Annotated in this window: 114 protein-coding genes and 4 tRNA genes (2 of these 118 only partly in view); 48 read left to right on the top strand and 70 right to left on the bottom strand. The window is 54.4% G+C overall.

Translation table 11 applies throughout. From position 1 onward, the window contains the following. The 5 genes from ABGA49_RS10635 to ytfQ all read right to left on the bottom strand — a co-directional run. On the bottom strand, positions 1-323 hold the 5' portion of the coding sequence (locus tag ABGA49_RS10635) for a methyl-accepting chemotaxis protein (protein ID WP_088237286.1). The gene continues 1,243 nt to the left of window position 1, outside the view; 323 of the gene's 1,566 nt are visible here — the first part of the coding sequence; it begins with the start codon at positions 321-323; its stop codon lies off the left edge, out of view. Between the two features lie 110 nt (positions 324-433). Next, positions 434-1,432 carry a galactofuranose ABC transporter, permease protein YjfF gene (gene yjfF / locus ABGA49_RS10640; protein WP_134318957.1) on the bottom strand — a complete coding sequence of 333 codons (999 nt, stop codon included), beginning with the start codon at positions 1,430-1,432 and terminating at the stop codon, positions 434-436. Then, positions 1,419-2,444 carry a galactofuranose ABC transporter, ATP-binding protein YtfT gene (gene ytfT / locus ABGA49_RS10645; RefSeq protein WP_347665538.1) on the bottom strand — a complete coding sequence of 342 codons (1,026 nt, stop codon included), beginning with the start codon at positions 2,442-2,444 and terminating at the stop codon, positions 1,419-1,421. Before ytfT ends, yjfF begins: the two co-directional genes overlap by 14 nt. Positions 2,445-2,454: 10 nt before the next feature. Next, the gene (gene ytfR, locus ABGA49_RS10650; protein WP_061498326.1) at positions 2,455-3,957 is read right to left on the bottom strand and encodes a galactofuranose ABC transporter, ATP-binding protein YtfR; all 1,503 of its coding nucleotides are present in this window, start codon (positions 3,955-3,957) and stop codon (positions 2,455-2,457) included. 110 nt (positions 3,958-4,067) lie between these two features. Next, positions 4,068-5,024: a galactofuranose ABC transporter substrate-binding protein YtfQ gene (gene ytfQ / locus ABGA49_RS10655; protein WP_061498330.1), complete on the bottom strand. Its 957-nt coding sequence runs from the start codon at positions 5,022-5,024 to the stop codon at positions 4,068-4,070. Positions 5,025-5,424: 400 nt separating this feature from the next. Here ytfQ and ppa point away from each other — a divergent pair, with 400 nt between their 5' ends. After that, positions 5,425-5,955: an inorganic diphosphatase gene (gene ppa / locus ABGA49_RS10660; RefSeq protein ID WP_061498336.1), complete on the top strand. Its 531-nt coding sequence runs from the start codon at positions 5,425-5,427 to the stop codon at positions 5,953-5,955. A 165-nt stretch (positions 5,956-6,120) separates the two neighbouring features. On the opposite strand, the gene ABGA49_RS10665 is transcribed toward ppa, so the two are convergent. From ABGA49_RS10665 to tamA, 3 genes are read right to left on the bottom strand one after another with little or no spacing between them, the layout of a single operon-like run. Continuing rightward, positions 6,121-6,468 (bottom strand): gamma-glutamylcyclotransferase, encoded by a 348-nt coding sequence (locus ABGA49_RS10665; RefSeq protein ID WP_061498339.1) that lies wholly within the window; start codon positions 6,466-6,468, stop codon positions 6,121-6,123. Positions 6,469-6,470: 2 nt separating this feature from the next. Continuing rightward, positions 6,471-10,247 carry an autotransporter assembly complex protein TamB gene (gene tamB, locus ABGA49_RS10670; protein ID WP_347665539.1) on the bottom strand — a complete coding sequence of 1,259 codons (3,777 nt, stop codon included), beginning with the start codon at positions 10,245-10,247 and terminating at the stop codon, positions 6,471-6,473. Beyond that, the gene (gene tamA / locus ABGA49_RS10675) at positions 10,244-11,977 is read right to left on the bottom strand and encodes an autotransporter assembly complex protein TamA (RefSeq protein WP_061498345.1); all 1,734 of its coding nucleotides are present in this window, start codon (positions 11,975-11,977) and stop codon (positions 10,244-10,246) included. Before tamA ends, tamB begins: the two co-directional genes overlap by 4 nt. A gap of 245 nt (positions 11,978-12,222) precedes the next feature. On the opposite strand from tamA, the gene msrA reads away from it, so the two are divergent. Both msrA and ABGA49_RS10685 read left to right on the top strand, forming a co-directional pair. Then, on the top strand, positions 12,223-12,867 hold the full coding sequence (msrA, locus tag ABGA49_RS10680; RefSeq protein WP_088237280.1) for a peptide-methionine (S)-S-oxide reductase MsrA: 645 nt from the start codon (positions 12,223-12,225) through the stop codon (positions 12,865-12,867). 180 nt (positions 12,868-13,047) lie between these two features. After that, positions 13,048-14,382: a hemolysin family protein gene (locus tag ABGA49_RS10685; protein WP_061498351.1), complete on the top strand. Its 1,335-nt coding sequence runs from the start codon at positions 13,048-13,050 to the stop codon at positions 14,380-14,382. Between the two features lie 75 nt (positions 14,383-14,457). Here ABGA49_RS10685 and ABGA49_RS10690 read toward each other — a convergent pair whose 3' ends face one another. Continuing rightward, entirely contained in the window at positions 14,458-14,664 is a 207-nt protein-coding gene (locus ABGA49_RS10690; RefSeq protein WP_008501430.1) for a DUF1107 domain-containing protein, read from the bottom strand. Positions 14,665-14,988: 324 nt separating this feature from the next. Here ABGA49_RS10690 and ABGA49_RS10695 point away from each other — a divergent pair, with 324 nt between their 5' ends. Next, complete coding sequence (locus ABGA49_RS10695) at positions 14,989-15,546, top strand: YtfJ family protein (protein WP_061498354.1); 558 nt, start codon at positions 14,989-14,991, stop codon at positions 15,544-15,546. On the opposite strand, the gene cysQ is transcribed toward ABGA49_RS10695, so the two are convergent. Beyond that, the gene (gene cysQ, locus ABGA49_RS10700; protein ID WP_061498356.1) at positions 15,536-16,276 is read right to left on the bottom strand and encodes a 3'(2'),5'-bisphosphate nucleotidase CysQ; all 741 of its coding nucleotides are present in this window, start codon (positions 16,274-16,276) and stop codon (positions 15,536-15,538) included. The genes ABGA49_RS10695 and cysQ overlap by 11 nt on opposite strands. Before the next feature lie 191 nt (positions 16,277-16,467). Between cysQ and ABGA49_RS10705 the strand changes: the two genes are divergently transcribed. Then, positions 16,468-18,411: a bifunctional 2',3'-cyclic-nucleotide 2'-phosphodiesterase/3'-nucleotidase gene (locus tag ABGA49_RS10705; protein WP_088237279.1), complete on the top strand. Its 1,944-nt coding sequence runs from the start codon at positions 16,468-16,470 to the stop codon at positions 18,409-18,411. A gap of 67 nt (positions 18,412-18,478) precedes the next feature. On the opposite strand, the gene ABGA49_RS10710 is transcribed toward ABGA49_RS10705, so the two are convergent. Beyond that, positions 18,479-18,871, bottom strand: a complete 393-nt coding sequence (locus tag ABGA49_RS10710; protein ID WP_061498360.1) for a helix-turn-helix domain-containing protein — start codon at positions 18,869-18,871, stop codon at positions 18,479-18,481. A gap of 84 nt (positions 18,872-18,955) precedes the next feature. Between ABGA49_RS10710 and ABGA49_RS10715 the strand changes: the two genes are divergently transcribed. The 3 genes from ABGA49_RS10715 to ABGA49_RS10725 all read left to right on the top strand — a co-directional run bounded on the left by ABGA49_RS10715 (position 18,956) and on the right by ABGA49_RS10725 (position 21,756). Continuing rightward, complete coding sequence (locus ABGA49_RS10715; RefSeq protein WP_061498363.1) at positions 18,956-19,804, top strand: SDR family oxidoreductase; 849 nt, start codon at positions 18,956-18,958, stop codon at positions 19,802-19,804. A gap of 83 nt (positions 19,805-19,887) precedes the next feature. Continuing rightward, the gene (locus ABGA49_RS10720) at positions 19,888-20,712 is read left to right on the top strand and encodes an AraC family transcriptional regulator (RefSeq protein ID WP_061498366.1); all 825 of its coding nucleotides are present in this window, start codon (positions 19,888-19,890) and stop codon (positions 20,710-20,712) included. Positions 20,713-20,787: 75 nt separating this feature from the next. Continuing rightward, on the top strand, positions 20,788-21,756 hold the full coding sequence (locus ABGA49_RS10725; protein ID WP_061498369.1) for a DMT family transporter: 969 nt from the start codon (positions 20,788-20,790) through the stop codon (positions 21,754-21,756). A 45-nt stretch (positions 21,757-21,801) separates the two neighbouring features. On the opposite strand, the gene ABGA49_RS10730 is transcribed toward ABGA49_RS10725, so the two are convergent. Further along, positions 21,802-23,457 (bottom strand): methyl-accepting chemotaxis protein, encoded by a 1,656-nt coding sequence (locus ABGA49_RS10730; protein ID WP_347665586.1) that lies wholly within the window; start codon positions 23,455-23,457, stop codon positions 21,802-21,804. 273 nt (positions 23,458-23,730) lie between these two features. On the opposite strand from ABGA49_RS10730, the gene ytfE reads away from it, so the two are divergent. Continuing rightward, entirely contained in the window at positions 23,731-24,396 is a 666-nt protein-coding gene (gene ytfE / locus ABGA49_RS10735) for an iron-sulfur cluster repair protein YtfE (protein ID WP_061498372.1), read from the top strand. A gap of 57 nt (positions 24,397-24,453) precedes the next feature. Here ytfE and cycA read toward each other — a convergent pair whose 3' ends face one another. After that, positions 24,454-25,866 (bottom strand): D-serine/D-alanine/glycine transporter, encoded by a 1,413-nt coding sequence (gene cycA, locus ABGA49_RS10740; RefSeq protein ID WP_088237277.1) that lies wholly within the window; start codon positions 25,864-25,866, stop codon positions 24,454-24,456. A 301-nt stretch (positions 25,867-26,167) separates the two neighbouring features. Further along, positions 26,168-26,788 (bottom strand): FKBP-type peptidyl-prolyl cis-trans isomerase, encoded by a 621-nt coding sequence (gene fklB, locus ABGA49_RS10745; protein WP_061498382.1) that lies wholly within the window; start codon positions 26,786-26,788, stop codon positions 26,168-26,170. A gap of 264 nt (positions 26,789-27,052) precedes the next feature. Between fklB and ABGA49_RS10750 the strand changes: the two genes are divergently transcribed. Then, the gene (locus ABGA49_RS10750; RefSeq protein ID WP_347665540.1) at positions 27,053-27,691 is read left to right on the top strand and encodes a LysM-like peptidoglycan-binding domain-containing protein; all 639 of its coding nucleotides are present in this window, start codon (positions 27,053-27,055) and stop codon (positions 27,689-27,691) included. Between the two features lie 21 nt (positions 27,692-27,712). On the opposite strand, the gene ABGA49_RS10755 is transcribed toward ABGA49_RS10750, so the two are convergent. The 5 genes from ABGA49_RS10755 to rpsF form a co-directional block, all read right to left on the bottom strand. After that, positions 27,713-28,642, bottom strand: coding sequence for a DMT family transporter (locus ABGA49_RS10755; protein ID WP_347665541.1), 930 nt, complete (start codon positions 28,640-28,642; stop codon positions 27,713-27,715). Between the two features lie 153 nt (positions 28,643-28,795). Beyond that, positions 28,796-29,245 (bottom strand): 50S ribosomal protein L9, encoded by a 450-nt coding sequence (rplI, locus tag ABGA49_RS10760; RefSeq protein ID WP_017459146.1) that lies wholly within the window; start codon positions 29,243-29,245, stop codon positions 28,796-28,798. Positions 29,246-29,286: 41 nt separating this feature from the next. After that, positions 29,287-29,514: a 30S ribosomal protein S18 gene (rpsR, locus tag ABGA49_RS10765; protein ID WP_000135199.1), complete on the bottom strand. Its 228-nt coding sequence runs from the start codon at positions 29,512-29,514 to the stop codon at positions 29,287-29,289. Between the two features lie 4 nt (positions 29,515-29,518). Then, on the bottom strand, positions 29,519-29,833 hold the full coding sequence (priB, locus tag ABGA49_RS10770) for a primosomal replication protein N (protein ID WP_061498391.1): 315 nt from the start codon (positions 29,831-29,833) through the stop codon (positions 29,519-29,521). Positions 29,834-29,839: 6 nt separating this feature from the next. Continuing rightward, on the bottom strand, positions 29,840-30,235 hold the full coding sequence (gene rpsF, locus ABGA49_RS10775; RefSeq protein ID WP_043955435.1) for a 30S ribosomal protein S6: 396 nt from the start codon (positions 30,233-30,235) through the stop codon (positions 29,840-29,842). A gap of 343 nt (positions 30,236-30,578) precedes the next feature. On the opposite strand from rpsF, the gene yjfY reads away from it, so the two are divergent. Further along, positions 30,579-30,851 (top strand): DUF1471 family protein YjfY, encoded by a 273-nt coding sequence (gene yjfY, locus ABGA49_RS10780; protein ID WP_088237274.1) that lies wholly within the window; start codon positions 30,579-30,581, stop codon positions 30,849-30,851. Positions 30,852-31,004: 153 nt separating this feature from the next. After that, entirely contained in the window at positions 31,005-32,198 is a 1,194-nt protein-coding gene (locus ABGA49_RS10785; RefSeq protein WP_061500211.1) for an MFS transporter, read from the top strand. An 83-nt stretch (positions 32,199-32,281) separates the two neighbouring features. Here the strand turns inward: ABGA49_RS10785 and yjfP are convergent, their stop codons facing one another. Beyond that, positions 32,282-33,031, bottom strand: coding sequence for an esterase (yjfP, locus tag ABGA49_RS10790; RefSeq protein WP_061498397.1), 750 nt, complete (start codon positions 33,029-33,031; stop codon positions 32,282-32,284). A 188-nt stretch (positions 33,032-33,219) separates the two neighbouring features. On the opposite strand from yjfP, the gene bsmA reads away from it, so the two are divergent. The 3 genes from bsmA to ABGA49_RS10805 all read left to right on the top strand — a co-directional run bounded on the left by bsmA (position 33,220) and on the right by ABGA49_RS10805 (position 36,064). After that, positions 33,220-33,549, top strand: a complete 330-nt coding sequence (gene bsmA, locus ABGA49_RS10795; RefSeq protein ID WP_088237273.1) for a biofilm peroxide resistance protein BsmA — start codon at positions 33,220-33,222, stop codon at positions 33,547-33,549. A gap of 124 nt (positions 33,550-33,673) precedes the next feature. Continuing rightward, positions 33,674-33,961, top strand: a complete 288-nt coding sequence (gene yjfN / locus ABGA49_RS10800) for a DUF1471 family protease activator YjfN (protein WP_061498404.1) — start codon at positions 33,674-33,676, stop codon at positions 33,959-33,961. Between the two features lie 168 nt (positions 33,962-34,129). Next, entirely contained in the window at positions 34,130-36,064 is a 1,935-nt protein-coding gene (locus ABGA49_RS10805; RefSeq protein ID WP_347665542.1) for a Cache 3/Cache 2 fusion domain-containing protein, read from the top strand. Here the strand turns inward: ABGA49_RS10805 and ABGA49_RS10810 are convergent. The 26 genes from ABGA49_RS10810 to nnr form a co-directional block, all read right to left on the bottom strand. Beyond that, positions 36,061-37,680, bottom strand: a complete 1,620-nt coding sequence (locus ABGA49_RS10810) for an isovaleryl-CoA dehydrogenase (RefSeq protein ID WP_347665543.1) — start codon at positions 37,678-37,680, stop codon at positions 36,061-36,063. The two genes, ABGA49_RS10805 and ABGA49_RS10810, sit on opposite strands and share 4 nt — an antisense overlap. Before the next feature lie 187 nt (positions 37,681-37,867). Next, a complete protein-coding gene (locus tag ABGA49_RS10815; protein ID WP_134318965.1) occupies positions 37,868-39,031 on the bottom strand; it encodes a glutathionylspermidine synthase family protein in 1,164 nt (387 codons plus the stop codon). A gap of 2 nt (positions 39,032-39,033) precedes the next feature. Then, a complete protein-coding gene (locus ABGA49_RS10820) occupies positions 39,034-39,669 on the bottom strand; it encodes a DUF1190 domain-containing protein (RefSeq protein ID WP_061498423.1) in 636 nt (211 codons plus the stop codon). A gap of 10 nt (positions 39,670-39,679) precedes the next feature. Beyond that, entirely contained in the window at positions 39,680-40,078 is a 399-nt protein-coding gene (locus tag ABGA49_RS10825) for a DUF350 domain-containing protein (RefSeq protein ID WP_061500214.1), read from the bottom strand. Between the two features lie 14 nt (positions 40,079-40,092). After that, a complete protein-coding gene (locus tag ABGA49_RS10830) occupies positions 40,093-40,752 on the bottom strand; it encodes a DUF2491 family protein (protein WP_347665587.1) in 660 nt (219 codons plus the stop codon). Beyond that, entirely contained in the window at positions 40,752-41,450 is a 699-nt protein-coding gene (locus ABGA49_RS10835) for a PspA/IM30 family protein (RefSeq protein ID WP_061498425.1), read from the bottom strand. Before ABGA49_RS10835 ends, ABGA49_RS10830 begins: the two co-directional genes overlap by 1 nt. Before the next feature lie 19 nt (positions 41,451-41,469). Then, positions 41,470-41,871: a DUF2170 family protein gene (locus ABGA49_RS10840; protein WP_347665544.1), complete on the bottom strand. Its 402-nt coding sequence runs from the start codon at positions 41,869-41,871 to the stop codon at positions 41,470-41,472. Positions 41,872-41,988: 117 nt separating this feature from the next. Further along, the gene (gene rlmB, locus ABGA49_RS10845) at positions 41,989-42,723 is read right to left on the bottom strand and encodes a 23S rRNA (guanosine(2251)-2'-O)-methyltransferase RlmB (RefSeq protein WP_061498431.1); all 735 of its coding nucleotides are present in this window, start codon (positions 42,721-42,723) and stop codon (positions 41,989-41,991) included. A gap of 107 nt (positions 42,724-42,830) precedes the next feature. After that, complete coding sequence (locus tag ABGA49_RS10850) at positions 42,831-43,610, bottom strand: ABC transporter ATP-binding protein (RefSeq protein ID WP_347665545.1); 780 nt, start codon at positions 43,608-43,610, stop codon at positions 42,831-42,833. Then, positions 43,610-44,380: an ABC transporter permease gene (locus tag ABGA49_RS10855; protein WP_347665546.1), complete on the bottom strand. Its 771-nt coding sequence runs from the start codon at positions 44,378-44,380 to the stop codon at positions 43,610-43,612. The genes ABGA49_RS10850 and ABGA49_RS10855 overlap by 1 nt, the downstream gene beginning before the upstream one ends. Continuing rightward, positions 44,377-45,384, bottom strand: a complete 1,008-nt coding sequence (locus ABGA49_RS10860) for a glycine betaine ABC transporter substrate-binding protein (RefSeq protein WP_088237268.1) — start codon at positions 45,382-45,384, stop codon at positions 44,377-44,379. The genes ABGA49_RS10855 and ABGA49_RS10860 overlap by 4 nt, the downstream gene beginning before the upstream one ends. A gap of 63 nt (positions 45,385-45,447) precedes the next feature. Next, positions 45,448-46,200: an amino acid racemase gene (locus ABGA49_RS10865; protein WP_134318968.1), complete on the bottom strand. Its 753-nt coding sequence runs from the start codon at positions 46,198-46,200 to the stop codon at positions 45,448-45,450. Beyond that, positions 46,193-47,209, bottom strand: a complete 1,017-nt coding sequence (locus ABGA49_RS10870; RefSeq protein ID WP_134318969.1) for a D-cysteine desulfhydrase — start codon at positions 47,207-47,209, stop codon at positions 46,193-46,195. The genes ABGA49_RS10865 and ABGA49_RS10870 overlap by 8 nt, the downstream gene beginning before the upstream one ends. 184 nt (positions 47,210-47,393) lie before the next feature. Continuing rightward, positions 47,394-49,829: a ribonuclease R gene (gene rnr / locus ABGA49_RS10875; RefSeq protein ID WP_061498449.1), complete on the bottom strand. Its 2,436-nt coding sequence runs from the start codon at positions 49,827-49,829 to the stop codon at positions 47,394-47,396. Between the two features lie 38 nt (positions 49,830-49,867). Beyond that, the gene (gene nsrR / locus ABGA49_RS10880) at positions 49,868-50,293 is read right to left on the bottom strand and encodes a nitric oxide-sensing transcriptional repressor NsrR (RefSeq protein ID WP_061498452.1); all 426 of its coding nucleotides are present in this window, start codon (positions 50,291-50,293) and stop codon (positions 49,868-49,870) included. A gap of 151 nt (positions 50,294-50,444) precedes the next feature. Then, positions 50,445-51,743 (bottom strand): adenylosuccinate synthase, encoded by a 1,299-nt coding sequence (purA, locus tag ABGA49_RS10885; RefSeq protein ID WP_061498454.1) that lies wholly within the window; start codon positions 51,741-51,743, stop codon positions 50,445-50,447. A gap of 102 nt (positions 51,744-51,845) precedes the next feature. Next, positions 51,846-52,043, bottom strand: a complete 198-nt coding sequence (locus ABGA49_RS10890; protein WP_061498457.1) for a DUF2065 domain-containing protein — start codon at positions 52,041-52,043, stop codon at positions 51,846-51,848. Positions 52,044-52,121: 78 nt separating this feature from the next. Further along, positions 52,122-53,126: a protease modulator HflC gene (gene hflC / locus ABGA49_RS10895; RefSeq protein ID WP_061498460.1), complete on the bottom strand. Its 1,005-nt coding sequence runs from the start codon at positions 53,124-53,126 to the stop codon at positions 52,122-52,124. A 2-nt stretch (positions 53,127-53,128) separates the two neighbouring features. Next, on the bottom strand, positions 53,129-54,385 hold the full coding sequence (gene hflK / locus ABGA49_RS10900) for an FtsH protease activity modulator HflK (RefSeq protein ID WP_061498463.1): 1,257 nt from the start codon (positions 54,383-54,385) through the stop codon (positions 53,129-53,131). Positions 54,386-54,472: 87 nt separating this feature from the next. Next, positions 54,473-55,753, bottom strand: coding sequence for a ribosome rescue GTPase HflX (gene hflX / locus ABGA49_RS10905; RefSeq protein ID WP_347665547.1), 1,281 nt, complete (start codon positions 55,751-55,753; stop codon positions 54,473-54,475). A gap of 74 nt (positions 55,754-55,827) precedes the next feature. Further along, a complete protein-coding gene (gene hfq / locus ABGA49_RS10910) occupies positions 55,828-56,133 on the bottom strand; it encodes an RNA chaperone Hfq (RefSeq protein WP_061498466.1) in 306 nt (101 codons plus the stop codon). A gap of 97 nt (positions 56,134-56,230) precedes the next feature. Next, a complete protein-coding gene (miaA, locus tag ABGA49_RS10915) occupies positions 56,231-57,181 on the bottom strand; it encodes a tRNA (adenosine(37)-N6)-dimethylallyltransferase MiaA (protein ID WP_347665588.1) in 951 nt (316 codons plus the stop codon). Beyond that, positions 57,174-59,036, bottom strand: a complete 1,863-nt coding sequence (mutL, locus tag ABGA49_RS10920; protein ID WP_347665548.1) for a DNA mismatch repair endonuclease MutL — start codon at positions 59,034-59,036, stop codon at positions 57,174-57,176. The genes miaA and mutL overlap by 8 nt, the downstream gene beginning before the upstream one ends. A 10-nt stretch (positions 59,037-59,046) precedes the next feature. Then, positions 59,047-60,384, bottom strand: a complete 1,338-nt coding sequence (amiB, locus tag ABGA49_RS10925) for an N-acetylmuramoyl-L-alanine amidase AmiB (RefSeq protein WP_347665589.1) — start codon at positions 60,382-60,384, stop codon at positions 59,047-59,049. 16 nt (positions 60,385-60,400) lie between these two features. After that, a complete protein-coding gene (tsaE, locus tag ABGA49_RS10930; protein ID WP_061498475.1) occupies positions 60,401-60,862 on the bottom strand; it encodes a tRNA (adenosine(37)-N6)-threonylcarbamoyltransferase complex ATPase subunit type 1 TsaE in 462 nt (153 codons plus the stop codon). Further along, positions 60,855-62,366 carry a bifunctional ADP-dependent NAD(P)H-hydrate dehydratase/NAD(P)H-hydrate epimerase gene (gene nnr, locus ABGA49_RS10935; RefSeq protein ID WP_347665549.1) on the bottom strand — a complete coding sequence of 504 codons (1,512 nt, stop codon included), beginning with the start codon at positions 62,364-62,366 and terminating at the stop codon, positions 60,855-60,857. The genes tsaE and nnr overlap by 8 nt, the downstream gene beginning before the upstream one ends. 14 nt (positions 62,367-62,380) lie before the next feature. On the opposite strand from nnr, the gene queG reads away from it, so the two are divergent. Beyond that, positions 62,381-63,520, top strand: a complete 1,140-nt coding sequence (gene queG / locus ABGA49_RS10940; protein WP_134318974.1) for a tRNA epoxyqueuosine(34) reductase QueG — start codon at positions 62,381-62,383, stop codon at positions 63,518-63,520. A 268-nt stretch (positions 63,521-63,788) separates the two neighbouring features. Here the strand turns inward: queG and ABGA49_RS10945 are convergent. From ABGA49_RS10945 to orn, 4 genes are all read right to left on the bottom strand, one after another. Then, positions 63,789-63,864 (bottom strand) — tRNA-Gly (locus tag ABGA49_RS10945). 73 nt (positions 63,865-63,937) lie between these two features. Next, positions 63,938-64,013: transfer RNA gene (locus ABGA49_RS10950), tRNA-Gly, on the bottom strand. A 63-nt stretch (positions 64,014-64,076) separates the two neighbouring features. Continuing rightward, positions 64,077-64,152, bottom strand: a tRNA-Gly gene (locus ABGA49_RS10955). Positions 64,153-64,403: 251 nt separating this feature from the next. Further along, positions 64,404-64,949 carry an oligoribonuclease gene (orn, locus tag ABGA49_RS10960; RefSeq protein ID WP_061498495.1) on the bottom strand — a complete coding sequence of 182 codons (546 nt, stop codon included), beginning with the start codon at positions 64,947-64,949 and terminating at the stop codon, positions 64,404-64,406. 94 nt (positions 64,950-65,043) lie between these two features. Between orn and rsgA the strand changes: the two genes are divergently transcribed. The 3 genes from rsgA (at position 65,044) to mscM (ending at position 70,523) form a co-directional block, all read left to right on the top strand. Further along, positions 65,044-66,099 carry a small ribosomal subunit biogenesis GTPase RsgA gene (gene rsgA, locus ABGA49_RS10965; protein ID WP_347665550.1) on the top strand — a complete coding sequence of 352 codons (1,056 nt, stop codon included), beginning with the start codon at positions 65,044-65,046 and terminating at the stop codon, positions 66,097-66,099. 101 nt (positions 66,100-66,200) lie between these two features. Further along, a complete protein-coding gene (gene asd / locus ABGA49_RS10970; RefSeq protein WP_347665551.1) occupies positions 66,201-67,169 on the top strand; it encodes an archaetidylserine decarboxylase in 969 nt (322 codons plus the stop codon). Positions 67,170-67,190: 21 nt separating this feature from the next. Then, on the top strand, positions 67,191-70,523 hold the full coding sequence (gene mscM, locus ABGA49_RS10975; RefSeq protein WP_347665552.1) for a miniconductance mechanosensitive channel MscM: 3,333 nt from the start codon (positions 67,191-67,193) through the stop codon (positions 70,521-70,523). A gap of 124 nt (positions 70,524-70,647) precedes the next feature. On the opposite strand, the gene ABGA49_RS10980 is transcribed toward mscM, so the two are convergent. Continuing rightward, on the bottom strand, positions 70,648-70,986 hold the full coding sequence (locus ABGA49_RS10980; RefSeq protein WP_347665590.1) for a YjeO family protein: 339 nt from the start codon (positions 70,984-70,986) through the stop codon (positions 70,648-70,650). Between the two features lie 103 nt (positions 70,987-71,089). Beyond that, positions 71,090-72,067 carry an elongation factor P--(R)-beta-lysine ligase gene (gene epmA, locus ABGA49_RS10985; protein ID WP_061498506.1) on the bottom strand — a complete coding sequence of 326 codons (978 nt, stop codon included), beginning with the start codon at positions 72,065-72,067 and terminating at the stop codon, positions 71,090-71,092. Positions 72,068-72,373: 306 nt separating this feature from the next. On the opposite strand from epmA, the gene frdA reads away from it, so the two are divergent. The 5 genes from frdA (at position 72,374) to ABGA49_RS11010 (ending at position 76,273) form a co-directional block, all read left to right on the top strand. Next, positions 72,374-74,164: a fumarate reductase (quinol) flavoprotein subunit gene (frdA, locus tag ABGA49_RS10990; RefSeq protein ID WP_061498508.1), complete on the top strand. Its 1,791-nt coding sequence runs from the start codon at positions 72,374-72,376 to the stop codon at positions 74,162-74,164. Continuing rightward, positions 74,157-74,891, top strand: a complete 735-nt coding sequence (locus ABGA49_RS10995; RefSeq protein WP_061498510.1) for a succinate dehydrogenase/fumarate reductase iron-sulfur subunit — start codon at positions 74,157-74,159, stop codon at positions 74,889-74,891. Before frdA ends, ABGA49_RS10995 begins: the two co-directional genes overlap by 8 nt. 10 nt (positions 74,892-74,901) lie before the next feature. Then, entirely contained in the window at positions 74,902-75,297 is a 396-nt protein-coding gene (gene frdC, locus ABGA49_RS11000; protein ID WP_061498513.1) for a fumarate reductase subunit FrdC, read from the top strand. A gap of 10 nt (positions 75,298-75,307) precedes the next feature. Then, the gene (gene frdD / locus ABGA49_RS11005; protein WP_061498516.1) at positions 75,308-75,667 is read left to right on the top strand and encodes a fumarate reductase subunit FrdD; all 360 of its coding nucleotides are present in this window, start codon (positions 75,308-75,310) and stop codon (positions 75,665-75,667) included. Between the two features lie 84 nt (positions 75,668-75,751). After that, complete coding sequence (locus ABGA49_RS11010) at positions 75,752-76,273, top strand: lipocalin family protein (protein WP_347665553.1); 522 nt, start codon at positions 75,752-75,754, stop codon at positions 76,271-76,273. On the opposite strand, the gene sugE is transcribed toward ABGA49_RS11010, so the two are convergent. Beyond that, a complete protein-coding gene (gene sugE, locus ABGA49_RS11015; RefSeq protein ID WP_347665554.1) occupies positions 76,270-76,587 on the bottom strand; it encodes a quaternary ammonium compound efflux SMR transporter SugE in 318 nt (105 codons plus the stop codon). The two genes, ABGA49_RS11010 and sugE, sit on opposite strands and share 4 nt — an antisense overlap. A gap of 264 nt (positions 76,588-76,851) precedes the next feature. Here sugE and ABGA49_RS11020 point away from each other — a divergent pair, with 264 nt between their 5' ends. Further along, positions 76,852-77,454, top strand: coding sequence for a LuxR C-terminal-related transcriptional regulator (locus ABGA49_RS11020; protein ID WP_088237258.1), 603 nt, complete (start codon positions 76,852-76,854; stop codon positions 77,452-77,454). Positions 77,455-77,483: 29 nt separating this feature from the next. On the opposite strand, the gene ecnB is transcribed toward ABGA49_RS11020, so the two are convergent. The 3 genes from ecnB to efp all read right to left on the bottom strand — a co-directional run bounded on the left by ecnB (position 77,484) and on the right by efp (position 78,486). Beyond that, on the bottom strand, positions 77,484-77,630 hold the full coding sequence (ecnB, locus tag ABGA49_RS11025; protein WP_061498526.1) for a lipoprotein toxin entericidin B: 147 nt from the start codon (positions 77,628-77,630) through the stop codon (positions 77,484-77,486). Between the two features lie 99 nt (positions 77,631-77,729). Further along, complete coding sequence (locus ABGA49_RS11030; protein ID WP_061498529.1) at positions 77,730-77,861, bottom strand: entericidin A/B family lipoprotein; 132 nt, start codon at positions 77,859-77,861, stop codon at positions 77,730-77,732. A gap of 58 nt (positions 77,862-77,919) precedes the next feature. After that, positions 77,920-78,486 carry an elongation factor P gene (gene efp, locus ABGA49_RS11035; protein ID WP_061498532.1) on the bottom strand — a complete coding sequence of 189 codons (567 nt, stop codon included), beginning with the start codon at positions 78,484-78,486 and terminating at the stop codon, positions 77,920-77,922. Positions 78,487-78,527: 41 nt separating this feature from the next. Here efp and epmB point away from each other — a divergent pair, with 41 nt between their 5' ends. Further along, the gene (gene epmB / locus ABGA49_RS11040; RefSeq protein ID WP_061498535.1) at positions 78,528-79,556 is read left to right on the top strand and encodes an EF-P beta-lysylation protein EpmB; all 1,029 of its coding nucleotides are present in this window, start codon (positions 78,528-78,530) and stop codon (positions 79,554-79,556) included. Positions 79,557-79,633: 77 nt separating this feature from the next. Here the strand turns inward: epmB and ABGA49_RS11045 are convergent, their stop codons facing one another. The 4 genes from ABGA49_RS11045 to ABGA49_RS11060 form a co-directional block, all read right to left on the bottom strand. Continuing rightward, complete coding sequence (locus ABGA49_RS11045; RefSeq protein WP_061498538.1) at positions 79,634-81,268, bottom strand: methyl-accepting chemotaxis protein; 1,635 nt, start codon at positions 81,266-81,268, stop codon at positions 79,634-79,636. A gap of 295 nt (positions 81,269-81,563) precedes the next feature. Next, a complete protein-coding gene (locus tag ABGA49_RS11050) occupies positions 81,564-81,917 on the bottom strand; it encodes a DUF4156 domain-containing protein (RefSeq protein WP_061498540.1) in 354 nt (117 codons plus the stop codon). A gap of 547 nt (positions 81,918-82,464) precedes the next feature. Next, on the bottom strand, positions 82,465-84,111 hold the full coding sequence (groL, locus tag ABGA49_RS11055) for a chaperonin GroEL (protein ID WP_061498543.1): 1,647 nt from the start codon (positions 84,109-84,111) through the stop codon (positions 82,465-82,467). Positions 84,112-84,150: 39 nt separating this feature from the next. Further along, positions 84,151-84,444, bottom strand: coding sequence for a co-chaperone GroES (locus ABGA49_RS11060; protein WP_007372708.1), 294 nt, complete (start codon positions 84,442-84,444; stop codon positions 84,151-84,153). A gap of 255 nt (positions 84,445-84,699) precedes the next feature. Between ABGA49_RS11060 and yjeH the strand changes: the two genes are divergently transcribed. Continuing rightward, positions 84,700-85,956, top strand: a complete 1,257-nt coding sequence (gene yjeH, locus ABGA49_RS11065; protein ID WP_061498545.1) for an L-methionine/branched-chain amino acid transporter — start codon at positions 84,700-84,702, stop codon at positions 85,954-85,956. A 29-nt stretch (positions 85,957-85,985) separates the two neighbouring features. Here the strand turns inward: yjeH and ABGA49_RS11070 are convergent, their stop codons facing one another. Beyond that, a complete protein-coding gene (locus tag ABGA49_RS11070; protein ID WP_061498548.1) occupies positions 85,986-86,456 on the bottom strand; it encodes an FxsA family protein in 471 nt (156 codons plus the stop codon). 339 nt (positions 86,457-86,795) lie between these two features. On the opposite strand from ABGA49_RS11070, the gene aspA reads away from it, so the two are divergent. The 5 genes from aspA to ABGA49_RS11095 all read left to right on the top strand — a co-directional run bounded on the left by aspA (position 86,796) and on the right by ABGA49_RS11095 (position 92,552). Next, a complete protein-coding gene (aspA, locus tag ABGA49_RS11075; protein WP_061498553.1) occupies positions 86,796-88,232 on the top strand; it encodes an aspartate ammonia-lyase in 1,437 nt (478 codons plus the stop codon). Between the two features lie 117 nt (positions 88,233-88,349). Then, positions 88,350-89,651, top strand: coding sequence for an anaerobic C4-dicarboxylate transporter (locus ABGA49_RS11080; protein WP_061498556.1), 1,302 nt, complete (start codon positions 88,350-88,352; stop codon positions 89,649-89,651). Between the two features lie 109 nt (positions 89,652-89,760). Next, complete coding sequence (gene cutA / locus ABGA49_RS11085; RefSeq protein ID WP_061498559.1) at positions 89,761-90,108, top strand: divalent cation tolerance protein CutA; 348 nt, start codon at positions 89,761-89,763, stop codon at positions 90,106-90,108. Beyond that, on the top strand, positions 90,084-91,928 hold the full coding sequence (gene dsbD / locus ABGA49_RS11090; RefSeq protein ID WP_347665555.1) for a protein-disulfide reductase DsbD: 1,845 nt from the start codon (positions 90,084-90,086) through the stop codon (positions 91,926-91,928). Before cutA ends, dsbD begins: the two co-directional genes overlap by 25 nt. Before the next feature lie 48 nt (positions 91,929-91,976). Further along, entirely contained in the window at positions 91,977-92,552 is a 576-nt protein-coding gene (locus ABGA49_RS11095) for a transcriptional regulator (protein WP_061498566.1), read from the top strand. On the opposite strand, the gene ABGA49_RS11100 is transcribed toward ABGA49_RS11095, so the two are convergent. Together ABGA49_RS11100 and ABGA49_RS11105 are read right to left on the bottom strand one after the other, a co-directional pair. Beyond that, a complete protein-coding gene (locus tag ABGA49_RS11100) occupies positions 92,549-93,154 on the bottom strand; it encodes a LysE family translocator (protein WP_347665556.1) in 606 nt (201 codons plus the stop codon). The two genes, ABGA49_RS11095 and ABGA49_RS11100, sit on opposite strands and share 4 nt — an antisense overlap. Positions 93,155-93,191: 37 nt before the next feature. Then, positions 93,192-94,037, bottom strand: coding sequence for an AraC family transcriptional regulator (locus ABGA49_RS11105; RefSeq protein WP_347665557.1), 846 nt, complete (start codon positions 94,035-94,037; stop codon positions 93,192-93,194). 185 nt (positions 94,038-94,222) lie between these two features. Between ABGA49_RS11105 and ABGA49_RS11110 the strand changes: the two genes are divergently transcribed. Further along, positions 94,223-94,298 (top strand) — tRNA-Phe (locus ABGA49_RS11110). Between the two features lie 237 nt (positions 94,299-94,535). Here ABGA49_RS11110 and ABGA49_RS11115 read toward each other — a convergent pair. Next, positions 94,536-94,937 (bottom strand): hypothetical protein, encoded by a 402-nt coding sequence (locus tag ABGA49_RS11115; RefSeq protein WP_061498580.1) that lies wholly within the window; start codon positions 94,935-94,937, stop codon positions 94,536-94,538. Between the two features lie 206 nt (positions 94,938-95,143). Further along, complete coding sequence (locus ABGA49_RS11120; protein WP_134318981.1) at positions 95,144-95,776, bottom strand: helix-turn-helix domain-containing protein; 633 nt, start codon at positions 95,774-95,776, stop codon at positions 95,144-95,146. Positions 95,777-95,955: 179 nt separating this feature from the next. Here ABGA49_RS11120 and ABGA49_RS11125 point away from each other — a divergent pair, with 179 nt between their 5' ends. Beyond that, the gene (locus tag ABGA49_RS11125; protein WP_263098370.1) at positions 95,956-96,567 is read left to right on the top strand and encodes a DUF2238 domain-containing protein; all 612 of its coding nucleotides are present in this window, start codon (positions 95,956-95,958) and stop codon (positions 96,565-96,567) included. Between the two features lie 80 nt (positions 96,568-96,647). Then, complete coding sequence (locus tag ABGA49_RS11130) at positions 96,648-97,601, top strand: nickel/cobalt transporter (protein WP_061498588.1); 954 nt, start codon at positions 96,648-96,650, stop codon at positions 97,599-97,601. Positions 97,602-97,643: 42 nt separating this feature from the next. Here the strand turns inward: ABGA49_RS11130 and proP are convergent, their stop codons facing one another. Beyond that, positions 97,644-99,146, bottom strand: a complete 1,503-nt coding sequence (gene proP, locus ABGA49_RS11135; protein ID WP_061498590.1) for a glycine betaine/L-proline transporter ProP — start codon at positions 99,144-99,146, stop codon at positions 97,644-97,646. A 604-nt stretch (positions 99,147-99,750) separates the two neighbouring features. Here proP and kdgT point away from each other — a divergent pair. After that, a complete protein-coding gene (kdgT, locus tag ABGA49_RS11140) occupies positions 99,751-100,749 on the top strand; it encodes a 2-keto-3-deoxygluconate transporter (RefSeq protein ID WP_088237250.1) in 999 nt (332 codons plus the stop codon). A 98-nt stretch (positions 100,750-100,847) separates the two neighbouring features. Here kdgT and ABGA49_RS11145 read toward each other — a convergent pair whose 3' ends face one another. After that, positions 100,848-101,723: a diguanylate cyclase regulator RdcB family protein gene (locus ABGA49_RS11145; RefSeq protein WP_061498597.1), complete on the bottom strand. Its 876-nt coding sequence runs from the start codon at positions 101,721-101,723 to the stop codon at positions 100,848-100,850. Then, on the bottom strand, positions 101,720-104,074 hold the full coding sequence (gene crfC, locus ABGA49_RS11150) for a clamp-binding protein CrfC (RefSeq protein WP_347665558.1): 2,355 nt from the start codon (positions 104,072-104,074) through the stop codon (positions 101,720-101,722). The genes ABGA49_RS11145 and crfC overlap by 4 nt, the downstream gene beginning before the upstream one ends. 602 nt (positions 104,075-104,676) lie before the next feature. On the opposite strand from crfC, the gene ABGA49_RS11155 reads away from it, so the two are divergent. From ABGA49_RS11155 to ABGA49_RS11210, 12 genes are all read left to right on the top strand, one after another. Then, complete coding sequence (locus ABGA49_RS11155; protein ID WP_061498605.1) at positions 104,677-105,012, top strand: zinc ribbon domain-containing protein YjdM; 336 nt, start codon at positions 104,677-104,679, stop codon at positions 105,010-105,012. 147 nt (positions 105,013-105,159) lie between these two features. Then, positions 105,160-105,885 carry a phosphonate metabolism transcriptional regulator PhnF gene (phnF, locus tag ABGA49_RS11160; RefSeq protein WP_061500224.1) on the top strand — a complete coding sequence of 242 codons (726 nt, stop codon included), beginning with the start codon at positions 105,160-105,162 and terminating at the stop codon, positions 105,883-105,885. Further along, the gene (phnG, locus tag ABGA49_RS11165) at positions 105,886-106,338 is read left to right on the top strand and encodes a phosphonate C-P lyase system protein PhnG (protein WP_061498607.1); all 453 of its coding nucleotides are present in this window, start codon (positions 105,886-105,888) and stop codon (positions 106,336-106,338) included. Then, positions 106,335-106,919, top strand: coding sequence for a phosphonate C-P lyase system protein PhnH (gene phnH, locus ABGA49_RS11170; protein ID WP_061498610.1), 585 nt, complete (start codon positions 106,335-106,337; stop codon positions 106,917-106,919). The genes phnG and phnH overlap by 4 nt, the downstream gene beginning before the upstream one ends. Then, positions 106,919-107,986, top strand: a complete 1,068-nt coding sequence (locus ABGA49_RS11175; RefSeq protein WP_347665559.1) for a carbon-phosphorus lyase complex subunit PhnI — start codon at positions 106,919-106,921, stop codon at positions 107,984-107,986. The genes phnH and ABGA49_RS11175 overlap by 1 nt, the downstream gene beginning before the upstream one ends. After that, on the top strand, positions 107,979-108,827 hold the full coding sequence (locus ABGA49_RS11180; protein WP_061498615.1) for an alpha-D-ribose 1-methylphosphonate 5-phosphate C-P-lyase PhnJ: 849 nt from the start codon (positions 107,979-107,981) through the stop codon (positions 108,825-108,827). Before ABGA49_RS11175 ends, ABGA49_RS11180 begins: the two co-directional genes overlap by 8 nt. Beyond that, entirely contained in the window at positions 108,824-109,582 is a 759-nt protein-coding gene (gene phnK / locus ABGA49_RS11185) for a phosphonate C-P lyase system protein PhnK (RefSeq protein ID WP_061498619.1), read from the top strand. The genes ABGA49_RS11180 and phnK overlap by 4 nt, the downstream gene beginning before the upstream one ends. A 10-nt stretch (positions 109,583-109,592) precedes the next feature. After that, positions 109,593-110,279: a phosphonate C-P lyase system protein PhnL gene (gene phnL, locus ABGA49_RS11190; protein WP_347665560.1), complete on the top strand. Its 687-nt coding sequence runs from the start codon at positions 109,593-109,595 to the stop codon at positions 110,277-110,279. Further along, positions 110,276-111,412, top strand: a complete 1,137-nt coding sequence (gene phnM, locus ABGA49_RS11195) for an alpha-D-ribose 1-methylphosphonate 5-triphosphate diphosphatase (protein WP_061498624.1) — start codon at positions 110,276-110,278, stop codon at positions 111,410-111,412. The genes phnL and phnM overlap by 4 nt, the downstream gene beginning before the upstream one ends. Continuing rightward, positions 111,409-111,960 carry a ribose 1,5-bisphosphokinase gene (phnN, locus tag ABGA49_RS11200; RefSeq protein ID WP_167352626.1) on the top strand — a complete coding sequence of 184 codons (552 nt, stop codon included), beginning with the start codon at positions 111,409-111,411 and terminating at the stop codon, positions 111,958-111,960. Before phnM ends, phnN begins: the two co-directional genes overlap by 4 nt. A gap of 59 nt (positions 111,961-112,019) precedes the next feature. Continuing rightward, positions 112,020-112,778: a phosphonate metabolism protein PhnP gene (gene phnP, locus ABGA49_RS11205; protein WP_347665561.1), complete on the top strand. Its 759-nt coding sequence runs from the start codon at positions 112,020-112,022 to the stop codon at positions 112,776-112,778. Between the two features lie 204 nt (positions 112,779-112,982). Next, positions 112,983-113,324 (top strand): phosphotyrosine protein phosphatase, encoded by a 342-nt coding sequence (locus tag ABGA49_RS11210; protein WP_061498629.1) that lies wholly within the window; start codon positions 112,983-112,985, stop codon positions 113,322-113,324. Between the two features lie 5 nt (positions 113,325-113,329). Here the strand turns inward: ABGA49_RS11210 and yjdP are convergent, their stop codons facing one another. Next, positions 113,330-113,653 (bottom strand): DDRRRQL repeat protein YjdP, encoded by a 324-nt coding sequence (gene yjdP / locus ABGA49_RS11215; RefSeq protein WP_347665562.1) that lies wholly within the window; start codon positions 113,651-113,653, stop codon positions 113,330-113,332. 83 nt (positions 113,654-113,736) lie between these two features. Then, positions 113,737-114,751: the 3' portion of a bifunctional UDP-sugar hydrolase/5'-nucleotidase gene (locus ABGA49_RS11220; RefSeq protein WP_347665563.1), read on the bottom strand. It continues 449 nt past the right edge of the window; only the last 1,015 of its 1,464 coding nucleotides appear in the window; its start codon lies beyond the right edge, outside the window — the gene reads right to left on this strand; the stop codon is at positions 113,737-113,739.

Below are 114,751 nucleotides of genomic sequence, written 5' to 3' on the forward strand. Positions count from 1 at the left end.
CCTGCGTTGATCACACTGGTGAGGGATTTTTCGCCTTCGGTGATTTCGGCGTTAATCATCTTGACCGATTTTGCCGCATCATCCAGCAAGCCGACTTCCATCATACGCACGGCCTGGCCTGCTTCATTACGGGCGCGCAAGATCTGGGTATAGCCTTCGCTCAGGCGCGCCATCTTCTCGCCCTGCAACAGACTGATACGCTCCAGCGATGAGGAACTTTTATTCAGTGCATACACTCCAATGCCGCTCACCAGCAGCAGGAGGAGAGTCATAACAGCCAACAACGAAAGTAAACCAGTACGGATCGAAAGCGTTTTAAGCATGATGTGAATTCCGGTAGCAGTGATACTTTTTGGCGTAAATTAAGCCCATTCGTCAGTTATCGACTGCTAACGGAATTACTTTAGGAAAAAATAAAGATTTCAGTGTGTTATTATTTTGTAGCGTTTGTGCTAACTCGTGTAACAGGAGAGCTCTGTCGGTTCTCCCACAGCACGGTAAGTCCACGTTGCAACGCGATAAAAATAAACAACAGAATGCCAATGGCAATTTTTGTCCACCACGAGCTGAGCGTGCCGTCAAAGTTGATATAGGTTTGAATCAGCCCCTGAATCGCCACACCAAACAACGTTCCCAGCACCGTCCCCACACCGCCGCTTAATAGCGTGCCGCCAATCACCACCGACGCAATGGCGTCCAGCTCAACGCCGACGCCCGCCAGCGCGTAGCCCGCCTGGGTATAGATGGAGAAGACAATGCCCGCCAGTGTTGCCAGACCGGTGGAGAGCATATAAATGCGAATGGTGGTGCTGCGGGTGGAGATGCCCATCAGGTTCGCCGAAGTGGCATTGCCGCCAATGGCGTAAACCTGGTTACCGAAGCGGGTACGGTGAGCGACGAAAATGCCGATCACTACCACGCCAAGCATCAACAATCCCATGGCACTCAGTCGGCCGCCGCCGGGAATTCTCCAGGCCAGGCTTGAGAGCGTGTCGTAAACCGGGTGGTTGATAGGAATCGACTCTTCCGACAGCAGGTAACTGATCCCGCGCAGGAAAAACATCCCGGCAAGGGTGATGATAAAAGCAGGAATTTTTAGCGCATCAATCAGCAACCCCATAAAAGCGCCAAACGCACAGCCCAGAATCAAAATGAGCGGAAAAGCTATCAGCGGCGAGATGCCCCAGTCGCCAATGGCTTTCGCCAGAAATACGCCGGTGAAGGCGATGACCGACCCGACGGACAAATCGATACCGCCGGAGAGGATCACAAACGTCATGCCCACGGCGATAATGCCGAGAAAGGCGTTATCTGTCAGTATGTTGCAAATCACACGCGTGGAGGCGAACCCCGGAAACTGCGTCAGACAGTAGAGATAGCCGAGCACGAAGACGCCCAACGTGATCATCAGCGGTAAGTTACGTTTTATCATGACCGCGCACTCCTTTAATCATCGCGATAAAGCGCGGCGACTGCACAATCAACACGCACATCACCACGACCGCTTTCACCACCTGGTTGAGTTCTGGCTGGAAACCGGAGAGCAGAATCCCGGTATTCATCCCCTGAATAATCAATGCGCCGACTACCGACAGCACAAGGTTAAAACGCCCGCCCATTAATGATCCCCCGCCAATCACCACCGCGAGGATCGCATCCAGTTCCAGCCACAACCCGGCGTTGTTGGCGTCAGCACCGCGAATGTCCGCCGTGACAATCACCCCGGCTATCGCCGCACATACACCGCTCAGCACATAGGTCAGCATCACTACCGTGCGGGTATTCACCCCGGCGTTTTTCGCCGCGCGAATGTTAATCCCCACCGCTTCGATAAACATACCGAGCGCGGTTTTGCGGGTGAACAACCAGAACAACAACAGCGTGACCAGCGCGATAATGACCGGCGTCGGAAACAGCAGCAGGGAACCACTGCCGAGCCAGGCCAGTGACGGGGCGTTAAACGTGACGATTTGTCCGGAGGTAATCAACTGTGCCACACCACGTCCCGCGACCATCAGGATTAGCGTGGCGACAAAAGGCTGAATTTTCAGCACCGCCACCAGTATACCGTTCCACAAACCGGCCAGGACGCCGGTTCCCAGCGCGGCCAGTAACACCACTGGCAGGCTGTGTCCGGAGACGGTCATTGACGCGGCTGTTGCGCCTGCAATGGCCATCACCGCGCCTACGGACAGGTCAATCCCGCCCGTCGCGATGACCAGTGTCATGCCGATCGCCAGCAGTGCGACCGGCGCGGCGCGGTTAAGAATATCGATAGGGCTACCAAACAGGCGACCATCCTGCAGTACCACCTGGTAGAAATGGGGCGCGACGAGGCTGTCCACCAACAGCACCAGCAGCAGGGCTATCAGTTGCGGCGTGCCGGTTGGCCAGTTAACACGCCGCCTGGGCGCCCCGGTTTGCCCAAGAGATTGAGGCATCACACTCTACTCCTTATGCCGCAATGGCATTCATGATCGCCGGGACCGACAGTTCAGCGAGCGGGATCTCCGCCACCTGTTTGCGATCGCGCATGATAATCACCCGATCCGCATAGCCCACCAGCTCTTCCAGTTCTGACGATATCACCAGCAGCGCCAGACCATCGGCGCACAGGGTTTCGATCAGGCGAATGATCTCGGCGTGAGCGCCAACATCAATGCCGCGCGTCGGCTCATCAAGGATCAGGAATTGCGGTCGGGTCAGCAGCCAGCGTGAGAGCAACACTTTTTGCTGATTTCCCCCGGAGAGGAACTCAATAGGCTGCTCGGCGCTGGGGGTACGAATGCCAAGCTGGCGAATAAAACGTTCGGCGATGGCGTTCTGCTCTTTACGGGCAATGGGACGCAACCAGCCGCGCTGCGCCTGTAGCGCCAGCACAATATTTTCCCGGACCGATGCGGCGGCGATAATGCCATCCGTTTTACGATCTTCCGGGCAAAAACCAATGCCCAGGCACGACGCCTGATGCGGTGAGCGCAGCGTTTGCGGTTTGCCTTTGATGGTGGCGCTCCCGCTGTCGGCTGGTTTGATGCCGAAGATGACCTCGGCGGTTTCGGTACGCCCGGAGCCGAGTAACCCGGCCAGACCGACAATTTCGCCTGGGCGCACCTCAAGATTAAAGGGGGAAATGACACCTTTCTTACCAAAGCCCTCAAACGCCGCTACCGGTTTTTCGCTCAGAAGCGTGCGGCCGGCGCGTTGCAGCGCGTTGCTGTCCAGTTCACGCCCCAGCATCATTTTCACCAGCTCGATTTGCGGCAGTTCACTGGTAGGACGGCAACCAACAAAACCACCGTTGCGCAGTACGGTAATGCGGTCGCTGACTTCGTAGACCTGGTCGAGAAAGTGCGTAACAAAAATCAGGCTGACGCCCTGAGCGCTGAGCTGGCGCATCAGGGTAAACAGCATTTCCACTTCCTGCGTGTCGAGACTGGCGGTGGGTTCGTCGAGGATCAACACTTTCGCCGACAGATCGATTGCACGGCAGATTGCCACAATCTGCTGCATCGCCACGGAGTAGCGGTTGAGCGGCTCGCGCACATCCAGCGAGAAACCGTAGGATTCCATCAACGCAGTGGCGCGTGTTTCCATCTCTTTGCGACGTAGCAAACCAAAACGCCGCGGTTCGCGGCCAATAAACAGATTATCCGCCACCGACATATTGGGCAGCAGATTGACTTCCTGGTAAACCGTCCCGATACCCAGTTGCTGAGCGTGGGCGGTATTTTTCGGGCGGATTTCCTGGCCTTCCAGCCAGATAGTGCCTTTATCAGCGTGGTAGACCCCGGTCAGGGCCTTAATCAGCGTGGATTTCCCCGCGCCGTTCTCCCCGAGTAAGGCCATGATTTCGCCGCGACGCAGGCTAAAATCGACGTTATCAAGCGCTTTTACGCCGGGAAAGAATTTACTTAAGCCCTCGGTTCGCAAAATCTCCTGGTGTGCTTCGTCGGTCATGGTCCTCTCCACTTCACGGTATTTCCCGGACGATCACAGGGTTTTCCCCTCATCCTGCCCTCTCCCCGGCGGGGAGAGGGTTATCAGAACTCTCCTCGGTGGAGAGCGGGTTAGTAACCCATGTTTTTCTTTTTCTCTAACTCTTCTTTTGCCGTGTCTGGCAGATAGAGCGTCGATTTGGTAATGGTCAGCTTCGGCGGCTGGGTGCCATCTTTTTTGAATTTTTCCAGCGCATCGAATGCCGGCCCTGCCATGTTCGGCGTCAACTCTACGCTGGCGTTGGCTTCACCATCGATCATCGCTTTGTAGATGTCCGGTACACCATCGATAGAACCGGTAAGAATGTCTTTGCCTGGTTTCAGGCCCGCTTCTTTAATCGCCTGAATCGCACCGATCACCATGTCATCGTTGTGGGCGTAAACCATACAGATGTTTTTGCCGTTGTTTTCCGCCTTGATAAAGCTCTCCATCACCTCTTTACCTTTACTGCGGGTAAAGTCACCGGACTGAGAGCGAATGATTTTGATGTTAGAGGCTTTGGAGATGGCTTCCGCAAAACCTTTCTTACGATCGATCGCGACGCTTGCGCCGACGGTGCCTTGCAGTTCAACGACGTTACAAGGTTTACCGGCCACGGTTTTCACCAGCCAGTCGCCAATCAGCTTGCCTTCCAGCACGTTGTCAGCGGTGACGGTGGTCATATAGAGCGATTTGTCTTTCACATCAATGGAGCGATCGAGAAGGAAAACCGGAATCTGTGCGTCTTTCGCCTCTTTCAATACCGGTTCCCAGCCCGTTGCCACCACCGGAGCGATAAAGATGGCATCCACGCCCTGAGCGATGAACGAACGCACCGCTTTGATCTGGTTTTCCTGTTTTTGCTGACCGTCAGCGATTTTCAGCGTAATGCCGCGCTTGCTGGCTTCGCTTTTCGCAACGTTGGTTTCAGCGGCTCGCCAGCCGGATTCGGATCCAACCTGCGAAAATCCTACGGTTAACGGGGCGGCCATCGCCATAGACGACATGGCTGCCGAAACTGCTGTGACAAGAAGTAAGCGCTTCCACATAAGAGCATCCTCGTAGGGTTATTGTTGGCTACAACTTCACCTGCGGGGAAAACTATAGACAATCGGAGATGTAACAAAATGCGTTACATCACAAATCGGAAAAGTGAATGAATTGTTGTGAGGCAGTTGCGATCTGGCGCGCGAAAAGGGGCGTTTTAACGCACCTCAATTATCCATTGAAATTGCAGAAATTTACTGCCCTGAAACGTAGCGAAGATTTCACTGTAATCGCTTACAAAATATTATTCAGTATGCTGCTACAGTTATGGACAAAATGGTCACAAAAAGATGCTAAAAACCGTGTAGAAAATGTGAGGAAATTAAAACAGGCGAAGACATTCGCCACCAGTTGGCTATAATACCCGGCACTTGTTTGCCACACATTTTAAAGGAAACAAACATGAGCTTACTGAACGTTCCGGCGGGTAAAGATCTGCCAGAAGATATCTACGTCGTTATCGAAATTCCGGCTAACGCAGATCCGATCAAATACGAAGTGGACAAAGACAGCGGCGCGCTGTTTGTTGACCGCTTTATGTCCACCGCGATGTTCTACCCGTGCAACTACGGTTACATCAACCACACCCTCTCTCTGGATGGTGACCCGGTAGACGTGCTGGTTCCGACCCCGTACCCGCTGCAGCCGGGTTCTGTGATTCGTTGCCGCCCGGTTGGCGTGCTGAAAATGACGGACGAATCCGGTGAAGATGCGAAACTGGTTGCCGTTCCGCATACCAAACTGAGCAAAGAGTACGATCACATCAAAGATGTGAACGACCTGCCGGAACTGCTGAAAGCACAGATCACCCACTTCTTCGAGCACTACAAAGACCTCGAAAAAGGCAAATGGGTGAAAGTTGACGGTTGGGACAACGCCGAAGCCGCTAAAGCGGAAATCGTTGCCTCTTTCGAACGCGCTGCGAAGAAGTAATCCATTTTTTCTGAAAAACCTCTGACCGTTTATGCGGTGCAGAGGTTTTTTTTCGCCCCAGCATGGCCTGATGTCATGAAGCTAAAGCGTTACGGATGAACATCGGTGCGGGCAATCACGCATAAAAAAACCGCGCCCTGCGGCGCGGTTCTCTGAGAACAACGATTACTGGTACTTATCTCTGTCGAGCCAGTTACCACTTTCGATAAAAGTCTTGCCTTCAACCGAACGTTGATACACATACATCCAGGCGCTGCCATACGGCGTCTGGATCAACTGGCGTTTATATTCGCCGCCAGCGGTGCGCAGTGCATCCAGCTCACCGAGCGTTGCCGCATCGATGCGATACACTTCGCCCTGTACGCTTCCTTCGCCCGGTACCGCACCCGGGTAATGCCCCAGACTAAACAGCTGATGATTTTCGACGCAAAAATCCCCCAGCCACTGTGCATTGGTCATCCAGTGGCTGTTGCCTTGTTTGCTTCGTAAACTGCCGTAGACAAATATTCGCATTGCTAAAACTCAAACTGATAGAGCAAATCAAGTGCCTGATCTACGCCAGACACCGCTTCAAGATACAGCTTAGGCATCAGGCGATAACGTAACGTGAGAGTCGCCAGTGAGTCAAAAATTCCGACGCCATATTTTACCTGCAGACCCGGCAGCACGTAGCCACTGACCACTACCTGGGAGGCATCGCCTACCCCCTGAGTATCCAGCGCCAGATTGCTTACGCCAAACGTCTCGCCGATTTTACCCACAACCTGCCCACTTTGTGCAACCCCCAGGCCTACAAGCATTGAGGTCATTGCGGCGCTATCGCTCTGTTCACTGTCCAGACCCTGCCCACGAAGCAGGTAGGAGAGCGCTTCTTGCTGCGACATCGCCGGATCGGAGAAGATCTCCGCTTTGGGTTCATCGGCTGTCCCGGTCACACGAACCCCGGCAATAACATCATTTTCCGTCGCATCCGGGTTACGGATCGCCTCAATATTCAGCAAGGGCTGGTCCGGCGGACCGGAGAACAGCAGTTCCCCTTTACGCACAATCAAATCCTGACCATAAGCGTGGAAACGCCCTTCCGGGATCGTGATCTGCCCGTTAAGCCCCAACCCTTGCTTATCCTGCGCCACTTTCAGGTCGCCGGTCAGCCGTGCTTTGAGGCCAAACGCATTCAGACGCACATTGTTGCCAACGTGGATAACCAGATTACTGTTAATCGGGATCGAGGCGCTTTGCGGTTTCTCAGGTTTCAGTTGATCGTTAAGCATTACCTCATCACCAGAGACGCCGACCGCGCTTTCCGGCACGTCATGCACCACGATGCGTGCCCACGGCACATCCACACTGCCGTCAAGCGTAAACAGACTGGGTGTGGCTTCAAACACCACATCCGGCGACACATCCAGCCGCACCATTGGCGGTACGGTAATGCGCACTTTACTGCCCTTCGCCGCCACCCGCGCGCGCCAGTTATTCATCTGGGTCCAGTCTGCATCGCCGCTGAGGTTAATCTGCCCCTGGCCGGTGCGCACCACGCCCTGAAGCACGGAGCGTGTACCGTTGAAATTGATCGCCAACTGACTGGGCTGCATCTCGAACGGCATAAAGTTGCCTTCGACATCCAGTCCGTTCAATCCCAGTTGCCCGAACAACTGCGGGTTCTGCGCGTTTCCGCCCAGTCGCAAATTGGCGTTCAGCGTACCCGCCGCCTTTTCACCCCGGCTGAAGATGGCATTGGCCATCGCCAGCGAGACGTTGCGGATATTGACGTTGCCGCCCAGATTACGTCGCCCTTGCGGATCGGTTACCTGCACCTGGCCATCAAACTGCCCGTTGTTGGTCAGCCGAATCAGCCAGCCGAGATCGGCGCGGTCGTTACGCAGTTGGGCGTTCAGGTTCAGGGTATCAAACGCCACTGGCAACGGCGCATCGTTCACCACCTGCGTCACTTTCACGTTACGCCCGACAAGCGTAACCTGCCCCTGCGGCAGCCCGGCTTTTGTCGTGTCCCAGCTCACATCCGCTTTGCCACTGAACACACCGCTCGCCTGGGTGGTCTCCGGCATAAAAGGCTTCAGCATGGCCAGGTCAAAACGATTAAGGTTCACCAGCGCGTGCCCTTCCGCGCCGGCATCAATCGGTTGCGGCACGCAAAGCTCGGCGTTGGGGTTAAGCCAGCAGTGTGGACCAATAGCAATTTTCTGCTCCTGGTTCCGGTAATCCAGGGTAATCGGCCGGTTGATCGACCATGGCCCTACCGGGGTGGCAAAGCGCGTATTACTGAGCGAACCTTTCCAGCGCTGCGTCTGGCGATCGAAACTCCCCGCCAGATCCAGTTGCCCGGAAACCGGCTCCCCCTGTACACGCAACTGTAAGGTGTGTTGTTTTTCGCTCCCTTCAGCCGCCAGCGTTACCAGGCCCAGGTTGACACCCGGCTGTGCAATACGCTCCACGCGCACATTGAGCTTCCCGGCGATGTGATCGCTGGATTTCACATCCCCGTCGACCCGCACGCGGGCAACGGAAAGATCCTGCCAGCGCAGATTATTGGCCGTGATGTCCGCCAGCGCTTGCGGCGCATCGACCGTGCCGCGAATTTTCACGACGCCTTTGGCCGTCCCCCCAAGTCCTGGCAGTGCGTTATCCAGGCCTGGCGCATCAATATTGGCGTCAAGATTGAGATCTTTTACCCCCAGTTCGCCTTTGATATCCGCACTGTTGCGCCCCAACTCCAGATGCAAACCGGGAATGGTCCACTGTAAATAGCTATTGCCCTTCAGTTGCCCGTCGACCTTCACCTTGTTGTTTTTCACATTACCGTTCAGCTTCAGCTCCGGTACATCCAACTGCCAGCTACCGCCGTACAGGCTACCGCGCGTTTTGATCAGGCCATTCAGTTTTGACGGCCATGCCGGAAAAGCTTTTGCCGTATCAATCCCGTTCAACGCCAGTTCGCCACGCCAGCTGATCGCCTGCTGCCAGTCCAGCAGCGCCGTTAACTCAGTGGTTCCTTCCAACGCCGCGAGGGTCAGCTTATCGAGGCTGATTTGCTGCTCATTGCCTTTTGCATCAAGCCGGATGGTGGTGGGTGGCAGATCCTGCCCTTTCACCGCGGTACGGAACGCCAGCGTGTAGTCGGTCATCTTGCCGGTCAGCGTCAGCGAGACGTCATCTGCCTGATACTGTTTCTCGCCGGTAAACGGCCAGTAGAGTTGCTTACTGGTCACCGCAACCTCCAGCGGCAAACCGGCCTGCGCCAGTTGCGTTTGCGCCCGCAGCGTCACGTCCACCGGACCGGAGAGGTTCACATCCATATTGAGTTGTTGGTGCACGTCACCGCCAACGTGCAGCTTCACTTTTTCGCCTTTTAGCGGATCCACATTCAACGTGCTGTTAAGCGTAAAATCCACCGGCCAGTTATCACGCAACTGTGCGCGGCCTGTCGCGCTCACCTGCCCCTGGTTCGAGTCGATATCCAGCGCATCAAGTGTCATTTGCCCGTCAAGGCTGCTCACTTTCAGCAGCAGGCTACGCACCAGAATATCCGTGTCGCCAGTGAGTCGCAGTTGCTCGCCGCGAAACGACTCAATATTGAGATTGAGCGGCAAATGCACATCGGTCATTTCCGGTAACAGGGGTTTGGCAAACAGCGCTTTCAGCGTTTCGCCGAGCGGCTTCTCCTGAGGCTGCGGATTGTGGATTTTCGGTTCAACCACCTCTTCCTGCGCCACCTGCGCCACTTTCGGCAGCGCAATCAGCAGCCCTTGCAATGAGGTGGGCTTCAGCGTCAGGTTTTTCTCTTCCCAGCTCAGCCCGGAACTGAAATTCATCACCGAGACGGTCGTATCGTCAATGTTGATATTTACATTGTTCAGCGCCACCCGGCTGAGCGTAATCGGGTACGGCGTAGAGAGGTTCAGCGGCCCGCTCTCCTCTTCCTGCACAGGAGCGGCTGGCGGCATCTTTTTACTGTCGATCGCCACGTTGATCTCTTTCAACGACAGATCGTTGATGCACAAGCTACTGCTACGCAGACACCCCAGATTCACTGCCAGGTGGATCTCCCCGGCGTTCACCGCTACACCGGGCTGCTCGTAACGCAGATTTTTCAGCGTCAGATCGCGCCAGCCGCCCGTGACCTGACTAATGTGCAGCCCCGGCACCCAGCGGTTCGCCGCCTTAAACAGCAGATGAAGCCCGCTGGTGGTTCCCACCAGAAAGGCGACCGTCCCCAGCACCAGCAGAATAAACACCAGTACGCCGAGGCTGATTTTCTTCCATAAACTCATAATTCTGGCCCCAGACCGATGTAAAACTGCACCCCATGTTCCTCTTTGTCGCCGACCGGAACGGCGAAATCGAGTTTGATTGGCCCGACAGGCGATTGCCAGCGCACGCCAACACCCGCGCCGGTTTTAATGTCGCTCCGGCGGATATCGCTGACCGCTTCGCCGCTGTCGATAAACGCCGCGCCCCACCATTTCCCGGTGACGTTGTACTGATACTCCAGCGAGCCAGTCGCCAGTTTTGAAGCACCGATCAGCTTGCCATCATCATCTTTTGGCGCGATGGATTTGTATTTGTAACCACGGATGCTGCGATCGCCCCCGGCGAAGAAGCGCAGATCCGGTGGTACACGATCAAAGTCGCCGGTCTCGATCCACCCCAGGTTGCCGCGCACCACAAAACGGTGGCGATCGTAGAGCGTGCGGATCCAGACGTTTTGCGCCTGCATGACGAGGAAGTCGACATCCGATCCCCATGCGGTGTTGGAATAATCCACCGAATAGCGCTGAGAGTCGCCCCAGGTCGGCATCAGGCCACCGCGAGAACGGGTGCGGCTGATCATCACGCCTGGGTAGAGCAACATGGTGGTATTGGTGACGCTGGCTTGCGTAAAGTGGTCAAGGCTCCAGCGCAGGTTAATGGCGCGCTGCCAGCCACTGGAGAGATCCCAGTAGCGAGAAAGCGCCAGTGTTGTGGAGTCGGCTTGCGTATCGTTCAGGTCAGTACGCTTAAAACCGCCCTGCACCAGGTAGTATTGTTCAAGCGGATTTTTCAGCAGCGGCATCTTATAGCTGAAATCCAGTTGCTGCTCTGGCGCGGAGACGCTCATGCTGGTAGTCAGACTGTGACCGTAGCTGTTCATCCACGGCTTTTTCCACGTGGCTTTCACACGTGGTCCCACATCCGTGGAGTACCCCACCCCGGTTTCAATGGTGTTTTCCGTACGTGGCGAGACCACGCCCTTCAGCGGCAGTACTTTGGTTTTCCGCGCTTTATCAAACTCCGGCGCTACCACCACCGATTTAAACCAGCCGGTAGCAGACAGACGTCGGTTCAGTTCCGCCAGGTCTTTGGTCTGGTAATAATCGCCCTGGTGAAAAGGCACCAGATGTTGCAGATACTCGTCGCGGATTTGCGACCCTTCAAATGTTACCGCGCCAAACCGGTAGCGCTGGCCGCTGTCATAGTCGATGTCCCAGAATGCCTGATGCCTGTCGAGGGCGATGCCCAACTGGCTCTTATTGAACTGGCTATCAAAGTAGCCTTTACGCAGCGCGACGTTAGTGAGGCTTTTTTTAAAGCCGTCATAGTCGCTGTGATTGAGCACCGTGCCGTTGGCCGGGCGTGTTTTGAGTAAATCGAGGTAGTCACTGTCAGTACGCGCGCCGCCGCGCAGGATCACATCGGTGCCGCCAATCCGTACAGGTTCGCCTGGCGAAACCCGCGCGATCAGCACCTGTCGCCCCTTTTCCGGCGGCGGGCGCAGTTCAAAATCAATGGTAGGTTCGTAATAGCCTAACGCTTTTAATCCTTCGCGAATGGCGTCATCCACGCGTGCCTGAAAACGTCTGTCAGGCGTAACTTCATCACTCTGGATCGTCGATAACTGGGCTCGCACATTTTTTTGCAGCGCTCCGGTCAGCCCCTCCAGTTGCAATCGCACATTGGCGGCGAAAGCCGTTTCGCTCGCCAGCAACAAACCGGCAAAACATAAAAGACGGATTTTTGGCACGTTCTCTCCTGAATATCCTTGTTCCCACCCCTGGAAGGAAACGTAAGCGCAGCTCCGCGCTAAGCCCCGCTCCGCCTAATGTGGCGGAACACAAGCCGATAAAAACCCAAAATATGGGTTGAAAAACGGACGACTACCCCAAAATTTCTTATGTTTAAATTTAGTCTGTTTATGGTGCTTATTGTGTTAAAACACGCGCACCGTTACAACCTTAACCGCAATTTGACCCGCCGGGAGGTTCCACCGTGAGTCTGTTTGATAAAAAAGAGCTTGTTTCTCAATCGGATGCATTACCCGGACGCAATACACCGATGCCAGTCGCCAGTTTACATGCCGTTAACGGGCATTCAATGACCCATGTTCCGGAAAACATGGAGATTGCCCTGTTCGCCATGGGGTGTTTCTGGGGCGTTGAACGCCTGTTCTGGCAATTACCGGGCGTGTACAGCACCGCGGCAGGATATACCGGCGGCTTTACACCGAATCCTACCTACCGTGAAGTGTGTAGTGGGCAGACCGGCCACGCTGAAGCCGTGCGCGTGGTGTACGATCCGAAGGTGGTGAGTTACGAACAGTTGTTGCAGGTGTTCTGGGAAAATCACGATCCGGCACAGGGCATGCGCCAGGGTAACGACCACGGCACCCAGTACCGCTCGGCGATCTACCCGCTGACGCCGGAGCAAAACGACGCTGCCCGCGCCAGCCTTGAGCGTTTTCAGTCCGCGATGCGCAGCGCCGGAGATGATCGCCAGGTCACGACCGAAATCAAAACCGCCACGCCGTTCTACTATGCGGAAGATGATCACCAGCAGTACCTGCATAAAAACCCGTATGGTTACTGCGGCATCGGCGGTATTGGCGTTTGTCTGCCGCCGCAGCTTAACCCTTAATATTTTGCGGAAATACGCCATAAAAATGGGCAAAAACTAAGCCGCTGGTAGCCTGTAACACGCTTACGCTATACTAGCTCTCGAAATTGCCGGTCCACCGCTTCGGGCCGGCTTTCATTGTGTTTACCACATGGATATTCAAAAACCCTTCCGAGGATCCGGTCAATGGCTGGATAAATTATGTTAAACAGTATCTTAGTCATACTCTGTCTCATCGCAGTAAGTGCGTTTTTCTCGTTATCCGAGATCTCGCTTGCCGCATCGAGAAAAATTAAACTTAAGTTGCTGGCCGATGAAGGCAGCATCAATGCACAACGCATCCTGAAGATGCAGGAAAACCCCGGTACCTTCTTTACCGTGGTGCAAATCGGCCTTAACGCTGTCGCCATTCTTGGCGGTATCGTCGGCGATGCCGCCTTCTCTCCGGCGTTTTACAGCTTGCTGGTCAGGGTGGTTTCTCCGGAACTTGCCGAACAGCTCAGCTTTATCATCTCCTTCTCGCTGGTCACCGGGATGTTCATCCTGTTTGCCGATCTGACGCCGAAACGCATCGGTATGATTGCGCCCGAAGCTGTGGCTTTGCGTATCATCAACCCGATGCGCTTCTGTTTATTCGTTTTCCGTCCGCTGGTCTGGTTCTTTAACGGCCTGGCAAATGTCATCTTCCGCATCTTTAAACTGCCGATGGCGCGTAAAGATGACATCACCTCTGACGATATTTACGCGGTGGTTGAAGCGGGCGCGCTGGCTGGCGTGCTGCGTAAGCAGGAACATGAACTGATCGAGAACGTGTTTGAGCTGGAATCGCGCACCGTCCCTTCTTCCATGACCTCCCGTGAAAACGTGATTTGGTTCGATCTACACGAAGATGAGCAGAGCCTGAAAAACAAGGTCGCGGAGCATCCGCACTCGAAATTTCTGGTCTGTAACGACGATATAGACCACGTTGTTGGCTATGTGGATTCGAAAGATCTGCTTAACCGCGTACTGGCGAATCAGAGCATGGCGCTCAACAGCGGCGTGCAGATCCGCAACACGTTGATTGTGCCGGACACGCTGACCCTCTCCGAAGCGCTGGAAAGCTTTAAAACCGCCGGGGAAGACTTCGCCGTTATCATGAATGAATACGCACTGGTGGTGGGAGTTATCACCCTTAACGATGTGATGACCACGCTGATGGGCGACCTGGTCGGCCAGGTGGAAGAGATGATCGTCGCCCGTGATGAAAACTCATGGCTGATTGACGGCGGTACACCTATTGACGACGTCATGCGCGTGCTTGATATCGATGAGTTCCCGCAGTCGGGCAACTATGAAACCATCGGCGGTTTTATGATGTTTATGCTGCGTAAAATCCCGAAACGCACCGATGCAGTGAAGTTCTCGGGCTATAAGTTCGAGGTGGTGGATATTGATAACTACCGAATCGATCAGCTGCTGGTGACGCGTGTCGACACGCGTACAACGCTGCTCACGCCAAAGCTGCCGGATGCGGAAGAGAAAGGCGCAGCGTGACGCGTCGCTAAAATGTCAACGGCCCCATCGGGGCCGTTTTTTTATAGTACTTAAACTACTGCATAGCACGACTGGTTAAGCCATCTCAGTTTGCAGACGCATAACCTGACGGTTGACTTCAGACATCACAGACAGGTGCTGCTTGTCTTTCACTTTCGGGACCAGGATCTTGCCTTTGTCAAACTCGAAAGCGCCAACATCCTTGATATACAACCGTCCACGGAACAGGATTTTCACGTACTTGGCCACCTGAAGTGGGTTGTAACGCTGGAAAATTTTCATTCTTTTATCTCCTGTAAAGCATTACGCCCTTGCGGTACCACAATCGGACCAGCGTTGATGAGCGCAAATTTAATGCTCAATGACTATAGTTCAGAACCGCACTGATACATAGTGTGTATAAGTTTATTTACCTTTTGATGACAATTATTCAGAATTTTCTTTTCAGTGCGTTTCGCTATGCAGTATAAATCCACATTTTTGTGCGGATATGTGCGTCCACACGCAAACTGGCATCCTGATTGCGGGAAAAACGGATTGATCGCACATATGATTAAAATGACCACTTAAGTGGTCGGATCACCTGCATAAACACAAGGAAAAACCATGACCCTACGTAAGATTCTGGCAGCGACATGCCTGTTACTGCCGCTGGTTGCTTCAGCCCATAACTTTGAAAACAACCAGCGTGTGCCGCCTGTGGGCATAGCCGACAGAGGGGAGTTGATACTGGATAATGACAAGTTTAGCTATAAAAAATGGAATAGCGCCCAGCTTCCTGGCAAAGTGCGGGTTGTGCAACATATTGCCGGTCGGACCTCTGCCAAAGAGAAGAACGCCGCGCTGATTGAAGCCATCAAAACCGCCAACCTGCCGCACGATCGTTACCAGACCACCACCATCATCAATACCGATGACGCCATTCCCGGCAGCGCCATGTTCGTGCGCAGCAGCATCGAGAGCAATAAGAAACTCTACCCGTGGTCACAATTCATTGTTGATAGTGACGGTGTGGCGCGTAAAGCCTGGCAACTGGAAGAGGAAAGCTCGGCGATTGTCGTACTTGATAAAGACGGGCGCGTGGCGTACGCAAAAGATGGCGGGCTGAGCCAGCAAGAAGTGCAGCAGGTCATTGCCCTGCTGCACACGCTGCTCAGTAAATAAAAACCCGGAAGCCGGGGTTGAGGAAGGACTCGCGGGGGGTGTAATCCAGCGAACGCCCCTGCCAGTCGTTAACGTGCGCCCCGGCAGCCACCGCAACTGCGTGACCTGCGGCCGTATCCCATACGTTAGTCGGCCCGAAACGCGGGTACAGTTGAGCTTTACCTTCCGCCACCAGGCAGAATTTCAGCGAGGAGCCGATCGCTGTGGTCTGGTGCTCACCTAACTGGTGCAGGTACTCTTTCAGTTCATCATCCGCATGAGAACGGCTGACGACCACCAGCGGTGGCCGGGCGTCGCGCACCTGAATTTGATGGTGATTGCCCGCTTCATCTTTCCACGCTTTCCCGTCAGCGGCGTAATACATCACTTTCAGCACCGGTGCGTAAACCACGCCCATGACCGGTTTACCCTGGTCAATCAGGGCGATATTCACGGTAAACTCACCGTTACGCTTAATGAACTCTTTCGTGCCATCCAGCGGATCCACCAGCCAGTAGCGCTGCCATGTCTGGCGCGTTTCCCAACCCGGTGGATCTTCTTCCGACAACACTGGAATGTCTGGCGTCAAGGCCTGCAAGCCGCGCACAATCACCTGGTGCGCCGCAATATCCGCTGCGGTGACCGGGGAGTCATCCACCTTACTGGTGACATCCATCGGTTTGTGCCCATCGTAAACCTGCATAATGGCGTCGCCCGCTTCCCGCGCGAGCCGGCAAATTGCATCTAACATTATCCACCTCTTGTCTGTTCAGTGGTTTGTAACTCGTTGTTTTACTTATATCGCATCACGCCGGAATCTGCCATCTGTGATAGTGATTGCGTTTTCTTTACCCGCTTTTATGGCAGTATTCACAATTCTGTAAGCAACAAAATGTACATAACACTTTCTTTTGTGGCCCAGATCGAAAAAGGATGCCTCTGATGATTAAGTTTAGTGTAACGCTTCTTGCCACGCTGATCGCGGCAAGCGTCCAGGCCGCGACGGTGGAGTTGCGGATCCTGGAAACCACTGATTTACATAGCAACATGATGGATTTTGATTACTACAAAGACAGTGCGACGGAAAAATTCGGACTGGTGCGCACCGCCAGCCTGATCAACGCCGCCCGCCAGGAAGTCAAAAACAGCGTGCTGGTGGATAACGGCGACTTAATCCAGGGAAGCCCGCTCGGCGATTATATGGCGGCCAAGGGACTGAAAGCGGGTCAGGTGCATCCGGTCTATAAAGCAATGAACACCCTGGATTACGCTGTCGGCAACCTGGGTAACCATGAATTCAACTACGGTCTCGATTACCTGCATAAAGCGCTCGCAGGGGCGAAATTCCCCTACGTAAACGCCAATATCATTGATGCGAAAAGCAAAAAACCGTTATTCACCCCCTACCTGATTAAAGAGACGGCGGTTCAGGATAAAGACGGCAAAGCACATACTCTGCGCATCGGCTATATCGGTTTTGTGCCTCCGCAAATCATGGTCTGGGATAAAGCCAATCTGAGCGGCAAAGTGACCGTCAACGACATCACCGAAACGGCCCGTAAATATGTACCGGAGATGCGTGCCAAAGGCGCAGATCTGGTGGTGGTGGTCGCCCACTCAGGCTTGTCAGCGGAACCATACCAGGCCATGGCGGAAAACTCGGTCTACTACCTCAGCCAGGTACCGGGCGTCGATGCGATTCTGTTTGGTCATGCGCACGCGGTATTCCCAAGTAAAGAGTTTGCCGCCATTAAAGGCGCAGATATCACCAAAGGCACGTTGAACGGCATTCCGGCAGTGATGCCTGGCATGTGGGGCGATCATCTTGGGGTCGTCGATCTGGTGATGAACAATGACGCCGGTAAATGGCAGGTTGCCGACGCCAAAACCGAAGCGCGGCCTATTTACGATGCCGCGGCGAAAAAAGCGTTAGTCGGCGAAGACAGCAAACTGGTGGCAATCCTGAAACACGATCATGACGCCACCCGCGAATTTGTCGGTAAACCGATCGGCAAGTCCGCCGACAATATGTACAGCTATTTGTCGCTGGTGCAGGACGATCCCACCGTGCAGGTGGTGAACAATGCGCAGAAAGCCTATGTTGAGCACTTTATTCAGGGCGATCCGGATCTGGCGAAACTGCCGGTACTCTCTGCCGCCGCACCGTTTAAAGCCGGAGGGCGTAAAAACGATCCCGCCAGTTTTGTTGAAGTGGAAAAAGGGCAACTGACGTTCCGCAACGCCGCAGATTTGTATCTCTACCCGAATACGCTGGTGGTGGTCAAAGCGACCGGTAAAGAGGTGAAAGAGTGGCTGGAGTGCTCAGCAGGCCAGTTTAACCGTATTGATCCGCACAGTGATAAGCCGCAAAGCCTGCTGAACTGGGACGGTTTCCGGACCTATAACTTCGATGTGATCGACGGCGTTAATTACCAGATTGATGTCACGCAACCGGCGCGCTATGACGGTGAATGCCAGAGCATCAATCCGCAGGCGGAACGCATTAAGGATCTGACATTCAACGGCAAACCTGTCGATCCCAACGCCGTTTTCCTCGTCGCGACCAATAACTACCGCGCGTACGGCGGCAAGTTTGCCGGAACCGGCGATAGCCATATCGCGTTTGCCTCGCCGGACGAGAACCGTGCGGTGCTGGCAAAGTGGATCAGTGACGAATCCAAACGCGCCGGTGAAATCCACCCGGCAGCGGATAATAACTGGCGACTGGCGCCCATTCATACTGACAGTAAGCTGGATATCCGTTTTGAAACCGCGCCAACGGATAAAGCCGCCGCGTTTATCAAAGACAAGGCGCAATATCCGATGGAAAAAGTAGCAAATGACGAGATCGGTTTTGCTGTCTATAAAGTCAATTTAAGCCAATAACAGCGGTGTCCTGTCCGGCCTGAACCGCAGGCCGGATGGTGGCGGCCGTTTTATCCGATCCACGCAGCTACGCCACCTGTTGGGCATGGTGCGCCAGCACATGTGGAACATTCAGTTCAATCCAGTCCGCCAGCGCGGCAACCTTCTCCCCCACCTGCTCACCAAGCGGGGTCAGACTATACTCCACATGCGGCGGCACCACCGGATAAGAGACACGGTTGATAAAGCCATCCTGTTCCAGCCACTGCAAACTCTGCGACAGCATCTTCTCGCTGACCCCGCCCATTTTGCGGCGTAGATCGCTAAAACGATGGGTGCCATCGCGCAGCGCAATCAGGATCAACACACCCCAGCGACTGGTCACGTGCTTGAGCACCTCCCGGGAGGGACACTGCTCTGCAAACAAGTTGCCATTGCGCACTTGCTCACTCAGCGTCAGGGGGAGAGATTCTTTTTTCATACTTACCTTTTTGTACGTACTTACTAAAAGTTAGCTAAGGTGATAGCGTACCACAACACTCACCGAAATCGAAGGAGAATACCCATGATCGCACTTACCGGCGCGACCGGCCAACTGGGCCAGTTTGTGGTAGAAGAACTGCTGAAAACCGTGGCGGCGAAACAGATTGTCGCGATTGTTCGCAACCCGGCGAAAGCCGACTATCTCAGCCAACAAGGCATCCTTGTGCGTCAGGCCGATTATAACGACCAGGCTGCGCTCACTCAGGCGCTGGTCGGCGTAGATAAACTGCTGTTGATCTCCAGCAGTGAAGTCGGCCAGCGCGCCGTACAACACCGTAATGTGATCAACGCCGCCAAAGCAGCGGGTGTGAAATTTATCGCCTATACCAGCCTGCTGCATGCGGATACCTCCCCGCTAGGCCTGCATGTTGAACACATCGAAACTGAAAAGATGCTGGCTGATTCCGGCATTCCTTATGCGCTGCTGCGTAATGGCTGGTACAGCGAAAACTACCTCGCCAGCGCGCCTGCTGCACTGGCGCACGGGGTGTTTATCGGTGCGGCCGGAGAGGGCAAAATCGCCTCGGCAACCCGTGCGGATTATGCTGCCGCCGCCGCGCGCGTGATCAGCGAAGAGGGCCATGCCGGCAAGATCTACGAACTGGCGGGCGATACCGCCTGGACGTTAAGCGAACTGGCGGCGCTGCTGAGCAAAGCGAGCGGTAAAAACGTGGTGTATCAGAATCTGAGTGAAGCCGATTTCGCCGCTGCACTGAAAGAGGTGGGCCTGCCGGAGGCGTTTGCGAATCTGCTGGCGGACTCCGATGCCGGTGCAGCAAAAGGCGGTCTGTTTGACGACAGCAAAACGTTGAGCAAACTGATTGGTCGCCCGACCACACCGATTGCCGACAGCGTCGACGCCATGCTGTAAACGTTACAGACTGGTTAATTTTTGTAGCCTCCCGCCAGGTCATCCCTAATAATAGAGAGATGGCCTGTGCGGAGGAACCCGGAGTGGAAGGCGTACCAGAACAGTTTAACGACAAGCGAGATTGCGCCCGTTTTCGTCATCTGGATTTACTGCCAGGGGTCGAGCTGTACCACGCGCATATCTCCCGTTACGCCTTTGAACCGCACACCCATGAAGCCTTCGGCATTGGCGCGATTGAAACAGGGGCCGAGCGTTTTCGTTATCGCGGCACGCAATATGTCGCCCCGGCTAACTCCGTCGTCACCATGAACCCCGATGAGCTGCATACTGGCGAAGCGGAAACCGCCGACGGCTGGCGTTACCGCATGGTCTATCTGGATCCAGCATTACTGGAGCAGGTTACCGGCATCCGCCACTGGTGGTTTAGCGATGTGACGCGTCACGATCCCTTGCGTACCCGGCTGATCTGCACGCAGATCCACACGCTTTGGCATACCGACGATCCGCTGGCACAACAGGGGATCCTGCTGAATCTGATCGACACTTTCCGCCCACTGGCACATCATGCGCCGCAGCGTGCTGAGGGGGCGCACCGTTTTGATCGTGTGCGCGACTACCTGCACGATAACTATATGCACAGTCTGACGCTGGATGCGCTGGCAAATGTCGCCGCGCTCAGCCCGTATCACTTCCAGCGCCAGTTCAAAGCCCATTTTCACGTCACCCCGCACCAAATGCTGATGGCGATCCGCCTGTGGCGCGCCAAAGCATTTCTCTCGCAGGGTATGCCCGCCGCCGATGTCGCTGCGGCGACCGGTTTAACCGACCAGTCGCATCTCACCCGCGCTTTTACCCATCGTTACGGCATTACGCCGGTGCGCTACCAGAAACAGGTCGCGCGCCGTTAATGCGCAACCTCATACAATATTCCTGCCTGTCACTTCCCTACACTGGTTCTGAACAAGAGAAAAATGGATGAGAAGATGATGAGTGGCGTGTTGTATGCCCTGCTTGCCGGGCTGTTTTGGGGGCTGATTTTTGTCGGGCCGCTGATTGTGCCGGATTACCCGGCGGTATTGCAATCAACCGGGCGCTACCTGGCATTGGGGCTGATTGCTCTGCCGCTGGCCTGGCTGGGCCGCGTGCGCCTGCGCCAGTTGACGCGCAGCGACTGGGTCACTGCGCTGTGGCTGACAATCATGGGCAACCTGATTTATTACGTCTGCCTGGCCAGTGCTATCCAGCGTACCGGCGCGCCGGTCTCCACCATGATTATCGCCACGCTGCCGGTGGTGATCCCGGTGTGTGCCAATCTGCTCTATAGCCAGCGAGACGGTAAGCTTTCGTGGCGGCGTCTGTCGCCTGCACTGGTGTGCATTGCGCTGGGGTTGGGGTGCGTAAACATTGCTGAACTGCGCCACGGTTTGCCCGATTTCAGCGCCTGGCGCTACGGTTCGGGTATTGCGCTGGCCTTTACGTCGGTCGCCTGCTGGGCATGGTATGCATTACGTAATGCCCGCTGGCTGCGGGAAAACCCGGATAAAAATCCGATGATGTGGGCCACTGCACAAGCGCTGGTAACGCTGCCCGTGTCGCTGGTTGGGTATATTGCCGCCACGCTGTGGCTCTCCGCACAACAGCCGGACTTTGCTCTGCCTTTCGGCCCGCGTCCGTGGGTGTTTATTGGCCTGATGTGTGTGATTGCGGTGTTTTGCTCATGGGTTGGCACGCTGTGCTGGAACATCGCCTGCCAGAGGCTGCCGACAGTGATTGTCGGCCCGCTGATTGTTTTCGAAACCCTTGCCGGGTTGCTGTATACCTTCCTGCTGCGCCAGAGTATGCCGCCGCTATTGACCTTTTGCGGCATTATCTTGCTGGTGGGTGGCGTGGTAACAGCGGTGTTATCAAAACCGGTGACAACCCGCGTTACGTCACTGAGTGATGCCACGTAACGCGGTGGGACGATTACCCGGCTGGTGAAGCCGGGTTAACGCGGTTTAGAAGGTTTCCCAGTTCGCTTCATGGAAGCTTTCCGCCGCTTTCACTGTCGGCATGCTGACGGGTGACCGCAGCGCGGTGGTTTTGGCACGCTGTGTGCGGTTGACCTTAAATACCGCCACGGTTTCGGTCAGGCGCGCGGCCTGCTCCTCCAGTGCGGCAGCGGCGGCGGCAGACTCTTCCACCAGCGACGCATTCTGCTGCGTCACGCGATCCATCTCGGCAACGGCCTGGCCCACCTGGTCAATCCCGCGGCTCTGCTCATCAGACGCCGAGGAGATTTCTCCCATAATATCCGTCACACGCGTTACCGCGCTGACGATCTCAGCCATGGTTTCACCCGCCTGGTGAACCAGCGCCGCCCCCGCATCAACGCGGCTGCCGGAATCTTCGATCAGGCCTTTGATCTCTTTCGCCGCCTGAGCGCTACGCTGCGCCAGCGTACGGACTTCACCAGCCACGACCGCAAAACCACGCCCCTGCTCACCCGCACGGGCGGCTTCTACGGCGGCGTTCAGCGCCAGGATATTGGTCTGGAAGGCAATACCATCAATCACGTTGGTGATCTGCGCAATTTTGCTCGAGCTGGCGGCAATTTCATCCATCGTACGCACCACGCCGTCCACGACCTGACCGCCTTTTTTAGCGGTACCGGATGCATTCAGCGCCAGTTGCGTTGCCTGGCGAGCGTTGTCGGCGTTTTGTTTCACCGTCGCAGTCAACTGCTCCATGCTGGCCGCCGTCTCTTCCAGAGAAGCGGCCTGCTGTTCGGTACGGGAAGAGAGATCGTTACTACCGGCAGAGATTTCGCCCGCACCGGTATAAATTGTGTCTGCGCCATCACGCACTACACTCACCGTTTTCACCAGTGACTGTTGCATCTCCTGCACGTTTTTCGCCAGCAGCGCCATCTCATTTTTGCCATCGGCATTAATGTTGTGCGTCAGGTCACCGGTGGCGATATGGCGAATATGTCCCATCACTTCATGCAACGGTTTCAGCAGGACGCGCTGCATCGCAATCCAGCTCATGACGATCACCGCCAGCACCACCAGCATGACAAGCCCGATGATCCACATAATGCGCTGGTAATCACGTTCGTTCTCAACGATACCTTCATTCGCCAGCACCGTCTGTGCATCACGCCATGTGCGGTAGCTTTTTTGCATCGCGGTCTGCTTCTGCTCGGCATTCTGGCGGAACATATCTTCCAGCTTGCCGGCCATCAGCAAACGGTTCATTTCCGTCAGCGTGGCATGGTAGATGCCATACTGGGTTTCCAGATCTTTCGACAGGTTCTTGTCGAGGCCCGGGGTTTCCGGAATGGCTTTATATTTGTCGAAATGCTTTTGTGCCTGATTCAGCAGTTCAGTGGCATTGTTTGCCAGTTCACTGAGCTGCCCGCCGTTAATCTGGCTGGCAGTGCTGCTTTGCAGACGCAGCATGCCGCGGTTCAGCGTCACGCGCGCCTGGTTAAGGCTGATCCAGGCATCGGTAAATTCAGAAACGTTCTGGCTGGAAACCTGGGAAACGGTGAAGTTGTTTTTATCGTTATTGAGCGCGCTGATAAACACGCCTGCAGAGATCAATTGCATGGCGCCAAGCACGAGTAACACCATGATTAACAATGTAATAACTTTAATTCGTTTAAACATCATAGGCCTATAGTAAGTGCAGGATATTGTCTGAGGTGTTTGTATCGGCAGTGCGACAGAGTTGTTTAATCTTGCAACATTCCCTTATCCGAAACTTTCCAGAAAAACCATCTGTATTCAACATGTTAACTTCGAAAGAATTTTTGTGATGAATATCACGGTTTTTTGCCTGTGAAAGGCATAAGGCCATTCCTGCTGCCCCGAAAGGGGTATATCATCGCCTAAAAGATGCATTTAAAATACAACTTATAATATCACGATGAGGTAACTGCTATGGCTTTCCGCGATCAACCCCTGGGTGAGCTGGCGCTCTCTATCCCCCGCGCCTCCGCTCTGTTCCGTAAATACGATATGGATTACTGCTGTGGCGGTAAGCAAACGCTGGGACGCTCAGCGGCCCGCAAAGAGCTGGATATTGAGGTTATCGAAGCAGAGCTGGCGAAGCTGGCGGAACAGCCAATAGACAAAGACTGGCGCACAGCGGGACTGGCGGAAATCATCGATCACATCATTGTGCGTTACCACGATCGCCACCGCGAACAGCTGCCGGAACTGATCCTGCAAGCCACCAAAGTGGAGCGCGTTCACGCTGACAAACCTAACGTGCCACGCGGTTTAACCAAATACCTGACGATGCTGCACCAGGAACTCTCCAGCCATATGATGAAAGAAGAACAAATTCTTTTCCCGATGATCAAACAGGGCATGGGGTCACAGGCGATGGGCCCGATCAGCGTGATGGAAAGCGAGCATGATGAAGCAGGTGAGTTACTGGACGTGATCAAGCACATCACGCACAACGTGACGCCGCCACCAGAAGCCTGCACCACCTGGAAAGCGATGTACAACGGCATTAATACGCTGATTGATGATCTGATGGAACACATCAGTCTGGAAAACAATAATCTGTTCCCGCGTGCCCTCGCAGGCGAAAAATAAAGGCGCCCGAGAGCGCCCTTGATTCATGGAAGTTTAGAGCCGCTTTGCGGCTCTTTTTTATGGCTGACGGTCAGCCAGACGCTTTTTACCGGCATACAGCCAGCCTGCGCCCAGCACCACAAACCACAGAGGCGTCACCAGCAGTGCCTGTCGGGTGTCCGTTTCCAGCGTCAGCAACACCAGCACAAAGACAAAGAAGGCCATGCACACCCAGCACATCAACTTGCCCAGCGGCATTTTGTAGATGGATTGCTCATGCAGGTGCGGACGTTTCTTACGGTAGACCAGATACGAGCAAAGAATAATCGTCCAGACAAACATAAACAGGATCGCTGACACGGTCGTGATCATGGTGAACGCCGCAATCGCGCTCGGGTTCACATACAGTATCGCCACGCCGCCGAGCAGGCACAGGCAAGAGAAGGTAAGCCCCTTCGCCGGAACGGCACGCTTAGAGAGTTTGCCGAACGATTTAGGCGCAACGCCATCCTGCGCAAGGCCAAACAGCATGCGGCTGGTGGAAAAGACGCCGCTGTTGGCGGAAGAGGCCGCAGAGGTCAGCACCACAAAGTTAATGATGCTTGCCGCCGCCGGGATCCCCACCAGTACAAACAACTCCACAAACGGACTCTTATCCGGTACCACGGAACTCCACGGCGTAACGGACATGATCACAATCAGCGCAAACACGTAAAACATAATGATGCGAACCGGAATTGAGTTAATGGCGCGCGGCAGAGACTTCTCAGGATCTTTGGTTTCCGCTGCTGTTGTGCCCACCAACTCAATCCCCACAAAGGCGAACACGGCAATCTGGAACCCGGCAAAGAAACCGCTGATGCCTTTCGGGAACCAGCCACCGTCATTCCACAGATGCGCAAAAGAGGCTTCTACGCCGGCCGGTGATTTGAAATGCATCAGCACCATCACCACACCCACGATGATCAGCGCCACAATGGCGACGATTTTGATCATCGCGAACCAGAACTCCATCTCGCCAAACATTTTCACTGTCGCGAGGTTCAGGCTCAGCAGTACAAACACCACCGCCAGCGCCGCCACCCAGTCTGACAGACCGGGGAACCAGAACTGCGCATATGCCGTGATGGCCACCACGTCCGCCATACCGGTTACCACCCAACAAAACCAGTACGTCCAACCGGTGAAGTACCCCGCCCACGGCCCCAGCAGGTCGGCGGCGAAGTCGCTAAACGATTTGTATTCGAGGTTCGACAGCAGCAACTCGCCCATTGCACGCATGACGAAAAACAGCATAAAGCCGATGATCATATAGACAAAAATGATCGATGGACCGGCGAGGCTGATGGTTTTTCCGGAGCCCATAAACAGCCCGGTGCCGATAGCACCGCCGATAGCGATGAGCTGGATATGTCGGTTAGTAAGATTGCGCCGTAGCGACTGTTCAGCCGGAGCCTGTTCGTCGGCCACGACTTTAACCTGATCTACCATGTTTAGTTCCTGTCTGTGTTGTGTTGGGGCTCTGCTGGCCTTTTTTATCTGCGCGTTCCGCCCTTTCCAGGACGCAACGATATTAGGTAAGAATCGGCGGGATGAATACTCTGAATTAAATCTAATGTTAAATATTTGTTTAAAGTGAGTGTCATATCACTTACTTAATGCGAAATAGTTCACAAAAATACACCCGATTGCGCAGTTTGCAAGATAATGTATTGATAATAGTTTTATTAACGAACGATCAGCGCAGTCAGACACCCTCTCTCCTGACGGAGAGAGGTATTCATGCGGGAAATTACAGAATTTCCAGCAGTTCCACGTCGAAAATGAGCGTACTGAATGGCGGAATGGATGCGCCAGCGCCACGCTCGCCATACGCGAGGTTGTGCGGAATAGTCAGTTCCCATTTGGAACCCACCGGCATCAGCGTCAGAGCTTCGATCCAACCGGCAATCACGCCGTTGACCGGAAACTCAGCCGGTTCGCCGCGCGCCACGGAGCTGTCGAATACCGTACCATCGATGAGTTTACCGGTGTAGTGCACGCGAACGCGGTCAGTACGCGCCGGAATAGCACCTTCGCCCTGGTTGATCACGCGGAACTGCAGGCCAGATTCGGTGCTGTTCACGCCTTCACGCTCACGGTTTTCATCCAGATATTTCACGCCTTCCGCCGCCATTTCTTCAAAACGTGAACGACGAACCGCATCGGCACGCTCGTGAATTTCGCGCAGCGCGCGATGTACAACATCAACCGGTACGGCAGGTTGTTTGCCTGCCAGCGCGTCCGCGATCCCCGCGACCAGCGCTTCCGGTAACAGCCCCTCTAACCCGGATTCGCTCAGCTGCTGTCCTACCTGTAAACCAATGCCATAGCTGGCTTGCGCTTCGATCGTGTCAAAAGTTGGGGTTGTCATGGGTTTTCCTTCCATCGCTTTTTAAGGTAGCGCGCAGCATAACAGTCGCGCTGTGCCGGGTACAACTTTGTCTCAGGAAAGATGACAAATCGCGGAGAAAGGGAAAGAATAACGGAAACCAGGATAAATCCTGATTTGTGGTCGCTAGAAGCCGCTTTACACCATCAATCAGGCAGTTATCCGCCGGAGAAACAACGCTAAAAGCATAACGTGTATATACTCAACGAGACAGGACATTACATGACGCGGAGCAGGAGGAAAGCCATGCCCGGGCGCTTTGAACTGAAACCTTCCCTGGCGAAAATCTGGCACGCCCCGGACCATTTTCGCCTGATGGACCCGCTCCCGCCAATGCACCGTCGAGGCCTGATCCTCGCCGCTTTACTGGTGGTGATAGGTTTCCTGCTCCCGGCAACGGATACGACGACCACTGTCACCTCATCCGCTCCCCGCGAAGCGCAGGTTGAGTTGCCTTCATCAACAACGACGCAACAAACCGCACCAGAGCAAACACCGCCGCCAGTGGTCAGTGAGCCACAGCAAACAGCTCCCTTTAGCGAGCCGCAACAGCAACAGCCCATTCAACAACAGCAACCCGCCGCTACCCCGAACCGTTCGGTCGCGTCGTCTGGCGGTATTGAGCAGCAGTGGCGCGCGTATCGCGTTGAAGAAGGGAAAACGCTGGCGCAACTGTTTCGTGACCATAACTTGCCGCCAACAGATGTGTATGCGATGGCAAAAGTAGAGGGTGACGGTAAACCGCTCAGCACATTGCAAAGCGGGCAGATGGTGAAAATTCGCCAGAACGCCAACGGCGTCGTGACCGGGCTGACCATTGAGACCGGCGGCCAGTCGGTGCTGTTCACCCGCCAGTCGGACGGCAGTTTTATTCGCGCCCGCTAACTTCACCGCCGGGTAGCGTTTTTACCCGGCGCGTTTATTGACCCACCAGATCCCTGAACAGACCAGCACCAGTGCAATCGCGTATTTGAGTTCCAGGATATTCTCACCGAGAAAAATGGCGGATAACACGGTGCCAGCAACCGGTATCACAAAGTTAAACGGTGCAATCATGCTTACGCGGTTCACTTTCAGCAACATGCTCCATAACGCAAATGCAATCGCCGACAGTAAAGTCAGGTAGCCGAGGATCGCCACCGCCGCCACGCCAGGCACGCCCAACCCGCCGCCCGACAAATACCCGCCCGCCAACAGCGCGATACCGCCAATAGCCAGTTGCCAGCCGGTCATTACCGTCGGCTCGACCGTCTGAGAAATACGTTTGCCGTACAGTGTGGCAGCAGAAAGGATGAACGCCGCCAGGATAATGAATCCATCGCCGTGCCAGACAAAGTTAAAGTCACGTAATCCACTGTGGAAGTTAACCAACATGACCCCCACAAAGCCCAAAATACAGCCCAGCGCTTTGTTAAAACTGAGTTTGTCGTTCTGATAGATAAAGTGGGCCAGCAGGACGCTAAAGAACGTGCCAGTCGCATTCATGATCGAACCGTTTACGCCGGTGGTGAAGGCAAGACCAATATAGAAAAAGGTGTACTGCAGGGTCGTCTGGGTCAACCCCAGTATCGTCAGTTGCCCAAACTGGGCACTCGTCAGCCTGCCTATCGGTTTACGCTGCGCCAGCGCAAACAGCAGCAATAGCGCGCCAGCAAATAAAAATCGATACCCGGCGAACACGACTTTTGACGGGATATCATCGGTGGCAATGTGAAAAAGTTCGTAGCCGCTTTTTATGGCCGGGTAAGAACTGCCCCAGAGCAGGCAACAGAGCGTAGCGCAGGCATAAGCCACATTCCGGCGGGCAAAGAGGGGCGTGGGTAAAGCAGTGTCCATGACAAATCTCAGAAATAAAATTGCGTTTCAATTTATTATCAGAGAATGCGTCTGAAATAGCTACCCTACACGGTGAAATGGCCTGTCCTGGTTGCGCAGAAAAGCAAAACGCCGGCACAAGGCCGGCGTTTCAACATTGTTTAGAGTAAAAAATTACTCAGCAACAACGTTTACAGTCAGTTTAGCGAATACTTCGCTGTGAACCTGGAAGTCCACTTCGTGCTCGCCAACAGTACGCAGAACGCCGTTCGGCAGACGAACTTCGCTCTTAGCCACTTTAACGCCAGCTGCAGTTACAGCGTCAGCGATATCGCGAGTACCGATGGAACCGAACAGTTTACCTTCGTCGCCAGATTTAGACGCGATAGTAACGCTGCCCAGTGCATTGATGCTTTCAGCACGAGCGTTAGCAGCCGCCAGAACGTCAGCCAGTTTGGCTTCCAGTTCAGCACGACGTGCTTCGAAATACTCAACGTTTTTCTTGGTAGCCGGAACAGCTTTACCCTGCGGTACCAGGAAGTTACGAGCGTAGCCCGCTTTAACGTTAACCTGATCACCCAGGCTACCCAGGTTTGCTACTTTATCAAGCAGAATAACTTGCATTACCTTATCCTCTCAAAGTCGTATTAATGGACCGTGACCGATTACTGATGACGATCAGTGTACGGCAGCAGGGACAGGTAGCGAGCGCGTTTGATAGCGCGAGCCAGCTGGCGCTGGTATTTTGCACGGGTACCGGTGATACGGCTCGGGACAATCTTACCGCTTTCGGTGATGTAGTTTTTCAGCGTAGCGATATCTTTATAGTCGATCTCTTGAACGCCTTCCGCGGTGAAACGGCAGAACTTGCGACGACGGAAATAACGTGCCATTTGGCTAGTCTCCAGAATCTATCAATTCAATCTGCTCGGCATGCAGAACCATTTTGCTCAAGCCGTTCTTTGCCTTGTGGCAACTGATGAACCCCTGAACGGTTACTGCGCTACCGACCGTTATACTGTGAGTAATGGCCTGGTTCTCTTGCCCGCTGATTATTACAGGCATTTGGCACCACGCCTGCCGGTGAAAACCGGCTTCCTCCTGCACAGAACGATGCTCAAGCACGAACTGGCAATGAGGAATTCCTGATGGGCTGACCTTACGAAGCGGCGTCCTGCACACGGTGCCGGACAACTCCAGACGGTTAACCATCAAAGATTACTCTTCAGAATCCCCAGCATCTGCATCATCTGCGGTTTCGTTTGCGAAATCATCGCGACGTTCACGACGCTCGTCTTTCGCTTTAACCATCGGAGATGCTTCGGTAACAGCGTGTTTAGTACGCATTACCATGCTACGGATAACGGCATCGTTGAAGCGGAAGTTTGTTTCCAGCTCATCGATAACTTCCTGCGGTGCTTCAACGTTCATCAGAACGTAGTGTGCTTTGTGCAGTTTGTTGATCGGGTAAGCCAGCTGACGGCGGCCCCAGTCTTCCAGACGGTGGATCGTGCCTTGCGCACCAGTGATAGCACCAGTGTAACGCTCGATCATGCCCGGAACCTGTTCGCTCTGGTCAGGATGGACCATAAAAACGATTTCGTAATGACGCATCGAATTGCTCCTTACGGATTATTCAGCCTCCTGTCTGGGTCAGCCGAATCCCGGGGAGGCAAGGAACGTGTTAAAGGTCGGCTGAAAAATTGACGCGTCATAATACTTACCTCCCTCACCAAACTCAAGTTCATTGAGCAAATAATTCGCACTAAGCGCAAAGAGAACTGGCCAGCGCCGCTTAAAATTAAAGCAAGCCTGATATGGCAATTTTTTGAACGACAGCATCAGAAATGGTCGCGATACGTTTTCAGGCGAACGCGTAAACTTTAATCAGGCCTCACCACACAGGAGGAGAGAAGTTCAAAAACGAATAACTCACGTCGTACTGGAGCGTAATATCATGAAATACATCGCTATTTTACTTACAACTTTGCTACTAAGCCTGAACGCAACAGCAGCAATCAAACTCGACAATCACCAGGCCCGCAACATGGACGATGTGCACAGCTTAGGCGTTATCTATATTAATCATAACTTCGCCACCGAAAGTGAAGCAGACCAGGCTCTCAATGACGAAACGGACGCGCAAAACGCCAAATATTACCGACCGATGCTGACCCACGAACCGGGTAGCAACGGCAACCTGCATGCCAGTGCGTATATCTACCGCTAAACACGCAGATAACCATTTTCCTTTCTGGATATTGCGGCCCCAACCCTGGGGCCGCTGTTGACAACAATTATTTCCCTTTCTGTCTTATCAAATCAGCTGCTGGCAGGTTTAATAATCCTCTGACTGCATTGTGAAAGCATGGCGGGGAAAAACATGTTCAGGCGTTTTGCAACATTACGCCAGATACCGAAAGGTGTCTGGGTGCTGGGCTGTGTCAGTATGCTGATGGATATCTCATCAGAAATGATCCACAGCTTACTGCCGCTGTTTATGGCGACTACACTCGGCGCAAGCGTAGTGATTATCGGCCTTATTGAAGGACTGGCGGAAGCCACCGCGCTGATGGTGAAAGTCTTTTCCGGCGTGCTTAGCGACTATATTGGTAAACGCAAGGGGTTGGCGCTACTGGGCTACGGCATGGGCGCGCTGAGCAAACCGCTGTTCGCGCTGGCCTCTTCATCCGGCATGGCGTTTGGCGCGCGAATGATAGACCGCCTTGGCAAAGGGATCCGTGGCGCGCCGCGTGATGCACTGGTCGCCGACGTAACGCCTGCGGAGATCCGCGGTGCCGCCTTTGGTTTACGCCAGTCGCTGGATACCGTTGGCGCGTTTCTGGGCCCCCTGCTGGCGGTCGCCTTTATGTTGCTGTGGCATGACGACTTTCAGACCGTATTCTGGATTGCGGTGATCCCCGGCGTGATGGCCGTCGCATTGCTGTTTTTTGGCCTGCACGAACCGAAAGCGCCGATAGACAACAAACGCACTAATCCTATTCGGCGCGATAATCTTAAACGCCTGAGCAAAGCCTACTGGTGGGTGGTAGTGCTCGGTTTTATTTTTACTCTCGCCCGTTTTAGCGAAGCATTTCTGGTACTGCGCGCCCAGCAGATGGCGATCCCGCTGGCAACCATTCCGCTGGTGATGGTCGTCATGAACCTCGTCTACGCGCTGACGGCCTATCCGTTCGGCAAACTCTCAGATCGCATCAGCCACAGCCATTTATTGCAGGTTGGGTTAGTGGTGCTGATCCTCGCAGACATTGCACTGGCTCTCAGCCAACACTGGAGCATGCTGCTGCTCGGCATCGCCTTATGGGGTGTACATATGGGGATGACGCAGGGCCTGCTGGCAACCATGGTCGCGCAGACCGCACCGGCGGAACTGCGCGGCACAGCCTTTGGCATGTTCAACCTGCTCAGCGGCATCGCCCTGCTGCTGGCAAGTCTTGGCGCAGGTATTCTCTGGGAAACACACGGCGCGGCGTCAACGTTCTGGGCGGGTGCGCTTATCTGCATCCTCGCCCTGATAAGTATGCGAATCGCCCCACGCCCTCCACAAGCGCAGTAATATCGGCGGGGGAGAAAACCCCGCCACGCCTGAGAAAAGACGCGCTTACCGCTGCCCGTAGTACGCATTAAAATTCTGCGCGTTTAGAGGTGGCGAAGGAAAAAACGGACGGTTGCCTCCAGCGCCTGCGGGGTAATGCGATGCGTTACTCCACTCTCCCACAAATATGTCAGATGATTGTCGAGCCCGTTATCTTGTAAAGCTTGCTGTAAACGGAAAGATTCGGCCGCCGGAACCACGTCATCCTGTTCGCCATGCCACAACAGCAACGGACGATCCGCAACGCGTGCAAGCTGGGTGCTGACATCCCACCGGGCAAGCGGTGCGATAATCGCGTCGAACTCATGCTGCTGCGCGGAGTCTGTCACCGCCAGTGGTGGAAATAGCGTGCGCGCAAGCGTTGTAAAGTAGCCAGAGCCCATCAGGCTCGCGACACAGCGCACCTCCGGGTGATGCGTCATAATACCCAGCGCCGTCATACCGCCCATGGATGCCCCACCAACCGCTAACCGCTGCCCCTCAATCAGTTTCCGGTGTTCCAGCGCATCCCGCAGTGCAGCAAACTCTTCAATATTGCCGCGGAGGATTTGCCAGAACTGGCCAAGCCGATGTTGCACATCGCCGCTAAACCGTGCGCCGTGGTCCGGCGCATCAGGCATGATGACGCGAAAACCAGCCTGCGCCAGCGCCACAGCAAAATAGCTGTAGACCAGTTTTGATGAGGTGAAACCGTGATAAAAAACCACACAGGGAAGCGGCTGCGCCTGTTTTCCCGCCGGAAAAGCATGGAGCGCTTCCACGTCGGCAAATTGTTCAGTCTGAAGCTCAATCATCGCACTCTCCTTGATCTATAGTGCAGGTATGCCACCCGCGAATACGCGGTGCAAGTCTGAATTCATCTATGGATTTAGCGACGTTGAGAGATAGGTTACGCTTTCTGGATACTTTCATTCGAAATTAGTGCTCGAGCTAACAGTTCGGGAACATTCCCCTCTAAGGGAAATTCATCAGGAACTACACTATGGCTATCAGGAGAAGGGAGAAAACAGTGCGTGTCTTGCTACCGGTACTGCTTGTTCTGTTGTTAAGCGCCTGTTCAGTACTGAACGGCAACCCGCAACCCGCGCCGCCGGTCAGCGACCATCCGCAGGAAATTCGTCGCAACCAGACGCAGGGCCTGCGGGAAATCGGCTCGGTGAGCGCTGCCGTATTGGGATCTCCTATGGATGTGGAACGTGAAATCAAGGCCAAGGCCGCCGCCGCAGACGCGAATTATTACGTTATTCAGATGCTGGATGACACCATCATTCCCGGCCGCTGGTACGGACGCGCCCTGTTGTACCGACAGTAGCGAGGCATTGATTTTCAGGATATTTACACTGCTTTGCGTCCATTGATGTTCTCCTGTGCACAATAGGATGAGATGGAATCCGTTGTGCGATGGAATGCCCTGCAATGTCTCGGGGTAACGTAAAATGGAGCTGACTATGAAACGATCTCTTGCCTTAAACTCACTGTTGCTTTCTACAGGGATGCTTAATACAACAGCGCAGCCCGCAGAGTTCGCCAGCGCAGACTGCGTGACGGGGCTGAATGAAATCGGCCTGATCTCCGTCAACAATGTCTCAGGGAGCCTACAAGACGTGGAGCGTGTTATCGCCTTAAAAGCGGATGAGCAAGGAGCCTCCTGGTATCGCATCGTCCGAATGCAGGAAGATCAACAGGTTGACAACTGGCGGGTGCAGGCCATTCTGTATGCCTGACCCCCCAAAAAGCCACCTAAATCAGGTGGCTTTTTTTATTCCCCTGCCTTCCCTAAGATTATGTTATTGTAAAGAAATCGCAATGTTACATCTTGTTACATTGATGTGCTAAATGTTATCCGCTTTGTGCCGTTGAAGGAGCCTCACCCACAGATCAACGGACAAATTATGAGCGCCTTCTTTCATCGCACCGGCCTTGGTGCAAAATTGTCGCTGCTGACTGGCGCAAGCGTTGCAACGCTTTTCCTTTTATTCACTTTTCTGATGAGCAATAAAGCCAGCCAACAACTGGAAACGCTGGCTATGGAAGACCTGCATAACCAGTCCACCGGCGTGGTGGATATGGTGGAAATGTTCAACAGCAGTCTTAGTGAAGAGGTGGAAAGCTACACGCGCTTGTTTAGCAGTTTTCTGCCGCAGCCACTGAGTATCGATACGCAACAGCGCCGCGAAATCAATGGCATTGATGTGCCACTGCTTAAGGCCGGCGACACCGAACTGCACAACAATAACGCGATCCCTGATGACTTCCTGAACCGTACGGGCGCCATTGCCACGCTGTTTGTACGCAGCGGTAATGACTTTGTACGTGTCGCGACCTCGCTGCGCAAAGAGAATGGCGATCGCGCGATTGGCACCAAACTGGATCCCGCCAGCCCGGCATTCGCGTCGCTGATGAAAGGTGAGCTTTATCGTGGCCTGGCGCTGTTATTCGGTAAGCGCTATATCACCCAGTATCAACCGGTCAAAGATGCCAGCGGCAACACCATTGCGATCCTGTTTGTCGGCGTGGATATTACCCGCTCCTGGGACGTGATGCGTAATAAGATTCTCGGCCGTAAGCTGGGCGACAGCGGTCATTTCTTTGTGATCGACCGTAACGAAGGCAAGAACTACGGTAATTATCTGTTCCACGACACCGACGAAGGCAAACGCCCGCAGTGGGACGACAAGGATTTGCAAACCCTGCTGAAAAACAGCAGCGGCACACTGGCACGCCAGGATGCCACGGGCCGTACATTAATGATGTCTTACACAGCCCTGCCCGGTTGGAACTGGACGGTGGTCGGCGAAGTCGATAAAGAGATCTTGCTGAGCGATGTGACCCGCATGCGTAATCAATTCCTGCTGGCGGGCGTCGTGATTTCGCTGCTCTTTGCCGCACTCTTTGTGGTGATCATTCGTCGCTGGCTGACCCACCCGTTGCGCGGTGTGATCGATCTGGCTCAACGTTATGCCGACGGCGATCTGCGCGCCACGCTGAATGTCGATCGTCATGATGAAGTCGGTCAGTTGATCGCGGCGATCAACGGCATCGGCGACGGTCTGCATAAAATCGTGTTACAAGTCCGTGAGTCCGCAGCAGAGATCAATCTGGGCACCTCCGCATTGGCTGCAGACAGCGGTGAGATTAGTGAGCAGATCAACAAGCAGGCCAGCAGCGTGGAGGAGACCTCCGCCAGCCTTGAGCAACTGACTGCGACGGTGCAACAGAATGCAGCCAATATGGAGCAAACGCAGCATCTGGTGAATGAAACCACTGACGCGGTGAAAAAAGGCGGTGAAACCGTGGATAACTCAGTCGCGACCATGGAAGACATTCGCGGCGCGTCACAGCGCATCGCCGACATTACCCATGTGATTGAATCCATTGCCTTCCAGACCAATATCCTGGCGCTGAACGCCGCCGTAGAAGCCGCCCGCGCAGGGGAACACGGCAAAGGGTTCGCCGTGGTGGCGCAGGAAGTGCGAGCGCTGGCCGCGCGCAGCGCCAACGCGGTAAAAGAGATTGAAGCGCTGATTGGCGATACGCTGAAAAAAGTGGGCGAAGGGCATGCGCAGTCGGAGGCAACACGTGTGGCAATGCAGTCGATCATCAGCCATATGGGCAATATCAATCAGCTTGTGCATGAGATTAACCAGGCCTCACATGAACAATCCGCAGGTATCAACCAGGTGAACCTGGCCATGACACATATCGGCGATGCCACGCACATCAACGCCGGGCGGGTTTCCCAAAGTGAGGAAACCGCCCGGACGTTGCGGGAAAAAGGTGCGCATCTGACGGAACTGGTGAGCCTGTTCCGCTTGAAAATGGACTAACAGGCCCCACCCGTGGCGCGAAGCAGCAGGTCGTTTTGTACCTGCCCGTCAACTGGCGACACGCCGCGGGTATCCAGCATCAGCCGACACCACGCCTGCGCCATCGGCGGCGATGCGTGTTGCAGCATCTGCGCTCCGACGCCCAGTAACCACAGCTGTTGCGCCACTTCGCGTCCTTGAGCCTCATCCGGTTTACGCAACCGTTGTTGCAGTTGCCGCCACGCACGATCAAAGTGACGATCCTGGCCTTTCACCGCGCCAAACTCATCCACCAGCAGCGCCACCGCACCCGGTTGCTTACCCAACACGCGCAGCACGTCCAGACACATGACGTTTCCGGAACCCTCCCAGATGCTGTTGACCGGCATCTCGCGATAAAGACGAGGTAATTCATTCTCTTCGCAGTAACCGATACCGCCCAGCACTTCCATCGCTTCAGCCACAAAAGGAATGCCCGCTTTGCAGACAGCGAATTTCGCCACCGGCGTAAACAGCCGTGCCCACAATGCTTCCCGCTCATCCGCGCGGTTGTCCCAGGCGCGTGCCAGGCGAAACAGCATGGCGGTTTGCCCTTCCAGTTGTAGCGCCATACGACTGAGTACTTCCCGCATCATCGGTTGATCGACAAGGTTTTTGCCGAATGCCTGCCGCTGATGGGCATGATACAGCGCCACCGAAAACGCGCGACGCATCAGACCATGGCTACCGAGCGCGCAGTCAAGGCGCGTCAGACCGCCCATTTTCAGGATCTGCCGCACCCCTTCGCCCTCTTCCCCCAGCAACCAACCGCTGGCATCGTAAAACTCAGCCTCGCTGCTGGCGTTGGAACGGTTACCGAGTTTGTCTTTCAGACGTTCCAGCCGTACGTTGTTGCGCTGACCATCGGGTAAAAAACGGGGAACAAAGAAGCAGGAGAGCCCGCCTTTTGCCTGTGCCAGTACAAGGTGCGCATCGCTTTGCGGAACCGAGAAAAACCATTTATGCCCGGTCAGCCGGTACGTTTCACCGCTCTTTTCTGCCCGGGTGGTGTTACTCAGTACATCTGACCCCCCCTGCTTCTCGGTCATCCCCATGCCAATCAGCAATCCGCGTTTCTGGTCACCAGGCAGCAGATGAGGATCGTAACGATCGCTGAGCAGCGGTTTTAGCCAGCCGTGAAAAGATTTTGGTAGCGACTGCGCCAGCAAGGGGATGGCAGCGAACGTCATGGTGATGGGGCAAAGGGTGCCGGATTCCACCTGCGCATGCAGCACAAAACGCGCGGCACGGGCGACAAACGATCCGCTGCGTGCATCCTCTTCCCATGCCAGATTGTGCACACGATTGGCGCACATGCCCTGCATCAGCAAATGCCAGGCAGGGTGAAAGCGTACATCGTCGAGTCGCGCGCCGGTGGCGTCGTAGCGGAGTAATTCCGGCGGATTGGCGTTAGCCAGTCGTCCAAGTTCGAGCGACTCCGCCGTGCCCAACTGCTGGCCGATGCTGGCAAGCAGTTCAGCATCCCATGCTGCGCCTTCGCGTAGCACGGCATCATACAGTGCGCGGTCAGAAAGGAATAAGTTGCTGTTATGTAAGGGAGTCGGTTGATTAAAAACCGTATGCGTTTGCCATTGCATGCTGTGTCCCTCCGTCAGTGGCAGTCGCTATAAGTATGGACAGCCCGAGCAAACACTGCATGGGAGTAGAGTCACAAGGCAACGATTTTGCACCCTACATTCGTGAAACAACTCACATAATTCAGCAAGAGTGCCAGCACAATGCGCCCGGCTGCACTGATGCCACCGGGCCTGCAGCTAAGCGGAGTTACCCGGCGATATAATGCGGAATAAAACGGGAGGTATCTTTGGTGATCAACGAGCAGTCTTCGCGGATGCCCATACCAACGGCTTCATCATCCACCACCCAACTACCAATCAACGTGTAGCTGTCACCAAAACGCGGTAGCGGCTGAAAAGCCTGGAAAATCATCGGCTCGTTACCATAATCGCCATCTTCGTGATCAATGACGTTATGCGCACCGTCGAGGATGGTGACATTCCCCCCCTCGCGGGAAAACAGCGGCTTACGCACATAGCTTGCACCCGGTGCCAGCAGCGGCTTTTCGCCATCAAACCACGCAGGCAGCAGGTTGGGATGGTGAGGGAAATAACGCCACAGCAGAGGTAATAACCCCTTATTGCTGAGAATGCTCTTCCATAGCGGCTCCAGCCACTGCTCACGGCGCTTACATAGCAAGGGGCCGTTCTCGTCGCGCATCATCCATTCCAGCGGATAGAGCTTGAAGGCCTGACGAATGACATTGTCATCCAGATCCGTCAACACGCCGCCAAGACCCAGCCCGAGATCGTCGATGTAGATAAAGCGTGTATCCAGACCCGCCTGACGCGCGCAATCCTCCAGATAAAGCACCGTTCCACGATCTTCCTCAGTATCTTTACAGCAACAAAAATAGAGCGGATGGTGCCCCTGTATCTCAGCAAAACGGGCGATCAGCTTATCCTGGATAGCATTGTACTGATCGGCATCGCGAGGGATAACGCCGCTGCGCCGGGAATCTTCCATCCAGAGCCACTGGAAATAAGCGGATTCGTACAGCGATGTTGGCGTGTCGGCATTATATTCCAGCAACTTCACCGGCTCCTTGCCGCACCAGACAAAATCCATACGTCCGTAGAGCGAAGGATCGCGGCTGCGCCAGCTATCGGCAATGGCGTCCCAGTAGAGCGGTGGGATGGCCAACTGTGTCAGGACAGCTTCATCGGCTACGGCGCGATCCACCACTTCAAGGCACATTTGATGCAACTCTGCCGTGGGTTTTTCGATCTGTTCCTCAATTTGCCGCAACGTAAAACGGTACGCCCGACTTTCGTCCCAGTAGATTTCGTTATCAATAATATGGAAGTCGAAACCATGATCGCGAGCAATCCGTTCAAGCCCGGGGCGAACAGCAACATCATGTCGTAGCATCGTTATCCTCCCCAGCTTCCGCGTGCGCTGGAGGAGCGCCCGAAACCACCACGGGAAAAAGTGGTCGCCTTTTTGGTGGTGTATCCATAGTGGCTGCTCGCACTGGTATTACTGGTGCTGCCGCCGGAGCGCCAGCTATAGTCGCCATCGCTGTTACGCCACACCGGGCGGGAAGAGTACATAGAGCCGCCGCTGCTGTAGCTATACTGCTCATCGCGGTCTTTTCTGATGGCTTTACTGAGTAAAAAACCGCTGAGTACTGGCATCCAGCGCTGACCGATATTGTCGTAGTAGCAATGATCATATTGCTGCACGCACGCGGGCTGCGACATATTCGTCGGGATTTCTTGCTCAAAGCTCATGCGCGCATTATTCCACGCATCATTACACACCTGCGCAGTATTACCGTCGTCGACGCAATCCTGCTGGGAGGTGTAATAAACGCCGTCACCATCGTTATCATCTTTATGATCGCTGCAGCCTTTTAACGCAAAGAAAGCGGCTCCGCCCATAATTGCCAGTGTCAGATACTGCCCGCTTTTACGCTCTTTCGGCGGTGACAAAAGCGAGCGCTGGCTGCGGCTTTGCGCTGGCGACAGAATATAATTTTTTTGCCGGGTCTTTCTCTTTCTGGCCATGATTTGTCCATTACCATGTCATGCAGGCGGCATTAAAAATTCCGCCCGCCAGCGCTGCCGCCCCCATAAACACCCCGGCGGCAGTGTTACCGTTAATAATTTTATCACTCAGATTCGGCATATACAGACGTACACCGCCGTAGACCATTAATTGCACCACCAGTGCAATAAAGCCCCAAATTAAATAATCCGGAATGCTGACAGAGTTAATAGCTGCACTGGAAAGAGGAATAATATACCCCAACAGTGAACCACTGAATGCTAACGACGCGGCGATATTGTTCTCTTTAATTAATCGCCATTCGTCATGGGGTGTAATATGCGTATAAACAAAAAGAAAAAAGAGCACCATGGCAATGCCAATAAAGAAATACGAACCAAACGCCAGCAGTGAACCCAGAATATGAATTTCCGTTCCCATAATTATCCTATGATCTTTAATGATGTCAGGGGAATATCGACACCCAGCGCGCGCGAATAGATCCACTCGGGCTGATTTTGTTCATTAAACGTCTCTTCGCCGTTCAGCAAGAGATACTCAAACACACCGTCGGTGACTTCTCGCTGATAGGCCATCATAAAGTTATGCACTTCCCAGCATGCTCCAGCCGGGTTGTTGACGGTTTCCAGCGTATAAATCGGCTCGATATCGGCGCGCTCTTCCGCATTAAACACGCGCTGCCACAGGCAATCGCGCCAACGTAACGACGGCTTGCCCATGGTTTTTGCGCTCAGCATCTCCCGCCAGGTTTTCTCACCGGAAACACCGGCGCTCTCTTCATACACGAACAGCTTGATATCATCGATATTGCTGGTTTCCAGACCGCCAGAGGTGCTGATTTGCAGGAACTCATCGCCGGTGGTGTAGTAACGGTGGATCATGCACCCTGCGCCCAGGTCAAAGCTGCCGCAAGCGCCAATGGTGTACTCTTCGCCGGGCAGCGTGACCAACAATTCCTCTTCGCACAAACGAAACAGCAGCGTATCAATGGTAAACCCGGCGTGCAGATGCAATCCAAGCGGACCTCTTTCCGGGGCCGCCGCATCAGGCCGCCCCAGCAGGTTTTTAAAAAAAGAGAGCATCACTGTTTTTGTTGCTGTTGCAGTCGGGCCAGTACATCCTGCGCGGAGGTTTTATCGCTGCCGCCAATGCCTGCCTGCGCGAGTTTTTCATCCAGATCGCGCCCGTCAGCCACTTTTTCAAGTTGGGTGGCCGCATCCAGTCGCGCCTGACGTTCAGCCTGACGCGTCTGCAGACGTTTTAGCGATTCTGCCGCCGTCGCCACATTGTTAGATGCTCCAACAGTGGACGTCGTCACCGCCTGCTGCGCACGCTGCATTGCTTCAGTCGCTTTAATCACTTCCAATTGCTGCTCAAACTGCTCAATGCGTTGCGCCGTCGCCGTGACCGCTTTTTCAACCGCATCGCGTGACGTTTCAAGGTTGCTCAGCACCTGCTCTTCCGCAGTAATGGCGTTTTCCAGACGGGCGATTTCCGTTGCAACCTCGTTGAGCAGCGCCGCATCGACATTTTTCGCCATCGCTTCCAGCGCACGCGCCTCAAGACTGGCTTTACGCTCGCGCAGATCGTCCAGCTTGTCGTTGCTCAGTTTCACGCGCGCCAGCAGGTCAACGCGGGATTTTCCTGCCTTATCCAGTTCCGTGCGCGCATCGCGAATATGCTGTTCCAGCATGCGTACACCCTGCGTTTCTTCAATCGACTCTTCCGCCTGAGCAATAAACGATTTACCCAGCGTAAAGAGGCTTTTTAAAATTCCCATACCATCACTCCCAGCTCAGTTATTGGGTAAAATTATCTGTTAATTCAGCGAGATCCAGCGCATTTTCAGCAAGTGTGGTGATTTCCAGCAGAATATCGTCGATCGACGAGTTGAGTGACAGTGCGCCGAACGCGACATAGTACTCTTCGCCGCCGACAGGCGAGATGCCAACAGAAGATAACGGTAACAGTTTTTGGTTGCGCAGCAGGAAGGCATTAAACGCGTCCTGATGCTTAATTTCGTTCAGCGGGCAAATATAGGTTTCGATAATGATTTGCCGGGAGGTCAGCAGCACGTTGAGTTGTAAGTCGCCGTAATCATCCAGCGTCAGAATTAAAGCGTCCGCTTCGCGTTGAATATTTACGTCCAGCGTTGCTGATTGTAATAATGCTGCGCTCAGTGTTTCTACAGTCCATGCCATCTTTTATATCCTGATCATTTCATCGCAATAAGGGTGAAATACCTGCCCGCGAATAGTACCAGCGTTAACGGTAAAAAAAACCACCCGAATAAGGGTGGTTTCTCTGTACTTCGCCGCTTACAAACCGCGTTGGCGCACGGCTTCAAACAGACAGATGCCTGTGGCGACCGAGACGTTCAGCGACGAAACGCTTCCCGCCATCGGGATGCTGATCAGCTCATCGCAGTGCTCGCGGGTCAGGCGGCGCATACCTTCGCCTTCAGCGCCCATCACCAGCGCCAGACGGCCAGTCATTTTGCTCTGGAACAGAGTATGGTCTGCTTCACCGGCGGTACCAACGATCCAGATATTCTCTTCCTGCAGCAGACGCATCGTGCGGGCAAGGTTGGTTACGCGGATCAGCGGTACGCTTTCCGCCGCGCCACAGGCGACTTTTTTCGCGGTGGCATTCAGTTGAGCGGATTTGTCTTTCGGCACAATCACCGCATGCACGCCCGCCGCATCTGCGCTACGCAGACATGCGCCAAGGTTATGCGGATCGGTGACGCCATCCAGGATCAACAGGAACGGCTGATCGAGACTGGCGATCAGATCCGGCAGATCGTTTTCCTGATACTGACGCCCCGGTTTCACGCGTGCAATGATCCCCTGATGAACCGCACCTTCGCTTTTTTCATCCAGATACTGGCGACTCGCCACCTGGATCACCACGCCTTGCGCTTCCAGTGCGTGGATCAGCGGCAGCAGACGTTTGTCTTCGCGGCCTTTCAGAATAAAAACGTCCTGAAAACGCTCCGGAGCGCGCTCCAACAGGGCCTGCACCGCGTGGATGCCGTAAATCATTTCACTCATTGATGGTACTCATTTGGGGCGGTTTGCGCCGCGTTATTGGGCTGTGATTGTCATCACCTGGCGCCATTATACCCGACACACGCCCCAGAACGAACCACCCGCCCGCGCTAACTCAGGTGCCGTTTCGCCTCCAGCCTGACCCGGTGCAGGACATGCTGCTTGATAGCGCCGTATTGCGGATGTCCGACAAGGGTTTCAATGTCCCGGTCACGGCCAAACGGCAACGTAATTTCCTCAACGATCTTGCCCGGCCGCGCCGACATAACCAGAATGCGGTCGGCGAGAAACAGCGCTTCTTCCACATCATGGGTCACAAACAGCAGCGTGGTACGGGTTTCCAGCCATGCTTCGCGCAGCAGCTCCTGCATCATCAGCCGCGTCTGTGCGTCCAGCGCACCAAAAGGCTCATCCAGCAGCAGCACATCCGGGCCGGGCAACCAGGCGCGCGCCAGTGCCACCCGCTGTTTCATACCGCCAGAGAGCTGCCACGGCGCATGGTGCTCAAACCCTTTAAGTCCAACGCGCGCCAGCCACTCCAGCGCCCGGGCGTTCACCTCCGCTTTGTGATGTTTTCCTAACCGCGGGCCAAACGTGACGTTATCCAGCACGGATAACCACGGAAACAGGTTCGGCTGCTGGAAAATCATCCCCCGTGAGGGGCCGGGTTGTTGCACCGTCTGACCGCCCGCCAGCACCTGCCCGCTGTCTGGCTTTGTAAACCCCGCCACCAGGTTAAGGATGGTGGATTTTCCACAGCCGGATGGCCCAAGCAGCACGACAAATTCCCCTGGCGACAACGCCAGCGAAATATTTTCCAGCACCGTAAACGGCTGTGGTTTAGCGGCAAACGTCAGGGAGACATTTTCCAGTGCGATATGTGCCGTCATCACTCTTTCCCCGCCCAGGGCGCTAACCACCGTTGCAGCCCCAGCAGTAATAAATCCAGTAAATAGCCAATGCCGCCCAGCAGCAAAATGCCGAGCATCACAATGTCGGTGCGCAGATAAGAGCTGGCGTTGATCACCATCCACCCCAGGCCAGAACTGGCCGCCACCATTTCGGCCGCAATCAGCGAGGTCCAGCCGATGCCAATCGACAGACGTACGGTGGTAAACAGTTCCGGCAGCGCATCCGGCAGTACCACACGCAGGAAAATTTGCCACCTGGAGGCACCAAGGGTTTGCGCTACGCGGATACGCGCCCGGCCGATGCGCTCTACCGCCGCGCTGGCGCCGACCACGACGCTTAAGAAGGTGGCGATAAAGATGAGGAAAAATTTCGAGGCTTCTCCAATCCCCAGCCATACCACCGCCAGCGGGATCAGGGCGATTTTCGGCAATGGCCGCAGAAACTGCACAAAGGGGTTAAGCACAGCGGACAAACCGTCGGATAACCCCATCAACAGCCCTAACGGAATACCAATTGCAATGGCGACGGCAAAAGCGCTCAGCGCACGCGCCAGACTTACGACAATATGCTGCCACAGCGGCACCTGACGGTAACCGTCCGCCAGCAGCTCTTCCGCCGTGAGGCCAATGTCGGTCAATGACGGTAATAGCAGTGGATCGACCCACTGCCGGGTCGCCGCCACTTGCCAGAGCATGAAGAAAACCGCCACCGACAGCACGCTGATAGCGATATGCTGACTCAATTTCATTGCGCGGTAGCCGCCGCATCGCGAATGTAGCGGGAGTCGATCGCCGCATCCCAGTTGGCCGGGATATCGCGCTTACGCAGTTCACCGATCCCGGCAAGGAAATCGGAGGTCTTGCTCAACGCTTTACCAATACCGCTGTCGGAGGTGTGCGTGCCGTTACCCAGCCACGCTGCCGTCCCTTGTTCGCTCAGCGACGGGTATTCCAGCCCGCCGAGGGTGTTAGCGGCTGTGGTCACTGGTGCCCCCACCTCTTTCGCGACAATCGCAGCGGCACGTTCGGGATCTTTCTTGAACTCATCCACTTTCTGCTGATGTACACGCAGGAACGCCGTCACCGCGTCCGGGTACTGCTCCGCGAAGGCTTTACGCACCACATAGTTGTTGTAAATCAGGTAACCCGCTTTTTGCAGATCTTTGGTGGCGAACACCTGATGCCCACCGGAAGCTTCCAGTTCCTGGGCAAACGGTGCCCAAACGTAACCGGCATCAATATCACCGCGTTTCCATGCCGCAACCATCTCTGCCGGGCGCAGCGGCAACAGCGTTATTTTACTGCGGTCGAGTTTGTTAACGCTTATCGCCGCTTCCAGCGCATATTGCGCAGTAGAGTTTGGCGGGTAAGCCACTCGCTTACCTTCGATATCACGGATAGTGTTGATGCCATCTTTGCCAATTAAACGTTCATAACTGGCAATCACCCCCGATACACCGATAATTTCCACCGGCAGTTTTCGCACAATACCCGCAGTCGCCGGGCTGGAGCCGAAATTGGCAATATCGATAGCGTTACTGGCGAAATAATTTAACGCATCGGCACCAGAGGCAAATTGCACCCATTTCACCGGGCTGTGTAAGGCTTTATCCAGCGAGCCGTCGGCTTTTGCCAGCATTAATACTTGTGAACCGCCGCTATACGCGACACGGACTTCCGTCGGCGTGGCGCCGAAGCTGGTGTTGGCCCATAAGCTACCCGCTGCCAATAATAAGCAGAGACCTTTTTTCATTTTATTTAACCTTTAAAAAACGACATTATTAGCGCTGGATCACTATATCCACTGGCGGCTCTTTTATTTATTCCAATTATTGCTTTGGGTATGCGGGAAATAAGAATGACGATATTCAAGCCATATTTCCGCACAGCGCTGCGCCAGTAACTGCGCCGGATCGTGGGTCAGAGAAAGAAACGGCGCGGCTACCGCACGCAGCGCAAGTGGCACCTCGGTACAGGCCAGTAGCAATTGCTCAGCACCGCGAGCCAGAAGTGCCTGCGCCTGTAAACTCAGCAACTCGCCGCCTTCACGCAACGCACCGCGCTTCACCGCATAACACCCCGGCACAAACCACTGCTGCAACTCGTCAGCGGTAGGCAGCAACACCTCCATGCCCTTCTGCGCCAGCGCACGCTGGTACCAACCCGCATCCAGCGTCCCTTGTGTGGCAACCAGCCCTACCCGCTGTGGTTTTTGCGGCAGCGCCACCAGCCCTTCAAGGGTGGCATCAACAATATGCAGCAACGGTGCCGCGCTGGCGTAACTGAGTTCATCAAACCAGTGATGCGCCGTATTACAGGGGATCACAATATGGCTGACACCAGCCTGATTAAGCTTTTCGATACCGAGCAGTAATTGCGGCAACGGCGATGGCCCCAGCCCGGCGAGGGCTTTTTGCCTGTCGGCGACCTGCGGCACATTCCAGACCACCGATGGCAGTTGCTGCTGATCGCTGTCAGCGGGAGTGGCATCCAGCAATTTATGCTGGAAATCCAGGGTGGCAAGCGGCCCCATGCCGCCCAGCACGCCAAGCAAAAAAGGCTTAGCCATGGCGGACGTGCGCCTCCAGCACCTGACGATAACCAAATAATCCGGCCGAACCGCCTGTGTGAATAAACACCACGTTTTCGTCACGACTAAAGTGGCCTTTACGGATCAAATCAATAAGCCCGGCGGCGCCTTTTCCGGAGTAGACCGGATCAAGCAAAATACCTTCGTGACGGGCAAACAGCGTCAGCGCTTCCAGCATGCTTTCTGTTGGCAGACCGTAGCCATCGCCCACGTAATCGCTGTTAGCCACCACCGCTTCGCGCGGCAGCTCCCCCTTCACGCCAAGCAGTTCGCGAGTACGTGATGCCAGCGTCCAGACATTCTCTTCCTGCTTCGCTTTCGGCGCGCGAACGCTGATGCCCAGTACCGGCACCTGGCTATTGGTGGCGCTAAACCCAGCCACCAGCCCGGCTTGTGTACCGGTGCTGCCAGTAGCATGCACCACGCTGTCAATGCGCAAACGTAGCTGGGATGACTGGAACAGCAGCTCTTCCGCACAGGCAACATAGCCCAGCGCACCGATTGGATTTGAACCGCCACCGGGAATGACATACGGGTTGTGCCCTTGCTCGCGCAGCTGTTGCGCCAGCTCTTCCATGGCCTGCTGCATATCCGTACCGCCCGGCAGATGAGCAACGATCTCGCCACCCAATAACTCATCCAGCAGGATGTTGCCGGAACGCTGATACGCTTCGCCAAAATCCGTTACCCGCTTTTCCAGCAGCACTTTGGTCGGTAACCCGAGTTTCGCCGCAGCGGCAATGGTCTGACGCACATGGTTCGATTGTGTCGCTCCCTGGGTAATAATGACGTCGGCGTTTAAGGCCAGCGCATCCGCCAGTAAGAACTCCAGTTTGCGGGTTTTATTGCCGCCGGTCGCAAGACCCGTGGCGTCGTCGCGTTTGATCCATAATTGGGGGCCACCCAGTAATGCGCTTAGATTATTCAGCGGTTCCAACGGCGTCGGAAAATGACCTAATGTCAGGCGGGGAAAACGGGCCAGATGCATAATCGCTCCTTGCAAAACAGAGATATGCCGAAGCGAAAAGGCTTCGGTTTTTTATTCGGTGAATAAGAGATGGGTATTCACTATATACATCTGGCTGCGCAGACTAACGATAAATACTAAATATCGATTTGCAGAAAATAACTAACCATAAAAAAACCCCTTCACAGGAAGGGGTTCGGGAATATTACTGCGCGACTTTCTTTTTCGCCGCACGTTTTGCTTTGGTGGCGGCGGCGATTTTTTGCGTCTTCGCCGACGGTTTTTTGGCTTTTTTCGGTTTGCCTTTCCCCGGTTCGCCGCGGAAGGCGCTGTCCGGCTCAAAGTTCACCTTTTTGCCCATCTGGCGGCGCGGCGGTTTTTTCCCGGCGACTTTTTTTCCTGCCGGGCCTTTCTTGCTGCGTTCACGCTCGGTTTTACCGACATTGCGCGGACCGCGTTCGCTGGAGATCAGCGAGAAGTCGATCTTACGCTCGTCCATATTGACCGCTTCGACTTTCACCTGCACGCGGTCGCCCAAACGGTAAGTCTGCCCGCCGGATTCGCCAATCAAACGCTGACCAATCTGGTCAAAGCGATAGTAGTCATTATCCAGCGAAGAGACATGCACCAGACCATCAATAAAGAGATCATCCAGGCGCACAAAGAAACCAAAGCCGGTCACGCTGGCGATCACACCCGGGAAGATGTTGCCTACCTGATCCTGCATAAAGTCGCATTTCAGCCAGTCCGACACTTCACGCGTGGCTTCATCAGCGCGACGTTCGGTCATCGAACAGTGCTGGCCCAGTTGCAGCACTTCTTCCATGCTGTAATGCCAGCCGCCGGTTTCGGTGCTGTTGCCTTTCAGCCCCTGCTCTTTCGCCAGCAGATATTTAATGGCGCGGTGCAACGACAGATCCGGGTAACGGCGAATCGGCGAAGTAAAGTGTGCGTAGGATTGCAGCGCCAGGCCAAAGTGGCCGCGGTTTTCCGGATCGTAGATCGCCTGTTTCATAGAGCGCAGCAGCATGGTTTGCAGCATCTCATGATCCGGGCGATCGGCAATCGACTCCAGCAGCTCCGCATAGTCGCGCGGCTCGGGTTTGTTGCCGCCAGGCAGTTCCAGACCGAGCTCAGCGAGCACACTGCGGAACGCCGTGATCGCGTCGTTAGAGGGTTTATCGTGAATACGGAACAGCGCAGGCTCGCTGGCTTTCTCCACAAAGCGCGCGGCGGAGATATTGGCGAGGATCATGCACTCTTCAATCAGTTTGTGCGCATCGTTGCGCTGGGTCTGTTCAATGCGTTCGATGCGACGCTCAGCATTGAAGATAAACTTCGCTTCTTCGCTTTCAAACGAGATGCCACCACGTTCTGCACGCGCCTGGTCGAGGACTTTATACAGGTTATGCAGCTCTTCAATGTGCTTCACCAGCGGCGCATATTGCTCGCGCAGATCCTGATCGCCCTGCAGGATATGCCACACTTTGGTATAGGTCAGCCGCGCGTGCGAACTCATCACCGCTTCGTAGAATTTAAAGCCGGTTAAACGGCCTTTTGCTGAGATGGTCATTTCGCAGACCATACACAACCGATCCACCTGCGGGTTCAGAGAGCACAGACCGTTAGAGAGCACTTCCGGCAGCATCGGCACCACTTGCGACGGGAAGTAGACCGACGTGCCGCGGTTGCGTGCTTCGTTGTCCAGCGCAGTGCCGTGACGCACGTAGTAACTCACATCGGCAATTGCTACCCATAAGCGCCAGCCACCGCCGCGTTTTTTCTCGCAGAACACGGCGTCATCAAAGTCGCGAGCATCTTCGCCGTCGATGGTAACGAGCGGCAGATCGCGTAAATCCACGCGGCCCACTTTTGCTTCTTCCGGCACCTGCTCTTTCAGCCCGGCAATCTCTTTTTCAACTTCTGTCGGCCACAGGTAGGGAATTTCATGGGTGCGCAGCGCCATATCCACTGCCATGCCGGTTCCCATATTATCGCCAAGCACTTCGACGATTTTCCCCAGCGCTTTGGTGCGACGGGTCGGTCGCTGCGTCAGCTCCACCACCACTACGAAGCCCATGCGAGCACCCATGATCTCTTCCGGGGGGATTAAGATATCAAAGCTCAACCGGCTGTCGTCCGGCACCACAAAACCCACGCCTGCGTCGGTAAAGTAGCGGCCAACAATCTGGCTGGTTTTCGGCACCAGGATACGTACAATGCGCGCTTCACGGCGACCTTTGCGATCCGCGCCAAGCGGTTGTGCCAGCACCTGATCGCCATGGATGCAGGTTTTCATCTGTTCGCTGGAGAGGTAGAGATCGTCTTTACGCCCTTCTACGCGCAAGAAGCCGTAGCCGTCGCGGTGGCCAATGACCACGCCTTTCAACAGATCCAGGCGTTCCGGTAAGGCATAGCACTGGCGGCGGGTAAAGACCAATTGTCCGTCGCGCTCCATGGCACGCAGACGGCGGCGTAGCGCTTCGTTTTGTTCTTCGCCTTCGATGTTCAACTCAACGGCCAGTTCGTCCCGGCTGGCGGGTTTTTCACGTTTTGCTAAGTGATCGAGGATGAATTCGCGGCTGGGAATGGGGTTGGTGTATTTTTCAGATTCGCGTTCGAGGAAAGGATCTTGTGACATTGCGGTTCCTCCGTTGTCAGCTCTGGCGGTAATTTTCGTCATTCCACCAGCAATAATTTGTAAAGCGGTTGATTCTCTTCAACCAAATCGGCAAGCGTGTAGTTATCCAGCTCCTTGAGAAAACTTTTCACGGCTTTGGAAAGCGCCATTTTGAGGCGACAGGCGCTGGTGATATGGCAGAATTCACTGCTGCAATTGACCAGCGAAAGGGGTTCGAGGGAGCGCACAACATCACCAATACGAATATCCTGCGCCGGTTTGCCCAGGCGAATCCCACCGTTTTTCCCACGGACGGCCGCGACATAGCCTTCACGACTGAGTTGATTGATTATCTTAACCATATGATTACGGGACACACCATACGTTTCCGTTACTTCAGTAATGTTGGTCATTTGTCCTTCCGGCAGCGACGCCATGTAAATCAGGGCGCGTAAACCGTAATCGGTAAAGCTTGTTAACTGCACATCAACCTCAATAAATGGGAAAGGGTGAGATACCCACAGGTATTAACTCTATTGATGATAAACCAGCCAGCTGTCAGGCCGCTAATTTATTTGAACAGAAGGGTAAAAAAAGCGAGGAGACGGGGCGCGATCAACACGCCCCGGAACAGCATTATGCGTCGAACGGGTCACGCAGGATCATCGTTTCCGTACGATCCGGCCCGGTAGAGATAATATCGATCGGCACACCGGTAAGTTCTTCAATACGTTTGATGTAGTTCAGCGCTGCCTGTGGCAAACCGCTGCGCTCTTTCACACCAAACGTCGATTCAGACCAGCCAGGCATTGATTCATAAATCGGCTCAATACCTTCCCAGTTGTCTGCTGCCAGCGGCGTAGTGGTCACTTCGCGGCCGTCCGGCATGCGGTAGCCCACGCAGAGTTTCACTTCTTTCAAACCATCCAGCACATCCAGCTTGGTCAGGCAGAAGCCAGACAGGGAGTTGATCTGCACCGCACGGCGCACCGCAACGGTGTCCAGCCAACCGGTGCGACGACGACGACCTGTGGTCGCGCCATATTCGTTACCCTGTTTGCACAGGAACTCGCCGATATCATCGAACAGTTCAGTCGGGAACGGACCCGCCCCCACACGCGTAGAGTAAGCTTTGATAATACCCAGTACGTAATCAACATAACGTGGGCCAAGGCCGGAACCAGTGGCGACGCCGCCTGCGGTAGTGTTAGAAGAGGTGACGTACGGATAAGTACCGTGGTCGATATCCAGCAGCGTACCCTGTGCGCCTTCAAACATCACGAAGTCGCCGCGTTTGCGTGCCTGATCCAGCAGATCGGAAACATCGACGACCATAGCGGTCAGGATGTCAGCAATCGCCATCACGTCGTCCAGTACTTTCTGGTAGTCAACCGCTTCCACTTTGTAGAAGTTCACTAACTGGAAGTTGTGGTATTCCATCACTTCTTTCAGTTTATCGGCGAAAGTCGCTTTATCGAACAGGTCGCCAACACGCAGACCGCGACGGGCAACTTTGTCTTCGTATGCTGGCCCGATACCACGGCCCGTGGTGCCGATGGCTTTCGCGCCACGCGCTTTTTCACGCGCAACGTCCAGCGCAACGTGATAATCGAGGATTAACGGGCATGCTTCAGACAGCAGCAGACGTTCACGAACCGGGATACCACGGTCTTCCAGTTCTTTCATCTCTTTCATCAGCGCAGCTGGAGACAGCACGACACCGTTACCGATGATGCTGGTGACGTTTTCACGAAGAATGCCTGATGGAATAAGATGGAGGACGGTTTTTTCACCGTTGATTACGAGAGTATGGCCTGCGTTGTGACCGCCCTGGTAGCGCACAACATATTTAGCCCGTTCAGTCAGAAGATCGACAATCTTCCCTTTACCTTCGTCACCCCATTGGGTGCCCAGTACGACGACGTTGTTACCCATTTTTCAAAATCACCGTTTGCTTAAAAATGGATTCTACCACCGCTTTTTTTCAGATTCAGCACTTTTTCCGGGCAAAATGACAGCAAAATAACCGCTTTTGCTTCAGCCAATCGTTTTCCTCAACATGTAGTAGATAACCACTCCCGCAACCACAAGCCCACCGCCAAAACGACGCAAAATATGATCCGGCAGCAAACTCAGGGAGGCGATCATACGACGCCATGCGCGCGGATAGAACATCGGACCAAGGCCTTCAAACACCAGTACCAGCGCCAGGGCAAGCCATATTGTTGAATTCATTTCTGATCCTTCCAAAAAGAAAACCACCGCCTTAAATCGGGCGGTGGTTTTTTTATCATGAAAACCGCTGACGCTATCTTAGCGTGTCGCGGAACTCGGTGTCTTCATATAACGGAAGAAATCGCTGTCCGGGCTGAGCACCATCACATCCTGGTTGCTCTCAAAGCTGCTTTCATACGCGCGCAGGCTACGGATAAAGGCATAAAAGTCCGGATCCTGGCTAAAGGCATCGGCGAACAGCTTCGCCGCTTCCGCATCGCCTTCACCGCGCAGGATACGCCCCTGACGCTCAGATTCCGCCAACGTTTTGGTCACTTCGTAATCCGCAGTGGCGCGCAGTTTTTCCGCCTCTTCCTGACCTTGCGAACGGTGACGACGGGCTACCGCTTCACGCTCGGCGCGCATACGGTTGTAAATCGCCTCGGACACTTCGGTCGGCAGGTTGATCTGCTTGATACGCACATCCACCACTTCAATACCTAACGCTGCCATACTGTTCGGGTTAATGACCGGTACTTTACCGTTCGTTTCTTCGGTGACGCGTTCAGCGGCCTTGGCAATCGCATCATCTGCCGCCGGGGTCGACACTTCATCTTCGGTACCCGCGGAACCGGAGTTCAGCGCATCGCGCACTTCCAGCGTCAAACGACCACGGGAGTCGGTCACGATGTCACGCACATCCAGACGGCCGATTTCAGAACGCAGACGGTCAGAGAACTTACGTTTCAGCAGAACTTCTGCCTGGGAGACGTCACCGCCGCCGGTCGCCAGATAGTAGCGGCTGAAATCACTGATGCGCCACTTAATGTAGGAGTCGACGATCAGATCTTTCTTCTCTTTAGTGACAAAGCGATCCGCCTGGTTATCCATGGTCTGGATACGGGCATCCAGCATTTTAACTGATTCAATAAATGGCAGTTTGAAGTGCAGGCCTGGCGCAAACACCAACGGTTTGTTGTCATCGTCGCGCAGAACTTTACCAAAGCGCAGTGAAATGCCGCGCTCACCCTCTTTCACCACAAAAATGGAGGTGTAGAGCACTACCAGCACGATGATGATGATCGCGATAACTGACTTACGCATCGTTATTCCCCCTGACGCTGGTAGTCGTTACGCTGCGCGTTAACGCGGCGTTGGTCCATGATGTCTCCCGCAGACGTTGCGGGGGCGCTGTTCGCACTGCTACCAGAGTTGGACGCAGGCGGCAGGCGCAGCAAGTTGTTCGCGCCACTGCTGTCACTCTTTGCCGCAGGCGCATTGCCACCTTTCAGCATCTGGTCCAGCGGCAGCACCATCAGGTTGCCACCTTTATCGTTCACCAGCACTTTGCGAGTATGACTCAGCACTTTTTCCATGGTCTCGATATACAGACGCTCGCGGGTGATTTCCGGCGCGGCTTTGTATTCCGGCAGCAGCTTCGCAAAGCGAGCCACTTCACCCTGTGCTTCCAGAATGGTCTGCGTTTTATAAGCGCGCGCCTCTTCGAGGATACGCTGCGCCTGACCATTAGCACGCGGCTGCACTTCGTTGGTGTACGCTTCCGCTTCACGAATATATTGCTGCTCGTTTTCACGGGCGGCGATAGCATCATCAAACGCGGCTTTCACCTCTTCCGGCGGACGAGCGGCCTGGAAGTTAACGTCCAGCAGGGTGATACCCATGTTATACGGACGAATGGTCTCTTCCAGCTCACGCTGGGTATCGCTACGAATAACGGTACGGCCTTCGGTCAGAATGCGATCCATCACGTATTTACCGATCACACCACGCAGGGCGCTGTCCGTCGCCTGACGCAGGCTATCGTCGGCGCTGGTCACGCTGAACAGGTAACGCTCCGGATCGGTCACGCGGTATTGCACGTTCATCTCAACGCGAACCACGTTCTCATCAGAGGTGAGCATAACGCCGGACGCGGCCAGTTCACGCACGGACTCGACGTTGACGGCAGTGACATTATCAATAAAGGTCGGCTTCCAGTTCAGACCCGGCTCCACCAGGTGGCTGAACTTACCAAAGCGGGTAACCACGCCGCGTTCCGCTTCTTTGATGGTGTAGAACCCGGTAGCAGCCCAGATAATCACGGCGGCCGCGGCAACGATGCCGACAACGCGCCCACCCATATGACTGCGCGGGCCAGAAGAACCTGGATTGCCGCCGCCTGAGCTCTTACCCCCGCCCAAGCCACCGAGCTTTTTGCTCAGTTTGCGGAAGATATCATCCAGATCAGGTGGCCCCTGATCGCGACCGCCTTTGTTTCCATTTCCCTCAGAGTTGCCGCCTGGTTTGCTGCTTCCCCACGGGTCGCGGTCTTGTCCGTTGTTACCGGGCTGATTCCACGCCATGTATGTGCTCCATATATGTCTATCGTGCGGTGTATGCCCGAACTGGCGGGCACCCCCAAAGGGGAAAAATCTTCAGGCCTGTGCCGGTCAGACGACGTACTCTTCGAGTGCCGGTTCTTGTTTACAGAGTCGACGCCAGTCAACAATCGGCATACGCACCTGCATACCTACGCTGCCATCGTCTTCCATCCACTCTTTTTCTATTGCCTGAAGCTGATAAAACCGACTTCTCAGGCGCCCTGCCTGCGGAGGCAAACGCAGCGTGTGCTGCGCCACTTCCCCGGCAAGACGCTCCGTCAAAGCCTGGAATAACAGTGGTACGCCAACACCGGTCTGCGCAGAGAGCCAGACGCGGATTGGTTTATTCTCTTCATCCCTGTCGATACGCGGCTCGAACTCTTCCAGCATATCGATCTTGTTCATGACCAACAGCGTCGGGATCTCGTGCGCTTCAATTTCTTCAAGCACCGTATTCACTGCGTCAATGTTTTCCTGCACACGGAGATCGGCGGCATCGATCACATGCATCAGCAGCGTCGCCTGACGCGTCTCCTGCAAGGTCGCTTTAAATGCCGCCACCAGATCGTGTGGCAGATGACGGATAAACCCTACGGTATCCGCCAGCACCGTTTCCCCGACATCCGCTACATCGATACGACGCAGCGTGGGATCCAGCGTTGCGAACAGTTGGTCTGCCGCATACACCTGCGCTTCGGTGATCTGGTTAAACAGCGTCGACTTGCCGGCGTTGGTATAACCCACCAGCGAAACCGTTGGAATATCGGCTTTCGTGCGGGAGCGACGCCCTTGTTCACGCTGCTTTTCAACCTTCTCAAGGCGCGCCAGGATCTGGGTAATACGATTACGCAACAAACGACGGTCGGTTTCGAGCTGGGTTTCACCCGGACCGCGCAAACCAATCCCGCCTTTTTGTCGCTCAAGGTGGGTCCAGCCACGCACCAGACGCGTCGCCAGGTGGCGCAGTTGCGCCAGTTCAACCTGCAATTTCCCCTCGTGCGTACGAGCACGCTGGGCAAAAATATCCAAAATCAGACCGGTGCGATCGATTACACGACACTCGCACAGTCTTTCCAGGTTACGTTCCTGGGCAGGGGTCAGCGCATGATCAAAGAGCACAACGGAGGCACCCACGGCTTTTACGGCATCCGCAATTTCTACTGCTTTACCTTCGCCAACGAAATACTTAGGGTGCGGTGCTTTACGGCTACCGGTAATCACCTGCATTGCTTCGACACCGGCGGAAGAGACCAGAGATTCAAACTCCTGGAGGTCTTCCATATCTTTGTCTTGCGAAAAATAGATGTGTACCAGTACCGCCTGCTCACCGGCTTCATAACGGTCAAACAAGCGTAAACCCTCAAAAAAGATCAGCGGGGAACGCAGATCTTCTGGCTCCCCGATGTAGATAAACAGCAAAAACCTTATTCGGTTTCTTCGCCGTCCTGCTGTGCAGAGCCCTGCGCGTTGCTACCATGATGGTAGTTACTGTTGGTACCGCCGCCCGCATTGTTGCTGTGATGAGAAACCGGACGAGATGGAACAACAGTAGAAATCGCGTGCTTATAGACCATCTGGCTGACCGTGTTTTTCAACAGGATCACGAACTGATCGAAAGACTCAATTTGCCCTTGCAGCTTAATACCATTCACCAAATAAATTGAAACTGGAACACGTTCCCGACGCAGTGCGTTCAGGAACGGATCTTGTAAAGATTGCCCCTTAGCCATTCTATCTTTTCCTTATATGCTTGTTTTGTACTTAGAACCCGAAGGCTCTGAAAACTGCGTAAAAAATTCGCGCACGATACGACTTAATTGTACACATTCACCCTGCGATAGCACGAACAACCTGTAACACGTCCTGGTAAGACTTTTCTGGCTTTTCACTCTCTAACCAGTGAACGCCATCCCAGCCGCGCAGCCATGTCATCTGTCGCTTGGCTAACTGCCTCGTGGCGCAAATACCTCGATAAACCATTTCATCGTATGAAATCTCACCTTCAAGATACGACCACATCTGGCGGTATCCCACACAACGAATGGAAGGCATCTCCGTATGCAAATCTCCGCGAGCAAAAAGCGCCCGCACTTCTGCTTCAAAACCTGAAGCCAACATCTGATGAAACCGCTGCTCAATGCGTTGATGGAGCAGTTCACGGCTCGCCGGGGCGATGGCGAACTGATGCACCTGGTAAGGCAGAGCGTCTCCCGACGTTTGCGTCAGATCTGTTAAAGTTTTACCCGAAATGAAAAAAACTTCCAGTGCCCGGGAAAGCCTTTGCGGATCATTTGGATGAATCCGTGCTGCAGCAACCGGATCGATCTCCCGCAACTGCTGGTGCAACGCTTCCCATCCACGCTCTGCCGCTTGTTTTTCAATGTCCGCTCTGACTTTTGCATCCGCTGATGGCAAGGGTGATAACCCCTCCAGCAGCGCCTTGAAGTAGAGCATCGTACCGCCCACCAGCAGCGGAATGCGTCCTGCCTCGGTGATCGCATGCATTTCCGCCAACGCATCGCGGCGAAAATCCGCTGCGGAATACGCCTGCGCCGGGTCGAGAATATCCAACAACCGGTGCGGTGCGGTGTGTAACTCTTCCGCATTCGGCTTTGCGGTACCGATATCCATGCCCTGATAGATAAGGGCAGAATCCACGCTTATCAACTCAACAGGCAAAACTTTACGCAACGCAATGGCTAACGCCGTTTTACCCGAGGCCGTCGGCCCCATCAGAAAAATAGCCTTAGGCAGGCCAGCCTTACTCACTTCACTCATCATTCAGGGCGTTCATCGCCGTTTGTAGATCAACAGGTTGTAATAAACCATCTGGTGGGGACTTCACCAGATGCGGACAAAGCCGTTCGACGTCGGCCAGCAGGGTAATCGCCTGCGCCACACTCCATTGCGGATGATCGCTCGCCAGATGACGAGCCAGCCATTGGGCAATATTCGCCGCATCAATGCTTGTCTGCTGCGCCAGGTAGCCTATCAGTTCGGGAATCAAGATTTGTAAATTTTGTTGGCGCAAGGGTAAAGGCACAGCACGAATGGTTACGTACTGGCCATCCGGGACAAATTCAATGCCCATTTTTGCCAACACCGGCTGCGCCTGTTTCAACGCCGCGCGCTCTTGCGCAGAAATTTTTAAACGCACCGGAATCAACAACGGTTGACCGCAGGCCGGCGCATTGGCCGGAGAAAGCTGTGCATGGCGTAACCACCGTTCCGCAACGGGAAGCGCCAACAATGCCAGTTGCCCGTTGCGCTCAAGCAGTGCGTAGTGCGGCGCAATCAGCGTTAAGACGCGGCCAAAACTCTGGCTGTGCCCTTCCAGCGCGGGCGCTGCAGGCTGTGGCGCTTCACTTTTGCGCTCCACAACAGGCGTATCCAGCAACTGACGATACAGCGCGCCCTGCTGCTTTTGGTAACCCGGTTGTGCATGCGGCCAGCCGGGCGTCGCGCCTGTATTGCCGCTGTTACGGGAAGCCGGAGCAGCGCTGGTTGGCATGCGTGGAGCATCCGGTTCACGGGCGACCAACGGTTGAGAGAATTGGTTACGCCCTGCTGCCACTCGGTTCTCTGGTAACGCGCGGGGGGCGGGTTCATCCGTTAGCGGCAAGGGGGTGTCGAACTGTTGTTGCAGCACGCTGAGCACCCCCTGGTAGATAAAGTCATGTACCAGCCGCGATTGATGGAAACGCACTTCATGCTTCGCCGGGTGCACATTGACATCCACCTGATGTGGATCGATGTCCAGGTAGAGCACAAAAGCGGGTTGCTGATCGGCACCCAGTTTATCTTCACAGGCCTGTCGGATGGCGTGATTGATTAACCGGTCGCGCATCATTCGGCTGTTCACATAGCAGTACTGGATCTCAGCGAAAGCCGCCGTGGTCTGTTTAGGGTCCGCCACCCAGCCGCGCAGGGATAAATCGCCGTGCTGCCACTCAATGGCCAGCGCGTGTTCAAGAAAGGCGGCACCGCAAATCGCCCCAAGACGGCGCTCTTTTTGCCCCCCTTCGGCGACCGCGCGGTACTGGCGCACCAGCTTGCCGTTATGACTCAAATTGAGGGTGACATCGAAACGCGCCAGCGCAATGCGGCGTATCACCTCATCGATATGGTTAAATTCGGTTTTTTCCGTGCGCATAAATTTACGGCGCGCCGGTGTGTTGTAGAACAGATCCAGCACTTCCAGCGTGGTGCCCACCGGGTGCGCGGCGGGTTTGACCGTCACCGCCATATCACGCCCTTCGGCGTAAGCCTGCCACGCTTCTTGCTGCTCAGCAGTACGGGAGGTGAGCGTTAAACGGGAAACAGAGCTGATACTGGCCAGCGCTTCGCCACGGAAGCCAAGGCTAATAATGGCTTCGAGATCGTCCAGCGAGGCGATTTTACTGGTAGCGTGGCGCGCCAGCGCTAGCGCCAGTTCATCTTTCTTGATGCCGCTGCCGTTGTCGCGGATACGGATAAGCTTGGCGCCGCCGCGTTCAATATCGATATCGATTCGCGTAGCGCCTGCATCAAGGCTGTTTTCAACCAGCTCTTTCACTACCGACGCAGGGCGCTCCACCACTTCGCCAGCGGCGATTTGGTTCGCAAGCTGCGGCGGCAGAACCTGTATCGGCATGAAAATATCCTTAGTTAAGCAGACCGTTCGCAGGTGCCGCGGCGCTGGCTGTCTGCCCGCCTCCGCTTTGTGGCGCAGACTGCAACGGATGTGCGAGGAAATAGTTACGCAGACCGCCGTATATTGCTTCAGCGATCTGTTGTTGGTAATTGTCGCTTCCCAACAATCGCTCTTCTGCAGAATTACTGATAAAACCCGTTTCAACCAGCACAGAAGGGATATCCGGGGAGCGCAGCACACCTAAGCTTGCGTGTTCCGGGCGACGCTTATGTAACGCGCCCACACGCTCAAGCTGACCCAGCATACTGGTGGCGACATCATAACCGACGCGCTGGGAATGGCCGAATTGTAAATCCAGCACCGCCTGGCTCAGGTAGGGATCCGACTGGCTATTGGCCAGCACATCCCCTGCACCGCCCAACAGTTCCGATTGTTTTTCATGCTGCTCCAGCCAGCCCGCCATTTCACTGTTCGCTCGGCGGTTTGACAATACCCATACCGACGCGCCGGTTGCATCGCGATTTGGTGCGGCGTCCGCATGGATAGAAACCAGGAAATTCGCATTCTGCTTACGCGCCACATCGGAACGCCCCATCACCGAAATAAAGTAGTCCCCGTCGCGCGTCATCACCGGTTTGAACATCGGGTCATCATTCAACAACGCGCGCAGTTTACGGGCGATGGAGATGGTCACGTTTTTCTCTTGCGTTCCGCCAGCGCCAATCGCACCAGGATCCTGACCACCGTGTCCGGCATCAATGGCGATAACCACTTTGTCACCGGATGCAGTGCGCGTCTGTACCGCCGGGCGGGTCACCGTATTACTGCTGGTCACGCTAGTAATGCGATCATTTTCCGCTTTAAACGGATTGCGCGCAGGCGTTGAAGGCTGCGCAGGGCGAGAGGTAACCGGCGTATCGTTACGCTGCACCACCGCTTTAGGCGGTGGCGGCGGTGGCGGCACATCGGCATCAATCGTAAAGACCACGTTGTAGCCCGCGCCGCTTTGCTGTTTCACCGCCCGGGTTTTGCCATTTTGCGTTAAATCCACCACCAGACGGATCGACTGATTATCTTTCGCCGTCCCGGCACGGATACTTTTGACCAGATTATTGCCGCTAAACTGCAGCGGCAAACCCTGGATAATGCCCGTCTGTTTGATATCCAGCGCGACGCTACGCTTATCCTGCTGCGTAAACGCATATTCAGGATCGCCCATAAAGCTGAAAGTGATACGCGCCTGGCTGTCGCCGTTGGACACCTGAATATCCGCCAGGCTTGCAGCCCCCGCCTGCGTACAAAGCAGTAATAACGCAGCCGCCAACCAACTTTTAACGCGAGAGATCATCACGTTATCCTTCCTGTCAACCGGCCATACGCGCCAGTAACGAATCGCCAGATGAGGATACCGCGCGAATGCGCGCCTCACGCCCCTGAGCCTGGTAATCTAAATGGATTTCAACATCCGGATCAGGCAGTACACCCGCACCTTGCTGCGGCCACTCAACCAGACAAATGGCATCATTGGCAAAATAATCGCGGATGCCCATAAATTCCAGTTCCTCCGGATCCGCAAGGCGATACAGGTCGAAGTGGTACACCGTCAGCGAATCGAGCGTGTACGGCTCAACGAGGGTATAGGTCGGGCTTTTGACATTCCCGTGATGACCAAGAGCCTGTAAAAATCCCCGGCTGAAGGTAGTCTTACCCGCGCCGAGATCGCCATACAGATAAATCACCGTCGCACCGGTGCAGGCCTGCGCCACACGCGTGCCGAGATCCAGTGTCGCTTGCTCATCAGGTAAAGGAATAACTCGATTAATCATCTTTTGTATCAACTACATCCGGGTTAACAACACGCCAAAGCGCCGTAAAAAGATCGGTTGCCAGCATACCGCGCATACCGAATTGCGCCGCCAGCCTGTCAGCCGCAGCGCCATGAGCAACACATCCCGCACAGGCTGCATCCCAGGGCGTCAACTTCTGCCCGAGTAGCGCGCCAATAATACCGGACAAAACATCCCCCATGCCGCCGCTCGCCATGCCAGCGTTACCGGCATCGACAATGCCCATTTCACCCTCTGCATTTGCAATGACGGTACCCGCGCCTTTCAGCACAACAACACCGGCATAACGTTTTACCAGCCGCTGCGCGGCGAGCAAGCGATCGCTTTCGATCTCCGCCACGCTGCAATTCAGCATACGCGCAGCCTCACCAGGGTGCGGCGTCAGTACGCGATTGTGACGTTTATCGGGATTGATTGCCAGAAGGTTCAACGCATCCGCATCCCATAGCATCGGTTTACGGAAATTCTCTACCTTTTGTAGCGCTTTTTTGCCCCACTCCTGCTGCCCAAGTCCCGGACCAATCACCACGACATCCGCCCATTGCAGGCTCTCATCCATCGAGGCGCTGGTCAGTTCATGAACCATCAATTCCGGGCGGGCGGTTAACAGCGGAGCAATATTTTCGCTGCGCGTCAGCACGCGCACAAGGCCTGAGCCTGCGCGCAGTGCTGCCTCGCCAGCCATACGAATTGCTCCGGCGGTACCGTGATCGCCGCCAATAATCAGCAGACGCCCATGATCACCTTTATGTGACGTCGGGCGACGTGGCGTAAACCAGCGGCAAAGCTGGCTGGCATCAAACCGGGTTAATGCTGTCTCTTGCCCGTTTAACCAGGACTCCAGCCCCAGCGCATGATGATGAAGCTGCCCTACGACATCCCGCGCTTTGCCCGTCAATAAGCCAGGTTTAAGCGCGATAAAGGTGAGGGTGTGATGAGCATGAATCACCGCGCCCGGCGCGGCACCTGTTTGAGCATTAAGCCCGGAGGGGATATCCAGCGCCAATACGGGGGCCGGATGGGCGTTTACGTGGTCGATCAGTTGGGCAACATTGTCGCGCGGCGCGCTGGTAAGCCCGGTTCCCAGCAGACCATCGATAATTAAATCAACCTGTTCCGGCCAGAGAATGTCCGGCGCATGGATCACGCCGCCAGCATTAAGCCAGGCATCCCGCGCCTGCGCGGCCTCTTCCGGTAGTGGTTTGTTGCTCTCCAGCGCCAGCAATGTCACTTGTATGCCCGCCGCGGCGGCAAGCCTGGCGACCACATAACCATCGCCGCCGTTATTGCCGTGCCCACAAAGCACCAACCAGCAACGCGTATCGGGATACTGCTGCCGGGCCACAGTAAAAGCGGCCTCGCCAGCACGTAACATCAGCTCATAAAGCGTAATACCGAAGCTGTCCGCCGCCTCTTTTTCGGCGCGTTTAAGGTCCTCAGCAGGCCAGATGGAGTGTGGTATACTTGCTGCGATTTTCTTCATTTTTATGGTCCGTCATGTCACAGCCCCTCGATCTCAATTATTTAGCGCAACAAATCAAACAGTGGGGCTCTGAACTGGGTTTTCAGCATGTCGGTATTACCGATACCGATCTCAGCGCCAGCGAACCAAAGCTACAGGCGTGGCTGGATAAACAATATCATGGCGAGATGGAGTGGATGGCACGTCACGGAATGATGCGCGCCCGCCCCCACGAGCTTCTCCCCGGCACGCTGCGCGTGATCAGCGTGCGCATGAACTACCTTCCTGCGCACGCCGCTTTCGCCAGCACGCTGAAAAACCCAACGCTCGGCTATGTCAGCCGTTATGCGCTGGGCCGTGATTATCATAAGCTGCTGCGTAACCGGCTCAAAAAGCTCGGCGAGACTATTTCGCAGCAATGTGCTTCGCTCAATTTTAGACCTTTTGTTGATTCCGCGCCTGTTCTTGAGCGCCCTCTGGCAGAAAAAGCCGGGCTTGGCTGGACAGGTAAGCACTCACTTATCTTAAGCCGCGATGCGGGCTCATTTTTCTTTCTGGGTGAATTGCTGATTGATTTACCCCTGCCTGTCGATAAACCGGTGGAAGAGGGCTGTGGGCGTTGCGTGGCGTGCATGACGATTTGCCCTACCGGCGCCATTGTCGAGCCGTATACTGTCGATGCCCGCCGCTGTATCTCTTATCTCACGATTGAGCTTGAAGGTGCCATTCCGGAAGCATTGCGCCCCTTGATCGGCAATCGCATCTATGGTTGCGATGACTGTCAGCTCATTTGCCCCTGGAATCGCTACTCGCAACTGACCAACGAGGACGATTTCAGCCCGCGTAAAGCACTGCATGCGCCCGCGTTGATCGATCTGTTCGCCTGGGACGAGGCACATTTTCTGAAAGTGACGGAAGGGTCGGCTATTCGACGCATTGGTCATTTACGCTGGCTGCGTAATATTGCCGTCGCCCTGGGAAATGCCCCGTGGGAAGAAGCCAATATTCAGGCGCTGGAGCAGCGTCTTGGTGAGCACCCACTTCTTGATGAACACATACAGTGGGCGATTGCGCAGCAAAAAGAGAAGCGAAACGCCTGCCGCGTTGAGGTACAAATGCCGAAACAGCAGCGGCTGGTCAGAGTGGTGGAAAAAGGTCTGCCGCGCGACGCCTGAGCCATCCACAGCTTGTGAATAAAATAAAAAACACATTGCGATTCAATGACCACAAATTCGTCAAGTGATCACATTAACAATTTGCGATGTTATTTTGTTTTTATTTTACAGTGGGTTAAAAAAAATTCATTCACCCATCGAAGTAACTATTATGTTGCGAATGAAAGACAGGCCTGTGGATAAGTCTGTTCACAACGCATTCCTGAGGGAAATAAAAAACGTCCCCAGCGAAGCTTTCCGCTGTGGATAATTATTTGATGTGAAAATTTGGAGCGGGAAACGAGACTCGAACTCGCGACCCCGACCTTGGCAAGGTCGTGCTCTACCAACTGAGCTATTCCCGCGTACTTATCTGGGCCAGCTTGCTTGCCGGAACCAGTAAATCTGGATGGTGCGTGCCTTTCGGCATTTCAAATTTGGAGCGGGAAACGAGACTCGAACTCGCGACCCCGACCTTGGCAAGGTCGTGCTCTACCAACTGAGCTATTCCCGCATATTTATCCGGTTTCAGCTTCATTGCCGGAACCAGTAAATTTGGATGGTGCATTTCAAATTTTGGAGCGGGAAACGAGACTCGAACTCGCGACCCCGACCTTGGCAAGGTCGTGCTCTACCAACTGAGCTATTCCCGCTTATCATCGATTTTTCAGTACGTTAGAACTCATTTTTACTGAAATTTCGTGATGCCGTGTTTCACATTTCTGTGTCTTCACGGGAGGCGCATTATACGAGAAATCCTTCCTGCTGCAAGCCCCTGAAAGCAAATTTTCGCTTTTTTTGTTTGAATGCTGCTTTAATCGACAAAACGCACACTTTTACAGCAAACCCACGCCAGCACTGGCTTGCAGGGCCAACAAAAAAAACGGCCCTGCATGCATGAACATTACAATTTAATAAAATGTTCGCGATACCAGGCCAACTCAGCCACGGATTCGCGAATATCGTCCAGCGCCTGATGTGTATTCTGTTTTTTCAGTCCTTCCAGCACTTCCGGTTTCCAGCGACGAGCCAGCTCTTTCAGCGTGCTAACGTCCAGGTAGCGATAATGGAAGTACGCCTCCAGCTCCGGCATGTACTTAAACAGGAAACGTCGATCCTGGCCGATGCTGTTGCCGCAAATGGGCGATTTTCCCGCTGGCACCCACTCTTTTAAGAACGCAATAGTGGCCAGTTCCGCGGCGCGATCATCCAGTTGACTGGCCTTCACACGATCCACTAACCCGCTACCGGTATGGGTGCGTACGTTCCAGTCATCCATTAATGCCAGTTGTGCGTCGGTTTGATGCACTGCAATCACCGGGCCTTCCGCCAGAATATTCAGGTTTGCATCGGTCACCAGCGTCGCGATTTCAATAATGCGATCGCGCTCGGGATCTAACCCCGTCATCTCCAGATCGATCCAAATGAGGTTGTTTTCATTTGCGCTCATGCTATTTTCCACCCTTCTCGCGTAACTATATTCATCTAGAATTGCGTGTATCATAGTTGTTTTGCCCATCCAGGGCGACCAGGAGCCAGCACGATTGAGTAAAAATAAACTCTCCAAAGGGCAGCAACGCCGCGTTAAAGAGAACCACCAGCGCCGGCTGAAAACCTCTACGGAGAAAGCTGACTATGATGACAACCTGTTCGGCGATCCGTCCGAAGGCGTTGTGATCAGCCGCTTTGGCATGCACGCCGATGTGGAATCCGCCGACGGCGCAGTGCATCGCTGTAATATTCGTCGCACGATCCGTTCACTGGTCACCGGCGACCGGGTGGTCTGGCGTCCTGGCAAAGAAGCGGCGGAAGGCGTTACAGTAAAAGGCATTGTGGAAGCCGTACACGCACGCACTACGGTGCTTACGCGCCCCGATTTTTATGATGGCGTAAAACCCATCGCCGCCAATATTGATCAGATTGTTGTGGTGTCGGCGATCCTGCCAGAACTGTCGCTGAATATTATCGATCGATACCTTGTCGCCTGCGAAGCCTTACAGGTTGAGCCCCTGATCGTGCTGAACAAAATCGATCTGCTGGACGAGGACGGCATGGATTTCGTCAATGAGCAGATGGATATCTACCGCAATATCGGCTATCGCGTACTCATGGTCTCAAGCCACGCACAGAATGGGCTTAATCCGCTGATTGAGGCGCTGACCAACCGCATCAGCATCTTTGCCGGGCAGTCCGGCGTGGGGAAATCGAGCCTGCTTAACACACTGCTCGGTTTACATGAGGAGCAGATCCTCACCAACGACGTTTCCGACGTCTCCGGTCTCGGGCAACACACCACCACAGCCGCACGTCTTTATCACTTCCCGCACGGCGGCGATGTGATTGATTCTCCGGGCGTTCGCGAATTTGGACTCTGGCACCTTGAACCGGAACAAATTTTCAACGGTTTTGTCGAATTCCATGACTATCTGGGCCAGTGCAAATACCGGGATTGCAAACATGATACGGATCCGGGTTGCGCCATTCGCGAAGCGGTCGAAAAAGGCGAAATTGCTGAAAGCCGTTTCGAAAATTATCACCGCATCCTGGAAAGCATGTCACAGGTAAAAACGCGTAAAAGCTTTTCTGAATCAGATGACTGACAACTAAGCTATGCATCGTTAAAATCGTCCCCTTTTTAGAAAAGGATCCGGCGCCCGGCGGCGGATCAGGAACGACAAAAAACAATGGCCTGGAGGCTACCTTGTTAAACGCATTTAAACTTTCGCTTCAATACATTCTGCCGAAACTGTGGCTCACTCGCCTGGCGGGCTGGGGCGCAAGCAAACGCGCGGGCTGGCTGACCAAACTGGTTATCGATCTGTTTGTGAAATACTACAAGGTCGATATGAAAGAGGCGCAGAAGCCCGATACCGCCAGCTACCGCACCTTTAATGACTTTTTTGTACGCCCGTTGCGCGACGACGTTCGCCCGCTGAATACCGATCCTAATGTGCTGGTGATGCCGGCAGACGGCGTGGTGAGCCAGCTTGGCGCTATCGAAGAAGATAAGATCCTGCAGGCCAAAGGCCATAACTACAGCCTTGAAGCCCTGCTGGCAGGCAACTACCTGATGGCCGATCTGTTCCGTAACGGCAGCTTTGTCACCACCTATCTCTCTCCGCGCGACTATCACCGAGTTCATATGCCGTGTAACGGTATTCTGCGCGAGATGATTTACGTCCCAGGCGATCTCTTCTCCGTTAACCACCTGACAGCGCAAAACGTGCCGAACCTGTTTGCCCGTAACGAACGCGTAATCTGCCTGTTTGATACCGAGTTCGGTCCGATGGTGCAAATTCTCGTTGGCGCGACCATTGTCGGCAGCATTGAGACCGTTTGGGCCGGTACGATTACGCCGCCGCGCGAAGGGATCATCAAGCGCTGGACCTGGCCTGCTGGCGAAAGCGAAGGCGCCATCGCATTGCTGAAAGGCCAGGAAATGGGCCGCTTCAAACTGGGTTCCACCGTGATTAACCTGTTTGCGCCGGGCAAAGTGGCACTGGCAGAACAGTTGCAAAGTCTGTCGGTCACCAAAATTGGTCAGCCGCTGGCGGTGTCCACCGAAACGTTCGCCCCTGTCGAAACCGAACAGGCCCCTTTGTCGGAAGCGGAAATCAACGCCGAACACGACGCCAGCCCGCTGGTAGACGATAAGAAAGACGAAGGTTAATCCACAAACAGGAAGACTGATGTGCGCCTGATTATCACATTTCTGATGGCCTGGTGCCTCAGCCTGGGGGCCATGGCGGCATCGGCCCCCGATGCCAGACAAATTACGCAGGAACTGGAGCAAGCCAAAGCGGCGAAGAACACGCCCGACCAGGCGGAAACCGTGGAGCTGCTCCAGGCTGCACTTAACGCGCTCGAAGAACGTAAAGGTTCACTTGAGCGCGCTCAACAATACCAACACGTTATTGATAATTTTCCTAAACTTTCCCGCACTCTGCGTTCTCAACTGGATAACCTGCGCGACGAGCCTAAATCCGTCCCGGCGGGCATGAGCAGTGACGCGCTGAACCAGGAGATCCTGCAAGTCAGCAGCCAGTTACTGGAGAAAACGCGTCAGGCACAGCAGGAACAAGAGCGTGCGCGGGAAATCAGTGATTCCTTAAACCAGCTTCCGCAGCAGCAAACCGACGCCCGTCGGCAGGTAACCGAAGTGGAACGCCGCCTGGGGGCGCAAAATGCGACAACGCCGCTGGCGCAGGCGCAGAATCTCAGCGCACAGGCAGAATCGGCGAAACTGAAAGCGCTGGTGGATGAACTGGAACTGGCGCAACTGTCGGCCAATAACCGCCAGGAGTTGTCGCGCATGCGTTCCGAGCTGGCGCAAAAACAAAGCCAGCAACTGGATACTTATTTGCAAGCCTTGCGCAATCAGCTTAATAGCCAGCGTCAGCGTGAAGCAGAGCAGGCGCTGGAAAGCACCGAACTTCTGGCAGAGAACAGCGATAATCTTCCTGTCGGTATCGTTGAACAGTTCCGAATCAACCGGGAGCTGTCGCAGGCGCTTAACCAACAGGCGCAGCGCATGGATCTGGTGGCGTCTCAGCAGCGCCAGGCTACCGGGCAGACATTGCAGGTGCGCCAGGCGCTCAATACGCTGCGTGAACAATCCCAATGGCTGGGCGCATCAAATATGCTCGGTGAAGCATTGCGCGCACAGGTTGCCCGTTTACCAGAAATGCCCAAACCGCAGCAACTGGACACCGAAATGGCGCAGTTGCGCGTGCACCGCATGCGTTACGAGGATCTGCTGAACAAGCAACCACAACTACGGCAAATTCGCCAGGCGGACGGCCAGCCGCTCACAAGCGAGCAGAATCGTATTCTGGAAGCCCAGCTGCGTACTCAGCGCGAACTGTTGAATTCGTTGTTGCAGGGCGGCGATACACTGATCCTTGAGCTGACCAAGCTGAAAGTTTCTAATAGCCAGTTGGAAGATGCGCTGAAAGAGGTGAACGAAGCGACCCACCGCTATCTGTTCTGGACGGCGGATGTCAGTCCGGTCACCTTCGCATGGCCGATTGAAATCGTCCAGGATCTGCGCCGCCTGCTGTCGCTGGATACCGCCAGCCAGTTAGGCAAGGCCAGCGCGATGATGCTCACCAGCAAAGAGACGTTGTTCCCACTGTTTGGTGCCTTGATACTGGTGGGATTCAGCATTTACTCACGCCGGCATTTTACCCGTTTCCTGGAGCGCTCCAGCGCCCGTGTGGGCAAAGTCACCCAGGATCACTTCTGGCTCACTATGCGTACGGTGTTCTGGTCCATTCTCGTCGCCTCGCCTTTGCCGGTGCTATGGGCAACGCTGGGTTATGGTCTACAGGAAGCCTGGCCTTATCCCCTGGCCGTCGCCGTTGGCGACGGCGTAACTGCGACGGTGCCATTGCTATGGGTAGTGATGATTTGTGCCACTTTTGCCCGCCCTACCGGCTTGTTCGTCGCGCACTTTGGCTGGCCGCGCAATCGCGTCGCGCGCAGTATGCGTTATTACCTGATGAGCATTGGCCTGATCGTACCGTTGATCATGGCGCTGATCATGTTTGATAACCTCAACGATCGGGAGTTCTCCGGTTCGCTGGGCAGGCTCTGTTTTATTCTTATCTGCGGCGCACTGGCGCTGGTCACACTGAGCCTGAAACGCGCCGGGATCCCGTTGTACGTGGATAAAGCTGGCAGCAGCGACAATATGCCAAACCGCCTGCTGTGGAACCTGCTGATGAGTGCGCCGTTGATTGCCATTCTCGCAGCCTCCATCGGCTATCTGGCCACGTCGCAGGCGCTGTTGGCCAGACTGGAAACCTCCGTTGCCATCTGGTTCCTGCTGCTGGTGGTTTATCACATCATCCGTCGCTGGATGCTGATCCAGCGCCGTCGCCTGGCCTTCGAACGCGCCCGTCACCGCCGCGCGGAAATTCTCGCCCAGCGTGCACGCGGTGAAGATGAGCCGCCGCATCAGACCAGCACTGAAGGGGTTGCCGATGTCGATGAGGCAGAGGTCGATCTTGATGCCATTAGCGTGCAGTCCTTGCGACTGGTGCGCTCTATTTTGATGCTGATCGCATTACTGTCGGTCATAGTGCTGTGGTCGGAAATTCATTCTGCTTTCGGCTTCCTTGAAAATATCACGCTGTGGGACGTGACCTCGACCGTGCAAGGCGTGGAAAGTCTCGAGCCGATTACGCTGGGCGCGGTACTGATTGCCATTCTGGTGTTTATCATTACCACACAACTGGTGCGTAACCTCCCGGCGTTGCTGGAACTGGCGCTGTTGCAGCACCTTGAACTCACACCTGGCACCGGTTATGCCATTACCACCATTACCAAATATCTGTTGATGCTGTTTGGCGGGCTGGTGGGTTTCTCGATGATCGGTATCGAGTGGGCAAAACTGCAGTGGCTGGTCGCAGCGCTGGGTGTCGGTCTCGGCTTTGGTTTGCAGGAGATCTTCGCCAACTTTATCTCCGGTTTGATCATTTTGTTTGAAAAACCGATCCGCATCGGCGACACCGTGACGATCCGCGATCTGACCGGTAGCATCACAAAGATCAACACCCGCGCCACGACTATCAGCGACTGGGATCGCAAAGAGATCATCGTGCCGAACAAGGCTTTTATCACCGAGCAGTTTATCAACTGGTCGCTGTCGGACTCTGTGACCCGCGTGGTGCTGACGGTTCCAGCGCCAGCGGATGCTAACAGCGAAGAGGTCACGCAGATCCTTTACACTGCGGCCGCACGCTGCTCGCTGGTGATTGATAACCCGGCACCGGAAGTGTTCCTGGTCGATCTGCAACAAGGGCTGCAACTGTTTGAACTGCGTATTTACGCTGCGGAGATGGGACACCGTATGCCATTGCGCCACGAAATCCACCAGCTGATTCTGGCCGGCTTCCGTGAGCACGGCATTGATTTGCCGTTCCCACCGTTCCAGATGCGCCTTGAAAGTCTCGACGGTAAACGCACTGCGCGTACGCTGACATCAGCAGGTAAAAACAGCAGGCCAGCGGGCAGTTTGTAGAGCAGAATATTCAGCGCCTGATGGCACGATGCTTGCCCGGCTTGCAGAACACGCACCCGAGGTGCCTGCCAGGCCGGGTAAGGTTATCGCTTCCACCCGGCGATATCACATTGATGACTGGTGGTTACAGGCAAAACTGATAACGCAAGCAAAAACGCCACAACCAGAAAGCAAAAATGGAGAAGAGAGTCAGGTACAGGAACCCATGATGCTGTTTTTTCCAAACTAACAGATAAACAAACGGAAAAAACAGTGGGATCGTAATGGCTATCCCGGCATCACGGATATCCTCACTTTCGACATATGCCTTTAAATCACATATGTTTTTTATATTTTTCCCGTCAATAAGCCACTCTTTATCCTGAACGGATAAGAGCAGGATCAGGACAATACTGAAACAGAACCAGATTAAGCCAGCTATCCACCCTTTTCTGCTCACCTCATTCCCCGAAACACTCGCCATCGAAGCCAGCACTGAATATCACTCTTTTCAGCGCCATGTTAAAGGGAATAAATGCAAGCCAAGGGGAACACAGGCATCTCTCAACCCTGGCCCGAAAAAGCAGTTACGCCCGGTCGACGGTAAAAGCAATAACATCCGCCAGGCTTTCTGCCTGCAACGCCAGCATTACCAGACGATCAACGCCCAGCGCTACGCCGGAACAGTCTGGCAGGCCCGCCTTCAGTGCTTCCAGCAGATTCACATCCACCGGCTGCTGCGGCAGACCACGCGCCGCACGTTTGCGGTTATCCTGCTCGAAACGCTGCTGCTGCTCGCGTGCGTCGGTGAGTTCATGGAAACCATTCGCCAGCTCAATTCCCTTGAAGTACACCTCGAAACGCTCAGCAACGCGGTGATCTTCGGTACTGATCTGCGCCAGTGCAGCCTGACTTGCCGGGAAGTGGTAAACAAATGTCGGACGATCTTTACCGATCTGCGGCTCCACGCCCATTGTAAACAGCAGTTGCAGCAGCGTATCGCGGTCTTCTTCCGTGTCAGCAATATTGCTCAGGTCAAGCTTTGCCGCCACTTCGCGCAGTTGGGTTTTATCGGCAGAGAGTGGATCCACGTCCAGATAACGCTGGAACGCCTGTTGATAAGAGATCGATTCCGCAGCCTGGCACTCCAGCACCTGCTGCAATAAATCATCCACTTCATTCATTAAGCGGTACATATCGTAATGCGGACGATACCACTCAAGCATGGTGAATTCCGGGTTGTGATGACGCCCCATTTCTTCGTTACGAAAGCTTCTGCACAACTGGAATACCGGCCCGCAACCCGCAGCCAGCAAGCGCTTCATATGGTATTCCGGGCTGGTCATCAGATAGAGATTCAGCCCCTGAGAGTGGCCCGGTCCGACAAAACGGGTTTCAAACGGAAACAGATGAATGTCTGTTACCGTTGCCTGGCTCATACAGGGCGTTTCCACCTCGAGCACGCCGCGATCGACGAAGAAACGCCGGATCTCAGCCATAATTGCTGCTCGTTTCAATAGATTAGGGATGGATGCGCTCGGCTGCCAGGTTGCCGTCTCGCTCATGGTGCTTTCTCCGAATTCAGACAAGGGCACGAAGTCTACCCGCATCGATCCGCAGAGACAAATTTTGCACAAAAAATTTTCACTTATGTCGTCTATAAATAATGAGGGGCGTTTATGTGGTGATATCTGTCAATATCGATGATGCATCACACTAAAGAACGGCAAAAAAATCGAACACATCAAATTTCCTTTCCATCCCTACGGTTATACTGCGCTTACCCAAAAAGGAGCAGTGGAACATTTCCGCAACTACCTCAAGCGCTTCAGGCTTATCGTTGCGGAACAACAATAATCTGGAGGAATGTCGTGCAAACCTTTCAAGCCGATATCGCTGTGATTGGCGCAGGCGGAGCAGGATTACGCACCGCGATCGCTGCGGCGCAAGCCAACCCTAACGCTAAAATCGCACTGATTTCAAAAGTCTATCCCATGCGCAGCCATACGGTTGCTGCAGAAGGCGGCTCTGCCGCCGTCGCCCAGGATCATGACAGCTTCGAGTACCATTTCCACGATACCGTTGCTGGCGGTGACTGGCTTTGCGAACAGGATGTCGTCGACTATTTTGTGCACCATTGCCCGACAGAGATGACCCAACTTGAACAATGGGGTTGTCCGTGGAGTCGCCGTCCCGACGGTTCGGTCAACGTGCGCCGCTTCGGCGGGATGAAGATCGAACGCACCTGGTTCGCGGCCGATAAAACCGGCTTCCACATGTTGCATACGCTGTTTCAAACCTCCCTTCAGTTTCCGCAAATCCAACGCTTCGACGAACACTTTGTGCTGGATATTCTGGTCGACGACAACCATGCTCGCGGCCTGGTAGCGATGAACATGATGGAAGGCACCCTGGTGCAAATCCGTGCGAATGCCGTGGTAATGGCAACGGGCGGTGCGGGCCGCGTATACCGTTACAACACCAATGGCGGCATTGTCACCGGCGACGGTATGGGCATGGCGCTGGCGCACGGTGTACCGCTGCGTGATATGGAATTTGTGCAGTATCACCCGACCGGTCTGCCCGGTTCCGGCATTCTGATGACGGAAGGCTGCCGCGGTGAAGGCGGGATCCTCGTCAACAAAAACGGCTACCGCTATTTGCAGGATTACGGCATGGGGCCGGAAACGCCGTTGGGCGAACCGAAAAACAAATATATGGAGCTGGGCCCGCGCGATAAAGTGTCGCAAGCCTTCTGGCATGAATGGCGCAAAGGCAACACTATCTCCACGCCGCGCGGCGATGTGGTGCACCTCGACCTGCGTCATCTTGGCGAGAAAAAGATCAAGGAACGTCTGCCGTTTATCTGCGAGCTGGCGAAAGCCTATGTCGGGGTCGATCCGATCAAAGAGCCGATTCCTGTGCGTCCAACAGCACACTACACCATGGGCGGCATCGAAACCGACCAGAACTGCGAATCCCGTATCACCGGGCTGTTTGCGGTGGGCGAGTGTTCTTCTGTCGGCCTGCACGGCGCCAACCGCCTTGGTTCGAACTCACTGGCGGAACTGGTGGTCTTTGGTCGCCTGGCCGGTGAACGCGCAATGGAACGTTCTGCTACCGCAAGCCGTGCAAATGACGATGCGCTGAATGCGCAGGCGGCGGATGTCGAACAGCGTCTGAAAGCGCTGGTTAACCAGCAGGGTAACGAAAGCTGGGCGAAAATCCGCGATGAAATGGGCGAATCCATGGAAGAAGGCTGCGGTATCTACCGTACGCCGGAGCTGATGCAGAAAACCGTGGATAAACTGGCGGAGCTGCAGGAACGCTTTAAACGCGTGCGTATCACCGATACCTCCAGCGTCTTCAACACGGATGTGCTCTACACCATTGAACTGGGTCACGGTCTGAACGTGGCGGAATGTATGGCGCACTCCGCACTGGCGCGTAAAGAGTCCCGCGGTGCCCATCAACGTCTGGATGAAGGCTGTACCGAACGCGATGACGTCAACTTCCTCAAGCATACTCTTGCCTTCCGTGACGCTGACGGCGCAACACGGCTGGAATACAGCGACGTGAAAATCACCACGCTGCCACCAGCAAAACGTGTTTACGGCGCAGAGGCGGAAACGACCGAGAAGAAGGAGACGAACAATGGCTGAGATGAAAAATCTAAAAGTCGAAATCGTGCGCTATAACCCGGAAGTGGACAACGCACCGCACAGCGCCTTCTACGATGTGCCTTACGACGAAGCAACCTCGCTGCTCGACGCGCTGAGCTATATCAAAGACAACCTTGCGCCTGACCTGAGCTATCGCTGGTCGTGCCGTATGGCGATTTGCGGCTCATGCGGGATGATGGTCAACAAGGTGCCCAAACTGGCCTGTAAGACCTTCCTGCGCGACTACGAGAAAGGGATGAAGGTGGAAGCGCTGGCGAACTTCCCAATCGAGCGCGATCTGGTGGTCGACATGACCCACTTTATCGAGAGCCTCGAAGCCATTAAGCCTTATGTCATCGGCAATACGCGTACGCCCGATCAGGGTCCGGGGAAACAGACACCGGCGCAAATGGCGAAATATCACCAGTTCTCTGGCTGCATCAACTGTGGTTTGTGCTACGCCGCGTGTCCTCAGTTTGGCCTGAACCCTGAGTTCATCGGCCCGGCGGCGATCACGCTGGCGCATCGCTACAATCTGGACAACCGCGATAAGGGTAAAGCAGAGCGTATGGGGCAACTGAACAGCCAGAACGGCGTGTGGAGCTGCACTTTTGTCGGCTATTGCTCGGAAGTTTGTCCGAAGCATGTCGATCCCGCTGCCGCTATTCAGCAGAGCAAGGTGGAAAGTTCGAAAGACTTTCTTATCGCCACTCTGAAACCACGCTAAGGAGTGCATTATGACGACTAAACGCAAAGCCTGGGTTCGTCCCGTACCCGCAAGCTGGTGGAAACAACTGCCGTTTTATCGCTTCTATATGCTGCGTGAAGGAACGGCAGTGCCAGCAGTCTGGTTCAGCATTGTGCTCATTTACGGGCTCTTTGCCCTTAAACATGGCCCGGAAAGCTGGACCGGTTTTGTAGGCTTCCTGCAAAACCCAATTGTGGTAGTTCTTAACCTGATTTCGCTGGCGGCTGCATTGCTGCACACGAAAACCTGGTTTGAGCTGGCGCCGAAAGCGACGATCATCATCGTGAAAGATGAAAAAATGGGGCCAGAGCCGGTTCTTAAAACGCTCTGGGCGGTTACAGCGGTGGTCACTGTCGTGATCCTGTTTGTCGCACTGTTCTGGTAAGGAGGCCAAGGTGATTAACCCGAATCCAAAACGTTCCGACGAACCCGTATTCTGGGGCTTGTTTGGCGCAGGCGGTATGTGGAGCGCGATTGTTGCTCCGGTGATTATCCTGCTGGTGGGGGTGTTGCTGCCGCTGGGGCTCTACCCCACAGAAGCACTGAGCTATGAGCGCGTCCTGGCGTTTGCGCAAAGCTTTGTTGGTCGCGCCTTTATCTTTTTAATGATTGTATTGCCAGTGTGGTGCGGTTTGCACCGTATCCACCATATGATGCATGACTTAAAAATCCACGTACCAAGCGGTAAATGGGTATTCTACGGCCTTGCTGCCATTCTGACCGTGGTCACCTTGATCGGCGTGATTTTTATTTGATGCCAGTCGCTCTCCTGCGCAAGCAGGAGAGCAAATTTTCCCCCAGCGTCTATACCTGAAAGAAAATGCTGGAAGGAAAATCTTATGCGTTTTCTCCTCGCTGTTGTAGCCGCGTTTTTACTCTCTGCCTGTAGTTCCCCCACACCTCCCGAGGGCGTTAAGGTTGTTCAAAATTTTGATGTGCAACGCTACCTGGGGAAATGGTACGAAATTGCCCGTTTTGATCACCGCTTCGAGAGCGGTCTGGAGCAAGTCACCACCACGTACAGCCTGCGCGATGATGGTGGCTTAAACGTCATAAACCGTGGCTATAACCCGGATCGCGGCATGTGGCAGCAATCAATGGGCGAGGCGTATTTCACCGGCAATCCACGCACTGCGGCGCTGAAAGTCTCTTTCTTCGGCCCCTTCTACGGCGGCTACAATGTTATCGCGCTGGATGATAATTACCGCTATGCGCTGGTCTGCGGGCCGGATCGTGACTACCTGTGGATCCTGTCGCGCACACCATTCCTCCCCGCAAAGGTTAAACAGCAAATGCTGGAGATCGCGTCGCGACAGGGTTTCGCCGTAGAAAAATTACTCTGGATTAAACATGTGCCTTAATGAGCGCTGAGTTTCAGACCAACGATCCCCGCCACGATCAGACACAAACTGAAAACGCGCGCCAGACTGGCAGATTCGCCAAGCAATACGATGCCGGCAATCGCCGCACCGACGGCACCTATTCCGGTCCAGATAGCATAGGCTGTACCAACTGGCAGCGTTTTCATTGCCCATGAGAGCAGCACAATACTGGCGACCATCGCTGTGACGGTGACAATGCTGGGAGTTAAGCGTGTGAATCCATACGTGTATTTCAGGCCGATGGCCCAAACCACTTCCAGAAGACCTGCAACAAGAAGAATAAACCAGGACATTATTGGCTCCGGTGCGGGGCCGTCCCCGTTGAACATGCACACTGGCGGGTCGTCCCGTCAGGCGATTGAAGAGGGTCAGATTCTGACTATTCCAGATTATTATTTCAACATTTTTGTGCTTACTTAATTTTAGGAGGTAAAAGCAAGAAATAGCCACTGTTCTCAGCGGAATTCAGGCATTTATTCAGCAGATATACACCCTATGATGAATCGCTTTCCTGAATACAGGAAGTTGTGCGCCACCTCCTGACTGCGAAGAAAAATATGTTCAAGATTCTCGTGATTGACCGTTGTTACTTCACCCGTTCAGGGATGGAATCCTGGCTCAATCAAAATGATTTGTTCACCGCATCATTCCTCGTGACCGCACTGCACAATTTGATGCTGGCGAGAGAACATATTGTGCAATGGCAGCCAGATTTAGTGATCGCTGACCTTCATGGTTTTAAGAACGAAATTCATCATAGTCAACAACTTGCCTCGCTTTTTTCTGCCTGCGGCGACGCTAATCAGGTGATGCTGCTGGAATCCGGCGAAGATGCGCAACTCTCAGAAATCTATGCGCAATTTATGGTTAAAACAAAATTGCTGAAAACAGAACCGCTGGATAAGTTAGCACAAGTCATTGATACACTTGTACTCGCTCGCCCGGTGCGCGCAGTGCCGCATGTTGCCACGCCCTTACTGACAAAGCAGGAAGAGAAAGTGTTAACGCTGTGGATGGAAGGCAGAAGTAATCAGACCATTGCCGCCAAGCTGAGTATCAACGGCAAAACCGTATACACCTATAAGCGCAATATCAGAATGAAACTGGGCATGGGGAATCGATTTACACCGTTCCTGTCGCTGCCAGAAAATTCAAATTAACGGTACGACGGACGTCGTACCGATAGAGGTTACTGCTGTGCTTTGGTTGCCGCGCCAGAGATCGCGCTACCACCCTCAGAAATATCCTGACCGACACCTCGCGTGGTGTTACAAGCCGTCAGAGCGGAGGAAAGGAGCAGTACAGAAAAGATCGCAGCAATCGTCTTCTTAACCATAATATCTTCCTTTTGTGACCAATATTGTTAGCCACTTAAGCATAGACAAGATTCCGGAACGTGACCGGAACAGAGGCATTTTTAAGAAGATGTGAAGTTTTAGTTGGCCGCGCGGGAGATAACATGACCGAGACTCTGGATATCTTCACCGACGCCGCGCGCGGTATTGCAGCCAGACAGAAGAGCACAACCAAGAAGTATCAGTGAGAGAAATTTCGCAAAACGTTTCATCATCCCGGCCCTGAGAAATTCAGCGGCGTAGCACGACGCTACGCCGAAGTCGTGAGGATTATTTCACGCGAGATACGTATTCGCCAGAGCGGGTATCCACTTTAATCACTTCACCGATCTGCACGAACAGCGGAACTTTAACCACTGCGCCAGTGCTCAGGGTAGCCGGTTTACCGCCAGTGCCTGCAGTATCACCTTTCAGACCCGGATCGGTTTCAATGATTTCCAGTTCAACAAAGTTCGGCGGAGTCACGGAGATCGGCTGACCGTTCCACAGGGTCACGATGCATTCTGCCTGATCCAGCAACCATTTTTCGCTGTCGCCGATGGCTTTTTTGTCAGCAGAGAGTTGCTCGAAAGTTTCATTGTTCATGAAGTGCCAGAACTCACCGTCGTTGTACAGGTAAGTCAGGTTCATATCGACAACGTCCGCACCTTCAGCTGAGTCGGTAGACTTGAAGGTTTTCTCTACACGGGTACCGGTCAGCAAACGACGCAGTTTAACGCGTGCGAAAGCCTGGCCTTTCCCCGGTTTCACGAATTCGCTGGCTTCAACCGCGTACGGTTCGCCGTCCAACATGATTTTAAGACCGGCACGAAAATCGTTGCTATAGTAAGTCGCCATAAGGCCCTCTGAAATTGTTAACTGGTAGCTTAGCCAAAAAAATGGCACACATTGTAACCCTAAAAACCCCTTCCAGAGAAGATTGGTTATTGCAACTTGCCGATGTAATAACCGATCCCGATGAACTGTTACGTATTTTAAATGTAGACCCGGATGCGCAACTGCTGGCCGGACGCGAAGCAAAACGCCTTTTTCCCCTGCGCGTACCACGCGCTTTTGTGGCAAGAATGGAGAAAGGCAACCCGAACGATCCTCTGTTGCGTCAGGTACTTACCTCTGCAGAAGAGTTTATTGCAGCGCCAGGGTTCAGCGCCGATCCACTGGAAGAACAACACAGTGTGGTCCCGGGATTACTGCACAAATACCGTAACCGCGCCCTGTTGTTGGTAAAAGGCGGTTGCGCCGTAAATTGCCGTTACTGCTTCCGCCGTCACTTCCCCTACGCCGATAACCAGGGCAACAAACGCAACTGGCAAGGCGCGCTGGACTATATCGCCACGCATACAGAACTGGATGAGATTATTTTCTCTGGCGGCGATCCGCTGATGGCGAAAGATCATGAACTGGACTGGTTGATTGAGCAGTTGGAAGCGATCCCCCATATCAAGCGCTTGCGCATCCATAGCCGCTTACCAATCGTGATCCCGGCGCGTATCACCGACACGCTGGTTGCCCGTTTCGCGCACTCTTCATTGCAGGTCCTGCTGGTTAATCATATTAACCACGCCAGAGAAATAGATGATGATTTCCGTGCGGCGATGTCCAGGCTGCGTCAGGCTGGCGTAACGCTACTGAACCAAAGTGTGTTGCTGCGAGGGGTGAATGATAATGCGCAAACGCTAGCAGACCTGAGTAATGCGCTGTTCGACGCGGGGGTCATGCCTTATTACCTGCACGTGCTGGATAAAGTCCAGGGCGCGGCGCATTTTATGGTGAGCGATGAGGAAGCGCGAAATATCATGCGCGACTTGCTGAAGCAGATTTCAGGCTATCTGGTACCGAAACTGGCCCGTGAAATTGGCGGTGAACCAAGTAAGACCCCGTTAGACCTGCTCTTACGTCAGAGCTAAAAAACACGGCTATGCCACGAGACAGAGCATAGCCGTGAAAATCTGCGAGTCTGACAGGAGCAAACTCACGCTACCGCTTAGAATTTTTCCCAGCCATCATCTTCACTGACGACGGTTGGGTTCATCTGAGTATGCTTAACGGCTGGCGCAGGTTTATGTACAACGTTTTGCCCCGGCAGACGGAAAACGTCAACCAGTTGCTGTAGCTTCGTCGCCTGGTCTTCAAGACTGGCTGCGGCAGCAGAAGATTCCTGAACTAAAGATGCGTTCTGTTGGGTTGTGGTATCCAGCTCTGACATTGCCTGAGCGATTTGCGTAATCCCACGGTCCTGCTCATCTGACGCTGCGGCAATTTCCTGCATCAGATCTTTTACTTGCATAACAGAATGCACAATCCCGCTCATGGCTTCGCCAGCCAGATCAACCTGCCGGGCTCCGTCTTCAACGTAGTTAACAGACTCATTGATCAAAGTTTCGATCTCTTTTGCCGCTTGTGCACTACGCTGAGCCAGTGAGCGGACTTCTCCCGCGACAACAGCAAACCCTCTCCCCTGATCCCCGGCTCTTGCAGCCTCTACCGCGGCGTTAAGCGCCAGGATATTGGTCTGGAAAGCAATGCCGTTGATCACCGACGTTATTTCGGAAATTTTATTCGAACTTCCGATAATGTCTTTCATACGATTAACCGTTGCGCTTACCACCTCGCCCCCCTGCGTTGCTGCCTGAGATGCAGCGATAGAAAGTTGGCTGGCCTGATGCGCATTGCTCGCATTTTGTTTCACCGTGGAGTTGAGCTCCTCCATGCTGGCGGCGGTTTCAACAACCGCTGCCGATTGCTGTTCCGTGCGAGCGGAAAGCTCGTTGTTGCCTAATGCAATCTCATTGGCTGCGATATTGACGGAAGAGGAAGCAGAACGCACCATCTTCAGAGATTCCGCCATGCGCCCTATCAGCTGATTAAACGCATTGGCGGCCTGGCCAATTTCGTCCATACGCCCGACAGGAATGGTATAACTGAGATCCAATTTTTCACTAATACTCACCATGCCATCTTTCATTTCATTCAGGCGGCGTCGAATATTCAGCACCGTTATTAAACCAAACAGGCCCAATAATATTGTCGCAGCCAACGTTGCAGAAATAGATAACACCATCGAACGAGAAATTAAGCTATCACTCTTGTTTTGCGCCTCATCGACTAACCAAGTGTTATAAGCGACCTGATCGGAAAAGTCCTTAATCAGGATGGTAATATTATCCGCTACAATACCACCACTACGCATGGCATTCGACGCCGCCAAGCGATCATTCGCTTCGGATAATTTAAAATAACTGTCCATAACCACACGGAATTTATCCAGATCGGCAAGTGTTTTTTTAGACTGATCAAGATCTTTCTGATCCACAGTAAGCTTCTGCGTATAATGCTGATGCATACTGTATAGTTCGTCGAAAATTTTCAACGCATTCTGTTTTATTTCCGCCATTTCTGTTGCATCATCCGTCAAGGCATGCAAAAAGAGCTGAGCGCGGACACTCGTCACTTTCAGCATCTCAGCATTTATCTCATCGAGACTGGGTAATGTATTTTCCTGGAAGATCTTTTGTGAGCTTCCTATTTCTGATAACGACATCATAGCAATAAGGTTCGTACCAATCAGACTGGCAATTAGTAACGAAAACGCAAGCAACAATCGCTTTGTAATATTCATGACAAGCTCCCAACGCCATCATAATTAAAATAACACGCCGCAAAATTCATCTTGCAATGAATCCTGTCGGGACTATCGGCACGCAGCGATAATGCTTTACGCTTTAATCTATAAAAAAGCATAAAGAGGATAATATAACGACGCAGGTCAATGTTTCGTGATAATTTATATTCAGGGAATTTATCAATGACTTGAAAATATAATAGAAATGAATTTTTAAATCATAAATAAAATAACAAAGAAACGACTAAGATGATTAACTCCCGTCATCGCTGACGGGAGCAAATAAATAAGATCAATTCGGGCATTTATAAACCTGGCCGCTCATTTCACTGGCGGTCGGAACAAAACTGGACAGAAAGCCTTGAGTTGGACTGTTTACGCTATAAAGTACGTTGCCACCCATGGCTGCAGCCTGATTGCGTAGTGCATTTGCCGCACCGCGCATAGACCCCCCTTCTTCACCGTGTTGCCCGGAAAGCCAGTTACTCTGTTTGCCAGTTGCGGTGCCAAGATACTGGCACTGTGCCCCAGGTTTCTCTTCAACAAAGCGAACGCTCTGCCCGGCAGCGCTCAAATCGTTGCTACTGCTGCATCCGGCCAACAGTATCGCGGCACCAACGATCCCTGCTAAATATTTTACGTACATGTTATTCCCCATAATCAATGAGCTGGACGCATGTCGCCCGTGTGTAAACCTTATACTAAAAAGATGACCAAAAGAAAAACGCCGTCATCGCAGGCCGCACAAATCAGGAAAAATAATGCGGGAACCCCCACCGCAAGCGACGGAGTTATATGAGGATTAACCTCCGTCGTCATTGAATGTCGAACCAGGAACGATTTTGTTCACAGGCTGTATTGCAGCATCGCCATTCTGATCGACATTGATATAAAACAATGCCAGAACAGGTCCGACGGTGCACCGAATGTGCTCTCCACAGTGCACGTTTAGGCTCTGCCATCCGCTAGCTCGACATTGACTTTTGCCCTGACCATTAATGACCCCACTCCGGACGGTGGTTATTGACCGAATAGCTCTGCATCCTGAGACAGCTCAGCGTCTCCGTGATTAATGCAGCCCATAGCAGATGGCATTTCTGTGGAAATGAAAGATAAAAAAAGAGCGGGGATAAGCCCGCTCTTTTTTGTTGAACTCACGACAGGGTAAACCCTGCGCATGTGCCCGGCAGCAATTACATCATGCCGCCCATACCGCCCATGCCGCCCATACCACCAGCAGCACCTAAATCCGGTGCATCGCTTTTCGGCAGGTCAGTCACCATGCACTCGGTGGTGATCATCAGACCGGCTACAGATGCCGCGTACTGCAGAGCAGAACGGGTCACTTTAGTCGGATCCAGGATACCCATGTCGATCATGTTGCCGTACTCTTCGGTCGCTGCGTTGTAACCGTAGTTACCGTCACCGCCTTTCACAGTGTTAGCCACAACAGACGGCTCTTCACCGCAGTTCAGCACGATCTGACGCAGCGGAGCTTCCATTGCGCGCAGCGCAACTTTGATACCCACGTTCTGGTCTTCGTTCTGGCCTTTCAGGTCAGCGATTTTGCTTGCTACGCGGATCAGCGCAACGCCACCACCAGCAACCACGCCTTCTTCTACCGCAGCACGGGTCGCGTGCAGGGCATCTTCAACGCGGGCTTTTTTCTCTTTCATTTCAACTTCGGTCGCTGCACCGACTTTGATAACCGCAACGCCGCCTGCCAGTTTCGCTACGCGCTCCTGCAGTTTTTCACGGTCGTAATCAGAGGTTGCTTCTTCGATCTGCTGACGGATCTGAGTGACGCGGCCCTGGATTGCAGTTTCTTCACCCACGCCATCGATAATAGTGGTGGTGTCTTTGTTGATCACAACACGTTTAGCCTGACCCAGGTCTTCCAGGGTTGCTTTTTCCAGTTCCATACCGATTTCTTCAGAAATTACGGTACCACCGGTCAGGGTTGCGATGTCCTGCAGCATAGCTTTACGACGATCGCCGAAGCCAGGCGCTTTAACCGCAGCCACTTTCACGATACCACGCATGGTGTTAACCACCAGGGTAGCCAGCGCTTCGCCTTCAACATCTTCAGCGATGATAACCAGCGGTTTGCCTGCTTTCGCAACGGCTTCCAGAACCGGCAGCATTTCACGGATGTTGGAAACTTTTTTATCAGCCAGCAGGATGAACGGGCTTTCCAGTTCTACAGCGCCAGTTTCCGGCTTGTTGATGAAGTAAGGAGACAGGTAACCGCGGTCAAACTGCATACCTTCAACCACGTCCAGTTCGTCCTGCAGACCGGTGCCGTCTTCAACGGTGATCACGCCTTCTTTACCCACTTTGTCCATTGCTTCCGCGATCAGTTTACCGACGGTTTCATCGGAGTTCGCGGAGATGGTGCCAACCTGAGCAATGGCTTTGGAGTCAGAGCACGGTACGGACAGCGCTTTCAGTTCTTCAACCGCGGCAGCGACAGCTTTGTCGATACCACGTTTCAGATCCATCGGGTTCATACCCGCAGCAACAGCCTTCAGGCCTTCAGTGATGATGGACTGCGCCAGTACGGTCGCAGTGGTGGTGCCGTCGCCTGCAGCGTCGTTCGCTTTGGAGGCCACTTCTTTCACCATCTGTGCGCCCATGTTTTCGAACTTGTCTTCCAGTTCGATTTCACGTGCTACAGAAACGCCATCTTTAGTGATGGTCGGTGCACCGAAAGATTTATCCAGAACCACGTTACGGCCTTTCGGGCCGAGGGTAACTTTCACTGCATCTGCCAGAACGTTTACGCCGCGCAGCATTTTTACACGGGCGTCGTTACCGAATTTTACGTCTTTAGCTGCCATTTTCTCTTTCCTTAAATTCGTTCAGTTTCGCGAGTGAAATTACGCTTCAACAATTGCCAGAATGTCACTTTCGGACATGATCAGCACTTCTTCGTTGTCGATTTTCTCGGCTTTAACACCGTAGCCATCGTTGAAAATCACGATATCGCCCACTTTAACGTCCAGCGGTTGCACAGTACCGTTTTCCAGGATGCGACCCTTACCGACAGCGATGATTTCGCCACGCGTTGATTTGCCTGCTGCAGAACCGGTCAGAACGATGCCGCCAGCGGATTTTGATTCAACTTCTTTACGTTTGACGATCACACGATCATGTAACGGACGAATACTCATTGATAGCTCTCCTTTGAGAAAGTCTTTATCAGTTATGGATGACGCCGGTCCGCACAGGGTTCTCCGGCTGGTGACCTGAGAGATGGGGGTCGATTTTTCCCCCTTCAAGGGGGAAGAGCAAAAAAAATTTACGAAAGTGCATCAATGCGCATAAGTGCGGAAAATAGCAGCACCGCTGGTCCAGCCATAAGAAAAACCGATTGTGATAACATCCCTTTTCTTGAAGTCAGTCAGACAGAGGGTGATGCAGGGGCAATGGGCGGATTAAAACAAGAACTGGGGCTGGCCCAGGGTATCGGGTTGCTTTCCACCTCCTTACTTGGCACTGGCGTTTTTGCCGTACCGGCGTTAGCCGCCGTGGCTGCGGGTAACAGTAGTTTGTGGGCATGGCCGTTGCTAATAGCGCTGGTATTTCCGGTGGCGATTGTTTTTGCCGTGCTGGGTCGCCACTTTCCCAGCGCAGGCGGGGTCGCACACTTTGTCGGCATGGCGTTTGGCCCACGTCTGGAGCGGGTAACGGGTTGGCTGTTCCTCTCAGTGATCCCGGTCGGGTTACCGGCCGCGTTGCATATTGCCGTCGGTTTCTGGCAGGGCATGTTTGGCTGGCAAGGATCGCAGTTGCTGATGACAGAGTTAGGCACGCTGGCGCTGATTTGGTTTTTAGGCACGCGCGGCGCTGGCTCCAGCGCCAATCTGCAATCGATCATTGCGTTACTGATTGTTGCGCTGATTGTCGCTATCTGGTGGCGCGGCGGTATTCACTTCGCTGATATTCCCTTCCCGCCGCTACCGCAGGTATCGCTGTCGGAGATGTCCTCATCGCTGGCGGTCATGTTCTGGTGCTTTGTTGGGCTGGAGGCTTTCGCCCATCTGGCCTCAGAGTTCAAAAACCCGGAGCGCGATTTTCCCCGTGCATTAATGATAGGTCTGCTATTGGCAGGTTCAGTGTACTGGGGCTGTACCGTGGTAGTGCTGCACTTTGACCTCTGGCGCGATCAGGGCGCGGCGGCGTCATTACCGGTAATTGTGGTCGAACTGTTCGGCAAGCAAGCGTTGTGGATCGCCTGCACCATTGGTTATCTGGCCTGCTTTGCCAGCCTGAATATTTACATTCAGAGCTTCGCCCGCCTGGTGTGGTCACAGGCAATGTACAAACCGGATAGCGCGCTGGCGCGACTCTCCGGGCGGCAGATACCGCAACATGCGTTAAGCGCAGTGATTCTCTGCTGTATCGTCTGCACCCTCGCGATTTATGCATTCAGCATTAATCTCGATACGCTGATCATCTACGCGAACGGGATTTTTATCACTATCTATTTGCTGTGTATGCTCGCGGGCTGCCGGTTGCTGAAGGGGCGCTACAAAGCGCTGGCGATCGTGGGTAGCGTGCTGTGTCTGCTGTTGCTGGTGGTTCCCGGCTGGAAAAGTCTCTATGCGATATTCATGCTTGCCGCGCTATGGTTCTTTTTACCCAAACGTCGGATCTCAGCCTCCCCCTCCGTTCACTCATAAAACAAGCCCGGCGTCGCCGGGCATCCTGTTTAGCGGTCGTCTTTGTTATCCAGGCGATCGCGCTGATCGTCTTTGCGCTGGTATTCCCCTTCGAAGGTCTCTCCTCCGCCACTCCCCGCCCCAAAACCTCCACCAGGCATACGGGAAAAACGCAAATGCGGCATCAGTTTCAGCGTCAGGTGTTTTTGCACCGGTGGCAACAGAAGCAACAGGCCGAGAAAATCGGTAAAGAACCCCGGCAGTACCAGCAACAGACCCGCGATAATCAGCGACACGCTTTTGATCATCTCAGCCGCCGGGCTTTCACCTGCCGCCATTTTCTCCTGCATCAGCATAAAGTTCTTGAAGCCCTGATTACGCACCAGCGACATGCCGATCACTGAGGTAAAGATCACCAGAATCAGCGTCATCAGAACGCCAAAGACATGCGCGACCTGAATAAAAATCGAAATCTCAATATAAACGTATAAAAAAAAGGCAATAAACGGTATCCAGCGCACTGGCTTCTCCTGTCGACGGACAGACGCCCTGTGGCGGCTGTCTGAATGAGTTTGCGAATCGCATGGTTACTGAGATGGTGACGAATACGAAAAATTCAATTTCCCGCTGGATGAAAATGTCCTCTTTGTCACGAAGCGGTGACTCATTTCACATATTAATAATTATGATGCAACGGCGAATATAATAAGTGATCAAGATTACGGCATTTCGCTATCATCAGCATATCATTCCGGGTATCGGGCCGATTATGGGGATAATCGTCGGTCGGAAAAGACACATAACCACATTAATACTGTGTGTTTGGTGTATTCATTCGTAGCTTGAAAAAGAAGGTTCACATGTTAAACAACATTCGTATCGAAGAAGATTTGTTAGGTACCAGGGAAGTGCCGGCGGATGCCTACTACGGCGTGCATACTCTGAGAGCGATTGAAAACTTTTACATTAGCAACAGCAAAATCAGCGACATACCTGAGTTTGTGCGTGGCATGGTAATGGTGAAAAAAGCGGCAGCGCTGGCGAACAAAGAGCTGCAAACCATCCCTAAAAGTATCGCGAACACTATCGTTGCCGCATGTGATGAGATCCTGAACAACGGCAAATGCATGGATCAGTTTCCGGTAGACGTCTATCAGGGCGGTGCAGGAACCTCCGTGAACATGAACACCAACGAGGTACTGGCCAACATTGGCCTGGAGCTGATGGGCCACCAGAAAGGCGAATACCAGTTCCTGAACCCGAATGATCACGTGAACAAATGCCAGTCCACCAACGACGCCTACCCGACCGGCTTCCGTATTGCGGTCTATGCCTCTATCGTCAAACTGGTCGATGCCATTAAACAACTGGGCGAAGGCTTCGAGAGTAAAGCCGTTGAGTTCCAGGACATCCTGAAAATGGGTCGCACACAGTTGCAGGACGCCGTTCCGATGACACTCGGTCAGGAGTTCCATGCCTTCAACGTGCTGCTGAATGAAGAAACCAAAAACCTGCTGCGGACATCCGAACTGCTGCTGGAAGTGAACCTCGGTGCGACCGCCATCGGTACCCGCCTCAACACGCCGGATGGCTACCAGCAACTGGCGGTGCAGAAACTGGCGGAAGTCAGTAACCTGCCGGTTGTACCTGCGGAAGACCTGATTGAAGCAACGTCTGACTGCGGCGCCTATGTGATGGTACACAGCTCGCTGAAACGTCTGGCCGTCAAGCTCTCCAAAATCTGTAATGACCTGCGTCTGCTCTCTTCCGGCCCACGCGCCGGGCTGAATGAGATCAACCTGCCGGAGTTGCAGGCGGGCTCTTCCATCATGCCAGCCAAAGTGAACCCGGTAGTGCCGGAAGTGGTGAACCAGGTGTGCTTTAAAGTTATCGGCAACGATATCACCGTCACCATGGCCTCTGAAGCGGGTCAGTTACAGCTCAACGTGATGGAACCGGTGATCGGCCAGGCGATGTTTGAGTCGATTCATATCCTGACCAATGCCTGCTACAACCTGCTGGAAAAATGCATTAACGGCATTACTGCCAACAAAGAAGTGTGCGAAGGCTATGTGTACAACTCCATCGGCATCGTCACCTATCTCAACCCGTTTATCGGCCATCACAACGGCGATATCGTCGGCAAGATTTGCGCCGAAACGGGCAAGAGCGTACGGGAAGTGGTGCTGGAGCGCGGCTTGCTGACTGAAGCCGAACTGGACGACATCTTCTCGGCGCAGAACCTGATGCACCCGGCCTACAAAGCGAAACGTTATACCGATGAAAGCGAACAGTAACCCCTACGGCTAAACAGACAAAAGGCACGCCCGGATGGCGTGCCTTTTTTGTTGTGCGGTTACCAATCCATAACAATTACTTATCAACAGGTTAACTGACAATAAGGAAACAGTCTTATGATACTCGTCGAACTTATCATTGTTCTTCTGGCTATCTTTCTGGGGGCCAGATTAGGGGGCATAGGCATAGGTTATGCTGGTGGTCTTGGTGTACTGGTGCTTGCTGCTATTGGTATAAAACCGGGGAATATTCCTTTTGATGTTATCTCTATTATCATGGCGGTTATCGCCGCGATTTCCGCCATGCAGGTGGCAGGGGGTCTGGATTACCTGGTTAACCAGACGGAAAAATTACTGCGCCGGAACCCGAAATACATCACTATTCTTGCGCCGATCGTCACCTATTTCCTGACGATCTTCGCCGGAACAGGTAATATCTCGCTGGCAACGCTGCCGGTTATTGCTGAAGTGGCGAAAGAGCAAGGCATCAAGCCCTGCCGCCCCTTATCAACCGCGGTCGTATCGGCGCAGATAGCTATCACAGCCTCGCCCATCTCGGCAGCAGTGGTGTATATGTCCTCGCTGATGGAAGGAAAGGGAATCAGCTATCTGCATATGTTGGGGGTGGTTATCCCTTCCACCTTGCTGGCAGTGCTGCTGATGTCTTTTTTAGTTTCCATCTTGTTTAACTCGAAGCTCTCAGATGATCCGGTCTATCAGGCGCGACTCGCCGAAGGGCTGATTATGCTGCGTGGCGGCAAAACCATTAACATCCTGCCGGGTGCCAAAACCTCCGTCTGGCTGTTCTTGCTGGGCGTCGTGGGCGTCGTCGTTTACGCTATTCTTAACAGCCCGAGCATGGGGCTGGTAGAAAAACCGTTGATGAACACCACCAGCGCTATCCTGATTATTATGCTGAGTGTGGCGACGTTAATTACCCTGATGTGCAAAGTTGAAACTGGCACCATCCTCAACTCCAGCACCTTCAAGGCAGGGATGAGCGCCTGTATCTGTATTCTCGGCGTTGCATGGCTTGGCGATACCTTTGTTTCGGCCAACATTGACTGGATCAAAGAGACCGCAGGTACTGTTATCCAGGCACATCCGTGGCTGCTGGCGGTAATCTTCTTCTTCGCTTCTGCGCTGCTTTACTCTCAGGCCGCCACGGCGAAAGCACTGATGCCAATGGCGCTGGCGCTGAACGTTACCCCGCTCACCGCGCTCGCCTCTTTTGCGGCAGTTTCAGGTCTGTTTATTCTGCCAACCTATCCGACACTGGTTGCGGCGGTACAGATGGATGACACCGGAACAACCCGCATCGGACGTTTTGTCTTTAACCATCCGTTCTTTATCCCTGGCACGATGGGTGTCGTGTTCTCCGTCTGCTTTGGTTTCCTCTTCGGCAGCATCATGCTGTAATGTACCGGCGGCAGGGCAAAGGCACCTGCCGCCTCTTCATTCCTCGTTCGTTGGTAAATTACCCCTGCCACTGTATAGTGACCTTTCGATACATCACGCGGAGGTTTCTATGCACGATGACAACAACCTGACGCCATCCCTTCCTGATGCCCTTGTGGTACTCTGCACCGCCCCGGATGAAGCCACCGCTCAGGATCTGGCGGCAAAAACGCTGGCGGATAAACTCGCTGCCTGTGTCACCATTTTACCTGGCGCCACGTCACTGTATTACTGGGAAGGCAAGCTGGAGCAAGAGTACGAAGTTCAGCTATTGCTGAAAACCGACGCCGCCCATCTCGAAGATCTCTTCGCCTGTATAAAATCGCACCACCCGTATCAGACCCCGGAATTACTGGCCTTACCCGTTACCCACGGAGATTACGACTACCTCTCATGGCTCAACGCATCCTTACGCTGATCCTGCTGCTGTGCAGCACATCCACCTTTGCCGGATTGTTTGACGCGCCCGGCCGCTCTGACTTTGTGCCTGCCGATCAGGCCTTTGTTTTTGATTTTCAGCAACATCAGCATGATTTAACCCTTAACTGGCAGGTGAAAAAAGGCTACTACCTTTATCGCCAGCAGATCCGCGTTACCCCTGCACAGGCGAGTATCGGCCCCCTTTCGCTACCGGAAGGAGAGAGGCACGAAGATGAGTTTTACGGCAAAACAGACATTTACCGCCAGCAACTGAGCGTACCGCTTAAGGTGACTCAGGCGGCGAAAGGCGCAACGCTGACCGTCACCTATCAGGGCTGCGCCGATGCCGGGTTCTGCTACCCGCCGGAAACCAAAATCGTGCCGCTGATGGATGTGGTGGCAACCACCCGCGACACCTCCACTTCTGTTCCCCCTGCTACCTCCGGAACGGTTGTTCCCCCTGACGCCTCCGGAGTGTCGGTTCCCCCTGACGCCTCCGGAGTGTCGGTTCCCCCTGACGCCTCCGGAGCGTCGGTTCCCCCGGCCGTCTCCGGAGCGTCGGTTCCCCCTCTCCCCTCGGGGGAGAGGGCCGGGGTGAGGGGAAATACACTCCCCTTCTCCGCACTCTGGGCACTGCTGATCGGCATTGGCATTGCATTTACGCCCTGCGTATTGCCAATGTATCCACTGATTTCCGGCATCGTGCTCGGTGGCAAGCAACGTCTCGCCACACCACGGGCATTACTGTTGGCATTCATCTACGTCCAGGGGATGGCGCTCACTTACACCGCGTTGGGATTGGTGGTTGCCGCCGCCGGGTTGTCGTTCCAGGCCGCGTTACAGCATCCGTACGTGCTGATCGGCCTCTCCGTGCTGTTTAGCCTGCTGGCGCTCTCCATGTTTGGCCTGTTTACGCTGCAGCTTCCCGCCTCCCTGCAAACCCGTCTGGCGCTGTGGAGTAACCATCAGAAAGGCGGATCGATGGGCGGCGTGTTCGTCATGGGGGCGATTGCCGGGCTGATTTGCTCTCCCTGCACCACCGCGCCGCTGAGTGCCATCCTGCTGTACATTGCCCAGAGCGGCAACCTGTGGCTCGGCGGTGGTACGCTCTATCTCTATGCGCTGGGTATGGGGCTGCCGCTGATACTGGTCACCGTGTTCGGTAACCGGCTGCTGCCGAAAAGCGGGCCGTGGATGGAGCAGGTCAAAATCGCCTTCGGCTTTGTGATCCTCGCTCTGCCCGTGTTCCTGCTGGAGCGCGTGCTTGGCGATATCTGGGGACTACGCTTGTGGGCGCTATTAGGCATCGCTTTTTTCACCTGGGCGTTTATCACCAGCCTCAGCGCAACACGCTCAATTGTGCGCGTACTGCAAATTGCGCTGCTCGGCGCGGCGCTGGTATGTGCCCGACCGCTACAAGATTGGGTTTTCGGCGTACCAGCCGCACAGGCGCATGCAGCGCTGGCGTTTAAGACAGTGAAAACCGTGGATGAACTGAACCAGGCGCTGGCGCAAGCCAATGGCCGCCCTGTGATGCTGGATCTCTACGCCGAATGGTGCGTGGCCTGCAAAGAGTTTGAGAAGTACACCTTTAGCGATCCGCAGGTACAGGCAGCGCTAAAAAATACGCTCTTATTGCAGGCGGATGTCACCGCGAATAACGCCCAGGATACGGCCCTGCTGCGGCACCTGAACGTGCTCGGCCTGCCGACGATCCTGTTTTTTGATACCCAAGGGCAAGAACAGCCTGCGGCCAGAGTAACCGGATTTATGGACGCTGCTGCCTTTACCTCACATTTGCGCAATCAAGCCCCGTAAACAACACTTGGTGGGGGGAATACGCTTCACATAACGGAGGACATCACCGTGCAACGCGAAGACGTTTTGAGCCAAACTTTACAGTTGCTTGAATTAAAAGGGATTGCAGACACCACGCTGGAGATGGTCGCCGAACGCATCGATTACCCCATTGATGAGTTCCGCCGTTTCTGGCCGGATAAAGAAGCACTGCTGTATGACGCCCTGCGCTATCTGAGCCAGAAGGTGGATATCTGGCGCAGGCAGCTCTTGTTGGATGAAGAACTGAGCAGTGAACAGAAGCTCCTTGCACGCTACGGTGCGCTGACCGAATGCGTCAGTAATAACCGCTATCCCGGCTGTCTGTTTATCGCCGCTTGCAGCTTCTTTCCCGATCCTGGTCATCCCATCCATCAACTGGCGGATCAGCAAAAACGCGATGCCCACGACTTTACGCACGAATTGCTGACCCGGCTGGAAGTGGACGATCCGGCTATGGTGGCGAAGCAGATGGAACTGGTGCTGGAAGGCTGCCTGAGCCGGATGCTGGTGAACCGCAGCCAGGCCGATGTCGATACCGCTCAGCGGCTGGCAGAAGATATTTTGCGCTTTGCCCGCTGTCGCCAGGGCGGCGCGCTGACTTAAACACCAAACAGTCCCGCCCAGGCGGAAGCCAGCAAACAGAGCGCCATCCCGCGCTGAAACCAGATAAGGGATGTCGCCGTGCGAAACAGCCGGTTAGCCGCTTTGCCCAACAACGTCCATGCACTCAGGCAAATCAGTGAGATCAGTAAAAACCACAGTGACAGAAATGACACCTCGCGCAGCGGTTGACCGCTGTGCGGGGCAAACAGACTCACTACTGCCAGCGCCATCATCCAGGTTTTGGGGTTGATCAACTGCAACATTGCCGCCGCCCGACCGCTGAAGGGGCGCTGCGCGTCGCCCTGTAAATCTGTGGCGGGAGCAGAAAAGAGTTGCCAACTCATCCAGCTTAGCCACAGCGCGCCCGCCCAGCTCATCACCTCACGCACCAGCGGATAATCCCGCAGGATCTCCCCGGCACCCGCACCCGAGATAAAAACGATCAGACTCGCCGCCACACACGCGCCCACCACGGCGGGCAGCGTCGCTTTAACGCCAAAGCGTTGGCTACTGGCGAGGATCAGGATATTTGTCGGTCCTGGCGTAATCGAGGCGACAAAGGCGAAGAGTAAAAACGGTAAAGAGTTATGCAACAGGTTCACAATCAGGCTCCTTAGTCATGAGCCTCAGACTGTGGCGTTATTTTTCCGTATCGTCTGGAAGATTTGTGCACAACCTGCGGTAATGCGCGGGCGACAGGCGATAAGCCCGCTGAAACCAGCGCCCGAGATGACTCTGGTCGGCAAAGCCTAATGCGGCAGCAACGCTGGCCGGTTGTGCGCCCTGCGCCAGTTGCGCGCGTGCCGTGGCAAGGCGAAGCTGAATAAGCCAGGCATGAGGGCTTAAGTGGAATTCGCGCTTAAAGCAGCGCGTCAGCGTAAAGCGATCGGTGCCGGTTTCCCGCGCCAGGTCCGACAATCCAATATTGTCACCAATATGCGCATGAAGATAATCCCTGGCACGGTGAGCAATCGCCGCGCTTTGCACCTGCGAAGGCAGTCGTTTATGCCACTGGCAATGGTGAGTCAGCTGGCTAAGCAGTGTATCCATAGCACTTTGTTGGACAATACGCATCTCTTCGCGGTGCAGCGCGTAAAAGGTCTGCGCAATCGCACCGATCAACTGCGGTTCGCGGGCGATAGTATGAGAAAAATGGAGTGAATAGCTGGACGGCACCGACTCATACAGGCCGCGTAATGTATCGCTCAGCCAGTGTTTATCAAGATAAAAGGTCAGGTAGGTAAAACCGCCGGCGACGGGCGCATCGCCATCGTGGATCTCTCCCGGTTCCAGTAAAAAAGCGTCGCCAGGCGTGCTGCGATGGCGCTCGCGACGGCAGTGAAACTGCTGGGTGCCCGCCAGCGTGATCCCCACCAGGTAGCTATCGTGCCAGTGCGGATCATATGCGTGCCCTTCAAAGTGGGCGCGAATTGTTTCAATGCCGGTATCTGCATGCTGCCGCAGTTCCAGCCAGTCATTAGCCATAAAGCCTCCGGAACGCCTTCAGTTTTTTTAGCATTCCTCGCCGGTCAATAAAAGTCTGGAAGATTTGTGCAATTCTCGTTTTACGCCGCAGAATCGCACAGATTGCCGCAAAGTTGAGCAACCGGTTAGCATTTAAAGAAATAAGGTTGACGCCTTAAGACGATTAAGGTTTAATGCGCCCCGTTGCCCGGATAGCTCAGTCGGTAGAGCAGGGGATTGAAAATCCCCGTGTCCTTGGTTCGATTCCGAGTCCGGGCACCACTTATTCAGAGAACCCAGCTTATGGCTGGGTTTTTGCTTTTCTGCTTCCGGACTCTCCATCGAACTTCGTTCGATTATTCGCCGCAAGCGGCTCACCCCTTCGGGGCCAGCGCGACAAACGCGCTGTTCAATGCCTGCGGCGTTAGTCCGAGTCCGGGCACCACTTATTTAGCGAACCCAGCCCTTGGCTGGGTTTTTGCTTTTCTGCTTCCGGACTCTTCATCGAACTCCGTTCGATTATTCGATAAAAGTCAGTTTTGTCGACTCTCCTGTCTGCGTAATGAACGCCCCTTTATCGCTGTCACCCTTGACCCACATTTTCCCCATCACAGGATCTTCTGTTTCGTGGTAACCAAGTGACTCAAGATAACGCTGGATACCAGCCGTATCTGCCTGACCGTCGTACTCAATCTGACTCGACTCGGGTGCAGGACCATCAGCAGCCCGGAAATGTAACATAACGATTTTACTGAAATGAGGGGCATTTTTGATTTCATCTGGCGTCAACAACCGGTATTCCAGCCAGTCGGAAGGGGTGTAATCCACACTGTCTGCCATATACACAGAAGAAAATTTAAAAAAAACCACAGCCAACAACAGAATGAGGGAAATCACGCCGTACTTTATCACTCTGCTCATCGAAACCTATCCTGGGGCTGCCGCCCGACATTCATAAGCACACCATTGTTTGAGATGACCTGGACCGTATCCCCTGAAAAGTCATTATAGGGTTGAACGCATTTCATGAAGCCCGGAAGCTCCCCATAAGGGCATAACGAACGAAACATACCGCACTATTTCACGCCTTCGGCAGAACAAAGAGAGTGCCGCCACGCAAAACTCACTTACCCTTCCTCTCTCCGGTAAACCGGAACGTTGCGGGTGGTGCCGGTCAGGTTATCGGACACCTCTGTTTCGGCTGTGGCGATTCGCACACCGGCTTTTCTGAGCCGCTGAATATCGGCGGCAATACGCTGGCTGCCAAACCAGAACAACGCATCGAGTGCGGTGACCTGCAAACCCTGCTCCAGCGCCATCTTCAGGCGTTCTCGCGGGGCACGCACCTCTTTGGCGATTTGCTGGTAAGGCGTCGCCGACGTTCCGGTCGGATCAACACGCCGGATGCGGGTCGACAGACGGTACTGAAAAGCGTCTGGTATATCGCTCAGATCATTTTTCAGGCTATAGACGCAGCCAAAGCGCTTGCCATTGAAAATGACGTTTTTCTGGTTGAGTTGTAGTTCATCCCGCACGCTGGCGATCAGCTGCGGCGCGCGGATCAGCAATAACCGGAAAGGGAGCTCAAAGCTGGTCACGTAGTCCACATTCAGCAATGCAATGCGTAACCGTTCTTCCGCTCCAGCGCGGACTTGCAGACACTCTTGCGCCACATCCGCCCACTGCTGCGTCAAGCGTGGTGTTTCAGCGGCTTCCACAAAACTGTACTTTTCGATTTGATAATCAATGATCCCGCTCACCCTGAATGCCCTTCTGCTTGCTCATCCGTATCGGTTGTTCACTTTACCAACACGCGAATATAACCGGAAGATTGCTGCAAAAGAGAAAGTGGAAAACGGAGTAACGTCATTTTGCCCGCAGGATTGTTTTTTAACACTATCGGACTGATAGTTATCTTTTTTCCGAAATGGCTATACGTATGATTAAGAGCGTTAACCGCACCACGCTGAACGTGGCTGCACTTCTTCTGGCACTGATTCTGGTCTATACCGGTCTGATGGCGAAAGACCGTATCACCTGGCTGATGGAAGTGGTGCCCGTAATGATCGTCGTCCCCCTGCTGCTCGCCACCTGGCGTCGCTACCCGTTAACCGCATTGCTATATGGGCTGATTTTTTTCCATGCCATCATTCTGATGGTCGGCGGGATGTACACCTACGCCAAAGTACCGATTGGTTTTGATGTGCAACACCTGTTTGGCCTGAGCCGTAACCCGTATGACAAACTCGGCCACTTCTTCCAGGGGCTGGTTCCGGCGCTGGCGGCGCGGGAGATTCTGCTACGCGGGCGCTATGTGCGCGGCGGAAAAATGCTCGACTTTATTGTCTGCTGCATTGCATTGGCGATCAGCGCCACCTATGAGCTGGTTGAGTGGTGGGCTGCACTGTCGATGGGTCAGGGAGCGGATGAGTTTCTCGGCACCCAGGGCGATCCCTGGGATACGCAATCCGATATGTTCTGCGCCCTGCTGGGTTCGTTGACCACGGTATTGGTGCTGGGACGCTGGCATAAACGACTGCTTCCTTCCTGACGCACCCTGCGGCGAAGGCTGGAGCCGATGTCCTTCGCCGCCTATACTTCAGGCATCACTCTTTCATTGCCCGTAAGCTTATGACCACGCAACCTCTTACCCGCGACTGGCGCTTGCCTGCGGCTTTTGCCGCCCTGGCTGTCGCGCTGTTTGCGCTCTTCACGATCCATGCTCACTGGGGCGCGTTTCTGCAATGGTGCCTGGCCACGCAAATCACCCTGCACCGTTATCTGGTGATGTACCTGCTACAACTGAATAACCATCAGTACGGCGGCGGGCTATGGCTACTGACCGGGGCTTTTTTCTATGGCGTACTGCATGCCATCGGGCCTGGTCACGGTAAATTTATCGTTACCACTTATCTGAGCACCAACAAAGAGAGCGAGATGGCCGCCCGTGTGGTACCGGTGCTGGGCAGTCTGATGCAGGGGGTCAGCGCCATCCTGTTCGTCTTTATTTTGGCGGTGGGGTTTAATCTCGCCGCCGGCGATCTGAGCGAAAGCCGCTGGTATGTGGAAAAGGTCAGCGCCGTGATGATTGGCGGATTTGGCGCTTATGTCGCCTGGCGTGCAATCAACGATCTGCGCCCGCGCGCACTGAACATTCACAGCCTGGCCCCGCTGCATCAGCATAGCGATCGGTGCGGTTGCGGCCATCACGGTGTCGGTGCGGCAACACAAGGCGACTGGAAAACACGTCTGGGTGTGATCCTCGCCATTGGCGCGCGCCCGTGCAGCGGTGCGATCATGATTTTGCTGTTCTCAAACGCTCTGGGTATCGTGACATGGGGCATCGCTGCGGTAATGACCATGGCGGTAGGCACTGCGCTGTCCATCATGGGGTTATCGCTGGCGGTGCGCTATGCGCGCAACAGCACAGCGACCTTTTTTGGTGGCAACGCAGGTCAATTAAGCAAGGTGGTTCCGCTATTGAAAATGGCAGGGGGCGTGGCGTTAATACTGTTTGCGGTGGTGCTGTTCTTAACCGTCATCCCGGTAAGTGCGAACGGGGATTATATTGCCGCCGGCTGCTGATAACGATACGGATGGCGTTGCCGCCATCCGCTCATCATCGGACTAGTCGTTAATTTTCGGATGCTGCTGCACCAGCCGTGCGCGTTTCTCCTGCAATTGCGCAATTTCTTCATCAATATCTTCGATCTTCTGCTCAATATTATCGTGATGCTCCTGCAGGATTTCTTTTGCTTCCTGAATATCCGACGCGGCTGGCGTTGCGCCTTTCAGCGGGCGGTTCGCCGTCTCTTTCATGGTCAGGCCGGTAATAAGACCAATCACGGCGATCACCATCAGGTAGTAAGCTGGCATCAACAGATTGTCAGAGCTTTCCACCAGCCAGGCAGCCAGCGTTGGCGTCAGACCCGCAATCAGCACCGAAATATTAAAGGCGCTGGCCAGTGCGCTATAGCGGATATGCGTGGGGAACATCGCGGGCAACGTTGAAGCCATCACCCCGGTAAAGCAGTTCAGGATCACCGCCAGCATCAGCAAGCCCGCGAAAATCAAGCCGATAATGTTGCTGTTAATCATAATGAAGGCCGGAATGGCCAGCGCAAACAGTGCAACGCTCCCCAGCAAAACAAACGGACGGCGACCAAAACGGTCGCTCAACAGCCCCATCACGGGCTGCACAAACAGCATACCGATCATAATGGCGATGATGATCAGTACGCCGTGATCTTCGGAGTAGTGCAGGTTGTGCGACAAGTAGCTCGGCATGTACGTCAGCAACATGTAATAGGTGACGTTGGTGGAAATCACCAGGCCAATACAGGTCAGCAGGCTGCGCCAGTGTTTGGTGGCAATCTCTTTGAAAGAGATCTTCGGTCCTTCCTGCAACCCCTGGCGATCGCCCTGCTCCAGCTTATCAACATGCTGCTGGAATGCCGGTGTTTCTTCCAGCGCATGGCGCAGATACAAACCGATAATACCCAGCGGCAGCGCTAAAAAGAACGGAATACGCCAGCCCCATTCCAGAAAGTTATCTTCGCCTACAATGGTCGAGAGCAGCACCACAACGCCCGCGCCCAGCACAAAACCGGCAATGGAGCCAAAGTCCAGCCAACTGCCCATAAACCCGCGTTTACGGTCCGGAGAGTACTCCGCAACGAAAATGGACGCCCCGGTATATTCCCCGCCCACCGAGAAGCCCTGCGCCATCTTACACAGCAACAGCAATATCGGTGCCCAGATGCCAATCGTGGCGTAAGAGGGAATCAAGCCGATACAGAACGTACTGACCGACATAATCACAATAGTGATGGCGAGGATTTTCTGCCGCCCGTATTTATCGCCGAGCATGCCGAAAAACAGACCGCCAAGCGGCCGAATCAGAAAGGGGACGGAGAAAGTCCCAAGCGCGGCAATCATTTGCACGCTGGGGTTGGCATCCGGGAAGAAGACTTTACCAAGGGCGTAGGCCACAAAGCCGTAAACGCCGAAATCAAACCACTCCATGGCGTTACCCAGCGAGGCGGCGGTAATCGCTTTACGCAGTTTGCCATCATCAATGATGGTCACATCACGCAGGGTAATCGGTTTAATTTTTTTCCTTTTTAACATGCATCTTTTCCTCTTTAGACTTTCGCCCGAACCGCCCGACTTTCCTTTTATTGCCAGACGTTTTTACAGCGTTTTCAGCTTTCTTATTCAAGCGTAGCAGGTTTACTTACACTGGCATGGGCAGCCTGTACAACCGAACCTGTTGACGCCTGTTGGGCAGTTAATGACCTTTTTACCCTAGCAGGGTTTTAAAATGTGATCAAATTCACACATTCTCCTCGGTGATCATCATCCCCACTTTTAACACACCTCATTTCGACCGTGATTATTACTCTGCTTCCTTTATTTACGTCTGGTTTTTCACAACTCATTTACAGCAATTTAATTTGATAAAACATCAGAAAATCTTTACACAAAATATGTGATGAAGATAACTAAAACACTGTTTTATTCTTATTGAATCAATATTCCAAAGATCAGATGATACGCGCAGAAACAGCGGCGTTAGCGTCAGTTCTGCGCCAGGCAAAGGCACATAGCCCGAATGATGGCAGGAAATGGCCGCGAATAAACCGATAACATAATCATTTAACTTTCTGAAAGTATTGAATATTAACTTTTATCTTTCCTCGTTCATGCTGATGACGAGAAATGAGGGCTCATTATGAAAATCAAGGCCACAATTGAACGTATCCCTGGGGGGATGATGCTGGTCCCGCTGCTATTAGGGGCTATTCTGAACACACTTGCGCCGGATACCGGTGCGTATTTCGGTTCCTTCACCAAAGGCATGATTACCGGCACAGTACCGATTCTGGCGGTATGGTTCTTCTGTATTGGTGCATCCATTGATTTACGCGCCACCGGCACAGTATTGCGTAAATCCGGTACGCTGGTGATGACCAAAATCGCCGTCGCATGGGTCGTTGCTATGATCGCTGCGTCCTTTATTCCGGACACCGGGATCCAGACCGGTTTCTTCGCCGGTCTCTCGGTGCTGGCCATCGTCTCCGCCATGGATATGACCAACGGCGGCCTGTACGCCAGTCTGATGAACCAGTACGGTAGCAAAGAAGAGTCCGGGGCATTTGTGCTGATGTCACTGGAATCCGGTCCGCTGATGACCATGGTGATCCTCGGCTCCGCAGGTCTGGCCTCCTTTGAACCACACCACTTTGTCGGCGCTGTATTGCCGTTCCTGATCGGTTTTACGCTCGGTAACCTCGATCACGACCTGCGCGCATTCTTCAGCAAGGCGACGCCGGTGCTGATCCCGTTCTTCGGCTTCGCGCTGGGGAATACCATCAATCTGAGCGTGATTCTGGATACCGGTCTGCTGGGTATCTTCCTTGGTGTGGCGGTCATTATCATCACCGGTATTCCGCTGATCATTGCCGATCGCGTGATCGGCGGCGGCAACGGTACCGCCGGTGTGGCAGCCTCTTCCGCCGCTGGCGCAGCGGTGGCTAACCCGGTGATTATCGCGCAGATTAACCCGGCATTTCAGCCTGTCGCCGCTTCCGCAACGGCGCTGGTTGCTGCCAGTGTGATTGTGACAGCGATTCTGGTGCCGATCATCACGGCACTGTATGCAAAGCGTTTCGGTACTATTCCACTCGCTACAGACAAAACGGAAACTGCCGTCGAGTCCACCGGGCATTAACCGCCCACAAAAAAAGCCCCATCAGGGGCTTTTTGTTGTTCGCTATGTCCTGCAATTAACGACCCGTCCGGCCAGATAATTGCAGGGCACACCAACGGTTAAGCAAAAATCTCTTCCACCATCGCTGTCGCAATCCGTGTGGCGGAACAGAGTCGCGGCATCCCTAACGCCACTGTTTGCCAGCTCTGCGTCACCGACCAGCAAACCGGATGACGTTCTGCATCGCACCAGTCGCCGAGCCAACCCAGCAGATCTTTATAATCCATCAACCCGGGTGTTGACGGCGTCGCCAGCCATTGATGATAAAAATGGCGGGTGGTCGGTGCGGCATTAATGCCCTGAGCCAGAAAATCCGCCGCCATCACACGCAAATTGTCTTTCAGCATATTCGCCACATCTTCATTCGCCAGCCGGCAGGCATCGCCAAACGCTCCCCAGCGCAACTCTTCCAGCGCCACATAACAGCGCCCGGCCATCGACCAGCCGTTATAGCTCCCGGCACGCCAGTGGGTAAACACCTGCTCACTATGGTTTCCCGCCTGCACTGCTAACCCACGCTGCGTCAGCGCTTTCTCTTTCCACGCGGCACGCTGGCTAAAATGCTCAATCAGTTCATCGTACTGTTGTTGTAAACCGGGCGTCGCACTACTGGCAGGGCGGCTGGTTTGCTGCATAGTCGTCAGGTGCTGAGTAATGCGGGTTAATGCCAGATGACCAGGATCGAGCATACTGGCCAGTTTTTCAGCCAGCCCAAGGCGGAGCGTATCATTGTCGTTTAACACACCGGACATAGCCCACGGGCGCAGCTGCGTTTGCGCCATGATCTCTTGCGTCAGCCTCTCACGGAACAACTGCTGTTGGGGCACGATTGTTGACTGACGAGACGCATCAACGCCTTGCACCAAGTCCACGATAAATTTCGGATGGATACTTTCCAGTACGCGTCCGGGTCCTTCCAGAAGTCGATTTTTCATGGTTGATCTGCCGCGAATAGGGTTTGTATGTCATCGCGTAACAGACGAGCGTCCTCGTGGATCCAATTTGCCGTCCGAATGCAGTGCTGCAAATGCTGCCGCAACGCCAATACTGACGATTCGTTTTGCTGCCGTATCGCCAGGCTGTCACGCAAACTTTCCTGTAGTCCCGCGAGACTTAACGAGAACTCGGCGAAAAATGTTGCCATCCCTGCCGTAACAGAAACATCGACCTGTGCGGCTAAAGCTTTACGGATTTGTTCACAAAAATGCGCGATATGGTTGATCAATTTCTGATGTAACGAGCCAACATCGATGACATAGCGGGTACGCGTGACCACATAATCATCCCAGCCCCAACTGGGGTTATTCAGCCAGCGCGATACCGTTTCCCGCACACTGCTCGCCCGCGCTGCTTGCCCGGCGGGAACATCTTCCGGCGAAATCACGTTGGTAAACAGCGAACGGGTGTTAAAGTTCAGTGTACTGGGCTGGAAAGCCGGGAAACTGATGCGCGCACGAAACCCCGCATGGTTAAGCTCTTCTTTTATACGGGTTTCAATGGGACGCATCGTATCGTTCAGGGAGCGAGTCAGCGTGTGCTCCAGTTCATCAAAACGCAGAGCCAACCCGCGGCTGATGCGCTCCTGCGCCGCCAGTAAAATCGTCTCACAGCCTGAGCGGATTTTACTGATCACAATCTGCGCCTGACCTTCATCTTCCAGAATAAGCTGGTCCGGGGTCAATCCCGCGTTCAGACGCAGATCCGCCTTGCTGTCACGCGCTATGCGCACCAGTTTTCCCTCGTGGAACCAGGCATCAATCGCCTCGACGATTTCAAACTGCTGACCATGAAGAAAGGTCTCCGCCGCAGCCAGCGCCTCTTCCACTTCATGCGCAATTTCGTCGCTAACGCGCTCCTGGCTGGTACGCAACAGCGCCATATCCTCTTCCAGACGCGTAATATTATGCTCCAGCTCCTCATACGCCACCGTTAATCCCTGGTAGCGAAAATCGAGATACTCGCGGGCGCTCTGTGTGTAATTCAATAACTTATGCGAAGCCGAGCGCAGCGCGAACAGCGATGCGTTGGCATGGGCCGCGTGCAACAACTTGCGGATCGGCTGCTCGAAAAGCGAGTCTTCCCACAACAGGTTGGCGGCATGATGAATATGTTCGATATCGTCTAAATCGGCTGTACGCCAGCGCCGCCCCAAAGCGGCTTCGGCAAAGTCCTGTACCCAGCGCTGATCCTGCGGATGTGGCAAGCGTCCCTGGCTTTGAAGCTCGTGGCGCGCCCGGTTAGCCAGATATCCCCACATAGAAGAGACCGGGAAAATCTGCGTCGGATTAATTTGCCCCTTCATCAGCGTGCCGGAAATCAGCGCCCGAACCTGCTCTTCATCGTCGCTATTGCGATCTTTCTGGTCGAATTTATTCACCAGCGCATAGAGCGGAACCGAGCGGCCAACCGCGGAAATCGCGCGACGCACTTCTTCATCAGAAATCGATTTAAGCTGTGTATAGTCCATCACCGCCAGTACGGCGGAGGCACGGGCTAACTGCTCACTCAACATTTTTTGCAGGTGGGGCTGCCCGGCTTCGTTTGGCCCCGGGGTATCCAGCAGCGTCAGTTGACCGAGTTGCTTATCGAGACCGGCCAGATGCACGAATTCGACTTCAATCACCGGAATATGCTCAATGGAGGCATACGCGGAAAAAGGAAAATCCACATCCAGCGCTTTCGAGAGCCGCACTAAGTCGTTGAGACTTTTCAAACAGTGAAATATCGGCTGTGCGCCAAGGTAGTGTTTGTCAAACGCATTCCCCTGGGCAATACGATCCAGCAGACCGGCCATGTCTTTATCGATTTCCAGCTTTTGCGCCAGCTTTTCGCGATCGTACTTAAACAGTCGTGTCTGCAACTGTTGCGACAACGCATCGATCGGCCCCACATGAGAAAAATGCAGCACCGGCTCTTTCTGACCCGGCGTGTGGCGAATCAGTGTCGGCAATGCCGTCATGGGACGGTTGCGATTTGGCAACACCTCAGTACCCACAATCGCATTGATGGTGGTCGATTTGCCGGCTTTCATGGTGCCAACGATCGCCAGCACCATCTCCAGACGGGTGATTTTCCGTAATTCATTGTGCAGCGTGGCCTGTTGTGCCTCAACGCCGCGCGAACTGAAATGTAAAGGCAGTACGTTGGCATTTTCTGCTGTGCCAGGAAGGCTCGTCTCATCAAACGTCGCCGTCGGCATTTTTTTCAACGCCTGGAGATTATGCAAAGAGAGTTGTAACAGCCTCTCTGCCTCCTGGCTTAATTCAAAAATTGTCTGTGTGTGCATGTTAAAAGTCTTTCCTTAACGCAAATTTCTTACTTTTATTTAGCCGCGCAGTTATTTGTTAAGTTTCGGCTTTTATAATTACGTGTGGAAAATATCTTCGAAAAGATAAATACCTGATGGGAATCAGGAAATGATATTTTTATCTCAAAAAATGACAGCAACACCCCTCCGGTCATAAAAAACCAGAGAATTTCAGCGTAGCGCATTTTTGGAAACAGCCAGGATATATCGTCATGTATTTACCCACCCAAATTGAGAGGTAATTATCCCCCAATGGCGCTGGAGGCAGCAGGTATGACAGTTTGTAGCTAATTACATCAGGTACTCCCTGCCACCATATCTGAATTAGTAAATGCTGGCAATTTCCACCCGTAAATATTCCGAATATTAAGCATGAGATAATCCTCACAACGTTTCTGCGATAAGCATCGCTTAAGCGAATGACAGGTTATGTCACCGCTATCACTTTTTTATCCTTTATGAAAAAAAACAATAACAACGGCAAATGTGCGGTTTTGCTGTATAATTGCGGACTTTTCAGGCAATGCGCCTTTTGTGTCAGCTAAATGCTGGCCGTGTATGTACTTTTGAGGAAATCCCCTATGCAACTCCCGCACTGTCCACAATGTGATTCCGAATACACTTACGAAGATAACGGCATGTTCATTTGCCCGGAATGCGCACATGAGTGGAACACCGCCGAATCCAGCCACGACGCCGACGAATTAATCGTCAAGGATGCAAATGGCAACCTGTTAGCCGACGGCGACAGCGTAACTGTAATTAAAGATTTGAAAGTAAAAGGAAGTTCTTCAATGCTGAAGATCGGCACGAAAGTGAAAAATATTCGTCTGGTGGAAGGCGATCATAATATTGATTGTAAGATCGACGGCTTCGGCCCGATGAAGCTGAAATCTGAATTTGTTAAAAAGAACTAATGTATCGGCGGGAAGTTAGCTTCCCGCCAGATAATTTCCCAACCCCTCCCAGCATTCATCCCTTCGCAATCCGCGTATAACGTAAATGAAACATTAACGCTGCAGCATAAGGCCACACCTTATCTGGCCTACGGGGCGTTGATGACCATGCACTTATCCAGACATCCGACCAGTTATCCTACACGTTATCAGGAAATTGCCGCCAGACTGGAGCAGGAACTGCGCAATAACTATCGTTGCGGCGACTGGCTCCCTGCAGAACAGCAACTGGCGGCACGCTTTGAGGTGAATCGCCACACCCTACGCCGCGCCATCGATCAATTGGTAGAAAAAGGTTGGGTACAGCGCCGTCAGGGCGTTGGCGTACTGGTGCTGATGCGCCCGTTCGATTATCCCCTCAATGCGCAGGCCCGCTTTAGCCAGAACTTGTTGGAGCAAGGCAGCCATCCTACCAGCGAGCGCCTGCTGGCGGTGTTGCGCCCGGCATCCGGCACTGTGGCGGATGCGTTAGGCGTACAGGAAGGCGATAACGTGATTCATTTGCGCACCCGCCGACGCGTCAATGGCATAGCACTCTGTTTAATTGATCACTACTTCAGCGACATGACGTTGTGGCCGGTGCTGCAACAGTTTAATAGCGGTTCGCTGCACGATTTTTTGCGCGAACAATCCGGTATCCACCTGAAACGTACCCAGACACGCATCAGCGCCCGTCGCGCGCAGGCCAAAGAGAGCCGTTGGCTGGAGATCCCCAATATGGCGCCGCTGCTCTGCGTGCGCACCCTTAATCACCGTGAAGGCGAAATCAACGCAACGGAGTACTCCGTCAGCCTGACACGCGCCGACATGATTGAATTCACCATGGAGCACTGAATGCATTTCGATACCCCCACCCGTCAGCGTTGGATGGCAACGCTGGCCCGCTCCACCCCGGAGATACTGCGGGCGAGGATGCGCACGCTTGGACTGGCACCGGAATATGAACAAATACGGGCACCGCAAACCGGGCTGGTGCAAATTCAGGCGCGCATGGGCGCGACCGGCGACCGTTTTTTTCCCGGCGATGCGACCCTGACTCGCGCAGTGGTTCAACTTGCTGGCGGGCAACTCGGTTTTAGCTGGGTATTGGGCCGCGATAAAGGCCATGCCGAACGCTGCGCCGTGTGCGATGCACTGTTACAGGATCCCACCCACTATCAGACCCTGATGGAAACCCTTATTGCCCCGCTGGAAGCAGACCACGCTGCGCGTATTGACGCGCGCCAGGCCGAAATCAGCGCCAGCCGGGTCGACTTCTTTACTCTGGTTCGCGGAGATAACGCATGACCTTACAACCCGCATTCGCCTCAGCGGTTCACGATGCCCAACACTGTTTTCGCCGTTTGCTAAAAGCCATGAGCGAGCCGGGCGTCATTGTCTCGCTGCCGCAACTGAAACACGGCTGGCCGCCGCTCAACGCAGCTTCTACCAGCGTACTGTTGACGCTGGTAGACAACGACACCCCAATCTGGCTCTCCGGTACGCTCAGCAACGATCTGGTCCGCCAGAATCTGCGTTTTCATACCAATGCACCGTTGGTGGATCAACCGCAACAGTCGCTGTTCGCAGTGGCGGACCACACCCTAAGCGCCTTGCAGCTCAGCGCACTGCCTGGCGGTACTGCCAGCAGCCCGGAAACCAGCGCCACGCTGATCTTGCAACTGCCGGGTTTGAGCGGCGGACGCATGCTGCGCCTCACCGGGCCTGGCATTCTGGAAGAGCGCATGATTGCGCCACAACTGCCGGAGTGTATTACCGATGAGTTTACCGACCGTCCGCACTCGTTCCCGACAGGCATCGATGTGATCCTGACCTGCGGTGACCGCGCGCTGGCTATCCCCAGAACCACACTTGTGGAGGTGTGCTGATGTACGTTGCTGTCAAGGGGGGCGAAAAGGCGATTGCCGCCGCCCACGCTCTGCAGGAACACAAACGTCGTGGCGACAATGAACTGCCGGAACTGAGTGTCGGGCAAGTTGCCGAACAGCTCCACCTCGCGGTGGACAGGGTGATGACCGAAGGGGGCATCGCCGATCGCGAGCTGGCGGCACTGGCGCTGAAACAGGCAAGTGGCGATAACGTCGAAGCCATCTTTCTGCTGCGCGCTTACCGCACGACGCTCCCGCGTCTGGCCGTTAGCGAACCCATCGACAGCGCAAACATGCGTTTAGAACGCCGTATTTCAGCAATCTACAAAGATATTCCCGGCGGGCAGTTGCTTGGCCCTACTTATGATTACACCCACCGGTTACTGGACTTCGCCCTGCTTGCCGAAGGCGACATTCCCCCGTTGCGCACCGCAGAGCCTCGCCCGCAGGAAGCCACACCGCATGTTTTCAGCCTGCTGGTCAATGAAGGACTGGCAAAAGCCGAGCAGGACAGCGGCACAGCACCGGATGACATTACCCGACAGCCACCGGTTTTCCCTTGTTCGCGGGCGTCACGTTTGCAGCAATTGGCGCGCGGCGACGAAGGATATTTACTGGCGCTGGCCTACTCCACCCAACGTGGTTACGGGCGCAATCACCCTTTCGCTGGCGAGATCCGCAGTGGCTATGTCGAGGTGGAAATTGTACCGGAAGAGCTGGGCTTCGCCGTGAATATTGGCGAACTGCTGGTGACCGAATGCGAAATGGTCAACGGATTTGTCGCCCCGGAGAACGAGGCGCCGCATTTTACCCGTGGCTATGGGCTGGTGTTTGGCATGAGCGAGCGCAAAGCCATGGCAATGGCGCTGGTAGATCGCGCATTGCAAGCCGCCGACTACGGAGAACCGATGCGCAGCCCGGCGCAAGACGAAGAGTTCGTGCTGGCGCATGCGGATAATGTCGAAGCGGCGGGCTTCGTCTCACACCTCAAGCTCCCCCATTACGTCGATTTCCAGGCTGAACTGGACCTGCTCAGACAGCTACAACAGGAGAAGCACCGTGGCTAACGCGCTGACCGGCTATAACTTTGCCTTTCTTGATGAGCAAACCAAACGCATGATCCGCCGGGCGCTGCTCAAAGCGGTAGCCATCCCCGGTTACCAGGTGCCGTTTGGCGGCCGCGAAATGCCCATGCCCTATGGCTGGGGAACCGGTGGCATTCAGCTTACCGCCAGCGTGATTGGCGAAGACGATGTGCTGAAAGTGATCGATCAGGGAGCGGACGACACCACAAACGCCGTATCGATTCGCCAGTTCTTCAGTCGGGTAACGGGGGTGGAAACCACCGAGCGCACCGCAGACGCCACGCTGATACAGACCCGCCATCGCATTCCTGAAACACCGCTGACCGCCGATCACATTCTGATTTACCAGGTACCGATTCCGGAGCCATTGCGCTTTATTGAGCCGCGCGAAACCGAGACCCGCACCATGCATGCGCTGGAAGAGTACGGTGTAATGCAGGTGAAGCTGTATGAAGATATCGCCCGCTTCGGCAACTTCACCACCCGCTATGCCTGGCCGGTGAAAGTCAATGACCGCTACATCATGGATCCTTCGCCCATTCCGGCTTTTGATAACCCGAAAATGCACATGATGCCCGCCCTGCAACTGTTTGGCGCCGGGCGAGAAAAACGGATTTACGCCGTGCCGCCTTATACGCAGGTGGTCAGTCTCGATTTTGAAGATTACCCCTTCGCACCGCAAAAATGGGATCACCCTTGTGCCATCTGCGGTTCGACCCACAGCTACCTGGATGAAGTGGTGCTGGATGATACCGGTAAGCGGATGTTCGTCTGCTCTGACACCGATTACTGCCGCCAACAGAGCGAGGCTTTACGTAAATGACCCAACCGCTGCTTTCGGTGAATCACCTCTCGCATCTGTATGCGCCGGGAAAAGGTTTTACCGATGTGTCGTTCGATCTCTGGCCTGGTGAGGTACTGGGCATTGTCGGAGAGTCCGGTTCCGGTAAGACCACATTACTGAACGCGATTTCGGCCCGCTTGCCGCCACAGCAGGGCGACATTCTCTACCAGAACCGCAATCTGTACGCCATGAGTGAAGCCGAGCGCCGCCGACTGCTACGCACCGAATGGGGCGTGGTGCATCAGCATCCGCTGGACGGCCTGCGTCGCCAGGTGTCTGCGGGCGGCAATATTGGCGAACGCCTGATGGCTACCGGTGCACGCCATTATGGGGCCATCCGCGCCACGGCGGAGCAGTGGCTAAGCGATGTAGAGATCCCGCCATCACGTATTGATGATCTTCCCACTACTTTTTCGGGCGGTATGCAGCAGCGGCTGCAAATTGCCCGCAACCTCGTCACACAGCCAAAGCTGGTGTTTATGGATGAACCCACCGGCGGGCTGGACGTATCAGTCCAGGCCCGGTTGCTGGATCTGCTGCGCAGTCTGGTGGTGGAAATGAACCTGGCCGTGGTGATGGTCACCCATGATTTAGGCGTTGCGCGCCTGCTGGCGAACCGCCTGCTGGTCATGAAACAGGGTCAGGTGGTGGAAAGTGGGTTAACTGACCGTGTTCTCGACGATCCGCATCATCCGTACACCCAATTACTGGTCTCCTCGGTATTACAAAATTAAGGAGTGTCCAATGCCTGTCTTACGTGTGGAAAATGTCAGTAAAACCTTTGTCCTGCACCACCAAAACGGCGTGCGTCTGCCCGTACTGCGCGAAACCTCGCTGAGTGTGGATGCAGGAGAATGCGTGGTGCTGCACGGGCACTCCGGCAGTGGGAAATCCACGTTGCTGCGTTCCCTGTATGCCAACTACTTGCCGGACGCCGGTCATATCCATGTGAAGCACGGCGATGAATGGGTGGATTTGGTACATGCCCCGGCGCGTAAAGTGCTGGAAGTCCGCCGTCACACTATCGGCTGGGTGAGCCAGTTTTTACGTGTGATACCGCGCGTCAGTGCGCTGGATGTGGTGATGCAACCCCTGCTGGAACAGGGCGTGCCGCGCGATGTCTGTGTCCAGAAAGCGGGTCAGTTGCTGGCGCGACTCAATGTACCTGAACGCTTATGGCATCTCGCGCCTGCCACCTTTTCCGGCGGTGAGCAGCAGCGTGTCAATATCGCCCGCGGCTTTATTGTCGACTACCCGATTTTGCTGCTCGATGAACCTACCGCTTCGCTGGATGAGAAAAACAGCGCCGCCGTCGTTGAACTGATTGCGCAGGCAAAAGCGCGCGGTGCGGCGATTGTCGGCATCTTTCACGATGGCGCAGTACGTGAACACGTTGCCGACCGTCTGTATCCGATGGGAATTCACGCATGATCATCAACAATGTCAAACTGATCCTTGAAAATGAAGTGGTTAGCGGATCGCTGGAGATCCGCGACGGCATGATCCGCACGTTCGCCGAAACTCAGAGCAGCCAGCCCGGCGCGCACGATGGTGACGGCGGCTGGTTGCTGCCGGGCCTTATCGAACTGCATACCGATAACCTGGATAAATTCTTCACGCCGCGCCCGAAAGTGGACTGGCCGGCACACTCGGCAATGAGCAGCCACGACGCGCTGATGGTTGCCAGCGGTATCACCACCGTGCTGGATGCGGTCGCGATTGGCGATGTGCGCGACGGCGGCGATCGGCTGGAGAATCTGGAAAAGATGATTAACGCCGTGGAAGAGACGCAAAAACGCGGCCTGAACCGCGCGGAGCATCGTCTGCACCTGCGCTGCGAATTGCCGCATCACACCACGCTGCCGTTATTTGAAAAACTGGTCAGCCGTGAACCCGTCACGCTGGTATCCCTGATGGATCACTCACCGGGTCAGCGCCAGTACGCCAGCTATGAGAAGTACCGCGATTACTACCAGGGCAAATACCATCTCACCAACGAACAGATGGATGCGTTTGAACAAGAGCAACTGGCACTGGCGGCGCGGTGGTCTCAGCCAAACCGGCTGGCGATTGCCGCCCACTGCCGGGAACGCCACCTGCCACTGGCCAGCCATGATGACGCCACGCGTGAGCATGTGGTGGAGTCCCATCAGTTGGGCAGCGTGATTGCGGAATTCCCCACCACTTTCGCAGCCGCAGAAGCCTCCCGTGAACATGGTATGAGCATTCTGATGGGCGCGCCGAACATTGTGCGCGGTGGCTCTCACTCTGGTAACGTGGCAGCGCACAAGCTGGCGCAGCTCGGCCTGCTGGATGTGCTGTCGTCTGACTACTATCCCGCCAGCCTGCTGGATGCCGCGTTTCGAATTGCGGTAAACGAAGAGAACGATTTCACCCTGCCGCAGGCGATCCGTCTGGTAACGAAAAACCCGGCGCAGGCGCTGAACCTTAGCGATCGCGGCGTGATTGGCGAGGGGAAACGGGCGGATCTGGTGCTGGCACATCACAAAGGCGACCATGTGCATATCGATCACGTCTGGCGTCAGGGAACTCGGGTGTTCTGATGGGCAGACTGATCTGGTTGATGGGGCCATCCGGTGCCGGGAAAGATACTCTGTTGGCGGCGCTTCGCCAGCGGGAGCATCCGCAGCTATTGGTGGCGCACCGCTATATCACGCGCCCGGCCAGCGCGGGCAGCGAGAACCATATTGCGCTGAGCGAAAAGGAGTTTTTCACCCGTGCTGAACAGCATCTTTTTACGCTGAGCTGGCATGCCAACGGCTTTTACTACGGCATTGGCGCAGAGATCGATCTCTGGCTGCAAACCGGGTTTGATGTAGTGGTGAATGGTTCTCGTGGGCATCTCCCCCAGGCGCTGGCACAGTATGGCGATGTGCTGGTGCCGGTGCATGTACAGGTATCTGCGGAGATTTTACGCCAGCGGCTGGAAAGACGCGGGCGGGAAAATGCGGCGGAAATCGCCGCACGACTGGAAAGAGCAGCCCGCTACCCCCCGACAGGTTGCCTGACACTCAATAATGACGGAAGTTTGCTACAGTCAGTCGAAGGACTGGTCACGCTGATACGCGCGCAACAAGGGAAAAGTGCGTAATGATGGCGGCGCAGTGCGTCTGCGCCGATTACGTGAACCCAACCGTTGTAAGGGGTCGTATGAGCTTAACAATCACCCTCACTGGCACGGGCGGCGCGCAGTTAGTGCCGGTATTTGGTTGCCACTGCGCCGCCTGCCATCGCGCGCGGCAGAACGAGGCGCATCGCCGCAAGCCCTGTAGCGCCGTCGTTCAGTTTAACGACGCGGTAACGCTACTGGATGCGGGTATCCCAGACCTGATGGAGCACTTTCCGGCAGGCGCGTTTCAACAATTTTTGTTGACCCACTACCATATAGATCATGTGCAGGGCTTGTTTCCGCTACGCTGGGGCGTGGGCGATAAAATCCCGGTCTACGGCCCACCAGATGAGCAAGGCTGCGACGACCTCTTTAAACACCCCGGTTTGCTGGATTTCAGCCATACCGTTGAGCCGTTTGTGGTCTTTGATCTGCAAGGGTTGCAGGTCACGCCTTTGCCGCTGAATCACTCGAAAATAACGTTCGGGTATCTGCTTGAAACCGCGCACAGCCGGGTGGCCTGGCTGTCAGATACGGCGGGTCTGCCCGACAAGACGCTGAAGTTCTTGCTCAATAATCATCCGCAGGTGGTTATCATAGATTGTAGTTATGAACCCCGCCCGGAAACGCCAAAAAATCACAGTGATTTGACCACAATTATCGCCCTGAATGCGGTGATTCGCTGTCCGCGAGTGATCCTAACCCATATCAGTCATGTCTTTGATCAATGGATGATGAAAAACCCGCTGCCGACGGGGTTCGAAGCAGGGTATGATGGCATGCGGATTGTGCTGGATTAGACCGCACAATATGGATATATTCGTCCCGGTATTTCCCGATGGAGCCGGGAGAAGCAAACGCAGCCTGTAAAGAGGTAGTTTGAGGGATAAAGCGTACAGACTCGCACCGAAAAGTTGTTGCGCGCAACGCAACGGGGTCTTCAATACCCGCGTGTGATCAGGTAGTAATTCGCACTACGCGGCATTAATGAGTAATAACTTGCCATGAATGTGCTTTTTATTTGTAGCCGAAACCAATGGCGCAGCCCGACGGCTGAGCAGGTTTTTCGTCGCTATCCCGGGCTCAATGCCCGCTCCGCCGGGACTCAACGCCAGGCAAGAAAAACAGTGTCGCCCGCCATTCTTTCCTGGGCAGACGTTATTTGTGTAATGGAAGAGCAGCACAAGAGCCGGATCATGGCCGACTTTGGCCGGTTGATGCAGCATAAACCGGTGCATGTGCTGGATATTCCCGATCATTACCACTTTATGGATCCGCAGCTGGTCGCTCTGCTGGAAGATATAGTTCCGGCGCGCCTTGGGCTTCGCGTACGCGTTCCGGCCTAGCGCCGTTAGCGGTCGTAATCGTCTTCCAGCCTGCGCTGTTCATCATCAATCTGGCGTCGCTCCTCATCGAGCTGGCGCTGGCGGTCGTCGAGCCGCTGGCGTCGGTCTTCCAGTTGCCGGCGGCGATCTTCATAGCGCCGGCTGCGTTCGTCACGACGCAGGCTATCGTCCTGATAGCGTTGATCGTCATCCCGACTGCCATCGGTGTTATACGCATCACCGATCGCGCGCTGAATATTGCCAATGGCATCGTCGATAATATCGGCATGGGCCATCTGACCACTGAGAGAGAGTGCGCCGACGAACAGCGCTGTCGCGTAACGTTTCATAAAGCCAGTCTCAAAAGGTGACTGGCTGTACGTTAATTTACGCCATAGCGGGCGAGTAGCGGAGAAATCTCAAATCCCCGGCGTTACGGAATAAGACGCACGCGCGGTTGCGGCATCGGCAGATTGGTATGCTTATTTACGTATTCGCGCAGCAGAGAAGCCATCGTCACCTCATACCGATCGCGGATGGCAATCTCGCGGATACCGTAATCGCTTACCTGCTCGTTACAAGCGACCCGGTAGGTTTGATTGACCTCCAGCGGCGCGCCATTGATGCGAATGTCGATCATCCTGTCACCCACCGGCCGACTGAAATCCACCGCAAAGGTCATGCCACTCACGTGAACATAAGCACCGGAAATCAGCTGCTTTTCCGTATAGTTATGTTCGATAAAATCCTTAATCTGTTTCCCACTCATCTCCCGGGTAACCAGCGGGAGCGTAAAAGGCAGCGCCTTCAACAACTGCCCGTAAGACACCGGCCCGGCACTGAGGCTGTCGCGCAGAAAAGCGCCCACGGTAAATGCGATATCCGCGCGGGCGTATTCCCGTTCCGCGTCGGCCAGCAACGCGCCCAAATTGGTTTGCCCTGAACGTACATGCTCGCGTTTTCCATCCAGTGTAAAGGGCAATGTCATCACGATACGGCTTAACGTTTCTGCGTTCCGGGCCTGTTGCTGGTGGATAAACGTTTCAACATCCCGATCGGCGGTCACACCGGCAAGCGCCGTTTTATCCAGCAGGTGTTCATGCCAGCTCACCCGATGGTGATTCCTGAAGGTTAACGTCAACTCGCCCAGAAAGTCGCCATACTGCCCGGCATTGACCATGATGGTATGACCCACTTGTACACCGTTTCTCACCTCAATATGGTCGTGACCGTCTACAACGACATCAATATCCGGTACAGCGGCAATCAATTTGTCGATATTCACATCCGGGTCAACCTTGCCCAAATGCGCCAGCACAATAATCACATCGGTTTTATTTTTGATTGCAGCAACCGTCTCTTTCACCGCCGTAACAGGATCGGTGACCGAAAAACCGGACAGTTTATTGTCTGTTGTCGCCATCATGGCATTCAATGGAGAAACACCA

This window comes from Kosakonia sp. WA-90, from assembly GCF_039871955.1.
GTDB classification, from domain to species: Bacteria; Pseudomonadota; Gammaproteobacteria; order Enterobacterales; family Enterobacteriaceae; genus Kosakonia; species Kosakonia oryzendophytica.

Excerpts from the sequence above, each read along its gene's own strand:
- ABGA49_RS11050 (WP_061498540.1), bottom strand. The coding sequence starts at position 81,917 with ATGTACGTAAAATATTTAGCAGGGATCGTTGGTGCCGCGATACTGTTG.
- frdC (WP_061498513.1), top strand. The coding sequence starts at position 74,902 with ATGACGACTAAACGCAAAGCCTGGGTTCGTCCCGTACCCGCAAGCTGG.
- yjfN (WP_061498404.1), top strand. The coding sequence starts at position 33,674 with ATGGAGCTGACTATGAAACGATCTCTTGCCTTAAACTCACTGTTGCTT.
- ABGA49_RS11130 (WP_061498588.1), top strand. The coding sequence starts at position 96,648 with ATGACCACGCAACCTCTTACCCGCGACTGGCGCTTGCCTGCGGCTTTT.
- mutL (WP_347665548.1), bottom strand. The coding sequence starts at position 59,036 with ATGCCGATACAGGTTCTGCCGCCGCAGCTTGCGAACCAAATCGCCGCT.
- ABGA49_RS10690 (WP_008501430.1), bottom strand. The coding sequence starts at position 14,664 with ATGAAAATTTTCCAGCGTTACAACCCACTTCAGGTGGCCAAGTACGTG.
- miaA (WP_347665588.1), bottom strand. The coding sequence starts at position 57,181 with ATGAGTGAAGTGAGTAAGGCTGGCCTGCCTAAGGCTATTTTTCTGATG.
- ABGA49_RS10865 (WP_134318968.1), bottom strand. The coding sequence starts at position 46,200 with ATGGCTAAGCCTTTTTTGCTTGGCGTGCTGGGCGGCATGGGGCCGCTT.
- tamB (WP_347665539.1), bottom strand. The coding sequence starts at position 10,247 with ATGAGTTTATGGAAGAAAATCAGCCTCGGCGTACTGGTGTTTATTCTG.
- ABGA49_RS11060 (WP_007372708.1), bottom strand. The coding sequence starts at position 84,444 with ATGAGTATTCGTCCGTTACATGATCGTGTGATCGTCAAACGTAAAGAA.
- phnF (WP_061500224.1), top strand. The coding sequence starts at position 105,160 with ATGCACTTATCCAGACATCCGACCAGTTATCCTACACGTTATCAGGAA.
- hflC (WP_061498460.1), bottom strand. The coding sequence starts at position 53,126 with ATGCGTAAGTCAGTTATCGCGATCATCATCATCGTGCTGGTAGTGCTC.
- ABGA49_RS10785 (WP_061500211.1), top strand. The coding sequence starts at position 31,005 with ATGTTCAGGCGTTTTGCAACATTACGCCAGATACCGAAAGGTGTCTGG.
- priB (WP_061498391.1), bottom strand. The coding sequence starts at position 29,833 with ATGGTTAACCGTCTGGAGTTGTCCGGCACCGTGTGCAGGACGCCGCTT.
- ABGA49_RS10835 (WP_061498425.1), bottom strand. The coding sequence starts at position 41,450 with ATGGGAATTTTAAAAAGCCTCTTTACGCTGGGTAAATCGTTTATTGCT.
- ABGA49_RS11175 (WP_347665559.1), top strand. The coding sequence starts at position 106,919 with ATGTACGTTGCTGTCAAGGGGGGCGAAAAGGCGATTGCCGCCGCCCAC.
- ABGA49_RS10890 (WP_061498457.1), bottom strand. The coding sequence starts at position 52,043 with ATGAATTCAACAATATGGCTTGCCCTGGCGCTGGTACTGGTGTTTGAA.
- orn (WP_061498495.1), bottom strand. The coding sequence starts at position 64,949 with ATGAGCGCAAATGAAAACAACCTCATTTGGATCGATCTGGAGATGACG.
- phnP (WP_347665561.1), top strand. The coding sequence starts at position 112,020 with ATGAGCTTAACAATCACCCTCACTGGCACGGGCGGCGCGCAGTTAGTG.
- ytfQ (WP_061498330.1), bottom strand. The coding sequence starts at position 5,024 with ATGTGGAAGCGCTTACTTCTTGTCACAGCAGTTTCGGCAGCCATGTCG.
- ABGA49_RS10750 (WP_347665540.1), top strand. The coding sequence starts at position 27,053 with ATGCCCGGGCGCTTTGAACTGAAACCTTCCCTGGCGAAAATCTGGCAC.
- ABGA49_RS11030 (WP_061498529.1), bottom strand. The coding sequence starts at position 77,861 with ATGAAACGTTTTGCGAAATTTCTCTCACTGATACTTCTTGGTTGTGCT.
- aspA (WP_061498553.1), top strand. The coding sequence starts at position 86,796 with ATGTTAAACAACATTCGTATCGAAGAAGATTTGTTAGGTACCAGGGAA.
- queG (WP_134318974.1), top strand. The coding sequence starts at position 62,381 with ATGTCACAGCCCCTCGATCTCAATTATTTAGCGCAACAAATCAAACAG.
- ABGA49_RS10850 (WP_347665545.1), bottom strand. The coding sequence starts at position 43,610 with ATGACGGCACATATCGCACTGGAAAATGTCTCCCTGACGTTTGCCGCT.
- fklB (WP_061498382.1), bottom strand. The coding sequence starts at position 26,788 with ATGACAACCCCAACTTTTGACACGATCGAAGCGCAAGCCAGCTATGGC.
- rplI (WP_017459146.1), bottom strand. The coding sequence starts at position 29,245 with ATGCAAGTTATTCTGCTTGATAAAGTAGCAAACCTGGGTAGCCTGGGT.
- ABGA49_RS11105 (WP_347665557.1), bottom strand. The coding sequence starts at position 94,037 with ATGGCTAATGACTGGCTGGAACTGCGGCAGCATGCAGATACCGGCATT.
- ABGA49_RS11045 (WP_061498538.1), bottom strand. The coding sequence starts at position 81,268 with ATGAATATTACAAAGCGATTGTTGCTTGCGTTTTCGTTACTAATTGCC.
- ABGA49_RS11010 (WP_347665553.1), top strand. The coding sequence starts at position 75,752 with ATGCGTTTTCTCCTCGCTGTTGTAGCCGCGTTTTTACTCTCTGCCTGT.
- yjfP (WP_061498397.1), bottom strand. The coding sequence starts at position 33,031 with ATGATTGAGCTTCAGACTGAACAATTTGCCGACGTGGAAGCGCTCCAT.
- ABGA49_RS10695 (WP_061498354.1), top strand. The coding sequence starts at position 14,989 with ATGACCCTACGTAAGATTCTGGCAGCGACATGCCTGTTACTGCCGCTG.
- cysQ (WP_061498356.1), bottom strand. The coding sequence starts at position 16,276 with ATGTTAGATGCAATTTGCCGGCTCGCGCGGGAAGCGGGCGACGCCATT.
- phnL (WP_347665560.1), top strand. The coding sequence starts at position 109,593 with ATGCCTGTCTTACGTGTGGAAAATGTCAGTAAAACCTTTGTCCTGCAC.
- hfq (WP_061498466.1), bottom strand. The coding sequence starts at position 56,133 with ATGGCTAAGGGGCAATCTTTACAAGATCCGTTCCTGAACGCACTGCGT.
- groL (WP_061498543.1), bottom strand. The coding sequence starts at position 84,111 with ATGGCAGCTAAAGACGTAAAATTCGGTAACGACGCCCGTGTAAAAATG.
- cycA (WP_088237277.1), bottom strand. The coding sequence starts at position 25,866 with ATGGTAGATCAGGTTAAAGTCGTGGCCGACGAACAGGCTCCGGCTGAA.
- rnr (WP_061498449.1), bottom strand. The coding sequence starts at position 49,829 with ATGTCACAAGATCCTTTCCTCGAACGCGAATCTGAAAAATACACCAAC.
- ABGA49_RS10725 (WP_061498369.1), top strand. The coding sequence starts at position 20,788 with ATGATGAGTGGCGTGTTGTATGCCCTGCTTGCCGGGCTGTTTTGGGGG.
- ABGA49_RS11155 (WP_061498605.1), top strand. The coding sequence starts at position 104,677 with ATGCAACTCCCGCACTGTCCACAATGTGATTCCGAATACACTTACGAA.
- ABGA49_RS10860 (WP_088237268.1), bottom strand. The coding sequence starts at position 45,384 with ATGAAAAAAGGTCTCTGCTTATTATTGGCAGCGGGTAGCTTATGGGCC.
- epmB (WP_061498535.1), top strand. The coding sequence starts at position 78,528 with ATGGCACACATTGTAACCCTAAAAACCCCTTCCAGAGAAGATTGGTTA.
- ABGA49_RS10815 (WP_134318965.1), bottom strand. The coding sequence starts at position 39,031 with ATGCTACGACATGATGTTGCTGTTCGCCCCGGGCTTGAACGGATTGCT.
- crfC (WP_347665558.1), bottom strand. The coding sequence starts at position 104,074 with ATGCACACACAGACAATTTTTGAATTAAGCCAGGAGGCAGAGAGGCTG.
- ABGA49_RS10855 (WP_347665546.1), bottom strand. The coding sequence starts at position 44,380 with ATGAAATTGAGTCAGCATATCGCTATCAGCGTGCTGTCGGTGGCGGTT.
- ABGA49_RS11080 (WP_061498556.1), top strand. The coding sequence starts at position 88,350 with ATGATACTCGTCGAACTTATCATTGTTCTTCTGGCTATCTTTCTGGGG.
- proP (WP_061498590.1), bottom strand. The coding sequence starts at position 99,146 with ATGTTAAAAAGGAAAAAAATTAAACCGATTACCCTGCGTGATGTGACC.
- ppa (WP_061498336.1), top strand. The coding sequence starts at position 5,425 with ATGAGCTTACTGAACGTTCCGGCGGGTAAAGATCTGCCAGAAGATATC.
- kdgT (WP_088237250.1), top strand. The coding sequence starts at position 99,751 with ATGAAAATCAAGGCCACAATTGAACGTATCCCTGGGGGGATGATGCTG.
- yjeH (WP_061498545.1), top strand. The coding sequence starts at position 84,700 with ATGGGCGGATTAAAACAAGAACTGGGGCTGGCCCAGGGTATCGGGTTG.
- ABGA49_RS11125 (WP_263098370.1), top strand. The coding sequence starts at position 95,956 with ATGATTAAGAGCGTTAACCGCACCACGCTGAACGTGGCTGCACTTCTT.
- dsbD (WP_347665555.1), top strand. The coding sequence starts at position 90,084 with ATGGCTCAACGCATCCTTACGCTGATCCTGCTGCTGTGCAGCACATCC.
- ABGA49_RS10820 (WP_061498423.1), bottom strand. The coding sequence starts at position 39,669 with ATGGCCAGAAAGAGAAAGACCCGGCAAAAAAATTATATTCTGTCGCCA.
- ABGA49_RS10730 (WP_347665586.1), bottom strand. The coding sequence starts at position 23,457 with ATGTTTAAACGAATTAAAGTTATTACATTGTTAATCATGGTGTTACTC.
- phnK (WP_061498619.1), top strand. The coding sequence starts at position 108,824 with ATGACCCAACCGCTGCTTTCGGTGAATCACCTCTCGCATCTGTATGCG.
- rpsF (WP_043955435.1), bottom strand. The coding sequence starts at position 30,235 with ATGCGTCATTACGAAATCGTTTTTATGGTCCATCCTGACCAGAGCGAA.
- ABGA49_RS11020 (WP_088237258.1), top strand. The coding sequence starts at position 76,852 with ATGTTCAAGATTCTCGTGATTGACCGTTGTTACTTCACCCGTTCAGGG.
- ABGA49_RS10810 (WP_347665543.1), bottom strand. The coding sequence starts at position 37,680 with ATGCAATGGCAAACGCATACGGTTTTTAATCAACCGACTCCCTTACAT.
- phnG (WP_061498607.1), top strand. The coding sequence starts at position 105,886 with ATGCATTTCGATACCCCCACCCGTCAGCGTTGGATGGCAACGCTGGCC.
- ABGA49_RS10830 (WP_347665587.1), bottom strand. The coding sequence starts at position 40,752 with ATGCTCTCTTTTTTTAAAAACCTGCTGGGGCGGCCTGATGCGGCGGCC.
- yjdP (WP_347665562.1), bottom strand. The coding sequence starts at position 113,653 with ATGAAACGTTACGCGACAGCGCTGTTCGTCGGCGCACTCTCTCTCAGT.
- ytfE (WP_061498372.1), top strand. The coding sequence starts at position 23,731 with ATGGCTTTCCGCGATCAACCCCTGGGTGAGCTGGCGCTCTCTATCCCC.
- ABGA49_RS10755 (WP_347665541.1), bottom strand. The coding sequence starts at position 28,642 with ATGGACACTGCTTTACCCACGCCCCTCTTTGCCCGCCGGAATGTGGCT.
- ABGA49_RS10980 (WP_347665590.1), bottom strand. The coding sequence starts at position 70,986 with ATGGCGAGTGTTTCGGGGAATGAGGTGAGCAGAAAAGGGTGGATAGCT.
- ABGA49_RS10705 (WP_088237279.1), top strand. The coding sequence starts at position 16,468 with ATGATTAAGTTTAGTGTAACGCTTCTTGCCACGCTGATCGCGGCAAGC.
- ABGA49_RS11210 (WP_061498629.1), top strand. The coding sequence starts at position 112,983 with ATGAATGTGCTTTTTATTTGTAGCCGAAACCAATGGCGCAGCCCGACG.
- ABGA49_RS10805 (WP_347665542.1), top strand. The coding sequence starts at position 34,130 with ATGAGCGCCTTCTTTCATCGCACCGGCCTTGGTGCAAAATTGTCGCTG.
- ABGA49_RS11145 (WP_061498597.1), bottom strand. The coding sequence starts at position 101,723 with ATGAAAAATCGACTTCTGGAAGGACCCGGACGCGTACTGGAAAGTATC.
- yjfY (WP_088237274.1), top strand. The coding sequence starts at position 30,579 with ATGAAATACATCGCTATTTTACTTACAACTTTGCTACTAAGCCTGAAC.
- phnM (WP_061498624.1), top strand. The coding sequence starts at position 110,276 with ATGATCATCAACAATGTCAAACTGATCCTTGAAAATGAAGTGGTTAGC.
- ytfR (WP_061498326.1), bottom strand. The coding sequence starts at position 3,957 with ATGACCGACGAAGCACACCAGGAGATTTTGCGAACCGAGGGCTTAAGT.
- sugE (WP_347665554.1), bottom strand. The coding sequence starts at position 76,587 with ATGTCCTGGTTTATTCTTCTTGTTGCAGGTCTTCTGGAAGTGGTTTGG.
- phnH (WP_061498610.1), top strand. The coding sequence starts at position 106,335 with ATGACCTTACAACCCGCATTCGCCTCAGCGGTTCACGATGCCCAACAC.
- ecnB (WP_061498526.1), bottom strand. The coding sequence starts at position 77,630 with ATGGTTAAGAAGACGATTGCTGCGATCTTTTCTGTACTGCTCCTTTCC.
- ABGA49_RS10715 (WP_061498363.1), top strand. The coding sequence starts at position 18,956 with ATGATCGCACTTACCGGCGCGACCGGCCAACTGGGCCAGTTTGTGGTA.
- yjfF (WP_134318957.1), bottom strand. The coding sequence starts at position 1,432 with ATGATAAAACGTAACTTACCGCTGATGATCACGTTGGGCGTCTTCGTG.
- ABGA49_RS10995 (WP_061498510.1), top strand. The coding sequence starts at position 74,157 with ATGGCTGAGATGAAAAATCTAAAAGTCGAAATCGTGCGCTATAACCCG.
- rpsR (WP_000135199.1), bottom strand. The coding sequence starts at position 29,514 with ATGGCACGTTATTTCCGTCGTCGCAAGTTCTGCCGTTTCACCGCGGAA.
- epmA (WP_061498506.1), bottom strand. The coding sequence starts at position 72,067 with ATGAGCGAGACGGCAACCTGGCAGCCGAGCGCATCCATCCCTAATCTA.
- tsaE (WP_061498475.1), bottom strand. The coding sequence starts at position 60,862 with ATGATTAATCGAGTTATTCCTTTACCTGATGAGCAAGCGACACTGGAT.
- amiB (WP_347665589.1), bottom strand. The coding sequence starts at position 60,384 with ATGATCTCTCGCGTTAAAAGTTGGTTGGCGGCTGCGTTATTACTGCTT.
- nnr (WP_347665549.1), bottom strand. The coding sequence starts at position 62,366 with ATGAAGAAAATCGCAGCAAGTATACCACACTCCATCTGGCCTGCTGAG.
- purA (WP_061498454.1), bottom strand. The coding sequence starts at position 51,743 with ATGGGTAACAACGTCGTCGTACTGGGCACCCAATGGGGTGACGAAGGT.
- efp (WP_061498532.1), bottom strand. The coding sequence starts at position 78,486 with ATGGCGACTTACTATAGCAACGATTTTCGTGCCGGTCTTAAAATCATG.
- hflK (WP_061498463.1), bottom strand. The coding sequence starts at position 54,385 with ATGGCGTGGAATCAGCCCGGTAACAACGGACAAGACCGCGACCCGTGG.
- ABGA49_RS10685 (WP_061498351.1), top strand. The coding sequence starts at position 13,048 with ATGTTAAACAGTATCTTAGTCATACTCTGTCTCATCGCAGTAAGTGCG.
- ABGA49_RS10710 (WP_061498360.1), bottom strand. The coding sequence starts at position 18,871 with ATGAAAAAAGAATCTCTCCCCCTGACGCTGAGTGAGCAAGTGCGCAAT.
- ABGA49_RS10840 (WP_347665544.1), bottom strand. The coding sequence starts at position 41,871 with ATGGCATGGACTGTAGAAACACTGAGCGCAGCATTATTACAATCAGCA.
- ABGA49_RS11115 (WP_061498580.1), bottom strand. The coding sequence starts at position 94,937 with ATGAGCAGAGTGATAAAGTACGGCGTGATTTCCCTCATTCTGTTGTTG.
- ABGA49_RS10870 (WP_134318969.1), bottom strand. The coding sequence starts at position 47,209 with ATGCATCTGGCCCGTTTTCCCCGCCTGACATTAGGTCATTTTCCGACG.
- ABGA49_RS10665 (WP_061498339.1), bottom strand. The coding sequence starts at position 6,468 with ATGCGAATATTTGTCTACGGCAGTTTACGAAGCAAACAAGGCAACAGC.
- cutA (WP_061498559.1), top strand. The coding sequence starts at position 89,761 with ATGCACGATGACAACAACCTGACGCCATCCCTTCCTGATGCCCTTGTG.
- bsmA (WP_088237273.1), top strand. The coding sequence starts at position 33,220 with ATGGCTATCAGGAGAAGGGAGAAAACAGTGCGTGTCTTGCTACCGGTA.
- rlmB (WP_061498431.1), bottom strand. The coding sequence starts at position 42,723 with ATGAGTGAAATGATTTACGGCATCCACGCGGTGCAGGCCCTGTTGGAG.